This is a genomic window from Paenirhizobium daejeonense, assembly GCF_014280875.1.
Classification (GTDB): domain Bacteria; phylum Pseudomonadota; class Alphaproteobacteria; order Rhizobiales; family Rhizobiaceae; genus Allorhizobium; species Allorhizobium daejeonense.
The window spans coordinates 394,196-503,200 of record NZ_JACLAL010000005.1 but is presented as its reverse complement, the minus strand read 5'-3'; the positions used below and the strand labels follow the sequence as shown (position 1 = coordinate 503,200).

Annotated in this window: 132 protein-coding genes and 3 tRNA genes (2 of these 135 only partly in view); 92 read left to right on the top strand and 43 right to left on the bottom strand. The window is 58.7% G+C overall.

The window, feature by feature from the left end; genetic code table 11:
* On the top strand, positions 1–94 hold the end of the coding sequence (locus H4I99_RS15130) for a putative quinol monooxygenase (protein ID WP_163899126.1). Its footprint begins 227 nt before the window's first position; only the last 94 of its 321 coding nucleotides appear in the window; its start codon lies beyond the left edge, outside the window; the stop codon is at positions 92–94.
* A gap of 109 nt (positions 95–203) precedes the next feature.
* Here H4I99_RS15130 and H4I99_RS15125 read toward each other — a convergent pair whose 3' ends face one another.
* The 3 genes from H4I99_RS15125 to H4I99_RS15115 form a co-directional block, all read right to left on the bottom strand.
* Complete coding sequence (locus H4I99_RS15125; RefSeq protein WP_163899123.1) at positions 204–2,513, bottom strand: P-loop ATPase, Sll1717 family; 2,310 nt, start codon at positions 2,511–2,513, stop codon at positions 204–206.
* A 268-nt stretch (positions 2,514–2,781) separates the two neighbouring features.
* Positions 2,782–6,033 carry an excinuclease ABC subunit UvrB gene (uvrB, locus tag H4I99_RS15120; protein WP_164490802.1) on the bottom strand — a complete coding sequence of 1,084 codons (3,252 nt, stop codon included), beginning with the start codon at positions 6,031–6,033 and terminating at the stop codon, positions 2,782–2,784.
* Between the two features lie 162 nt (positions 6,034–6,195).
* Positions 6,196–8,214 (bottom strand): putative bifunctional diguanylate cyclase/phosphodiesterase, encoded by a 2,019-nt coding sequence (locus H4I99_RS15115; RefSeq protein ID WP_163899120.1) that lies wholly within the window; start codon positions 8,212–8,214, stop codon positions 6,196–6,198.
* A gap of 306 nt (positions 8,215–8,520) precedes the next feature.
* On the opposite strand from H4I99_RS15115, the gene H4I99_RS15110 reads away from it, so the two are divergent.
* Positions 8,521–8,871: a DMT family protein gene (locus H4I99_RS15110; protein ID WP_163899118.1), complete on the top strand. Its 351-nt coding sequence runs from the start codon at positions 8,521–8,523 to the stop codon at positions 8,869–8,871.
* Between the two features lie 34 nt (positions 8,872–8,905).
* Here the strand turns inward: H4I99_RS15110 and H4I99_RS15105 are convergent, their stop codons facing one another.
* Positions 8,906–9,292, bottom strand: a complete 387-nt coding sequence (locus H4I99_RS15105) for an acyl-CoA thioesterase (protein ID WP_163899115.1) — start codon at positions 9,290–9,292, stop codon at positions 8,906–8,908.
* 225 nt (positions 9,293–9,517) lie between these two features.
* Here H4I99_RS15105 and H4I99_RS15100 point away from each other — a divergent pair, with 225 nt between their 5' ends.
* Entirely contained in the window at positions 9,518–11,326 is a 1,809-nt protein-coding gene (locus tag H4I99_RS15100) for a methyl-accepting chemotaxis protein (RefSeq protein ID WP_163899112.1), read from the top strand.
* Positions 11,327–11,396: 70 nt separating this feature from the next.
* On the opposite strand, the gene H4I99_RS15095 is transcribed toward H4I99_RS15100, so the two are convergent.
* Positions 11,397–11,897 carry a hypothetical protein gene (locus tag H4I99_RS15095; protein WP_163899110.1) on the bottom strand — a complete coding sequence of 167 codons (501 nt, stop codon included), beginning with the start codon at positions 11,895–11,897 and terminating at the stop codon, positions 11,397–11,399.
* Between the two features lie 154 nt (positions 11,898–12,051).
* Here H4I99_RS15095 and H4I99_RS15090 point away from each other — a divergent pair, with 154 nt between their 5' ends.
* On the top strand, positions 12,052–12,591 hold the full coding sequence (locus tag H4I99_RS15090) for an NAD(P)H-dependent oxidoreductase (protein ID WP_163899107.1): 540 nt from the start codon (positions 12,052–12,054) through the stop codon (positions 12,589–12,591).
* Between the two features lie 137 nt (positions 12,592–12,728).
* Entirely contained in the window at positions 12,729–13,391 is a 663-nt protein-coding gene (locus H4I99_RS15085) for a hypothetical protein (protein ID WP_163899103.1), read from the top strand.
* 33 nt (positions 13,392–13,424) lie between these two features.
* Here H4I99_RS15085 and H4I99_RS15080 read toward each other — a convergent pair whose 3' ends face one another.
* The 3 genes from H4I99_RS15080 to H4I99_RS15070 all read right to left on the bottom strand — a co-directional run bounded on the left by H4I99_RS15080 (position 13,425) and on the right by H4I99_RS15070 (position 15,250).
* A complete protein-coding gene (locus H4I99_RS15080) occupies positions 13,425–14,441 on the bottom strand; it encodes a GlxA family transcriptional regulator (protein WP_163899100.1) in 1,017 nt (338 codons plus the stop codon).
* Positions 14,442–14,744: 303 nt separating this feature from the next.
* Positions 14,745–14,960 carry a hypothetical protein gene (locus H4I99_RS15075; RefSeq protein WP_163899097.1) on the bottom strand — a complete coding sequence of 72 codons (216 nt, stop codon included), beginning with the start codon at positions 14,958–14,960 and terminating at the stop codon, positions 14,745–14,747.
* A 128-nt stretch (positions 14,961–15,088) separates the two neighbouring features.
* The gene (locus tag H4I99_RS15070; RefSeq protein WP_163899094.1) at positions 15,089–15,250 is read right to left on the bottom strand and encodes a hypothetical protein; all 162 of its coding nucleotides are present in this window, start codon (positions 15,248–15,250) and stop codon (positions 15,089–15,091) included.
* Positions 15,251–15,364: 114 nt separating this feature from the next.
* On the opposite strand from H4I99_RS15070, the gene H4I99_RS15065 reads away from it, so the two are divergent.
* The gene (locus tag H4I99_RS15065) at positions 15,365–16,261 is read left to right on the top strand and encodes a LysR family transcriptional regulator (RefSeq protein ID WP_163899091.1); all 897 of its coding nucleotides are present in this window, start codon (positions 15,365–15,367) and stop codon (positions 16,259–16,261) included.
* A gap of 44 nt (positions 16,262–16,305) precedes the next feature.
* Here H4I99_RS15065 and otsB read toward each other — a convergent pair whose 3' ends face one another.
* The 9 genes from otsB to H4I99_RS15020 form a co-directional block, all read right to left on the bottom strand.
* Positions 16,306–17,040 carry a trehalose-phosphatase gene (otsB, locus tag H4I99_RS15060; protein ID WP_163899088.1) on the bottom strand — a complete coding sequence of 245 codons (735 nt, stop codon included), beginning with the start codon at positions 17,038–17,040 and terminating at the stop codon, positions 16,306–16,308.
* A 45-nt stretch (positions 17,041–17,085) separates the two neighbouring features.
* Positions 17,086–17,715 (bottom strand): hypothetical protein, encoded by a 630-nt coding sequence (locus H4I99_RS15055; protein ID WP_163899072.1) that lies wholly within the window; start codon positions 17,713–17,715, stop codon positions 17,086–17,088.
* A complete protein-coding gene (locus H4I99_RS15050; RefSeq protein ID WP_163899069.1) occupies positions 17,663–19,702 on the bottom strand; it encodes an ASKHA domain-containing protein in 2,040 nt (679 codons plus the stop codon). Before H4I99_RS15050 ends, H4I99_RS15055 begins: the two co-directional genes overlap by 53 nt.
* The gene (locus H4I99_RS15045; RefSeq protein WP_163899066.1) at positions 19,699–20,001 is read right to left on the bottom strand and encodes a hypothetical protein; all 303 of its coding nucleotides are present in this window, start codon (positions 19,999–20,001) and stop codon (positions 19,699–19,701) included. Before H4I99_RS15045 ends, H4I99_RS15050 begins: the two co-directional genes overlap by 4 nt.
* A gap of 40 nt (positions 20,002–20,041) precedes the next feature.
* Positions 20,042–21,007: a methyltetrahydrofolate cobalamin methyltransferase gene (locus H4I99_RS15040; RefSeq protein WP_163899063.1), complete on the bottom strand. Its 966-nt coding sequence runs from the start codon at positions 21,005–21,007 to the stop codon at positions 20,042–20,044.
* 102 nt (positions 21,008–21,109) lie between these two features.
* Positions 21,110–22,201, bottom strand: coding sequence for a methylenetetrahydrofolate reductase (locus H4I99_RS15035; protein WP_163899060.1), 1,092 nt, complete (start codon positions 22,199–22,201; stop codon positions 21,110–21,112).
* Positions 22,198–22,782 (bottom strand): methylenetetrahydrofolate reductase C-terminal domain-containing protein, encoded by a 585-nt coding sequence (locus tag H4I99_RS15030; RefSeq protein ID WP_163899057.1) that lies wholly within the window; start codon positions 22,780–22,782, stop codon positions 22,198–22,200. Before H4I99_RS15030 ends, H4I99_RS15035 begins: the two co-directional genes overlap by 4 nt.
* Entirely contained in the window at positions 22,775–23,077 is a 303-nt protein-coding gene (locus H4I99_RS15025) for a virulence factor (protein ID WP_163899055.1), read from the bottom strand. The genes H4I99_RS15030 and H4I99_RS15025 overlap by 8 nt, the downstream gene beginning before the upstream one ends.
* Positions 23,078–23,173: 96 nt before the next feature.
* A complete protein-coding gene (locus H4I99_RS15020; protein WP_163899052.1) occupies positions 23,174–23,947 on the bottom strand; it encodes a formyl transferase in 774 nt (257 codons plus the stop codon).
* Between the two features lie 345 nt (positions 23,948–24,292).
* Between H4I99_RS15020 and H4I99_RS15015 the strand changes: the two genes are divergently transcribed.
* Positions 24,293–24,451 (top strand): entericidin domain-containing protein, encoded by a 159-nt coding sequence (locus H4I99_RS15015; protein ID WP_163899049.1) that lies wholly within the window; start codon positions 24,293–24,295, stop codon positions 24,449–24,451.
* A gap of 29 nt (positions 24,452–24,480) precedes the next feature.
* Here the strand turns inward: H4I99_RS15015 and H4I99_RS15010 are convergent, their stop codons facing one another.
* Positions 24,481–25,080 carry a DUF1638 domain-containing protein gene (locus H4I99_RS15010; protein ID WP_246225601.1) on the bottom strand — a complete coding sequence of 200 codons (600 nt, stop codon included), beginning with the start codon at positions 25,078–25,080 and terminating at the stop codon, positions 24,481–24,483.
* Between the two features lie 53 nt (positions 25,081–25,133).
* Here H4I99_RS15010 and H4I99_RS15005 point away from each other — a divergent pair, with 53 nt between their 5' ends.
* Positions 25,134–25,292, top strand: coding sequence for an entericidin domain-containing protein (locus tag H4I99_RS15005; RefSeq protein ID WP_099057909.1), 159 nt, complete (start codon positions 25,134–25,136; stop codon positions 25,290–25,292).
* A gap of 178 nt (positions 25,293–25,470) precedes the next feature.
* On the opposite strand, the gene H4I99_RS15000 is transcribed toward H4I99_RS15005, so the two are convergent.
* The gene (locus tag H4I99_RS15000; protein WP_163899046.1) at positions 25,471–26,172 is read right to left on the bottom strand and encodes a cobalamin B12-binding domain-containing protein; all 702 of its coding nucleotides are present in this window, start codon (positions 26,170–26,172) and stop codon (positions 25,471–25,473) included.
* Between the two features lie 271 nt (positions 26,173–26,443).
* Here H4I99_RS15000 and H4I99_RS14995 point away from each other — a divergent pair, with 271 nt between their 5' ends.
* Together H4I99_RS14995 and H4I99_RS14990 are read left to right on the top strand one after the other, a co-directional pair.
* Entirely contained in the window at positions 26,444–28,009 is a 1,566-nt protein-coding gene (locus tag H4I99_RS14995; RefSeq protein WP_163899043.1) for a trimethylamine methyltransferase family protein, read from the top strand.
* 101 nt (positions 28,010–28,110) lie between these two features.
* Positions 28,111–28,815 carry a 4Fe-4S dicluster domain-containing protein gene (locus tag H4I99_RS14990; RefSeq protein WP_163899040.1) on the top strand — a complete coding sequence of 235 codons (705 nt, stop codon included), beginning with the start codon at positions 28,111–28,113 and terminating at the stop codon, positions 28,813–28,815.
* 10 nt (positions 28,816–28,825) lie between these two features.
* On the opposite strand, the gene H4I99_RS14985 is transcribed toward H4I99_RS14990, so the two are convergent.
* Positions 28,826–29,533 (bottom strand): AAA family ATPase, encoded by a 708-nt coding sequence (locus tag H4I99_RS14985; protein WP_163899037.1) that lies wholly within the window; start codon positions 29,531–29,533, stop codon positions 28,826–28,828.
* Between the two features lie 387 nt (positions 29,534–29,920).
* Between H4I99_RS14985 and H4I99_RS14980 the strand changes: the two genes are divergently transcribed.
* From H4I99_RS14980 to H4I99_RS14940, 9 genes are all read left to right on the top strand, one after another.
* Complete coding sequence (locus H4I99_RS14980; RefSeq protein ID WP_425314385.1) at positions 29,921–30,499, top strand: phosphodiester glycosidase family protein; 579 nt, start codon at positions 29,921–29,923, stop codon at positions 30,497–30,499.
* A 145-nt stretch (positions 30,500–30,644) separates the two neighbouring features.
* Positions 30,645–31,265, top strand: a complete 621-nt coding sequence (locus H4I99_RS14975; RefSeq protein ID WP_163899031.1) for an RBBP9/YdeN family alpha/beta hydrolase — start codon at positions 30,645–30,647, stop codon at positions 31,263–31,265.
* A gap of 192 nt (positions 31,266–31,457) precedes the next feature.
* Entirely contained in the window at positions 31,458–31,661 is a 204-nt protein-coding gene (locus H4I99_RS14970; protein WP_099057902.1) for a hypothetical protein, read from the top strand.
* Positions 31,662–31,675: 14 nt separating this feature from the next.
* Positions 31,676–31,816 carry a hypothetical protein gene (locus H4I99_RS14965; protein ID WP_163899028.1) on the top strand — a complete coding sequence of 47 codons (141 nt, stop codon included), beginning with the start codon at positions 31,676–31,678 and terminating at the stop codon, positions 31,814–31,816.
* A gap of 302 nt (positions 31,817–32,118) precedes the next feature.
* Positions 32,119–33,084, top strand: coding sequence for an aliphatic sulfonate ABC transporter substrate-binding protein (locus H4I99_RS14960; protein ID WP_163899025.1), 966 nt, complete (start codon positions 32,119–32,121; stop codon positions 33,082–33,084).
* A gap of 30 nt (positions 33,085–33,114) precedes the next feature.
* Positions 33,115–34,080 (top strand): sulfonate ABC transporter substrate-binding protein, encoded by a 966-nt coding sequence (locus H4I99_RS14955; RefSeq protein WP_163899022.1) that lies wholly within the window; start codon positions 33,115–33,117, stop codon positions 34,078–34,080.
* A 25-nt stretch (positions 34,081–34,105) separates the two neighbouring features.
* A complete protein-coding gene (gene ssuD / locus H4I99_RS14950; protein WP_163899019.1) occupies positions 34,106–35,275 on the top strand; it encodes an FMNH2-dependent alkanesulfonate monooxygenase in 1,170 nt (389 codons plus the stop codon).
* A gap of 168 nt (positions 35,276–35,443) precedes the next feature.
* On the top strand, positions 35,444–36,280 hold the full coding sequence (gene ssuC / locus H4I99_RS14945) for an aliphatic sulfonate ABC transporter permease SsuC (RefSeq protein WP_163899016.1): 837 nt from the start codon (positions 35,444–35,446) through the stop codon (positions 36,278–36,280).
* A gap of 10 nt (positions 36,281–36,290) precedes the next feature.
* Entirely contained in the window at positions 36,291–37,118 is an 828-nt protein-coding gene (locus H4I99_RS14940) for an ABC transporter ATP-binding protein (RefSeq protein WP_163899014.1), read from the top strand.
* Between the two features lie 31 nt (positions 37,119–37,149).
* On the opposite strand, the gene H4I99_RS14935 is transcribed toward H4I99_RS14940, so the two are convergent.
* Positions 37,150–38,604: an FAD/NAD(P)-binding protein gene (locus H4I99_RS14935; RefSeq protein ID WP_163899011.1), complete on the bottom strand. Its 1,455-nt coding sequence runs from the start codon at positions 38,602–38,604 to the stop codon at positions 37,150–37,152.
* A gap of 171 nt (positions 38,605–38,775) precedes the next feature.
* Here H4I99_RS14935 and H4I99_RS14930 point away from each other — a divergent pair, with 171 nt between their 5' ends.
* The 3 genes from H4I99_RS14930 (at position 38,776) to H4I99_RS14920 (ending at position 40,724) form a co-directional block, all read left to right on the top strand.
* Entirely contained in the window at positions 38,776–39,336 is a 561-nt protein-coding gene (locus H4I99_RS14930) for a flavin reductase family protein (protein ID WP_163899008.1), read from the top strand.
* Between the two features lie 124 nt (positions 39,337–39,460).
* A complete protein-coding gene (locus tag H4I99_RS14925; protein ID WP_163899005.1) occupies positions 39,461–39,682 on the top strand; it encodes a hypothetical protein in 222 nt (73 codons plus the stop codon).
* A gap of 31 nt (positions 39,683–39,713) precedes the next feature.
* Complete coding sequence (locus H4I99_RS14920) at positions 39,714–40,724, top strand: acyl-CoA dehydrogenase family protein (protein ID WP_163899002.1); 1,011 nt, start codon at positions 39,714–39,716, stop codon at positions 40,722–40,724.
* A gap of 13 nt (positions 40,725–40,737) precedes the next feature.
* Here the strand turns inward: H4I99_RS14920 and H4I99_RS14915 are convergent, their stop codons facing one another.
* From H4I99_RS14915 to H4I99_RS14860, 12 genes are all read right to left on the bottom strand, one after another.
* The gene (locus tag H4I99_RS14915) at positions 40,738–41,187 is read right to left on the bottom strand and encodes an RrF2 family transcriptional regulator (RefSeq protein ID WP_163898999.1); all 450 of its coding nucleotides are present in this window, start codon (positions 41,185–41,187) and stop codon (positions 40,738–40,740) included.
* Positions 41,188–41,974: 787 nt separating this feature from the next.
* Complete coding sequence (locus tag H4I99_RS14910; RefSeq protein WP_163898996.1) at positions 41,975–43,057, bottom strand: tyrosine-type recombinase/integrase; 1,083 nt, start codon at positions 43,055–43,057, stop codon at positions 41,975–41,977.
* On the bottom strand, positions 43,047–43,295 hold the full coding sequence (locus H4I99_RS14905) for a helix-turn-helix transcriptional regulator (protein WP_244625092.1): 249 nt from the start codon (positions 43,293–43,295) through the stop codon (positions 43,047–43,049). The genes H4I99_RS14910 and H4I99_RS14905 overlap by 11 nt, the downstream gene beginning before the upstream one ends.
* Positions 43,292–43,579, bottom strand: a complete 288-nt coding sequence (locus tag H4I99_RS14900; protein WP_163898992.1) for a hypothetical protein — start codon at positions 43,577–43,579, stop codon at positions 43,292–43,294. Before H4I99_RS14900 ends, H4I99_RS14905 begins: the two co-directional genes overlap by 4 nt.
* Complete coding sequence (locus H4I99_RS14895) at positions 43,579–44,175, bottom strand: hypothetical protein (protein ID WP_163898989.1); 597 nt, start codon at positions 44,173–44,175, stop codon at positions 43,579–43,581. The genes H4I99_RS14900 and H4I99_RS14895 overlap by 1 nt, the downstream gene beginning before the upstream one ends.
* Positions 44,172–44,927, bottom strand: coding sequence for a hypothetical protein (locus tag H4I99_RS14890; protein ID WP_163898987.1), 756 nt, complete (start codon positions 44,925–44,927; stop codon positions 44,172–44,174). Before H4I99_RS14890 ends, H4I99_RS14895 begins: the two co-directional genes overlap by 4 nt.
* Entirely contained in the window at positions 44,924–45,289 is a 366-nt protein-coding gene (locus tag H4I99_RS14885; protein WP_163898984.1) for an A1S_2505 family phage non-structural protein, read from the bottom strand. The genes H4I99_RS14890 and H4I99_RS14885 overlap by 4 nt, the downstream gene beginning before the upstream one ends.
* A 1-nt stretch (position 45,290) precedes the next feature.
* Positions 45,291–45,548, bottom strand: coding sequence for a hypothetical protein (locus H4I99_RS14880; RefSeq protein WP_163898979.1), 258 nt, complete (start codon positions 45,546–45,548; stop codon positions 45,291–45,293).
* Positions 45,545–46,504, bottom strand: coding sequence for a DUF7666 domain-containing protein (locus tag H4I99_RS14875; RefSeq protein WP_164490803.1), 960 nt, complete (start codon positions 46,502–46,504; stop codon positions 45,545–45,547). The genes H4I99_RS14880 and H4I99_RS14875 overlap by 4 nt, the downstream gene beginning before the upstream one ends.
* A gap of 141 nt (positions 46,505–46,645) precedes the next feature.
* On the bottom strand, positions 46,646–46,975 hold the full coding sequence (locus H4I99_RS14870; RefSeq protein ID WP_244625091.1) for a hypothetical protein: 330 nt from the start codon (positions 46,973–46,975) through the stop codon (positions 46,646–46,648).
* A gap of 149 nt (positions 46,976–47,124) precedes the next feature.
* Entirely contained in the window at positions 47,125–47,637 is a 513-nt protein-coding gene (locus tag H4I99_RS14865) for a hypothetical protein (RefSeq protein ID WP_163898974.1), read from the bottom strand.
* Positions 47,638–47,641: 4 nt separating this feature from the next.
* Positions 47,642–48,334, bottom strand: coding sequence for a S24 family peptidase (locus H4I99_RS14860; protein WP_163898971.1), 693 nt, complete (start codon positions 48,332–48,334; stop codon positions 47,642–47,644).
* Positions 48,335–48,901: 567 nt separating this feature from the next.
* Here H4I99_RS14860 and H4I99_RS14855 point away from each other — a divergent pair.
* The 20 genes from H4I99_RS14855 to H4I99_RS14760 all read left to right on the top strand — a co-directional run bounded on the left by H4I99_RS14855 (position 48,902) and on the right by H4I99_RS14760 (position 65,614).
* The gene (locus H4I99_RS14855) at positions 48,902–49,186 is read left to right on the top strand and encodes a helix-turn-helix domain-containing protein (protein ID WP_163898968.1); all 285 of its coding nucleotides are present in this window, start codon (positions 48,902–48,904) and stop codon (positions 49,184–49,186) included.
* Positions 49,183–49,479: a hypothetical protein gene (locus tag H4I99_RS14850; RefSeq protein WP_163898966.1), complete on the top strand. Its 297-nt coding sequence runs from the start codon at positions 49,183–49,185 to the stop codon at positions 49,477–49,479. The genes H4I99_RS14855 and H4I99_RS14850 overlap by 4 nt, the downstream gene beginning before the upstream one ends.
* Position 49,480: 1 nt before the next feature.
* On the top strand, positions 49,481–50,461 hold the full coding sequence (locus tag H4I99_RS14845) for a hypothetical protein (protein ID WP_163898963.1): 981 nt from the start codon (positions 49,481–49,483) through the stop codon (positions 50,459–50,461).
* Positions 50,462–50,594: 133 nt separating this feature from the next.
* Positions 50,595–50,732, top strand: a complete 138-nt coding sequence (locus tag H4I99_RS14840) for a hypothetical protein (protein ID WP_163898960.1) — start codon at positions 50,595–50,597, stop codon at positions 50,730–50,732.
* A complete protein-coding gene (locus H4I99_RS14835; RefSeq protein WP_163898957.1) occupies positions 50,729–50,971 on the top strand; it encodes a hypothetical protein in 243 nt (80 codons plus the stop codon). The genes H4I99_RS14840 and H4I99_RS14835 overlap by 4 nt, the downstream gene beginning before the upstream one ends.
* Positions 50,968–51,141 carry a hypothetical protein gene (locus H4I99_RS14830; protein WP_163898954.1) on the top strand — a complete coding sequence of 58 codons (174 nt, stop codon included), beginning with the start codon at positions 50,968–50,970 and terminating at the stop codon, positions 51,139–51,141. The genes H4I99_RS14835 and H4I99_RS14830 overlap by 4 nt, the downstream gene beginning before the upstream one ends.
* 21 nt (positions 51,142–51,162) lie before the next feature.
* Positions 51,163–51,972, top strand: a complete 810-nt coding sequence (locus H4I99_RS14825; RefSeq protein WP_163898951.1) for an ATP-binding protein — start codon at positions 51,163–51,165, stop codon at positions 51,970–51,972.
* Positions 51,972–52,115, top strand: coding sequence for a hypothetical protein (locus H4I99_RS14820; RefSeq protein WP_163898948.1), 144 nt, complete (start codon positions 51,972–51,974; stop codon positions 52,113–52,115). Before H4I99_RS14825 ends, H4I99_RS14820 begins: the two co-directional genes overlap by 1 nt.
* A 26-nt stretch (positions 52,116–52,141) precedes the next feature.
* A complete protein-coding gene (locus tag H4I99_RS14815; protein WP_163898945.1) occupies positions 52,142–52,771 on the top strand; it encodes a hypothetical protein in 630 nt (209 codons plus the stop codon).
* Between the two features lie 26 nt (positions 52,772–52,797).
* The gene (locus H4I99_RS14810; RefSeq protein ID WP_163898942.1) at positions 52,798–52,980 is read left to right on the top strand and encodes a hypothetical protein; all 183 of its coding nucleotides are present in this window, start codon (positions 52,798–52,800) and stop codon (positions 52,978–52,980) included.
* A gap of 64 nt (positions 52,981–53,044) precedes the next feature.
* Positions 53,045–54,100: a DNA polymerase III subunit beta gene (dnaN, locus tag H4I99_RS14805; RefSeq protein WP_163898939.1), complete on the top strand. Its 1,056-nt coding sequence runs from the start codon at positions 53,045–53,047 to the stop codon at positions 54,098–54,100.
* Positions 54,101–54,391: 291 nt separating this feature from the next.
* Positions 54,392–55,324 carry an oxidoreductase gene (locus H4I99_RS14800; RefSeq protein WP_163898936.1) on the top strand — a complete coding sequence of 311 codons (933 nt, stop codon included), beginning with the start codon at positions 54,392–54,394 and terminating at the stop codon, positions 55,322–55,324.
* A gap of 23 nt (positions 55,325–55,347) precedes the next feature.
* Positions 55,348–55,806 (top strand): sigma-70 family RNA polymerase sigma factor, encoded by a 459-nt coding sequence (locus tag H4I99_RS14795; RefSeq protein WP_163898934.1) that lies wholly within the window; start codon positions 55,348–55,350, stop codon positions 55,804–55,806.
* Complete coding sequence (locus tag H4I99_RS14790) at positions 55,806–58,595, top strand: Hint domain-containing homing endonuclease (RefSeq protein ID WP_244625106.1); 2,790 nt, start codon at positions 55,806–55,808, stop codon at positions 58,593–58,595. Before H4I99_RS14795 ends, H4I99_RS14790 begins: the two co-directional genes overlap by 1 nt.
* A 68-nt stretch (positions 58,596–58,663) precedes the next feature.
* On the top strand, positions 58,664–59,434 hold the full coding sequence (locus tag H4I99_RS14785; protein ID WP_163898928.1) for a hypothetical protein: 771 nt from the start codon (positions 58,664–58,666) through the stop codon (positions 59,432–59,434).
* A gap of 362 nt (positions 59,435–59,796) precedes the next feature.
* A complete protein-coding gene (locus H4I99_RS14780) occupies positions 59,797–61,227 on the top strand; it encodes a DEAD/DEAH box helicase family protein (protein WP_163898925.1) in 1,431 nt (476 codons plus the stop codon).
* The gene (locus H4I99_RS14775) at positions 61,227–62,282 is read left to right on the top strand and encodes a DNA-methyltransferase (RefSeq protein ID WP_163898922.1); all 1,056 of its coding nucleotides are present in this window, start codon (positions 61,227–61,229) and stop codon (positions 62,280–62,282) included. The genes H4I99_RS14780 and H4I99_RS14775 overlap by 1 nt, the downstream gene beginning before the upstream one ends.
* A gap of 158 nt (positions 62,283–62,440) precedes the next feature.
* Positions 62,441–62,656, top strand: a complete 216-nt coding sequence (locus H4I99_RS24510; RefSeq protein ID WP_244625089.1) for a DUF6511 domain-containing protein — start codon at positions 62,441–62,443, stop codon at positions 62,654–62,656.
* 8 nt (positions 62,657–62,664) lie between these two features.
* Positions 62,665–63,327: a hypothetical protein gene (locus H4I99_RS14765; RefSeq protein ID WP_244625087.1), complete on the top strand. Its 663-nt coding sequence runs from the start codon at positions 62,665–62,667 to the stop codon at positions 63,325–63,327.
* Complete coding sequence (locus tag H4I99_RS14760) at positions 63,311–65,614, top strand: bifunctional DNA primase/polymerase (protein WP_163898916.1); 2,304 nt, start codon at positions 63,311–63,313, stop codon at positions 65,612–65,614. Before H4I99_RS14765 ends, H4I99_RS14760 begins: the two co-directional genes overlap by 17 nt.
* Here the strand turns inward: H4I99_RS14760 and H4I99_RS14755 are convergent, their stop codons facing one another.
* Complete coding sequence (locus H4I99_RS14755) at positions 65,615–65,890, bottom strand: helix-turn-helix domain-containing protein (protein ID WP_163898913.1); 276 nt, start codon at positions 65,888–65,890, stop codon at positions 65,615–65,617. It lies immediately after the preceding gene.
* Between the two features lie 568 nt (positions 65,891–66,458).
* On the opposite strand from H4I99_RS14755, the gene H4I99_RS14750 reads away from it, so the two are divergent.
* The 38 genes from H4I99_RS14750 to H4I99_RS14565 all read left to right on the top strand — a co-directional run bounded on the left by H4I99_RS14750 (position 66,459) and on the right by H4I99_RS14565 (position 94,583).
* Positions 66,459–67,001 carry a VRR-NUC domain-containing protein gene (locus tag H4I99_RS14750; RefSeq protein ID WP_163898911.1) on the top strand — a complete coding sequence of 181 codons (543 nt, stop codon included), beginning with the start codon at positions 66,459–66,461 and terminating at the stop codon, positions 66,999–67,001.
* Between the two features lie 26 nt (positions 67,002–67,027).
* On the top strand, positions 67,028–67,936 hold the full coding sequence (locus H4I99_RS14745; RefSeq protein ID WP_163898908.1) for a hypothetical protein: 909 nt from the start codon (positions 67,028–67,030) through the stop codon (positions 67,934–67,936).
* Positions 67,937–68,275: 339 nt separating this feature from the next.
* A tRNA-Thr gene (locus H4I99_RS14740) sits at positions 68,276–68,351 on the top strand.
* Positions 68,352–68,368: 17 nt separating this feature from the next.
* The gene (locus H4I99_RS24820) at positions 68,369–68,566 is read left to right on the top strand and encodes a YodC family protein (RefSeq protein WP_163898905.1); all 198 of its coding nucleotides are present in this window, start codon (positions 68,369–68,371) and stop codon (positions 68,564–68,566) included.
* 16 nt (positions 68,567–68,582) lie between these two features.
* A tRNA-Met gene (locus tag H4I99_RS14730) sits at positions 68,583–68,659 on the top strand.
* A gap of 102 nt (positions 68,660–68,761) precedes the next feature.
* A complete protein-coding gene (locus tag H4I99_RS14725) occupies positions 68,762–69,244 on the top strand; it encodes an HNH endonuclease (RefSeq protein ID WP_163898902.1) in 483 nt (160 codons plus the stop codon).
* Positions 69,245–69,246: 2 nt separating this feature from the next.
* Complete coding sequence (locus H4I99_RS14720) at positions 69,247–69,540, top strand: HNH endonuclease (RefSeq protein ID WP_163898899.1); 294 nt, start codon at positions 69,247–69,249, stop codon at positions 69,538–69,540.
* Between the two features lie 180 nt (positions 69,541–69,720).
* The gene (locus H4I99_RS14715; protein WP_163898896.1) at positions 69,721–70,104 is read left to right on the top strand and encodes a hypothetical protein; all 384 of its coding nucleotides are present in this window, start codon (positions 69,721–69,723) and stop codon (positions 70,102–70,104) included.
* The gene (locus H4I99_RS14710; protein WP_163905699.1) at positions 70,064–72,019 is read left to right on the top strand and encodes a terminase large subunit; all 1,956 of its coding nucleotides are present in this window, start codon (positions 70,064–70,066) and stop codon (positions 72,017–72,019) included. The genes H4I99_RS14715 and H4I99_RS14710 overlap by 41 nt, the downstream gene beginning before the upstream one ends.
* Positions 72,019–73,314 carry a phage portal protein gene (locus tag H4I99_RS14705; protein ID WP_163905698.1) on the top strand — a complete coding sequence of 432 codons (1,296 nt, stop codon included), beginning with the start codon at positions 72,019–72,021 and terminating at the stop codon, positions 73,312–73,314. The genes H4I99_RS14710 and H4I99_RS14705 overlap by 1 nt, the downstream gene beginning before the upstream one ends.
* Positions 73,311–73,943 carry an HK97 family phage prohead protease gene (locus tag H4I99_RS14700; RefSeq protein WP_163905697.1) on the top strand — a complete coding sequence of 211 codons (633 nt, stop codon included), beginning with the start codon at positions 73,311–73,313 and terminating at the stop codon, positions 73,941–73,943. The genes H4I99_RS14705 and H4I99_RS14700 overlap by 4 nt, the downstream gene beginning before the upstream one ends.
* A gap of 93 nt (positions 73,944–74,036) precedes the next feature.
* On the top strand, positions 74,037–75,317 hold the full coding sequence (locus tag H4I99_RS14695; protein WP_163905696.1) for a phage major capsid protein: 1,281 nt from the start codon (positions 74,037–74,039) through the stop codon (positions 75,315–75,317).
* Between the two features lie 49 nt (positions 75,318–75,366).
* Positions 75,367–75,576 (top strand): hypothetical protein, encoded by a 210-nt coding sequence (locus H4I99_RS14690; protein ID WP_163905695.1) that lies wholly within the window; start codon positions 75,367–75,369, stop codon positions 75,574–75,576.
* Complete coding sequence (locus H4I99_RS14685) at positions 75,527–76,081, top strand: head-tail connector protein (RefSeq protein ID WP_206110879.1); 555 nt, start codon at positions 75,527–75,529, stop codon at positions 76,079–76,081. The genes H4I99_RS14690 and H4I99_RS14685 overlap by 50 nt, the downstream gene beginning before the upstream one ends.
* A gap of 18 nt (positions 76,082–76,099) precedes the next feature.
* Positions 76,100–76,525: a hypothetical protein gene (locus tag H4I99_RS14680; protein WP_163905694.1), complete on the top strand. Its 426-nt coding sequence runs from the start codon at positions 76,100–76,102 to the stop codon at positions 76,523–76,525.
* Positions 76,525–76,860, top strand: a complete 336-nt coding sequence (locus H4I99_RS14675; RefSeq protein WP_163905693.1) for a phage head closure protein — start codon at positions 76,525–76,527, stop codon at positions 76,858–76,860. Before H4I99_RS14680 ends, H4I99_RS14675 begins: the two co-directional genes overlap by 1 nt.
* 11 nt (positions 76,861–76,871) lie before the next feature.
* Complete coding sequence (locus tag H4I99_RS14670; protein WP_163905691.1) at positions 76,872–77,363, top strand: HK97-gp10 family putative phage morphogenesis protein; 492 nt, start codon at positions 76,872–76,874, stop codon at positions 77,361–77,363.
* Positions 77,363–77,779, top strand: coding sequence for a DUF3168 domain-containing protein (locus tag H4I99_RS14665; RefSeq protein ID WP_163905689.1), 417 nt, complete (start codon positions 77,363–77,365; stop codon positions 77,777–77,779). The genes H4I99_RS14670 and H4I99_RS14665 overlap by 1 nt, the downstream gene beginning before the upstream one ends.
* Before the next feature lie 255 nt (positions 77,780–78,034).
* A complete protein-coding gene (locus H4I99_RS14660) occupies positions 78,035–78,484 on the top strand; it encodes a phage tail tube protein (RefSeq protein WP_163905687.1) in 450 nt (149 codons plus the stop codon).
* A complete protein-coding gene (locus tag H4I99_RS14655) occupies positions 78,484–78,834 on the top strand; it encodes a gene transfer agent family protein (protein ID WP_163905685.1) in 351 nt (116 codons plus the stop codon). Before H4I99_RS14660 ends, H4I99_RS14655 begins: the two co-directional genes overlap by 1 nt.
* Positions 78,835–78,851: 17 nt before the next feature.
* Entirely contained in the window at positions 78,852–79,040 is a 189-nt protein-coding gene (locus H4I99_RS14650) for a hypothetical protein (protein ID WP_163898893.1), read from the top strand.
* Positions 79,041–81,425 carry a phage tail length tape measure family protein gene (locus H4I99_RS14645; protein WP_163905684.1) on the top strand — a complete coding sequence of 795 codons (2,385 nt, stop codon included), beginning with the start codon at positions 79,041–79,043 and terminating at the stop codon, positions 81,423–81,425.
* Between the two features lie 133 nt (positions 81,426–81,558).
* The gene (locus tag H4I99_RS14640; RefSeq protein WP_246225599.1) at positions 81,559–82,164 is read left to right on the top strand and encodes a hypothetical protein; all 606 of its coding nucleotides are present in this window, start codon (positions 81,559–81,561) and stop codon (positions 82,162–82,164) included.
* Positions 82,165–82,219: 55 nt separating this feature from the next.
* Positions 82,220–82,372 (top strand): hypothetical protein, encoded by a 153-nt coding sequence (locus H4I99_RS14635; protein WP_163905680.1) that lies wholly within the window; start codon positions 82,220–82,222, stop codon positions 82,370–82,372.
* A gap of 9 nt (positions 82,373–82,381) precedes the next feature.
* On the top strand, positions 82,382–82,963 hold the full coding sequence (locus tag H4I99_RS14630; protein ID WP_163905679.1) for a transcriptional regulator: 582 nt from the start codon (positions 82,382–82,384) through the stop codon (positions 82,961–82,963).
* Positions 82,960–83,373, top strand: a complete 414-nt coding sequence (locus H4I99_RS14625) for a DUF6950 family protein (RefSeq protein WP_163905677.1) — start codon at positions 82,960–82,962, stop codon at positions 83,371–83,373. Before H4I99_RS14630 ends, H4I99_RS14625 begins: the two co-directional genes overlap by 4 nt.
* Before the next feature lie 17 nt (positions 83,374–83,390).
* Positions 83,391–85,523, top strand: coding sequence for a phage tail protein (locus H4I99_RS14620; protein ID WP_163905675.1), 2,133 nt, complete (start codon positions 83,391–83,393; stop codon positions 85,521–85,523).
* A gap of 28 nt (positions 85,524–85,551) precedes the next feature.
* Complete coding sequence (locus tag H4I99_RS14615; RefSeq protein ID WP_163905673.1) at positions 85,552–87,108, top strand: hypothetical protein; 1,557 nt, start codon at positions 85,552–85,554, stop codon at positions 87,106–87,108.
* Positions 87,109–87,112: 4 nt separating this feature from the next.
* Positions 87,113–88,507 carry a hypothetical protein gene (locus H4I99_RS14610; protein ID WP_163905671.1) on the top strand — a complete coding sequence of 465 codons (1,395 nt, stop codon included), beginning with the start codon at positions 87,113–87,115 and terminating at the stop codon, positions 88,505–88,507.
* Between the two features lie 142 nt (positions 88,508–88,649).
* Positions 88,650–90,164 carry an MBOAT family O-acyltransferase gene (locus H4I99_RS14605; RefSeq protein WP_163905669.1) on the top strand — a complete coding sequence of 505 codons (1,515 nt, stop codon included), beginning with the start codon at positions 88,650–88,652 and terminating at the stop codon, positions 90,162–90,164.
* Between the two features lie 3 nt (positions 90,165–90,167).
* A complete protein-coding gene (locus H4I99_RS14600) occupies positions 90,168–91,121 on the top strand; it encodes a hypothetical protein (protein ID WP_163905667.1) in 954 nt (317 codons plus the stop codon).
* A 115-nt stretch (positions 91,122–91,236) separates the two neighbouring features.
* Positions 91,237–91,446, top strand: a complete 210-nt coding sequence (locus tag H4I99_RS14595; RefSeq protein ID WP_163905665.1) for a DUF7940 domain-containing protein — start codon at positions 91,237–91,239, stop codon at positions 91,444–91,446.
* Positions 91,433–92,053: a lysozyme gene (locus H4I99_RS14590; RefSeq protein ID WP_163905663.1), complete on the top strand. Its 621-nt coding sequence runs from the start codon at positions 91,433–91,435 to the stop codon at positions 92,051–92,053. The genes H4I99_RS14595 and H4I99_RS14590 overlap by 14 nt, the downstream gene beginning before the upstream one ends.
* Before the next feature lies 1 nt (position 92,054).
* Positions 92,055–92,426, top strand: a complete 372-nt coding sequence (locus tag H4I99_RS14585) for a hypothetical protein (RefSeq protein ID WP_163905661.1) — start codon at positions 92,055–92,057, stop codon at positions 92,424–92,426.
* Between the two features lie 22 nt (positions 92,427–92,448).
* Positions 92,449–92,646, top strand: coding sequence for an anaerobic dehydrogenase (locus tag H4I99_RS14580; protein ID WP_163905660.1), 198 nt, complete (start codon positions 92,449–92,451; stop codon positions 92,644–92,646).
* Positions 92,643–92,951, top strand: coding sequence for a hypothetical protein (locus H4I99_RS14575; RefSeq protein WP_163905657.1), 309 nt, complete (start codon positions 92,643–92,645; stop codon positions 92,949–92,951). The genes H4I99_RS14580 and H4I99_RS14575 overlap by 4 nt, the downstream gene beginning before the upstream one ends.
* 64 nt (positions 92,952–93,015) lie before the next feature.
* On the top strand, positions 93,016–93,333 hold the full coding sequence (locus H4I99_RS14570) for a hypothetical protein (protein WP_163905655.1): 318 nt from the start codon (positions 93,016–93,018) through the stop codon (positions 93,331–93,333).
* Positions 93,334–93,440: 107 nt separating this feature from the next.
* On the top strand, positions 93,441–94,583 hold the full coding sequence (locus H4I99_RS14565) for an SGNH/GDSL hydrolase family protein (RefSeq protein WP_163905653.1): 1,143 nt from the start codon (positions 93,441–93,443) through the stop codon (positions 94,581–94,583).
* Positions 94,584–94,603: 20 nt separating this feature from the next.
* Here H4I99_RS14565 and H4I99_RS14560 read toward each other — a convergent pair whose 3' ends face one another.
* From H4I99_RS14560 to H4I99_RS14545, 4 genes are all read right to left on the bottom strand, one after another.
* Entirely contained in the window at positions 94,604–94,843 is a 240-nt protein-coding gene (locus H4I99_RS14560) for a hypothetical protein (RefSeq protein ID WP_163905651.1), read from the bottom strand.
* 157 nt (positions 94,844–95,000) lie between these two features.
* Positions 95,001–95,183 (bottom strand): hypothetical protein, encoded by a 183-nt coding sequence (locus H4I99_RS14555; protein ID WP_163905647.1) that lies wholly within the window; start codon positions 95,181–95,183, stop codon positions 95,001–95,003.
* A 629-nt stretch (positions 95,184–95,812) separates the two neighbouring features.
* Positions 95,813–96,529 (bottom strand): SOS response-associated peptidase, encoded by a 717-nt coding sequence (locus H4I99_RS14550; protein ID WP_163905645.1) that lies wholly within the window; start codon positions 96,527–96,529, stop codon positions 95,813–95,815.
* Between the two features lie 12 nt (positions 96,530–96,541).
* On the bottom strand, positions 96,542–96,883 hold the full coding sequence (locus H4I99_RS14545; RefSeq protein WP_163905643.1) for a hypothetical protein: 342 nt from the start codon (positions 96,881–96,883) through the stop codon (positions 96,542–96,544).
* Positions 96,884–97,235: 352 nt separating this feature from the next.
* Here H4I99_RS14545 and H4I99_RS14540 point away from each other — a divergent pair, with 352 nt between their 5' ends.
* On the top strand, positions 97,236–98,546 hold the full coding sequence (locus H4I99_RS14540) for a hypothetical protein (protein WP_163905641.1): 1,311 nt from the start codon (positions 97,236–97,238) through the stop codon (positions 98,544–98,546).
* A 7-nt stretch (positions 98,547–98,553) separates the two neighbouring features.
* On the opposite strand, the gene H4I99_RS14535 is transcribed toward H4I99_RS14540, so the two are convergent.
* Complete coding sequence (locus H4I99_RS14535; protein ID WP_163905639.1) at positions 98,554–98,703, bottom strand: hypothetical protein; 150 nt, start codon at positions 98,701–98,703, stop codon at positions 98,554–98,556.
* A gap of 211 nt (positions 98,704–98,914) precedes the next feature.
* Between H4I99_RS14535 and H4I99_RS14530 the strand changes: the two genes are divergently transcribed.
* From H4I99_RS14530 to H4I99_RS14500, 7 genes are all read left to right on the top strand, one after another.
* Positions 98,915–99,328, top strand: a complete 414-nt coding sequence (locus H4I99_RS14530; RefSeq protein ID WP_206110878.1) for a nucleoside triphosphate pyrophosphohydrolase family protein — start codon at positions 98,915–98,917, stop codon at positions 99,326–99,328.
* Positions 99,328–100,113, top strand: a complete 786-nt coding sequence (locus H4I99_RS14525; protein WP_206110877.1) for a hypothetical protein — start codon at positions 99,328–99,330, stop codon at positions 100,111–100,113. Before H4I99_RS14530 ends, H4I99_RS14525 begins: the two co-directional genes overlap by 1 nt.
* A 217-nt stretch (positions 100,114–100,330) precedes the next feature.
* Complete coding sequence (locus H4I99_RS14520; protein WP_163905638.1) at positions 100,331–100,765, top strand: hypothetical protein; 435 nt, start codon at positions 100,331–100,333, stop codon at positions 100,763–100,765.
* Entirely contained in the window at positions 100,765–100,956 is a 192-nt protein-coding gene (locus H4I99_RS14515; protein ID WP_163905636.1) for a hypothetical protein, read from the top strand. The genes H4I99_RS14520 and H4I99_RS14515 overlap by 1 nt, the downstream gene beginning before the upstream one ends.
* Before the next feature lies 1 nt (position 100,957).
* Complete coding sequence (locus tag H4I99_RS14510) at positions 100,958–101,161, top strand: hypothetical protein (RefSeq protein WP_163906323.1); 204 nt, start codon at positions 100,958–100,960, stop codon at positions 101,159–101,161.
* 226 nt (positions 101,162–101,387) lie between these two features.
* Positions 101,388–101,669, top strand: a complete 282-nt coding sequence (locus tag H4I99_RS14505) for a hypothetical protein (protein WP_163905634.1) — start codon at positions 101,388–101,390, stop codon at positions 101,667–101,669.
* Positions 101,666–102,370: a deoxynucleotide monophosphate kinase family protein gene (locus H4I99_RS14500; RefSeq protein ID WP_244625085.1), complete on the top strand. Its 705-nt coding sequence runs from the start codon at positions 101,666–101,668 to the stop codon at positions 102,368–102,370. Before H4I99_RS14505 ends, H4I99_RS14500 begins: the two co-directional genes overlap by 4 nt.
* Here H4I99_RS14500 and H4I99_RS14495 read toward each other — a convergent pair.
* The 3 genes from H4I99_RS14495 to H4I99_RS14485 all read right to left on the bottom strand — a co-directional run bounded on the left by H4I99_RS14495 (position 102,367) and on the right by H4I99_RS14485 (position 103,275).
* Positions 102,367–102,810 (bottom strand): hypothetical protein, encoded by a 444-nt coding sequence (locus H4I99_RS14495; protein WP_163905632.1) that lies wholly within the window; start codon positions 102,808–102,810, stop codon positions 102,367–102,369. The genes H4I99_RS14500 and H4I99_RS14495 overlap by 4 nt on opposite strands.
* Positions 102,807–102,986, bottom strand: a complete 180-nt coding sequence (locus H4I99_RS14490; protein ID WP_163905630.1) for a hypothetical protein — start codon at positions 102,984–102,986, stop codon at positions 102,807–102,809. The genes H4I99_RS14495 and H4I99_RS14490 overlap by 4 nt, the downstream gene beginning before the upstream one ends.
* Positions 102,987–103,199: 213 nt before the next feature.
* A tRNA-Lys gene (locus H4I99_RS14485) sits at positions 103,200–103,275 on the bottom strand.
* Positions 103,276–103,465: 190 nt separating this feature from the next.
* Between H4I99_RS14485 and H4I99_RS14480 the strand changes: the two genes are divergently transcribed.
* Together H4I99_RS14480 and H4I99_RS14475 are read left to right on the top strand one after the other, a co-directional pair.
* Positions 103,466–104,215 carry a cytochrome c biogenesis CcdA family protein gene (locus H4I99_RS14480; RefSeq protein ID WP_163905628.1) on the top strand — a complete coding sequence of 250 codons (750 nt, stop codon included), beginning with the start codon at positions 103,466–103,468 and terminating at the stop codon, positions 104,213–104,215.
* A 53-nt stretch (positions 104,216–104,268) separates the two neighbouring features.
* Positions 104,269–105,231: an AEC family transporter gene (locus H4I99_RS14475; protein WP_163905626.1), complete on the top strand. Its 963-nt coding sequence runs from the start codon at positions 104,269–104,271 to the stop codon at positions 105,229–105,231.
* On the opposite strand, the gene H4I99_RS14470 is transcribed toward H4I99_RS14475, so the two are convergent.
* A complete protein-coding gene (locus H4I99_RS14470; protein ID WP_163905624.1) occupies positions 105,208–106,410 on the bottom strand; it encodes a UbiH/UbiF family hydroxylase in 1,203 nt (400 codons plus the stop codon). The genes H4I99_RS14475 and H4I99_RS14470 overlap by 24 nt on opposite strands.
* Positions 106,411–106,606: 196 nt before the next feature.
* On the opposite strand from H4I99_RS14470, the gene pcsA reads away from it, so the two are divergent.
* Together pcsA and H4I99_RS14460 are read left to right on the top strand one after the other, a co-directional pair.
* Positions 106,607–107,344: a phosphatidylcholine synthase gene (gene pcsA, locus H4I99_RS14465; protein WP_163905622.1), complete on the top strand. Its 738-nt coding sequence runs from the start codon at positions 106,607–106,609 to the stop codon at positions 107,342–107,344.
* A 142-nt stretch (positions 107,345–107,486) separates the two neighbouring features.
* Positions 107,487–109,005 carry the 5' portion of an ABC transporter ATP-binding protein gene (locus H4I99_RS14460; RefSeq protein ID WP_186663335.1) on the top strand. 29 nt of this gene lie beyond the right edge of the window, so only the first 1,519 of its 1,548 coding nucleotides appear in the window; the start codon lies at positions 107,487–107,489; its stop codon lies beyond the right edge, outside the window.

Here is a 109,005-nt window from a genome sequence, read left to right as displayed (position 1 = left end):
CGTCGGCCCCTCGCTGCTGTCGCATGTCGTGATCGACTCGATGGCCTCCGACACCGTCGAGTTGTATCCGAGGGCGGGACGGGGACTAGGGTAAAGGGATGGAAATGGTGGGGGATGAAAAAACTTTGTTTTGTTGATTTTACTGCGGAATTTTCGGAATTCGTCCTCCTTTTTTCGGGAAATTGGCCGTATCCGCAGGCAGGCTACTCTTTAATCTCTAGCGCAGGCCAAAACGCCGGGTTCAGATAGTAAGCCGCTGAATTTTCGTTCTTGCTAATCCAAGTTGTTAGCAACTGCATGTTGTATGAGAAGTCATAAATGTATCTTGGATCGTTTTCTGGTGTCTTCACTCCGAAGAACCCAAAATAAAGTAGGTATTCAACAATCTTCTCGCTTTGCTCTGTATTTGCTTTGCCGGAGAGTGCTTTATGGATGAAATCCAGTAGTTCCTTGCGGCTATATAATGCGGACTCACCTATAAAATGGTATATTAAACCACGAGAGATTGGTTCAATGTCGGTAAGTTCTTCATCGGCCTCTTCGAGTACATCATTTGAATAGGTTTTAAGTGCCTTCTCCAAATCTCCCTCAGTCACCGTTTGATGACGCATATTGATCGCGTACCCTCTGGCGTGAAACATTATTTTGATTAAATTTCTCGGCCGCATCAAACAGCGATCAATGATGTAGTCAAAGCTGTAAACTCCCTTGTACAGCCTGCAGAAAAAAGATTCCCAAACGTCTTCGAAATCCAAATTTTGCATTGACGTGAGACGTCTTTTTACCATCTCCCTAAGTAGATCACGGTCTGACCAGTCAAGTCTTACTGATATTTCTTTTCCGAAATCGGCCGTATTCTGCATCAGTATCTGGTACACATCATTTCGAACGAATACTACAGACTGTGTAGGGATGCCTCTCTTTATCAAATCTCTTTTTATCTTCTTTCCGGCATCAATGAGGCACTTCAAGATATTTGCATCGGTAGAATCGATGCCTTGAACTGGCCAGCCCTTGTCTAGGTTGTCGAACAGTACCCACAGGGATTTCTTGGTTTTCAGATACGCGGCTACGCGCTCTCGTAGCGCAGGCAGGGCATGGCTGTGTATGATTTCCGTAATTTTTGCGGTAGTGAGCCTGTTTTCAGACCCCTTTTTCAGCTCAAATTCTTTAATTTTGCCAAGTATTTCATCTACCAGCACTAAAAGCCTTTCGGAGAAGTCCCCTTCTTCGGCGATTTTAATGGCCGATTGAGTTTCAATTAACTCTCGGTAGAGTTTGTTTACGTCTTGATCATATGAATTTCTCTTCGCGTCCTTCTCAATTAATTTATTGGCAATTTCCATGTATAGGAGGTATTCCCAAAAAGCTACCACGAGGTGCTCAACAGATCCCTCGCTTAAGATCTCAAGGACATCCTCTCGGAGCTTCTTTAACTGATACCCTTCAGGTTTTAGATCTACTACGACATTTCGGACGTCATTTCGTGTGTTGTCTCGTAGTTGAATGAAGAGGGCAGTTTTCCCCATCCCTTTTCTGCCCACTACCATGTTGGCTTCACCCCGAGAAACTCTAAGATACTCCTCAGTGTCTAGGTAGTAATTGGCAAGCGTGGTCATCTCGTTCTCTGCCATGGGATCGCCGAGGACAAGATCGCTTAATGGGGTCCTGGTTTCACTTCTTGACGGCGAAACCGACTGCATCTCATCAATCACTTCGGCAGAGAAGTCGGCTATAAGGTCATCTATATCTTCGGGTTGGCGATATGATTTTACGACGTCGCGAACGTCTAATGGCGCCGGTCCGTCGTAGTCTTGTATCAACAGGAGAGGGCGCTTTAGTCCGGTTGCGAGACCGGCGACGAACGCAGCTCGAATGTTATGAATATCTGCTCCTTCCATCTGGGCGGACGCAATGGGCACTATGACTCCTGACGAGCTAGCAACGTGCTGAATGGCGGCGTTGGCGGAAAGGCGAATATGCTCGGCTGCGTTGAAACTGCGGTAGCGAAGCCGTGCCTTCTTTACGCGCGAAATTATTCTGGTCTGCGCGTCACTCTTTTTAGGTAACTCGACGATATAAATAGGGTTTTTATTGTCTTTCTTATAGTCAATGATAAGTGGTTCTTTTGTTTCAAACTCTCTTATCAGCCGGCCGAGTTGGTTGCTATTTTCGTATTTCTCATAACCGAGGGTGTCGTAAATACCTATGATTGCTAGTTGCCTAGCATCATTCGTCACGCCGCTATTGATCACTAGTTGTAATCTTTTATTCTTTGCAATAGCGTAACCAGCTTCGAATGCTACGTTGAAGTTGACCTTGGTAATGTCTACGACGACAAAGTCTGAATTGTTGATATTCTCGAGAATTGGATCAATCAACGGCCGTCCAACCACATCATTTTCAGGCCATATCTTCAATTCCTTCGGAGTTTTTTTGAAGTCGTTTGCTACAGTTTGGAAAATGTCACCTACTGTCGGGGCTGTGCTGGCGTAAGCGCAAAAAATTGTCATAGATTGTCCCTAGATTTCTTGCATACTCGGACAGGTTGCGTCGATTTGTCAACGACAGGTGATGCGTTTCCCCTTTGGACATGCCCGTACCAGCCAACTGACACTGCGGGAACGGCTGCGCCAGCCTGCGGTCATGGAACTCAGTATATCGGAGAGCAGGGTGCCGAGGTCTTGCATGGTGTCCGTTGATGCCCCTCTCTTGGAATTTCCAGCACTTGGCTGCGCCAAGATTCTGAAATTCCGTTCTCCCCCGCAAGGGGAGATGAGTTCACCGCCCCGGCCGTCCCGTCTTGCCCTTCGTTCGGCTCTTGCGCTTCTGGTCGCCTTCGTCCTCGTAGGAGCCGACGCCTGCCTTGGCGCGGATGATGGGGCGGGGGGCGTCCGGTGACCTTGGGGTACCCCCCTCTGTCCTGCCGGTGTTCGTCTCTGCAATCGATTCACCGGATCGATTGCTCCGCTGCGCGGACCGCTCATCACCCCCCTCAAGGGGGGAGATCGGATCGTGGCTGCGGTTCGTCTGCGGCTTTTCCGGTATTTTGCCGGTGACCGGTTTTTCGGTGCGGCCGACGGTCATTTCGTCCAAGCTATTTTTTCTGAAATAGCTTGTCCTTTGTGGCGCGGATTCGCTGTCTTGGTCGGCTTCGCCTCCCAAGGCATCCGCGCTGGTATTTTTTCGGAACAGCGACTTGCCGGCGGGGATGGCCATGTCGGTGCCGGGGCCCATGTCGTCGAGCGAGGGCTTTTCGAAGTAGGATGAGCCCCGGCCTTCCGGCTTGCCGGTTTTCGAGCGGCCGGAGAGGGAGATGCGGGGTTGTTCGACGCCAGCCTCACCCCCCTCTGTCCTGCCGGTGTCCGTCTCTGCAATCGATTCACCGGATCGATTGCTCCGCTGCGCGGACCGCTCCTCACCCCCCTCAAGGGGGGAGATTGACTCGCGACTGGCCCTAGGCTTTCCAGTGCCCTTTTCCTGGGCCTGGGCTTCTTCGCGGGACAGGGGATCGTCCATGGCGGCGAGTTCGACGGCCTTGAGGCGCTTGATCTCGTCGCGCAGGCGAGCGGCCTTTTCGAAGTCGAGGTCGGCGGCGGCATCGCGCATCTGCTTTTCCAGCGCGTTGAGATGGGCCTGCAGGTTGGCGCCCACCAGATGGCCGCCATCGGCAAACCCCTTGCCGGCGACGCCGGAAATGTCGGCGCGGACGTGGTCGCGTTCGTAGACGCTATCGAGGATGTCGGAAATCTTCGCCTTGACCGATTCCGGCGTGATGCCGTGTTCGAGATTGTAGGCCATCTGCTTTTCGCGGCGGCGGGCGGTTTCGTCCATCGCCCGCTTCATCGATCCGGTGATCTGGTCGGCATAGAGGATGACCTTGCCGTCGACGTTACGCGCGGCGCGGCCGATGGTCTGGACCAGCGATGTCTCCGAACGCAGGAAGCCTTCCTTGTCGGCATCGAGGATGGCGACGAAGCCGCATTCGGGAATGTCGAGACCTTCGCGCAGCAGGTTGATACCAACAAGCACATCGAATGCGCCGAGGCGCAGGTCGCGGATGATCTCGATGCGCTCCAGCGTGTCGATGTCCGAGTGCATGTAGCGGACGCGGACGCCCTGTTCATGCAGGTATTCGGTGAGGTCTTCGGCCATGCGCTTGGTGAGCACGGTGACGAGGGTGCGGTAGCCCTTCTGGGCCGTCTCGCGGATCTCGCCGAGCACGTCGTCGACCTGGGTCTTGGCCGAACGGACCTCGACCGGCGGATCGATCAGGCCGGTCGGGCGGATGACCTGTTCGGCGAAGACGCCGCCGGCCTGTTCCATTTCCCAGGCGCCGGGGGTGGCGGAGACGGCAACCGTCTGCGGGCGCATCGCGTCCCATTCCTCGAAGCGCAGCGGCCGGTTGTCCATGCACGACGGCAGGCGGAAGCCGTATTCGGCCAGCGTCGCCTTGCGGCGGAAGTCGCCGCGATACATGCCGCCGATCTGCGGGATGGTGACGTGGGATTCGTCGATGAAGATCAGGGCGTTATCCGGGATATATTCGAACAGCGTCGGCGGCGGCTCGCCCGGCTTGCGGCCGGTGAGATAGCGCGAATAGTTCTCGATGCCGGCGCAGGAGCCGGTGGCCTCCAGCATTTCGACGTCATAGCGGGTGCGCTGTTCGAGGCGCTGGGCCTCCAGCAGGCGGCCGGCCTTTTCCAGCTCGGCGAGGCGCTGCTTCAACTCGTCCTTGATCGCCTTGATCGCGCCGTTCAGCGTCGGGCGGGGGGTGACGTAGTGCGAGTTGGCGTAGATCTTCACCGACTTCATGTCGCCGGTCTTCTTGCCGGTCAGCGGGTCGAACTCGGTGATGGTCTCGATCTCGTCGCCGAACATCGAGATGCGCCAGGCGGCATCCTCAAGGTGGGCCGGGAAGATTTCGATGGTATCGCCGCGCACCCGGAAGGAGCCGCGGACGAAATTGATCTCCTGCCGCTTGTATTGCTGCGCCACGAGGTCGGCCAGCAGCTGGCGCTGGTCGATCCTGTCGCCGACCTGCATCTGGAAGGTCATGGCGGTGTAGGTTTCGACCGAGCCGATACCGTAGATGCAGGAGACGGAAGCGACGATGATGCAGTCGTCGCGCTCGAGGATGGCGCGGGTGGCGGCGTGGCGCATGCGGTCGATCTGTTCGTTGATCGAGCTTTCCTTCTCGATGAAGGTATCCGAGCGCGGCACATAGGCTTCCGGCTGGTAATAGTCGTAATAGGAGACGAAATACTCCACCGCATTGTCGGGGAAGAAGTTCTTGAACTCCGAATAGAGCTGGGCGGCCAGCGTCTTGTTGGGCGCGAGGATGACGGCGGGACGCTGGGTCTCCGCGATCACCCTGGCCATGGTGAAGGTCTTGCCCGAGCCGGTGACGCCGAGCAGCACCTGCGAGCGCTCGCCGTCATTGATGCCGGAAACGAGATCGCGGATGGCCGTCGGCTGGTCGCCGGAGGGGGAGAAGTCCGAGGCCATGCGGATGGGGATGCCGCCTTCCGACTTTTCCGGACGCGCGGGACGGTGAGGGGTCCAGATCTCGCCGTTCTTGAACAGCGGGTTGCCGGATTCGATCAGTTTCGACAGGGCATCGACCGTGGCGGTGACGCCGCCCTTGGCCAGCGCACCGGCCTCTTCCAGCGAAACATCGAGGCCGGCGACCGGATTGAGGCCGGCGGCGGCGCGGGTCTTGGGATCGGAGGACGCGCCGATGGAGACGCCGCGTGATGTCTTGGTGGCGGTGGTGTTCCTGGCGGTCTTCTGGGTCTTCTCCAGCGCCACTTTCTCGGCGTGCTTGCGCGCCTCGATCTCGATTTTCTTGCGATGCTTGCCCGCCTTGGAGGCGATTTCGCGCTGGCTTTCGACGGTCGAGGCTTCCGCTTCGGCCTCGAGCTGCTTCACCCAGTCGGAGACGCTACCGGAGAGGGGAGCGCCTTCGAATTCGGATTGCGGGGCTTCCTCGAACCCGGACGGGGAGGACGGTTTTTTCGGAGATCTGGCCATGCCGCGAATATGGAGAATCCGTTTCGCAAAGGGAAGGGGCAGTGGCGGGAAAACCGGAACAAAAAAGCAACGAGAACCAGGCAACTGACATAGGGTTGTCAGGAGGAATCGGGATCAGCTGTCACCGAACTCACCGGGAACGGCAGCCGCCGGCCGTCCTGTTCAGGCGAATACCTTGCGCTTGCGCTTCTTTTCCGGTTCCGGCTCGTTCTCGGGGCGGCGGGCCAGGATCCAAGCAACCAGCGCTTCCGGCGGCATCGGGCGGGCGAAATGATACCCCTGGGCGATGCGGCAGCCGAGGGTGGCGAGGACTGCGGCGTCATCTTCGGTCTCGACACCTTCGATGACGATATCGAGCGACAGCGCCCGGCCGAGGCCGACCAGCGCGGCGATCAGCTTCTGGTTTCCACGGGAGGCGGCGACATCCTTGGCAAAGCTGCGGTCGATCTTCAGGCGATCGATCTTCAGGCTGATGAGGTAGGCAAGCGACGAATGGCCCATGCCGAAATCGTCGACCGCCAGCTTGTAGCCGGCGTTTTCCAGCCGCTTCAGCTGTTCGCCGGCACCTTCGGTGTCGAGGATCGCCTCTTCGGTGATCTCGATCTCCAGGCGGGACGGATTGATGCCGTGCTGGCTGGTGATGAGTTCCAGCATGTCGGCGACGGAATAGAGGGCGAATTCCCGGGGAGAAACGTTGAGGGCGACCGTCGCATCCGGCAGGTCGAGACCGGGCAGGCGGTTCAACATGCGGCAGACGCCCGCGGTGATATAACCCGTCAGTTTTTCCGCCAGATGCATGCTTTGGGCGGCGCTGATGATCTCCGGCGGGGAAATGAAGCCGATATGCGGGTGATACCAGCGGACCAGCGCTTCGAAGCCGGATATCTCTCCGCTTTCCAGAAGCACCTGCGGCTGGAACCAGACCTCGATCTGCCCGGAAACAATGGCATGCTCCAAATCCTGTTCGATCAGCCGCAAGCGGTCGGCCTGCTCCTTGAGGACGGGATCGAATTCGCGAAGCTGTCGACGACCTCTCGCCTTGGCGTCGTAGACCGCCATGTCCGCGCAGGCGAGCAATTCCTCTGCGCTCTGGGCATGCGCGGGATAGGCCGCGAGCCCCATGCTGACGCCTACAACGGACTGAGCTCCGCTGTAGGCGATCGGCACGGCACTCGACTCGGCAAAGCGGGCGGCACAGGCGGCGGCGCGCTCGCGCGCATCCGGTCCGGAGACAAGAACCGCAAATTCGTCACCACCAAGGCGGGCGATCAAACCTTCGTCCTCGACTACATCCACGAGGCGCCGGCCCACTTCGCGCAGAACGGCATCTCCCGCGCTATGTCCCAGCGTGTCGTTGATCGACTTGAACCGGTCAAGGTCGACGATCAGCAGGGCGACCTCGATGCCGCCGACGGATGCCTGGGCGATATCCCCCAGCAGGCGACCGTTGAAATAAGCGCGGTTGGCAAGGCCCGTCGTCGTGTCGCGGTTGGCCAGCGTTTCCAGCCGGGCGTTCTGCTGCAGGATTTCTTCGTTGGCCATGCCGAGCGATTGCGCAAGCGCCGTTGCTTCCAGCTTGCTCAAGACATTACTGATGAAGACGCTTTCCGCCGACTGACTGGAACGGACCATCACAAGCATCAAAGCGAGGACATCTATGATCATCAGCGATGAAAATATGCCATCGACATTGAAAATCAGGCAGACGAGAAGAGAAAGCTGAAGCGGAAGGGCGAAAGCAAGCGAGACGGCGCTATGGCCAATGCCTCGCAGGATTGCTCCGGCTGAAATGCCGATCATCGCGAGAAATACGAGGCCCCCAGTACTCGTGATCCTGAAATCCGGTATGCAGTAGGGGAGAGCTGCCCAAACCAGCCCCGAGAGGAAAGCGCCTCCAACGAGAACCCGTAGGGCGTAAACCGGTTGCGTTTCCATCCAATGGAAGCGCAGAAGCCTCCTGCGCGCTACGTCGCGCATGATGAGCGTTCCCATGAGAACAGCGAGCCAGGCGACGATGGGAAGTACAAGGCCGTACCCAATGGTCGTCAGTAGAGCGGCCGAAAATGCTATGAACGCATTGAACGTTAGCGTGGAGGGCAGTCCATCGACGATATAAGCCGCCTGTGCCTTCCGGATTTCCGGCATAAACTTCGCAGCAACTGGCTTGGCGATCTGGGTCAATGCGGGAAATCCGGCTGAAAATGGATCCAATGAAATCAGTACATCTCAAACATGGTCATGACAGTGACATGATTCCGATAAGATTCATTTAACGGCGACACCCCCATTTTTAGGTAATTGATTGATCGCAAAGGGACCTTTTTTGTACGCCACCTAATTTCAGGGGTGGTGAACGGGTTGTGGGAGCCCGATATCGACTGGACGCCGCCATTCATTGCTGCATGTTTCCCGCAAGAATTCGCCACCTCGATTCTCGATTGAGGCGCAACGTAGAAAACGCATCAACACTCTTCTCAGGATCCGACCATGTCTTTCGTCAATCCGGCCGCGCTCTGGCCCATCGTGCTGCTCTCTCTCTCCAACGTGTTCATGACCTTCGCGTGGTACGGACATCTGAAATTCCGCAGTTCCGCGCTTTTCACTGCAATCATAATCAGTTGGGGGATCGCGTTTTTTGAATACTGCCTTGCGGTGCCGGCAAACCGGATCGGCGCACAGGTCTACTCGGCAGCGCAATTGAAGACCATTCAGGAGGTTATCACGCTTCTTGTTTTTTCCGGTTTTTCGGTGTTCTGGCTGAAGGAATCCCTGACGATCAACCACTTCTTCGGCTTCGCCCTGATTGCAGCCGGCGCCGCGCTGATATTCCGCGCCTGATGTCGGCCAGCGACCACTGGTCTTGAAGGCAAAATCAGGCTGGCGGGATCGGCGTCGGCTTGCCTTCTCCATCCAGTGCGACCATCACGAAGGTCGCTTCAGTGACCTTCTGCAGCGTGTGCGTAAGATAGCGCTGGGCCCAGGCTTCTACGGAAAGGGTCATCGAGGTGCGACCAACCTTGGTGACGTCCGTATAGATACAAAGGGTATCGCCGATTTTCACCGGCAGTGCGAAGGCCATTTCCTTCACCGCGGCAGTGACGACACGGCCATGCGCACGTTCCGCGGCACGGATGCCGGAGGCAAGGTCCATCTGTGCCATAACCCAACCACCAAAAATATCACCGGCGGCGTTCGCGTCAGCCGGCATGGCCAGCGTGCGCAGTGTGAGTTCGCCGGTGGGTCTGGCTGCGCCGTTCATGTCCGATTATTCCCGTCTCATGTCTTTACAACACCGCATCGATCCATTGAACGGAATCGATACGAACCTTGCGACGCTAGGGGATAAGGGGAAACTGAGCAATAGACGCTGAATATTGCGATCCAGCGGATTGCAAATTATAACCTGCAAAAATTCGTGTATACATATTTATGATATTTGTAATTTAGTCATGAAATCCTCCCTCAGAGAATTGGGGGATTTTCAATGAGACATTTCAATATATCTGTCAGGCTCTACCTGCTTGTCGCGCTAGCCCTTGGGGTTCTTATCGCGACGCTTACTTTCAGTCTTTTCCGCTCCCATGAGACGCTTGCGTCCGAGAGGCGAGCGGGACTGGCATCGATCGACCAGGCGGCGCTCGCAGTATTTTCCAACTATTACAAGATGGAGCAGGCAGGCGTTCTAAGTCGCGAGGAAGCGCAGACGAAGGCCAAGGAAGTTATCGGTGCCATGCGCTACGGCAAGGACGGCTACCTCTGGATCAACGACACGAATGCCCGCATGATACTGCACCCGATCAAGCCGGAACTGGACGGCAAAGACCTTTCATCCCTGCAAGACCCGAACGGCAAGCACATCTTCCTCGAATTCGCACGTATCGTGAAGGAGAAGGGCGAGGGATACGTCGATTACTATTGGCCCAAGCCGGGCGCAGATGCGCCGGTCGAGAAATTCTCCCATGTCGTCGGCTTCGCACCCTGGGGCTGGATCGTCGGCACCGGCGTCTATGCGGACGATCTTGCCGCCATGTTCTACAGCAATGCCTTGTGGTTCGGTTCGATCATTATCGCGAGCGTCATAGGTATCACGGCCTGCGCCTATGCCGTGGTGAGAAGCGTGGTGAAGCCGCTGACCCGCCTGAAGGCGGCGATGGCGGATATTGCCGAAGAACGCGTCAACACTGAAATTGTGGATGCGGACCGGCGGGACGAGATCGGCGACATGGCTGACACCCTAATGGTCTTGCGCGAATCCGTTCGCGAAAGAATTCTGTTGCGCGACCGGGAAGCCGAGCAGCAAGCCCGTCTGGACGCGGAACGACAAAACAACGAAACGGTGATACGTAGCGCTTCGGACCGGCAGAATCACGCAATCAGCGAAATCGGTTCCGCTCTCGAGCGGCTTGCCGAGGGCGATCTCACAATTCAGGTCGGCAATATCGGAGCCGAATACGCCAAGTTGCAGCAGGACTTCAACCGCGCCGTGGCGGCTTTGAGCAACGTGGTCTCCGCAATCAACCGCACCAGCGATATCGTGACTGAGAACGCCGGGGGCATCAGCGAGGCAACCAACAACCTGTCACGTCGGACAGAGCAGCAGGCTGCCGCACTGGAAGAAACGGCGGCCGCGCTCGATGAAATCACGGCTACCGTTCGCACGGCTTCCGAGCGTGCCGCCGAAGCCCGAGACAAGGTGACAGAAACCAAGCTCAGCGCCAATCGCTCCGGCGAAATCGTGCGCAACGCCGTCGATGCCATGGGGCGTATCGAAGCTTCATCCAGCCGGATCAACCAGATCATCTCCGTGATCGACGAGATCGCGTTCCAGACCAATCTTCTGGCGCTTAATGCCGGGGTTGAGGCTGCGCGCGCAGGCGAGGCGGGCCGCGGCTTTGCCGTGGTGGCGCAGGAGGTCCGCGAACTGGCCCAGCGCTCGGCCAACGCCGCTAAGGAAATCAAGACGCTGATCCATGAATCCGCAGTGGAAGTCGGCAACGGTGTCTCACTGGTGCGCTCCACCGGCGAAGCTTTGGTCGAGATTGAAAGACTGGTCAATCAGGTGAACGACCATGTGGCCTCGATCGCGACCGCAGCCCGCGAACAGGCGACCGGCCTTCAGGAGATCAACACCTCGGTCAACCACATGGACCAGATGACCCAGCAAAACGCCGCGATGGTCGAGGAAACCTCGGCGGCCGGCCAGACGCTTGCGGAAGAAAGCCGCCACCTGCGCGAACTCTTGTCGCGACTGCGGGTTTCCGCAGATGGAGCGGGACGGCGCTACGCCGCCTGAACCGAGAAGGTAGAAACCAAAACCGCCAGCGGGACGAGATCTCGCGGGCGGTCTTCGCTTGTTCGGGAATTCAGTTCCGGGCGCAGGATGCTATGAGTTTCGACAATGCCGCGGTGGAGCCAGAGAGCGGAAAACTCACGGTCTTGAAGGCCGCGTCCTTCGGCGCCACGGTGATTTGTGAGCCACTTTTGAGCATGGCAAGAACGGCGCTGTCACTGCCAAAAGGCAGGAAAAGAATGCCATCCATGGCCTGATAGCTCAGCGTTTCCTCCTGGCTCTGATCGCCGGTCGAGATGACTGCCGGCCCATTCCATTCGGGATTGCCGCCGGGCGGATCGCCACGGCCACCGTCGTCATAGTTCAACACCAGCTTTCCCGGTTCGCCACACTGAACATAGAGCAGGGCTTCGCGATCATTACCCTTCGCAGGCTGGCATATATGGGCGGTCATCGCCCTGCCGCCTTCCACGTCCCAGACTTCCGCCTTCCATTTCACGCAATCGGCGGAGAAGGCCGGCGCGGTGTTATAAAATAGCGCCACAAGGGCTATAATGAGACGCGAAACCGGCATGGAAATCTCCCTTTTATGCAGGGCATTGATATGCATCAGGTCTACTCTCCGGCCCGCATGTTACACAAGCGCCAAATCTGACCGGAATGCCGCGCAAACCTTCCAACGCCGACAGGTCGATCTTTGGATCGGTCCAGTTCACCAGGAGAAAGCCGTGAGCCACATTCTGATTTTGCAAGGACACCCCGACACCAGCGAACAGCATTTCTGCCATGCCTTGGCGGACGCCTATGCAGCCGGCGCTCTCAAGGCGGGGCATACCGTCGAGAGGCTGGAGATCGCGCGGATCGAGGTGCCGCGACTGCAATCGCAGAAGGAGCAGGAAAGCAGCGCCGTCGTTCCTGATATCGCCAACGCCCAGACATTGCTCAAGGCCGCCGACCATGTGGAGTTGGTCTTTCCGCTGTGGATGGGCGGGATGCCTTCGCTGGTGGCATCCTTTCTGGAGCAGGTGCTGCGGCCAGGTTATGCCTATGACGGCACAGGCCCCGCGATGAAGAAACTGCTCCGGGGACGATCGATGCGGCTCGTCTACGGTAGCCACAGCTTGAAGGCGTGGAAGGTGGGGGCTCTCGGTTTCGTGGGCTTCCGCCCGATCCGGGCAAGTCTCGTCGGCAATGTCGCAGAGGCCGACGTATCAGCGCATACGAACTGGCTGAAGGAAATGGAGGCACTCGGGGCCGGCGCTCGGTAAAGGTGTCATTCAGCGATGCCGCCGGCGAGCCGGATGGCACGTTTCGTGTTTAAATCAAACCCAAACGAAACGTTAATGGCTGGCATCTATCCTCTGCCGACAGGCCGGATACCGGCTGCAGCAGATGGATATTGTGTATGGCGTCTTCCTTTCTGCAACGTTCCGCGCTGATCCTCGTGCCGGCTGCGGCCTTCGCGTCGTGCACCGGCGATCGCGTGATGGCGCCCGAAGACCTTGCGGCCGACACACCCCGTTCCTCCCGCCACTACGTTGCTCGCCAAGGACAGCTCGAAGGCCGGGTCGAGGATATCGGTGAGGGCAGGGAGCTTCTCGGCCCTGTCGGATCGCCGGTGGCCTACGCGCCGGAGACGGCACGCGGCAACGGAGCGAGTGCGGCGATCGACTATCTCGACACACCGAACCTTGCCGGCGTGGAGAACAGTTCGACGGAAACCGCGGAGCCGACGGCCAAGGGCGGAGTGCTTCTTTCTCCCGAAGACACCACGGAACAGGCAATAGCGAGTCCTGCCGACAATGCGGGGAGCGCCTACGATATTCCGGAGGAAGGCATCAATATCGATGCCGGTCTCGGTGTTGCCGGTGCGCGGGAGCTGGGCGAGCCGCAAGGCCTGTCGCAGCCCATGCCCGCAGGCCAGCCGGTTGCCGCGCAGATCCTCGTGCCCGAGGGGCCGATGGCAATCGCCGAGGGTTCGACCGCGCAGCCGGTGGTGGACGGTATTGGCACGGAAAATCCGGTTACGCTGCTACCAAACGAACAGGCCGCCGATGGCGGCCTGTGAGGTAATGGTGAAAACCCGGACAGGAAGCCGGCATCAGACGACGACGCCGGTACGGTTGGTGGTCATGGTCAGCTTGCGCTCGGCGCGCTCCTGCTGGGGCGAACGGTTGTAGAGTTCGCGATAACACTTGGAGAAGTGCGACGCGGAGACGAAACCGCAGGCAACCGCCACTTCGACCACCGGCATGGACGACTGGACCAGCAGGTGACGAGCGCGGTCGAGACGGATCTCGAGATAATAGCGGGCAGGCGAGCGGCCCATTTCCTGCCGGAACAGGCGTTCGATCTGGCGGCGCGAGAGACCGGCATCGTCGGCGATCTCCAGAAGCGACAGCGGCTCGGAGAGATTGCTTTCCATCAGTTCGATGATCGACAGGACCTTGGAGTTCTGCACGCCAAGACGGGCGCGCAGCGGCAAGCGCTGGCGGTCATGAGCGCTGCGGACGCGGTCGGTGAGGTGCTGCTCGCAGACGCGGTTGACGAGGCCTTCGCCGAAATCCTGGCCGATCAGGTTCAGCATCATATCCAGCGAGGCCGTGCCGCCGGCGCAGGTGTAGAGATTGCCGTCGACCTCGTAGAGGTCGGCATAGACTTCCGCCTGCGGGAAGGTCTCGGAGAAGCCGGGGAGGTTTTCCCAGTGAATGGCGCAACGCTTGCCATTCAGAAGTCCGGCTTGCGCCAGGACATGGGCGCCAGTACAGAGGCTGCCGATGGCCGCGCCGCGGTTATAGGCCTCGCGGAGCCAAGCGTTCACCGACTTGTTGTGGAACTCCTCCACATAGATGCCGGAACAGACGATCACCATGCTCGGGCGGTTTTCGCCGGAGAGGAAGCGCCGTTCATCGGCAAGCGAGGAGTTCACCTCCATGCCGATGCCACTGGACGAATGCACCTTCTGCCCGTCCACCGAGGCAAGGCGCCATTCATAGGCGGCATAACCGAGCATGCGGTTGGCGATGCGCAGCGTTTCGATCGCGCCCGCGAACGGCAGGAGCGTGAAATGCGGTACCAGAAAAAAGACGAGCGAGCGCTTCTTGGTCTGCTTGTTCATGTTGATGCCCATTGTTCCCACGTTTTTCCCATTCCTTGCGTGGAACGGGGTTCGCCGGTTGCCGATACGCGACATCATAGTGACGAAAAGCGGCGATTTCTTCATCAGGACATCATTATCGCGACATTTTTGCGACTTTGATACGAAGCAATGGGCAGAGCTTCGGCCTGTGATTTCAACTTAGGGCAGGTAACTGAAATTGATCGGGAAATTCGATCCGGGCTGAACAAGCCTTTAGAAACCTTCCCGCCGGGAGACAACTATCGTCAAGTTCTCCGGGCGGGAGGCGTGTCGCAAAATTGCCTACGGACGCGTCCGGTCTTCCATGTCGCCCGCAGGCCAGCCGAGGTCTTTCCTGAGATCGAAGGGCATCGCTTCCAGCGCAAGTCCTTCCTGGCGGCGGCGATGCCATTCCCGCCAGGCGGCAATCACGGAATTGAGAGCAGCCGGAATCCCGGCTGTTGCCCATGACCGGCGCGAGCGCCGGGAAAACCGTGCCTCATCAAATACCAGTGTCATCGCATTCTCCTTTTCCCGTGAGCCTCTTCAGGCAGCTGCGTTTTGCATCAGGACATTTCATCAATCAAACGAATGTTTCTTATTTCTGAAATCAGCGAAATTGATTGATCCGATATTCCGCCGATGAATCACCGGCGCACTTCCTCGCGCGGAGGCCAACCAACATCCCGCTGCACGCTATCGGGCAACTGATGCATCTCGCGGTTCAGTCTGGCCTTTCGCCGTTCGTTGATGAATTCTCCCAAAGGTTGCGCAATGGCGATATGCAGCAGACGTAGGGTGATAGCCATGAGCATCTCGGCACCTCCATATGACCAACTTTTGCGGGTAGTATTGGGGTCGGTTGACTATCAATCAAACGAAATGATATGGTCTTCATGTTCAATTATATTGAGGTAAGCGTGATGACCGTTTCAATCCGCCAACCCCTGCCGTTGCTGGACAACGACATCCTGAGGACCTTTGTCGCGATCTCGGAAACCGGGAGTTTCACCACGGCAGCGGACCGGGTGTTCAGAACACCCTCGGCCGTCTCGATGCAGATCAAGAAACTGGAAGAGCAGTTGAACGCGACGCTGTTCCTGCGCGATGCCCGCTCCGTGACGCTGACCGAGAGCGGCGAGACGCTGCTACCTTACGCGCGCCGGATGCTTGCCCTTTCCAACGAGGCGGTGGGCCGGTTCCGTATGCCGGAAATGAAAGGCGTCGTGAGGCTCGGCGCACCCGACGATATCGGCGAGCGCTACATGCCCACGATCCTGCGCCGTTTTGCGGAGGTCTATCCGGCGATCATGGTCGACCTGACGGTCGATACATCATCGCAACTGCGGCGGCGGTTGCAGGAGCAGCGGCTCGACCTGACGCTGATCAATTGCGCACCGGGCGTTGTCAGCCATGAGGGCGAGGTGATCCATACCGAACATCTGGTCTGGGCAGGCGCCAAGTGTGGCACCGCGCATCTGCGCGATCCGCTCCCGGTCTCGATCTGGGAAGACGGCTGCTGCTGGCGCGCCGATGCGCTGGCGCGGCTGGACAAGGACAAGCGGCAATATCGGATCGCCTATCTTTCCGCCCACACAATGGCGCAGCGTGCCGCGGTCATCGCCGATCTCGCGGTCGCGCCGCTGCCGCGCAGCTACCTGACCGACGACATGGTCGCGCTCGGCAACAAGCATGGACTGCCGGAACTCGGCTCTTTCGAAGTAAGGCTGCTCACGGGAGCCGAAACCAGCGAGACGATCTGCGCCGTCGCCGACAGCGTCCGCTTCGCCTTCTCAGAGATGATCGGCATGGCGGCGTGAGTAGTCTGAAACTCAATGGTCGGGAAGGTGCCGCCTGACCGGTCTCAGAGGGTGTGCAGCGCCGCTGCCTGTTGCTCCAGCCATTGCCTTACCTCCGCAGGAGACGAGGCGAAGGTGGTGGCAAGGGAGGGAGGGGCTCCTACCTTTATCGATACGCCGCCGAGGCGATTGATGACGGGATAGGCGTCCTCGTCGGTAACATCATCGCCGAGGAAAAGCGGCAATCGTCCGGCAAATGGCGCTTGCCGCATCCGCTCCTCGATCGCCTTTCCCTTGCCGACGTTCCGAACCTTCAGCTCCGCCACCATTTTCCCGGCTTCCATAAGGTATTCTGAATCCTGTCCGGCGTAGCGGGCAAGCAGTCCGTGGCTGGCAGATTCCAGTTCGGGTGTGCTGCGATAATGAATGGCGATCGACGTCTTCTTCACCTCGAGATCAAGGCCAAGCTCGGCGCATCGTCTTTTCACGTCGTCAATGATGGCTGGATCAATCAATGACGGAAATGTTCGGCCACTCTCGCCGGGTGCCAGTACAAAGGCACCGTGATTGCCGATCCTCCAAAGTGCCTCGGGTACGCGAACGGCAAGATCGTCAATGTCCCGCCCGCTGACGATGGCGACGGCACCGGAAAGACAGTCGAAAATTCCCATAAGGCTCCGCTCGGCAGCCGGTGGAATACGGATGGAGTTTCGGTCCGGGCTGATATCCGCCAGCGTTCCATCGAGATCGAGGAACAATGCTGAATCGAGCGACAGGTTTACGTCCATGAGAAATGGCATGGGCAAAGACTAACTCTTGAAATGAAGTACCAGAAGCCAAAGCGTTCACAGGAATATGAGTACCCAGCTGACCATCATGACCGTCGGCAAATTACCCGAGCGGAACAATGTGCGCGCCTGTTTTTTACCATCGCCGCCGGAGGGATGAGGAAGGGGGACAACAGACACCTGATCTCCGAAAAAGCCTCTGCCGGAGAGACCATCCCATTCATCTCGCACCCAGTTCAGAACCCGGCGCGACTGGCTAAGAAGTGCACTGCAAATGGCACTTACGCAAAATCCAACGCAGCAGATCAGCAGCACGAAAACCAACACGACGAGTTCGACGCGGTCCGAGAGGTTTTCCATACGGGCGCGAAAGAGCAGGCTTATGCCGGCAAAGAGAAAGGAATTCAATGTGATAAGCCAGGTGATGTGGTTGTTGTAGAGCGTATTTTCGTGGGTCACCTGTTCCCGGAAGGCATTGTATATCTTCAGGCGAATTTCGGTGGGCTCGGATTTGTCGGACATGCTGAAATCCATTTCCTCCAAACGGACCATCACCGGTCCAACCTCCAGTAAGGTCGACTGTAACCGGAGTGCAGTTTGAAAGAAATACCACCATTGGTGGAGATGGTGGCCGTTATCGACTTCTACGTCTGCGCCGGCCACCGCCTTCACCACCGGCATCGCCATCGGCAGGCGTCTTCGGTTCCGGCAGCGTCACCACCGTCGAGAGGTGGGGGAAGGCGTCGACCTTGTTGGGCAGGGCCATGGCATCGACGAACAATTGCTGAAAGTTTGGTTCAAGGGCGGTTTCGATCTTTTCGATCCGCGTAACGGTTTCCTCGATTTCGCGTCGGTGGTCGCGGTTGAGAAGCGCCATCAGGGCCCCGGTGCCGGCGGCATTGCCGACGGCCTTGACCTCGGCGAGATCGCAATCGGGAATGAGGCCGAGCACCATGGCGTATTTCGGATCGATGAAGGAACCGAAGGCGCCGGCGAAGCGGATCGTGTCGACCGTCTCTACTTCCTGCTTTTCCATCAACAGTTTGATACCGGCATAGAGCGCAGCCTTGGCGAGCTGGATGGCGCGCACGTCGTTCTGCGTCACGCTGATCTTCTGCGCACCGTCGTGCAGCAGGTAGGAGAAGGTGCGGCCGTTTTCCAGAATGCGGGGACTGCGGGCGGCAAGCGAACCGTCCACCACGCCATCTGCGGAGATGACGCCGGAGAGATACATTTCCGCGACGACCTCGATGATCGCCGAGCCGCAGATGCCGGTGATACCGACCTTCTCTGCGCCTTCGGCAAAACCGGGCTCGTCCGACCACTGCTCCACGCCGATGACCTTGAAGCGGGGTTCGAGAGTTTGCGCGTCAATGCGGACGCGCTCGATGGCGCCGGGGGCCGCGCGCTGGCCGCAAGAGATTTCCGCGCCTTCGAAAGCGGGGCCGGTGGGCGAGGAGGCGGCGACGACGCGATCGCTATTACCGAGAACGATCTCGGCATTGGTGCCGACATCGACAAGCAGCATCATGTGATCTTGCCGATGCGGCCCCTCGGCAAGCGTCGCACCTGCCGCGTCAGCGCCGACATGGCCCGCGATGCAGGGCAGGAGGTAGGTGCGGGCGCCGGGATTGAGGGCAAGCTCGATGTCCTTCGCCTCGCAGGAGACCGCGCCGGAGACGGCGAGCGCAAAGGGCGCCTGGCCAAGTTCGGTCGGATCGATGCCGAGGAAGAGGTGGTGCATGATCGGGTTGGCGACGAAGACGCTGTCGAGGATGTCGGTGCGCGACACCCCACCTTCGGCGCAAACCTTGTCGGTGAGTTCGTTGATCGCCTGACGCACGGCCCTGGTCATGGCCTCGCGGCCATCCGGGTTCATCATCACATAGGAGACGCGGCTCATCAGATCCTCGCCGAAGCGGATCTGCGGATTGGATGCGCCTGACGATCCGACGACGCGGCCTGATAGCAGCGACACCAGATGCATGGCGATGGTCGTCGAGCCGATGTCGCAGGCAAGGCCATAGGCTTCGTTGTGCAGGCCGGGCCACAGCGCGATGATGGTCGGACGCGAGGTCGGGCTGTCGCGATGGATCGCGGCGGTCACCGCCCAGTTGCCCTTGCGCAGGATCTTCTGGAGTTCGGGCAGTAGGTAAGGCGCGACTTGCAGATCGGAATAGCCCCAGTCCTTCTCCAGCATGACCTTGAGACGATCAAGATCGCCAAGTGGCTTGTGCATGTCGGGTTCATCGACCTCGACATAACAGAGGTGGACAGCCGGATTTCGTTCGATCACGCGGTCGGTCGCGGCCTTGCGTACTACCTGCGCATTGACGACCGTATCCTGCGGCACATCGACCACGAGGTCGCCCTGGATGGTGGCCGAACAGGAGAGGCGACGGCCCTCGGGGAGACCGCGGACACGATCGTAGCGCTCTTCCTTCGGGCCGATCGGCGAGATGTGCTCGTTGGAGGACACGATGCCGTGCTTGGCGAAATTGCCCTCCTGCACCTCGATCTGACAGCGGCCGCAGGTGGCGCGGCCACCGCAGACGCTCTCGACATAAACGCCGAGCGAGCGGGCAGCATCGAGCACCGGCGTTCCTACGGGGAAACGGCCACGCTTGCCGGACGGCATGAAGAGGACGAGATGATCTTTGGAGGCGTCGGTCATGAGGCGTAATCTGCAGAGAGTTTCACAAGAAGTACTAAGGCTGTTACGGCCACAAAGGCGATAGCGGATGATATCCAGACACCAATGTCGATGAGCCGCTTGCTATGCGCCTCATCCAGTTCGGCGCGTCGGGAATACAGGATCGCAGCCATGGGCGCAGCCAACACAGCAACCATCAAGGGAAGTGCGTAAGACGTTGAGATTTCGGCGAAACGCTGAAACTCTGCCTTATCGGGAAAGACAACGAAATAGACGAAAAGAACAAGCGCAGCCACGATCAAATAGAATTTGTAATTCAAGACATCACCTCCCTGATTGCGACTGCGCAGCCAACCCCGCTTATTCTGTTGCAGCACCGCCACCCACGCGCGCGGCGCGACCGCCGCGGCGACCGCCTCCGGTCGAGGCGGATGCAGGGGCGGCTGCGGCCGCGCCGCCTTCGGCCGGCTTGTAGTCGCGGTAGGTCTTGATCCAGTTGTAGCAATGCTCGTCAGTGCCGTTCAGAACGTTGGCGGCGCGCACGGCCTCCATTTCGGCCGGGCGGCAGGGGTTCATGATCGCGCTCGTCATACCGGCGCCGATGACCATCGGAATGAAGCCGGCATTGATGCCGTGGCGGTGGGGCAGGCCGAAGGAGATGTTGGACAGGCCGCAGGTGGTGTTGACCTTCAGCTCCTCGCGCAGGCGGCGGATGAGGGCGAAGACCTGGAGGCCGGCAGAGCCGACGGCGCCGATCGGCATGACCAGCGGATCGACGACGATGTCATGCGGCTTGATGCCATAATCTGCGGCGCGCTCGACGATCTTCTTTGCGACTGCGAAACGGACGTCGGGATCCTGCGAAATACCGGTCTCGTCGTTGGAGATCGCGACGACCGGAACGTCGTATTTCTTGCAGAGCGGCAGGATGGCTTCGAGCTTTTCTTCTTCGCCGGTGACGGAATTGATCAGCGGCCGGCCCTTGGCGACCTTGAGTGCGGCCTCGATCGCAGCTGTCACGGAACTGTCGATCGAAAGGGGCACGTCGACGAGACCCTGGACTATTTCCATGGTCTTGACGAGGAGCGGCGGCTCGGTCTCGTTCGGATTGACGGCGGTGACGCCCGCATTGACGTCGAGCATGGTGGCACCCGCGGCGACCTGTTCCAGCGCATCCTTGATGACGGTGTCGAAATTGCCCTCGATCATTTCCGCGGCGAGCTTCTTGCGGCCGGTCGGATTGATGCGCTCCCCGATGACGCAGAAGGGCTGGTCGAAGCCGATGATGATTTCTCGGGTTGCGGATGCGACGATGGTACGGGTCATTTCGGTCCTCCGGTCGGGCGCGCGTCAATGAGGTCTAGCGTGCCGGGAAATGGGTTACAAGGGCAGCAATGGGGGCAGCGACTGGTGGGCCGGACGCCGCGTTCAATGCGGATGGCTGGCGGCTTTTTCGGCGAGTTGCTGCTGGTCTTCGAGCTTCTCTGCACGGATCGCCTCGAGCCGTTCCGCGACGAGAGCATCGACGGGGCTCGCTTCGCGCTTCCACGGCTTGCGGCCCTTCAGGACACCCGATTCATGGACGATCTCGGCGACATATTCCTCCTGGCGATAGGCCATGACGTGGACTCCGGAGATGCCCTCGATCTCCTTCACCTCGTTGATGATGTCGATGCAGAGCTGCTTGCCTTCTTTCTTTTGGTCTTCGGCCCCTTCCAGACGCTTGATGACGGCGTCGGGAATGTGGATGCCGGGGACGTTGGAGCGGATCCACTTGGCGGTCTTGGCCGAGGCAAGCGGACCGACGCCGACGAGGATGAAGCATTTCTCGTGTAATCCGAGATCGCGGACCTTCTTCATGTATTCGCGGAACATCGGCACATCGAAGCAGTACTGGCTCTGCACGAACTGGGCGCCGGCCTCGATCTTCTTGGCAAGGCGATAGGGCCGAAAATCGTAAGGCGGGGCGAACGGATTGATGGCGGCACCCAGAAAGACCTGCGGCGGCGAGGTGAGCTTGCGGCCGGAGAGGAACTTCGACTGGTCGCGCATGGTGCGGACGGTTTCCAGGAGCGACATGCAGTCGAGGTCGAAGACCGGCTTGGCGCCCGGCTGGTCGCCGGCCTGCACGCCGTCGCCGGTCAGGCACATGATGTTCTGCACGCCCATGGCGGACGCGCCGAGAACATCGCCCTGAATGGCGATGCGGTTCTTGTCGCGGCAGGCGATCTGCATGATCGGAGCGTAACCCATCCGCGTCAGCAGGGCGCAGATGCCGACCGAGGACATGTGGCAATTGGCCCCGGACGCATCCACCGCATTGATGCCGTCGACCCAACCGTCGAAGACCGAGGCCCGCTCGTAGACATCATGCGGATTGGCGCTGTCGGGCGGATTAAGTTCGGCGGTGACGGCGAATTCGCCGCGACGCAGCACGCGTTCGAGGCGGCCAAGGGAGGAATGACCGGGAAGCGGATCGAGAGGCGCGCCGGGATCGTGCGGGTTGATATCGGGGCTCATGCCTTCGCATCCTTCGAGAGAGTGTCACGGGCCTCGGCGGCTTCGGCGGTGACGCGCAGCCAGGACGAGGTTTCGCGCAGGGACTGGTTCACCGGCTTCTGTACCTTCATGATCGCCTCTCCATGCACCATGTTGCGCGATCCCGCCCAGGCCTGAACCCAGACGCAGGGCATGTCGGGTTCGACCTCGCAATTGCCGTTGGCGCGCACGCCGCCGCAGGGACCGTTCCTGAGCTGCTTCGGGCAGTTCATGGGACAGGACATGCCGGTGGACGACAGCACGCACTGGCCGCACATGCGACAGTCGAACAGCAGACCCTTGACGTTGCGCTCCACGAAGGTCACCGGCCGTTCGACGCGGGCATAGCCTAGCTTCTTCCACAGTGGATGGAGAAAGAGGAAGGTATTGGCGAAACGCGCATAGAACCATTCCAGCGCCCGCGAATGACGTACGGACCAGAGACGGATGGTATAGGAGCGGCGCGCGCGGCGGTTGGGCGACACGCTGGACGGCGTATAAGCGCCGGAGGCGGCCTTTGCGGCAGGGGCTGCATTGCCCTTGATCGGCTTTACCTCAGCCATTGTCCCGGCCTCCGGCATGGACGAGGGCGACGAGACGGGCCTTGTCGTAGGCAGATTCGATCTCGGCCATGGCCTTGTCGGCTTCCGCTTCGAGATCGTCGCCGACCGGGATCGGATCGCCCTTGCGCCATTCCGCGAGATAGTCGTCGGTCTCGGCGGCGCCGGTGCGCATGGCGCACATGTCGATGGCTTCGGTAAACCGCAGCGACAACTCCCGTTTTGCCGTTTTCCTGCCCTGCTTGACGATGACCTGGGCGGGTATGTCGCGCCAGTAGACGATGATCCTGTCGGCCATGTCTTCACTCCCTTTTTCGTCAGAATGCACGTGGCTCAGGCGAGGGACTGCGCTTTTGACGACGTCGCATATGGCAAAAAGCGACGCCGCACCGAATTACCAGACGCCGCGCGTGAGACCGTAACGCAGCCAGTCCCAAATGGCGGGCGGAAAGCGCAATGCCGAAGGCCCGCCGGGCTGATAGGGCGACAGGCGTCCGGCCACCGCATCTTCGACGGCCTGACGGGTAATGTCGAGCGCCGCAATCGTCAGGACGAGCGGATAGGTGGAGATGAAATCGCCTTTTTCCGGCGTGGTGCGGACTTCATAGAGCGTGCCGCCGGTATCGGTTCCGGCGTCGACCAGATGGACGGTCGCACCGAAGTTTTCGCTGTCGCGCTCTACTAGCGACCAGTAGCCGCCCATCTGGCCACGATAGGCGGGATTTATACCGGCATGCAGGTTGATGACCGGGCAGGGCATGGAGGAGAGAACGGCCGGCGACATCAGCCGCGTGCTGACCAACAGGATGGCTTTGGGCTGGAGCGCCTGCACCAGCGCAACGCAGCTCTCGTCATTGATCGAGGAAACCTCGTGCTGGGGAATGGCCGAAGAAAAATCTGCGCTGTAGCCGCTCGATGCGACGAGGTCCGCGGTGCGTCTTGCGGCAAGCCGGCGGAGAAGCCGCGCGGCAATCATCGTGGCCAGCTGGCCGAGCGCATTCGGCCAGCCGAGGCGGCGGGCGCGACGCCGGGTAATGCCCCATTTGGATTCCGCTTCCTCGAGCACCACCTGCAGACCGGGAAAACGCGTAGCGAGCGCATTTGCGACGATGGCCGGGTTCGGACCACCGGCGGTAAGAAGGAGAACGGTCGGCGCGCGTTCGGTCACTTCGGCGCCCTCGGACCAAAAATGAAAGTGGTGGTCGCTTCCGCAATGCCTGCCATTGTCCGCTCCCCCGGCTCAAGTAGTGCGTGACGAATCGTCAGATCAGCCCCCTGCACGCGTTGTCCCTGTTTCAGTGCACGTCGTCATCGCAAAACCATTCGGCAGCTTTTGCTGGACATGCTTTAGCTGCGATCATCCGGGTTTCATCACCGGAGTCGCAGAAGCGACCTGTTTAACTCTGATCGCTGAAAGTCCGGTTAATCGCCTTATCTCGACGCTGCCTTGGATTTGTCCAAAGCCGGTGCGATGGACGCCGCTTCGTCCAATTTTCCAATGGAAAGGTTCCTCATGTCGGCTAGACAGATTTCCACGGTTGCCATTCTCGGTTTTGCGCTGATTACGCTCGGCGGCTGCGGCAACACAATTCGCGGCGTCGGCAAGGATGTCGGAGGCGTAGTCGATGCGACCAAGGATGCCGGACGCAGCGTCGCGAACTCCGTGAAGTAACCGGATGGGGGGCGGGTTCCTTCGCCGCGTCAGAGGGCTGACAGTTCCTTCCGCAGGTCGCCATAGCCGGTGAAACGGTATTCATAGGCGAGGCCGAGATAATCGGCCGCGGACCGCGCCTTTTCCTGCAATGCAAAATCCTCTTCCTGCGACAGATAGACCAGCTTCGTGTAGTTTCCGAAATACATGTCCTTCAGTTCCGGATGGCGGTCGAGCCCCAGCGGCTCGATGACGAAGGCCTCGAACTGGCGGGCCAGGAAATCAGTGAGGAAGAAGGCTGTCACATCGTCGTCCCAGCGGGCGGCGAAATCCTCGTTGCCAGCGAAAAACGAATAACAGTGAGGTCCCGAAAGGCGTTCGACGCCGAGACGTTCGCACACCTTGTCGAGAAGACCGCCGGTGCCGCAATCGGCATAGGCGACGAAAACCTTTTCCGCCCCGTTCTTCCGGGCTTCGGCAACGGCCTGCTCCACGCCCGGCGCGATCTTGTCGGGGGTCGCATGCCAGATCGCCGGCAGACAGGAAAGCTCAAGGTGATCGAGCCCCGAGAGGCGCGAAACCGCAAGGATCTCGCGGGCGATCGCGCCGCAAGCGATGACGTGAACCTTTTTCGCGCTGCCGCGTTTCACGCTGGTATCCGATGCAATTGTTCCATCACCATTTTTCCATGGAGCTTCCGAAAATGACCTTCAAGACACTGACCGTCGCCACAGTCCTCATCGTTTCCGGTCTCGCCCTGACCGGCTGCGGCAACACCATCCGCGGCATGGGCAAGGACACCGCCAGCGCCGTCAATGCGACCCAGGCTGCCGGCCAGGACGTCGAGCGGGCAGCTCAGTAAACACCCCGCTTAATATAGGGCACTCACTCGCGTTGCGACAACTGGGGCGGCCTGCTGGATCTCGCGGCTTTCAGGCTGCCGGATCCGGTGACCTCTGGAGGGCTATCAATCAAAAAGCGCCGGCAGCAGGGCAACCGGCGCTTTTTCATAACTGTATGGCATTTGCCGCAGCGGAGCCTCAGGCGCGGGCGCCGAGGCTGTTGTGCTTGCGGGAAATGAGTTCCTTTGCCGTTTCGACGGCAATCGCGGCATCGCGGCAATAGGCGTCGGCGCCGACGGCCTTGCCGAACTCCTCGTTGAGCGGTGCTCCGCCGACCAGCACGATATAGTCGTCGCGCATGCCCTTTTCCTTGAGCGTGTCGATCACGACCTTCATGTAAGGCATGGTGGTGGTGAGCAGCGCCGACATGCCGAGGATATCGGGCTTTTCGCGCTCGATGGCTTCCAGATAGTTTTCGACGGGGTTGTTGATGCCGAGGTCGACGACATCGAAGCCGGCGCCTTCCATCATCATGCCGACGAGGTTCTTGCCGATGTCGTGGATGTCGCCCTTGACTGTGCCGATGACCAGCTTGCCTTGCTTCGGCGCGCCCGTGGCGGCCAGCAGCGGGCGAAGAATGTTCATGCCGGCCTTCATCGCATTGGCGGACAGAAGCACCTCCGGCACGAAAAGGATGCCGTCGCGGAAATCGATGCCGACGATGCGCATGCCCTCGACAAGCGCCTGGGTCAGGACATCGTAGGGAGCCCAACCGCGATCCAAAAGGATCTGGGTCGCTTCCTCGATCTCCTCCTTGAGGCCATCATAGAGGTCGTCGTGCATCTGCTGCACGAGTTCTTCGTCGGAGAGTTCCGAAAGAATGATTTCGTCGTCGGACATGATGGTGCTTCCCGCTTCGTTTTTTATCGCGATTCCGATCGCAGCCAAATCAGACTGCCTGAAGGGAAGTTAAACCTCAATATCGCCAAAAACTCTTTTCGAAAGCGACGCGCCGATCCTGAAAAACGACGGCATCAGACCAGCGTTGACAAATGCCATGTCTGTCAGACGCAAGCGCTTGGCGCATTAAGGATGGTTTCACTTACAGATTTGAATAGCATAATGGCGGAGAGAGAAGCGGCGCATCAAGCGCCTGAGCGAGGAAACGGACATGGACGACATCACGGCACAAACAGGCGAAGGACGTCGCTCTCGCGGCGAGGGACGGGGAGCTGCCGCCCGCAGGGCATCGCGCAGCGGTGGCGGCGCCGGACCGGCCATGCCTTACATCACCCGCAAGATCGCGCCCTATGAAGTACTCGACGAGGAAGGCCTGCAGATCATCGAGCGCAATGCCGATACCATTCTGGAGGAGATCGGCATCGAGTTCCGTGACGACGCGGAAGCGCTGGAACTTTGGAGACAAGCCGGTGCCGACGTGAAGGGACAGCGCGTTCATTTCCCCAAGGGGCTTTGCCGCGAACTCCTGAAGACCGCGCCTTCCGTCTTCACCCAGTACGCCCGCAATCCGGAGCGCAGCGTACAGATCGGCGGCAAGGCCACCGTGTTCGCGCCGAACTACGGTTCGCCCTTCGTCCGCGACCTCGACGGCAACCGCCGCTACGCAACGCTAGAGGACTTCCGCAATTTCGTGAAGCTCTCCTACATGGCGCCTTCGGTGCACCATTCCGGCGGCACGGTCTGCGAGCCGGTGGACATTCCGGTGAACAAGCGTCACCTGGACATGGTCTACAGCCACATCAAATATTCCGACAAGCCGTTCATGGGATCGGTCACCGCGCCGGAAAGAGCGGAAGATTCGGTTGCCATGTGCAAGATCCTGTTCGGCGACGACTTCGTCGAGAACAACACGGTCCTCGTCAATCTGATCAACGCCAACTCGCCGATGGTCTATGACGAAACCATGCTCGGCGCGGCCAAGGTCTATGCCCGGCACAACCAGGCCTGCGTGATTTCGCCCTTTATCCTTTCCGGTGCGATGAGCCCGGTCACGGTCGCCGGCACGCTGACCCAGATTCTCGCAGAAGTCCTGGCGGGTGCATCCTTCACCCAGCTTATCCGCCCAGGCGCGCCGGTGCTGTTCGGCACCTTCGCCGCCTCGATCTCGATGCAGTCGGGCGCACCGACCTTCGGCACGCCGGAACCGGCGCTGGTTTCTTACGGCGCGGCCCAGCTTGCGCGGCGTCTCGGCCTGCCGTTCCGTACCGGCGGTTCTCTTTGCGCATCCAAGGTTCCGGACGCGCAGGCGGCCCATGAAAGCGCCAACACGCTCAACATGACTCTGCTTGCCGGCACCAACTTCGTGCTGCATGCCGCAGGCTGGCTGGAGGGCGGCCTTGCCGCCTGCTACGAGAAGTTCATGATCGACCAGGACCAGCTCGGCATGATGCAGAAGCTCGCGCAGGGCGTCGATCTTTCCGAGAGCGGGCAGGCGATGGATGCCATCCGCGAAGTGGGTCCCGGCGCGCACTATCTGGGCTGCGCCCACACGCAGGCGAACTTCCAGACGGCCTTCTATCGCTCGGCGCTCGCTGACAACAACTCCTTCGAACAGTGGGAGGTCGAAGGCCGCAAGCGTATCGAGGACCGCGCCAACGCGCTTTGCCGCTCCTGGCTCGACTCGTATGAAGCTCCGCCGCTCGATCCGGCCATCGACGAGGCGCTTCTGGCCTATATCGCCAAGCGCAAGGATTCGATGCCCGACGCTTTCACCTGAAGGCATCCCGACTCCGCCAGGGAGCAAGGCGGTTCAGCGCTGGTTGCCGATATGATCCAGAGCGAGGTCTGGCGACCGCATTACAAATACGAGGGGCCGCGATGAGCGGCCTTTTGCCCATTGCTGACGGTATAATTTCGGCACTTACCGAACACGGACTGCATGTCCGAGGTGTCGCGCATTTTCCGGACGGGCAGGGCGGGCCGGCGCTTTCGGATGGCCGTCAGGCGCTGTCAGTGGTGCTGATCGGCAATATCGGCGGCTCACTCTGGGAGACGTTTTCCGACTGGCGGGAAAAGTGCTGGGATCGCGGAGGAACGGATCCCCTCGACACATGGTCGAAGGAGGTGATCGGCGAGATCGCCGGACGCTCTGGCGCCACGGCCTATTATCCTTCCGATCAGCCTTACCAGCCGTTCCAGCAGTGGGCGATGAAAGCGGAAGGGCTCAGGGCCTCGCCGCTCGGGATACTGATCCATCCGCAATACGGTTTGTGGCATGGCTATCGCGGGGCATTGGGTTTTGCGGAAGATGTCACCGAAGAACGAGTTCCGCCTGACGATATCGACATCTGTGGGCAGTGTCCTGACAAGCCTTGTCTCTCGACCTGTCCGGCCACGGCGGTTTTCCTAGACCGTTTCGACGTTGCCCGCTGTCGTTTCCACCTCGTCACGACCGAGGGCAAGGCGGGGTGCATGTCATCGGGGTGTCTTGCACGCACCGCTTGCCCGGTCGGGTCGATGTATCGCTATCCGGAAGCGCAGCTGCGCTTCCACATGGAAGCGCTCCGCCTTCCTGCCGGATAGGGTTTCCTGATCAGGCGGCCTTCAGGACCGGAGCCTTGCGGCTTACGGTGCGCACCGAGCGCTGGGGAAGCTGCGCGAGAACTTCGTCGGTCAGGCTGACGGCGTTTTCGATCGCCTTGTGCAGGTTGGAGACTTCACGGGAATCGAGTGTGTGCAGCAGGCCGCCCTTGTCGAAGATGTCGCGATAGGCTGCGCGCTCGGCAAGCGCGGTGGAGAGCGTCGGAATGCCACGGCGACCGAGGAATTCCTTGGCGGCGCCAAGCGCGCGGGTGGTGACTGCGGCATTGACGCGGGTCAGCACGACCGAATGCGGAATGCGCACTTCGCAGGTATCGCTGAGCGCCTTCAGGAGTTCGAGAACCTCTGCACCGCCCTGGGCATCCATGGCGCAACCCTGAACCGGAATCAGCACGTGATCGGCAAGGCCGACGGCCTTGGCAAGCAGAGCATCCTGGCTGGAGGGGAGGTCGATCAGGATATAACCGCCGCGCTTCTTCGCCCTGAGGGTAGCCGCCTCGATGGTTTCCTCGGTGACCTGGGCGACCGACAGTAGGCCATTGGCGCTGCCGAGGGCATGCCAGCGGCTGATCCAGCCGCGCGGATCGGCGTCGAGAATGGTCACGCGATTGCCGCGAGCGGCGAGTTCACTGGCAAGAATGAGTGCGGCCGTGGTTTTTCCGGCGCCGCCCTTGGTATTGGCAAACGTAATTACTGGCATGTCATTTCCTTCATTAAAAAGGGTCCGAGCCAAGTCATTGCTCTGCAGGGGGATGAGGCGGCTCTCCATGCCGCGTCGTGGCCATTCTTGGTAGTTATGGTTAATGAAGAGTAAACGAGAGGGGGCATTCGTTAATATCCGCCGGCAGAACCGGGCCGGATTTTCCGCGAGACATATTCGACAGGGCATCGACGACGCAAGGAACCACGGGCCACATTCATGCGACTGCTTTTTCTACTATTTTCCATATTTCTCAGTGCCTGCAGCATTTCCCATGCGACCGAAACCGACCCTTGCAGGGAACTTGTACAGGACGGCGTCCGCTACACTGTGTGCAGCTTCGAGCCTGATGCGACGTTAAGAATCTACCATTCCGATCCGGCGCGCATGCCCTTCGGAAATTTCGATTCTCTTTCGCTCCAGCTCTGGAAGGAACGGCATTATCCGGTCTTCGCCATGAATGGCGGCATGTATCATTACGACCTCTCGCCAGTCGGGCTGTTCGTCGAGAACGGGATCGAGCGGCAGCCGATCAGCACACGGGCAGGGTGGGGCAATTTCCACCTGCTGCCGAACGGCGTTTTCTACGTGGCGGGCGGGAAACCGGGCGTGATGGAGACGCAGGCCTATATCCGGGAGAAGCCGAAGGCCGACTATGCCACCCAGTCCGGCCCGATGCTGGTGATCGACGGCAAGCTGCATCCACGCTTCCTGCCCGACAGCGACAGCCTCAAGATCCGCAACGGCGTCGGGGTCGATGCGGAGGGCAGGGTGCATTTCGCCATCAGCCGCGGCCCGGTGAACTTTTATGCTTTTGCATCGCTGTTTCGCGACGAACTGGGTTGCGGCAACGCGCTTTATCTCGACGGCACGATTTCCAGCGCGCTCATCCCGTCGATGGGCAGGCGCGACCGATTCTTTCCGCTTGGGCCAATCATCGCGGTAATCGGGACCATTCCGCAATAAAGGCCTCATGAAACGTCGGCGCAACAGATGAGCCATCATTGCGCAATGCTTTTCTACTAAAACAGTCGACAATAGGTCGCGCTTTCTTAGCGAAGCTTTCGCGTTGCGGCATAATCCCGCTGTATTCCAACGGGAAGGCCAGACGATGAAGGACCCGGACTGTGGCAGGACTGAAACAACACTCGTCATTCCGGGGCTGAACGGCTCCGGCGACGGTCACTGGCAGTGGCATTGGGCCCATGAGCGGCCCGGCGCCGTCACCGTGGAACAGGACAGCTGGTCCTGCCCCGATCTTGCAAGCTGGCAACAGCGTCTCGGCGAAGTCCTGTCACAGCATGACGATGTCTGGATCGTCGCGCACAGCCTCGGCTGCATCCTGACGGCACAACTTGCCGACAGTCCGCTCGCGTCCCGTGTGAAAGGCGCTCTTCTGGTTGCTCCTTGCGACCTCGCCCAGGTGGAACGACTGCACCCCTGCGTCGTCAATTTCGGCGAGATGCCGCAGCAGCGGCTGCCTTTTCCGAGCCTCGTGGTCGGCAGTCTCGACGATCCCTACATGGATTTCGCCACCACGCGAAAGATGGCGCGGATCTGGGGCAGTGACCTCGTCGACATCGGTTATGCCGGACACATCAACATTCGCAGCGGCTATGGCCGCTGGCCGACCGGTTACGAATTGCTCGACCTCCTGAAAGGCGAGAGCAAGCGGCCCCACGACCGTTCGCTGGCCGGCCGGCAGGCTGCACCGCTCGCCGCCTACTTCTGAAAAATCGACCGGACGCCGAACATTTCGGCTTCCCAGCAGTTATTCCGCACGAAGGGAGAAAGGCGGATCATCTTTCTCCCGAAAGCGAGGAATATAGAATGCAAATTTTGTAGAAAATATTGACCATATCGATTTTGCCAGCGAAACTATCAATCAAGCTCAATGTCGAGTGAACCTAAGGAGGACCAAGCAATGCCATACGGTATCGAACTCTTCTCCTTCGACCTGTTCGGCCTGTCCCGCAAGGGCGCCCCGGCCGCAACGCCTTCGACAACCGCTGACGTGTCCAAGGCCAAGCTTGAGACACGTCGGGAAAGCCCGGCCGAGGACGATTCCGATCTGGATCGCCCGGGCCGTCACGAAATCTTCTTCTGGGGCCTTTTCCCGGTTCTTTGATCTGGAGACCAACCATGGCTTACGTCCAGACGCAAACCAGTCGCACGCAGCGCATCGAAATCCGCCGTTCGTCTACGGCCTGGGGCGAGATGTGCGGTATCGCAGCCGTCGTCGGTTCCATCGCCTTCGTCGCACTGCTGACCATTGCTCTCTAACAACCATTTTTCAGGTTTACCGATATTCCCAGGCCTCCGTTCGCGGGGGCCTTTTTCTTTGTCTCCGTCTGGAGAGTTCGTCGGCCGCCACGGCTTCTATCGACCGATGCGTGAACCGGTTCGCCAAGCGACGCAACGAAAGCTCGCAGCCGTTGGAATGTCCACAACCGGGCAAACAGGGCGACGGATAATCTCCACACGACCCTCAGGGTTGGAATAATATTCCTTACCTAAGCTATAGAAAATAATATCATCAGATCATCGAAACATTGGCGCGATCAGGTGCCGCATCGGAGGTCGAGATGATTACGAGAAGACAGGGGCTGAAGCTTGCGGCCGTCCTTACGCTAGCAGGTGCCGCGCCGTTCGGCCGCCCGGCATTCGCCGAAACCAAGACCATCCGGATCGGTTGGCAGAAGTTCGGCGTGCTGGCACTGGCCAAGCAGCAGGGTGCGCTTGAAAAGCGTTTCGCCGACCGCGGCATCAACATCGAATGGTCGGAATTCACCTCCGGTCCGCCGCTGCTCGAGGCCCTTGGTGCCGGCTCGCTCGATTTCGGCCCGACCGGTGACGTGCCGCCGCTCTTTGCCCAGGCGGCCCGCGGCGATCTTCTCTATGTCGGCACCTACAAGCCGCCGGCTGCCTTTCACGGCATCCTCGTTCACAAGGATTCGCCGATCAAGACGCTGGCCGACCTCAAGGGCGCGAAGCTTGCCTACAAGCGCGGATCGAGCGCCCACAACTTCGCCTTCAAGGCTCTGGCAAAGGCTGGCCTGACACCATCAGACGTTCAGGAAGTCGACCTGCCGCCGCCGGATGCCGCAGCCGCCTTCAAGAACGGCAGCATCGACGCATGGTCGATCTGGGATCCCTATTTCGCCATCGCTGAAAAAGATCCGGACGCCCGGCTGCTGACCACCTCCGAAGGCATCGTCGAGGCATGGGGCTATTTCCTTGGCAACGGAGCGTTTACGGCGGCCAATCCGGAAGTCCTATCTGAAATTCTCGACGAACTCGCCAAGGTCGGCGCGGCCGCCCAGGCCGATATCGACGGCACGACGGAGGCGCTCTCCAAGATCACCGGCGTTCCGGCCGATGTGACGCGCGTTACCCTGACCCGCGCCGGCTCCGACCTCGGCAAGGTCGCAACGGTGTCGGACGAGGCCGTGGCCTACCAGCAGGCGCTGGCGGACGACTTCCACGCATTCGGTGTCCTGCCGCGAAGGCTCACCATCTCGGACATCGTCTGGCGTCCGAAGGCAAGCTGATCCCGAAACCGTCATCCGAAAGGTATAGCCATGATCAACCGCAGACAGACCCTCGGCCTTCTCGGCGCCGCTGCGACGGCACTTGCACTGCCGAACATCAGTACCGCCCGTGCAGCGGCCAGCGAGTTCCGCATCGGCTGGCAGAAGAACGGTGTGCTGGCGCTTGCCAAGCGCACCGGTGCGCTCGAAAAACGGCTCGCGCCACGAGGCATTTCCGTCACATGGTCGGAATTCACCTCCGGCCCGCCGCTGCTCGAAGCGCTGGGTTCCGGTTCGCTCGATTTCGGGCCGACCGGCGACGTGCCGCCGCTGTTTGCCCAGGCGGCCGGGGGAAACCTGCTTTATGTCGGCACCTATCGGGGACCATCGACCGGCTCCGCGATCCTCGTGCACAAGGATTCGCCGATCAGGACGCTTGAGGATCTGAAAGGCAAGAAGGTCGCCTTCAAGCGCGGATCGAGCGCGCATAACTTCACGGTGAAGGCCTTGCGCAAGGCGGGTCTTGCGGTCGGCGACGTGGAAGCCATCGACCTTCCGCCGCCGGATGCCGCAGCAGCTTTCAAGACGGGCAGCATCGACGCATGGGCGATCTGGGATCCTTATTATGCCGTTGCCGAAGTCGATCCGCAGGCGCGCGTGCTGACGACGGCCGAGGGCATTGTCGACAGCTGGAGCTTCTACTTCGGCAATGGCGATTTCACGGCAGCCAATCCGGAGGTTCTCTCCGAGGTCATCGACGAACTGGCCAAGACCGGCGCCTGGGCACAATCCCACCTCGAGGAGACGATTGCAGCCCTTTCGGAAATCACCGGCGTGCCGATCGAGGTTACCCGCACCGTGCTGACCCGCAAGGGAGCCGACCTCGGCAAGGTGGCTGTGCTGACCGATGAAGCCGTTACCTACCAGCAGGCGCTTGCCGACGAGTTCCACGGGCTCGGCATCCTGCCGAAGAAACTCACGATTTCCGACATCGTCTGGCGGCCGAAAGCCAGCTGACGCTTATTTGTGAAAGGACATTGCCATGACCAAGACCGACCAACCGCTCGACTTCCTCTGGTTCATCCCGACTTCCGGCGACGGCACCTATCTCGGCTCCGACGATCTCAGCCGCCCCTCCGATCCCGGTTACTTCCGCGAACTCGCGACGGCGGTCGACCGCCTCGGCTATTCCGGCGTGCTGATCCCGACCGGCGTCGCCTGCGAGGAATCCTTCGTGCTTGCCGGCAATCTGGCTGCCTATACCGAAAAGCTGAAATTCCTCGTGGCCATCCGCCCCGGCACGGCATCGCCGGCTTATTACGCACGCCTTGCCTCGACCCTCGACCGCGTTTCCAACGGTCGCCTGCTCCTGAACATCGTGGTTGGCGGCAGCGCGCAGGAACTCGCCGGCGATGGCATCTTCCTGCCGCATGACGAGCGCTACGACCATGCCGACGAGTTCTTCCAGGTGTTCAACTCGCTGCTTGAAACCGGCAAGGCCAATCTGGACGGCAAATACATCAAGGCGCACAACGCTCAGCTCGGCTTCCCGCCGGTACAGGAACCGCGTCCGCCGCTCTATTTCGGTGGCTCTTCCGATGCGGCCATCGACTTCGCCGGCGCTCAGGTCGAGAAATACCTGACCTGGGGCGAGCCGCCGGCACAGGTTGCCGAAAAGATCGCGGCCGTTCGCAAGGCGGCTGCGGCAAAGGGCAGGGAGGTGACCTTCGGCATTCGCCTGCATTTCATCGTTCGCGAGACCGACGAGGAAGCATGGGCAGCTGCCGACAAGCTGATCTCCAAGCTGTCCGACGAAACGATTGCCGCGGCCCAGGAGGGCTTCGCCAAGAACTCCGATTCGGTTGGGCAGGCGCGTATGGTCGCCCTGCATAACGGCCGCCGCGACAAGCTTGAGGTTTCTCCGAACCTCTGGGCCGGCATCGGTCTGGTGCGCTCCGGCGCCGGCACGGCACTGGTCGGCTCGCCGAAGACGGTCGCCGCGCGGCTGCGCGAATACCAGCAACTCGGCATCGATACCATCGTCGCATCGGGCTATCCGCATCTCGAGGAGGCCTACACGGTCGCCGAGTTGCTGTTCCCGGAAATCGGCCTTGCCGGACCGCGCAACCAGATCCGCTCCTCCTTCGGCGAACGCCAGGTGTTCGGCGGTGGCGGCCATGGCGGCAATCTCAAGGTGGTATCCGGTTCCTGATCCGGCTGGCACCTCTTCTGGCCGCGAGTTCAGAGCGCAATTCGGTCCGATGAAATCGGATCGGCGCCCTGCTGGACCTTGTAAGAAGCATAATCTCTCGATCCTCGTTTCACTCCGGTCGGATTATGCCTCGGCGCGGCCTTTTTCCCATCCAAGGAGAGCGCTCCCATGACGGCATATGAGATTTCAACGGAGAGACCGGCCACCAGTCGTTCGGCCCAATGGTTCGGCGCTTGGCGTCCCCGGTTCAGCTTCAGCGGCTTCGTGTCCTATCTGCTTCCGGCAGGCGCGGTCGCCATCTGGCAGCTGCTCTCCTCCATCGGCTGGATTTCGGACCGGATCATGCCGGCTCCGAGCGACGTGGTGGTCGCCTTCATCGACCAGCTTTCGAGCGGGGAACTGCTGCGCGACATCGCCGTATCCGGCGGCCGCGCGCTTGCCGGCCTCGTCGTTGGCGGCAGCATCGGACTGGCGCTCGGCATCGCAAACGGCGTGTCCAAGCTTTCGGAACAGCTGACCGACACGACGCTGCAGATGCTGCGCACCATTCCCCACCTGGCGATGATCCCGCTCGTCATCCTGTGGTTCGGGATCGGCGAGGAATCCAAGCTGTTCCTCACGTCGCTCGGCGTGCTTTTCCCGATCTATCTCAATACGTTCCATGGAGTTCGTAATGTGGATCGCGACCTTCTTGAGATGGGCAGGATCTACGGCATGAGCGGCTGGACGCTTTTCCGCAAGGTGATCCTGCCGGGTGCGTTGCCCTCCATCTTCGTCGGCCTGCGCTATGCACTCGGTATCATGTGGCTGACGCTGATCGTGTCGGAATCGATCGCTGCGTCCTCCGGCATCGGCCATATGGCAAACGAGGCCCGCGAATTCATGATGACGGATGTCGTGGTGCTCGCCCTGCTGATCTATGCGGTGCTGGGCAAGCTTGCCGACGTCATCGCCCGCAGTCTGGAGCGGCGCACGCTCTCCTGGAACCCGGCCTATCAGAAGTGAGGATGCCGAGATGAACCGCTATGTCGCCCACCTCCGTCACAATTCCCAAGACCTTGCCGAACTGCAGGAAGCGGAAACCGAGCCGGCCGCTCCTGCGGGGGCGTCCGGTCCCGTTGCACTCTCGCTCAGGCATGTCGACAAGCGCTTCGGCTCCAATCACGTGCTGCGTAGCATCGATCTCGACGTGCCCGCCGGCCAGTTTCTCGCCATCGTCGGCAAGAGCGGCTGCGGCAAGAGCACGCTGCTGCGGCTGCTGGTCGGGCTCGATCAGCCGAGCGCCGGGACGATCTCGTTCCGCGACACGGTAAACGACAGCGCAAGAGCCAATGCCCGCATCGTCTTTCAGGAGCCACGGCTGCTGCCATGGGCGAGCGTGATCGACAATGTGGTCGTCGGTCTGGGGGAAGGGGTTTCCCGAGACGTCGCATTGCGGGAATCGCGCGAAGCCCTGCGCGACGTGCAGCTTACGGAAAAGGCGGGAGAATGGCCGGCGAAGCTCTCGGGCGGCCAGCGCCAGCGCGTTGCTCTTGCCCGCGCACTCGTCAGTCATCCCGGTCTCCTGGTGCTCGACGAACCACTCGGTGCACTCGACGCACTGACGCGCATCACCATGCAGCAACTCATCGGCCGCGTATGGAAGGAACTCGGCTTCACTGCCGTTCTGGTGACCCATGACGTCAGCGAAGCGGTCAACCTCGCGGACCGCGTGATCGTGCTGGATCAGGGCCGGATCGCTCTCGACCTCGACATTCCGGCGCAACATCCGCGCAATCATGGCGATCCGGAGCTTGCGGCTATCGAGCGGCAATTGCTGGACGCCATTCTCGGCGAGGGCTGAGACCGTGGGCCTTGCAGGGGGCAATCAGCCGTCAGCCGAGAAACCGACCAACGACGGAGCGGGCCCCCTGCGCGCCAATGCTTTCGGCGATAGCCTTCGTCTGCTGGGCGATCTCAGGCACACCGGTCAACTCTCCGAAAAGGCCACGGGCGAGGGGACCGGCGACGAAGAGATTTTCGACCACCTTACCGTCCGGATCGACCGCACGGCTCGCCTCGTCGCAGGCGATGCCGACGCCATGCCGATCCGCGATGACGAAGCCGTTCCGCTCTAACTCGGACAGCCAGGGCTGGGATTTCAGCACCGAGGCATGATCGGGTCCCGTGGCGGCAATCACCCAGTCGAAGCTACATCGCTCGACAATGCCTTCGGGTTTCAGAATGAGGTCAAGCTGCAGGCGATGGGCGATCCGCTCGACACGACAGATCCGTCCCGCCCGCAGGCGCAGTCGCCCGGTCGCCAGTTCCTTCTGCATGACTTCGGCATTCTGGGGCGGCATGCGGTAGCGATGGGTTTCGAAACGCCGGCGCAGATGCCGGAGGAAGCGCTTCTGTTCGTTGAGCGGCAGATTGCGCCAGATCGCCTGTCCCTGCTGGCGTAGCGCATCGAAGACGCTTTGCCAGGGCAGTCCCGCTTCATTTGCCGAGGCGAGGCATGCCCGAACCTGCCGCAGAAGCATGCGTGCGGTGACCGCCGGACTGGTGGTAAAATCGCCGAACGGCGCGGGGTTGGCAGTATCCTGCTCCCGCGGCAGAAGACCGGAACGGGAAAAGATCGTCGTCGTGCCGGCATGGCCGCGGGCAATACGCGAAGCGACGATGTCGAGCGCGGTCAGTCCTGCTCCCGCGACGAAGACACGGTCGTCGGGCATGATCGGGTCCAGCGCGCCGGGACGCGAGGGATCGGTGATGAAACGGGGATGGCCGTTCAGGGCGAGGGCAAGGGGCGCCGGGGCGCGAGGGGCGGGGTGGCTGGTCGCGATGACAACGATATCGGCGAGATAGACGGTCGAGCTTTGCCCCTGAACCAGCCAGAGGCCGCCATGGCGTTTGACATGCTCCACCCGCTCGCGAATGTGCACCACCTTCTCCTCATCAAGAAGAGGCTGCATGACCTCACGCATGAATGAAGCGAAATCCTGCCGTCTGGCATAGATCGAATCCCCACGGGCGGCATCGGGATCGGCTTTGAGGCGACCGCTTTTGCCCAGCCAGTCGATGAACGCGGCGGGGTCTTCTGGCAGGGCCCTCATACGATTTGCGGCGACGTTCAGCCGCAGCGCCGGATCAGCCGTATCATAGGCAACGCCGGCCCCGAGCGTCTCTCGCGGTTCGAAGACGACGATGTCACCGGAGGCAAGCCCGCCATGCAAGGCGAGCTGTCTTGCAAGAGAAGCGCCGGAGAAGCCGCCGCCAATTATCACGACGCGGCATGTGCCGGAAACCTGGAAAGCCTTCTGCTGCAAGGGTATCGATATCCTCAGCATGCCGTTCTCCTCTGGGTTCTCGATCCGGGCTTTGAACGGCCCCGATCCATTCCGGGAATATATTTTCTACTAAATATATCGATAATGAAAATGGATGTCTACGGTTCCATGCCATCATCGGGTTATGTGTTGGCTACACCAAGGATCTTGATGACAACGGGACCGCAGACGATGACCACACAGCCTTCCTCCCTGGCATTTCGCTCGCATGAACCTGTTGAAGGACCGGCAAGTCTGGCCGTCGACCGGCCTGCCGATGCCGATAGCCTCAAGGCAGCTCTCCGACAGCTGGCCGGCGGGGTCACCATCATCACTGCCGGAGAAGGCGAAGCGCGTACCGGCGCGACCGTCACCTCGGCCGCCGTGCTCTCCGTGGAGCCGCCACGCATGCTGGTGTCGCTCAACCGAACATCGTCCACTTGGCCTGTGGTCGAGCGCTTCGGGCATTTCTGTGTCAACATTATCGGCGCCGGGCACGAGGCCATCGCCAACCAGTTTGCAGGGCGGGGCGGGCTGAAAGGTCCTGACCGCTACCGTGGGGCCGAATGGACGCTCCTTGCCAGCGGCGCACCCGTTCTGGAAGACGCGGCAGCGGCGATCGACTGCCAGGTGGAAGAGACTCTGGAACGTCACAGCCACGTTATCGTGATCGGAAAGGTCGTGGCCATCCGCACCCGCGGCGGCGCTTCGCTCGCCTATCGGGACGGCCGATACATCAGGATCGGCGACTGACGGAGACGGGTGCCAGCGCCAGATTCGCTTGTAATTCAGTGAGTTTATCGAAAATGTTGACTAAAGTATGTTTTATCGTGACACTTCGGTCCGCTCACAAGAATATCAAACAGGGGATGCCGGCATGCAAGTCGATATTGTCCTGAGCCTTTCCCGCGAAAAGCACCACGGAATGCTGCATGCGTATTCCGGTTCGGGAATCGATCTCGACGTGCCGTCTCCGATATATGACCCTCGACTGGCCCACGCCTCTGCATCTGGCAGAGCCGATGAGTTCGGCAAAGTGATGTTTACCGGTCAATGGCGGAAATCTTTCTGCGGCCGATCGCCGGCCTATGCTGCCTGACCGTGTCCATTCGTGAACAGGAGGAAGAGCCATGGGCACGATTACACATTTGAACGAGCGCCAGCGCACGGCACCGATCCGAATCACCACCGAGGAGGAAGCGCTGGCGGTTGCCAAAGACTTGGCCATCTCACTTGCCGGAGTGCGGAACGGCGCCCTGTCTGAAGCACTTTCGCGTTCGGGGCTACTCGCCGTTTCGATTCCCTCGGATTTCGGCGGCGCAGACGTATCTAACGTGGTGCTGAGCCAGATCGTGGCAATGCTTGCGCAGCATACACCGCTTGCAGCCAGCATGCTGACCCTGCACCTGTCATCGCTGGAACTGCTGCGCAACGGAGGAACGGAGGAACAGCGCCGGGCCGCGTTCGCAAGGGCCGCCGCAGGTGAGCGATTCTACCTCGTGCAGTCCAGTGAGATCCTGCAACTCCTGCCGGACGGAATTGGTTACGCGCTGTCGGGCGAGGTCGAATGCCTATGCGTACCGCAGGCGGAATGGCTGGTGATCAATCGCCGCTCGCCGACGGACGATACCGCGCTGTTGATACCGGTAAGGCCCGGCCGAATGATCGAACGATCTTCCAGTACGGGGCCAGTCAGAATTCTCTTCGACAGCGAACACGTGCATAGCGACAGTTTACTTACACTTGGACACGACGCAGTCAGGCTCTCGTCCGCATTGAACCGGCTGCTTCGCGCGTCGATCACGCTCGGGGAGACCGAACGGTCGATTGCCGAGTTTTCGCGACCGCCGCAATGGAACCGTGAGAGTGTTATCGTCGATGCGGACCGGGAAAGCGCAATCGGACAGTTGCTGGTACAGACTATCACGCTGTCGGCGCTAACACATAAATGCGGAACGGCCTTCGATATCGCACAGGTCAATCCCTCCTCCCAGACGATCGGGGAGGCGTGTCGGCAGTCCTCCATCCTGGAATTCGTCGCAGCCCGCGGACCTGTCGGTGACAGACAGACAGAGGCGCTCGACGAAATTCTCGCCATCGGCCGGAGCTATCTGGCCGACAGATCGGGTGGAAACGCGTAGCACGGAAGTGCTGTCAGACGGAGACGACGCCGTCCTCGATGTCGCTGCCCTTGCGGCTGACAAACTGTTCGAGCGTCATGTTGTCCAGGATCGAAGCGATCGCATCGCGTACTTCGGTCATCGACAGACGCACCTGACAGCCCGCGGGGTCGGAACAATCGTCGCAGGCCTCGAACGCCGTGCGGCTGGCACAGCGGATCGGCGCCAGCGGACCATCCAGCGCACGGATGACCTGACCGATCATGATTTCGCCCGCCGGCTTGGACAAGGAGTAGCCACCGTTCGGACCCTTCTTGGAGCGCAGCATGCCGTTGTTTCGCAATTCCAGAAGAATGGTGTCGAGAAACTTTTTCGGAATGTTGTTACGAGTGGCAATCTCGGTCACGAAGGCCGTTTCGCCTGGCGCAAGCTGCGCAAGGTCGACCAGCGCCTTCAGCCCGTACTTGCCTTTCTTGGTGAGCATACCGGAAATCCATGAGGTAGCGGGACGAGAGATTCCACTCTATGTCGAGTGAAGCCGATAAAGCAGATAGTTTTAATTGAATATGCTTGCAAGCCTGTTAACGGTGACAAATTGTTTCAGGCTGTAGCTCACCGGGTGATTCTGTCAGCCGAAGGGCCATAACGACACCCGAAAGTGCGGCATTCCACGCTCACAAAAGACTCGGGCGGCGATCTTACGGCCACTCATCCACGAAATCGTCGAGATCACGGTCCGTCCGCCGATAGAGCCAACGCGTGCCGTCAAAGCGCCGCCATGTCTGCCCCACTATCGACGTGTAGCGCCCATCGACAGTCTTGCGAGGCCAGAAGGGGGCAGCGCATTTATGCCAGAGGAACTGGTCCGCCCCTGGTCTCGAACCGAGAAGCACGAACCAGAAAAAACGGCCGCGGACACCTGCAGTGCGCGCGACACGCCCGATTTTGGAATGGATGCCCAAGATTGCCACCCGACCGAAAAGAACATCGATAGATCTCGATAATTCGGCGAATCCGGACACGTCAAGGACGCGCCTGACAAACATCAAGAAATCGAGGTGGAAACATTTGAAAATGGTGAGAGCGCAGGGATTCGAACCCTGGACCTACTGATTAAAAGTCAGTCTTTTATGCAATGTTTTTTAACCACATAGAAACAAACCGTCTCCAAGATCGTACATCTGAAATCAATTGCTTACAGTTCATTCGCAAACCAAAAAAGGCGACCTGTTTCTCAGTCGCATTTCAGTATGGTTACATCGCCGGTTGTGTCAATCTGCTTTTTTGCGCTCTTGGAAGTTCTCTAACTTCGTCATTGCCTGCTCAGCTAACTCAGCCTTGCCACCCAGATAGTGCGCATCAAGAATAGTCTCAACGTCGCGCAAGCTGTGTCCCGTGATAGACGCGATTTGCGGGATGGAGCAGCCGGCGATTGCCAGTCTTGTTACGGCCGTGCCGCGCAGATCGTGGAACGTGAGATCCTCTTCGATGTTAGCTTTCTTCATTGCACGCTGCCATGCGGTGTCGAATCCATCTGACGTCCACGGCGTGCCATTCGAACTCGTCAGCAACGTGGCCGCCGTGACCTCAGTGTTGTATTCTGCTTGGCGCTTGCTTAATTCGTCGAGAGCATCGCGTAGTTGTTTGATGGCAGGTACTTTCACTCGAGCGCCACGCTTCCCCTGCTTCACCTTGATTGACTTACCATCGTAGTCAGTTTTCGGAGCCTTCAACAGGTCGCTTTTGCGCTGTCCAGTACAAAGCCCCATTATTACGCCAGCCTTCATCTCGATGCTCAGTTCAGCCAATATCCGATCAAGAAGAGGGTCGGTCCAAATCTTATCCGCACGATCCGACTCATAAAGTCGCCCGCCTTTCTCAGCGATGTTGATTTTCAGCTTACCGCGGTCTTTTCCGAATGAGAGCAGCCTCGCGAGTGTAGTCCAGGCATAATCGGCCGTGCGCGGTTTGTCGGCCATGGTGTCCCGCCACTTCTTCAACTCACCTCGATAGCGAGGGTCATCCAGCATAAAAAAAGGCGTTTTGCCGAACTTGTCGCGGATCTTGTCAATGTAGCGATCATATTCCTTACGGGTTTTCTCTGCGAGACCAGTGAAATCCGTTGATCCGCGATACTCGGCAATGATTGCGTTGAGAGTCTCAGTAGGGTCGATGTGCCGATCCTTCGTGGCTTCCGCGAAAGCTTTCACAATCATTGGATCGCCCGGCTGCATGGGCTCGCCGCTCTTGGTCTTGAGCAATGGCCCGCCGCGCCAAGCGTAGCAGTAATAGATTGTCTTGCCACTCGCGAGGATCTTTTTGACCTTCATGAGCCCCTTGAGCTTAGCTCGCATTTTCCCTCATCCACTTCTCATATGGATCTTCGTTGTCATTGGCCGCCAAGCCACTCAATTCGTCAAGGCGAGCGTCGATCGCCTTCATGTCCCATCTTCTGGTCCCGGCGACCGGCTGCGGCATCTTGTGTGTTGCCACCCACATTGAAAACGTAGATTCGGCTATGCCGAGATAGTTCGCCGCTTCTCTTCTGCCGATGAGACGGGGCCTGTTATCATTCGCCGGTGACATGCTCATTCCGCCTTCTCCTTCAGGCTGCGGATGGCGGCGGCGTAGTAGAGGCCGTCGCGGTTGCCATCTTGGCGCGGCGAAAGTGTTTTCCCGCCGCTTGTGTCCATGATGCAGTTCGCGTCAATGATCTCCGCCGCTTCCTCCAGCGCCGCATTCCTAGCCTCTGTCAGTTCGCGGCGGAGGCGGGTGATCTCGTCGGCTGCGCTGTGCAGAAGACGATGCGGCCAAGGGATTGTCGCCGCCGGGTGGCCATTGCACGCTTCGTTGAGCTGTTCCACGATGTCCGTCATCAGTTCCCATCCTTCCACGCGCGGGCGGCGCGACCGGCGAAATATGCCGAGACGCACTGCTCGGAATTGATGAGCGGTTCCGAAGTCGTCATGTCGCCATTATCGTTGAAAACGGCATTGGATAGAGGCAACAGGGCGCTCGTCTGCTGCTCCATCACCCGTTCCGCCTCTGCCAGCCGGAGTTCAAGGGCGGCGATGCGGGCTTCGGCGGCTTCGGCGCGAGTGCGGATTTTGGCTATGTTTGCCCAGAACTGATCAGATGTGTCGCAATTGAATTTCCGAACTGTTGCGGCAACTTCCGCCTGTAGTTTTTCGCGTGCTTCTTTTTCAGCCCAGTACTTTTTAGCCCAAGCGTCTGCTTCGGCCGCGCGGTCGTTGGCACGGCCCTCCAGTTCAGCCACATACTCGCGCACTTCCTGCCATGCGGAGGAGTGGGGAGAGGCCGAGAGCATCGCTTCCATCGCGTCTCTAGCCGTTGGCCATTCGGGGTCGTTGCCCCACGCGTCCATATTGTCAAAAGCGTTGGACATTTCCGGCGTCGGCTCCACCGGCACCACGGCCACGTCGTCACGGTCAAGGATGGTGGGGCGGGTCATGGCGTTGGCTCCTTGGTGATGGCACGTAGGCGCGCAATGGCGGGCTCGACGTGCCCATTCCAGTCTCTGATTAAGTCGTCCGTGTCGTCGTCAAGGTTTATGTCGTATAGGCGATCAAGCAAAAATTCGACATCCGGCAACCATCGCTCCCGTTCCTCGATCCTTCCGCGCTCTTCCCCACCGCCTTCCAGCGCGGAGAGGATGCGCGTTTCGTAGTCGGATTGGGCGGCGGACTTGGCTGCTTCGATCGTCGCGAAGTTTTTACGACCGTCAGTCGTCTGCAACGGCATGCCATTGTTGCGGCTGACCGACCAGCCACCACTCCAAGCGTCAACAATGCGGAACACACCAACGGCAGACATAGCTTCTGAGCCGCCATAGCTATTCTTGTCCCATTTCAGCGGCTTGACCTTGACGGCGGCGGGCTGCGGCGCGGCGTAGAGGGGGATAAATTTAAAGCTACCGCAACTTCTATTATTCGGAACCATCGATGCCACATCATAGCAAGACAGCTCTTTTTCGAAATCAGCGTGAACATATCCAACCGGATCCGACATGGCGGCAAACGCTGCCGTGAGCGCGGCCTCCATTGACGCCAGAAAGTCAGGCCAGCCACTCGGCGGGTACGCGAAGTATTCGCTGCCGCTCATGCTATTGCTGCCGCCACGCTCATTCGCTGCCAAATGTATGCGGTTAATATTGTCCTTGCATGCTGCTTTGGCAGCAGCCTCTATCGCTTCCTTCGGGATCATAGGTCCGCATCCTCCCACGTTTCAGCAAACCTGCAGTTCTCGGGCATGCCGTCGAACATGGGCCGTATCTGCGGTCGCTTATATCCTGCGAGGCCGCACCCGATCGGCGTGATGTAGAATGTCCAATCAGGATTCGAGCGAGCGAACTCCTTGAACCGCTCGACGTATCCGCTGATTTCTTCGAGTGGCAGAGTTTCTATTTTCCATCCCTTTGTCGGAATGCCATAGGACCGGCCCTGAATGCCGATACCGCGACCGTAAATAGCTCCATGATGCAGAACAGCGAAGCGGGCAGCGCCCGCTCCGTGGATGCCCGCAAGGTTGGAGCCGAACACGAATATGTCGGTTACCTTGCTTGTCATGTCACGCCACCTTCCGCCGCTGGCTGTTGTCGTTGACGTGGCGCGGCTTTGTGCCGCTTGCTGCGCGAAGTGCCTGGCTGATCGCCAGGCTTCGACGATTGCGTCTCCGCTCGTGCCAGCCGGCGACCGCTGCAAGCACCTTGCTCGTGTTGGTGTCGGCTGTGAGATTGGCTATCACCTCGAGGCTGTCATGCTGCCTTGTCGGCATGAAGTCGGCGTGGAATTGCTCGGCAAGTCTTCTCGCTTCGTGAGGCCTCATTCTGACACCTCCTCGAACTCACCGGCAGTTGTCAGTCGATAGCGCTTGCCAGCCTCGATCCCGTTTTCACCGACCATGGAAGAACGCACTGCGATGAGCTTAGGAGGCCAGACACTTTCGTCGTATGCGGCAAGGCTGATGGCGCTGCCAGCCACGGCCGATGCAGTTCCAAAGCGACCGGCAGAGTGAGCGATCGAATTGTCGCCGTTCACTTCGGAGTGGGCACCGTAGCCAGCCGTGGAGGAGTGGGCACCCTCGCCAGCCGTGGAGGAGTGGGCACCCTCGCCAGCCGTGGAGGAGTGGGCACGGGTGCCAGCCGTGGAGGAGTGGGCACCCTCGCCAGCCGTGGAGGAGTGGGCACCCTCGCCAGCCGTGGAGGAGTGGGCACCGTAGCCAGCCGTGGAGGAGTGGGCACGGGTGCCAGCCGTGGAGGAGTGGGCACCCTCGCCAGCCGTGGAGGAGTGGGCACGGGTGCCAGCCGTGGAGGAGTGGGCACGGGTGCCAGCCGTGGAGGAGTGGGCACCCTCGCCAGCCGTGGAGGAGTGGGCACCGTAGCCAGCCGTTACGTTCGTATCGAGGCTTGCCTTCACGAGACCGGCTACATAGGCAACGGCCTTCCTGGCCATGTCGCCAAGAGACAGTTCGAAATCGATGGTCAATTTGCCGGAAGCAATTTTTGTATCGCCACCGTGTTCACGATCGATGTCGCCACTCGCCGTCACCTGTGCAAAACGGCTCACATTGGGCTCGTAGTACGTCCAAGTGTCGAGCGGATGCTCACACGAATGGAAGCCTCCAGACGCGCACCTGACGACAGCACCTTCATGCTCGTAGGTTTTCCCGACTTCATACTGAAAGTCGCGGCAGGTCCAATCCTTGTTGAACCCCTTGTATGTGGTCAGCGAAGTGGTAGCGGCAGACTCGACGGCAGCCGTCTTCGTGGCTCTTCTGGCCATGATGATCTCCTCAAGTTGTGGTGTGGTGGTGGTCTGTCGTTCAGCGGACGGAGCTAAGTGCAGCGTCGGCCCAGTAGACGAATGAGATTATGAAGCTTCCGGCGGCCAAGGCGTCGAGCAAATCATGCGCAATATCACGCATCAGGCCGTTTCCTGCACTGCCGCTTCGAACTTGGCGACGCGGCTATACACCTCGAAAGGCTCCCCCGTGAGGTCTCGAAGACGCTTAGCCTCAGTCGATGCAGACTCGGCGCTCGCATGTTCGAACGGCCACTGGTTAGGATGAATGCGACCGTGGGAACCGCGCTTGAAAACAAAGTGCCCCCCACCGATGCGTTCCGCCTTGCGTGAAGACGGCATCGGGCGAGGGTGCTTTTTGGACTTGTGGTCGGCTTTGCGCATAGGCTCGACCGAGCCGGCTGCATTGGAAGGGGTGTAGTCGAAGTCGTCTGCGGTGGGCTGGTATCTCATAATAGGTCTCCTCTGTGGTGATCGCCGTGGTGGGGCGGTTCCCGGCAGATCGGCTGGTGGATACCCACAAGCTTCTTCGTGCCGTTGAGGAAAAGATTGCAATAATCGCACCTATAGTCAATAGGTGTTGTTATAAAAAATATGCATCCCTATTGTTTTGAAAATGCACCCCACTGACGCATCATCTCTGAGTACGCGGATGAGGCTCCAGTCAGCGTGGTGGTCTCGTTGTACAGGTTACAATAAGGCCACCCGCGATTTTTTTCCCGAATCAGCCTACTGCCGTTTACGACGGAGGAGATCTGTTCACTATTGGATAGTTGATCAATCCTCTTCCCATCAACCGATACACGCAGAGTCTTGCCAACTCCGCATACATTCTCGTCGACAGCAAGATTGCGCACGAGGCGGGCACCTGAGCTGTTGACCTCAAATATCGTTGCAACGCCGATCGGCAGTCCGTCTGCGGTTGAAGCAAAGTATGAAACCATGGACCAGCATTTAGCCCGCTCGATCAATTTGCCATATGGGTCGATTTGATCTGGCTGACATCCGACCTTCCATTCATCGGGTGCCTTTTGCTTCATCGGATCTGAAACGTGTGAAGGCGTGCATCCTGCTATTGCAAACAACACCGCAACTGCGCGCCAAACCGAAGCCATTTGATTACATCCGGGTGATGCGGCCTTTAACTCGGCCGATAATGTGCGCTTCCTCTGTGGTCACTTCGTACGGAGGATAAGACGGATTGCGACTAGAAAGTCGAAGACGTGGCGGATCACTGTTCCGCACCACCTCGACGAGCTTGATAACGAGGCCAAGTCCATCGAACACGGCGAATGGACCTGGGGGGCTGGGGCGAATGTCTCGGCTATCAATGATCACTCGATCGCCAGGAAGAAGTGAGCCGGGAGCGTTTGAATTTTCCGGATCATATCCGCTGTCGCCAACGACCTCGGCGACAATCGCTCCGCTGGCGCTTACCTTCAACTCATAATTCAGAAAGGCAGATGGCATTTCCCATACGCCGTCGCGAAATGCGTCCTCCTGAATAGAAACACCATTGTCTATGGAAACAAGTGCGGACGAATCGACTCCGCCACCGCCGGCGCCTGCTCGGGTATCAAGTTCTCGAAGGGCAACGGTGTTTGTATTTCCTCCGATAAGCCTGACATTTTCCGCCTTGATTATCCCGTGTGCCTCGGCCGCTTCCAAGAGAGACATCAGGTTGTCTCCCTTGATCTCCCCACCCAGAGTCCACGCCCTATAGGTTGGCTGAGACACGCCAACTACCTTGGCTGCCTTAGTTGGGTTGCCGATTTTCTCGGCCAGAGCGATGGCGATATCTTTATACTTCATAGGAGCACTTATGACACATAGGTGGCGATCGTCAAAATAGTTGCACCTATTGATGTTGACATTCAATAGGTATGCGTATAAACCATCAATCACCGGCGGCGAACCGGAGCCCACAAAGAGGCGACAGGCCAAGCAAGAGCCAAAGACAAGGAGACGACAAATGCGGCAATCGATTTGTGAATATAGAAGAAGAACGATTTCAGCGCGCAGTGATTTCCCAAGACAGACCGAACAGCAGGGCGGTCGCAGAAGAGTAGAGCCGGCCTAGTGCCGGCTTTTCCTTTTAGTAGGAGCACCTGCTCCAAAACCAAAAACGGGGCGTTGTGGCCCGGCACCACCCGCAAGCCCGCCCCGTTTAGCTGCCGACATCAACGCCCCACCACAGAGCTCCGTCGGCTGCAGAGGAGACCATCTGACGATGGCCACACCAAACACGTAGTCCCGAGGTGGACTGGTGTCAACGTTCTGCCCCAAGCGCCCTTGCGCACGCCCGATGTGAACAGCAGGTTCACATCACCCTGACACCACCAGGGTCACTGGCGAAAGCCAGCACCAAAGAGGAGTACCATGAGACAAAAGGTTATTGATGAGCGCACCATCGCGTTGATGGGAGAGCTCAAGCGCGAAGGCGCAAGTTACAGACAGATCGCCGATCGTTTTGCGGTCGGATTACCAACGGTTTTTTACGCATTCAACGGCCGCAAGCCGCCACGTCCGGCGAACGACAACCACCCAGACCGCGTAACTCGCATGGTCGCTGCCAACGGTGGATGCTCTACTACGTCCGGCATGGTTCCCGTCACGCTCGTGCGCGTGCCGACCGTCGACGGACCCTATGAGGTGGCAGCATGAGCAACACCTGCAATTGCGGTTCCTTTCACGAAGGCGACTGGGTCGAGTGCAAGCTGAACACCGACCTGTTCGGCATCGTGGTCGGCGATTCCGACTATGGCCGGTTCATCAATGTGCAGCTCGCCGTCACGCTTGAAATCAAGCGATTCCACGTCATGACGCTCCGGCACATGGAAGACGACACCGCGCCTCCTCCGAAAACGGATGCCGACGAGCCGGAAACGAACGTTATCCACGTGGATTTCACTATTGCGCGTGACCTGCGCAACACTCAGCCGGCGGGGAGGGCCTAATATGACGAATTACAAATTCAAGGCTGGTGATCGGGTGCGTTACAAAGACGCCCATGTCGCGGGCCATGGCACTATTCACGATCAAGACGACGACAACCTTTTTCTTGTCGAGGTGGAAAAGAAAGATCGCTATTGGGCCTATTTTGTCAATGAAACTTGCCGCCAGTTCATAGATCGTGACCTCACCCTTATTACCAACGCATACTCCCCATCCACCGGCGCGTTTGTTCGTCTCACCGCAGACAACGAGATGTGGGGCAAGGCCGGCGATATCGGCAAGGTCGTGAAGATCGAAGAGGAGGGAGCGCGCATCGAGTTCGTGAACCATGTTCACGGCGGCGGATCGTGGATCGTACCCACTTCCAAGCTGGAGGCTTGGGAGCCGAAGGTTGGTGAACGTGTGCGCGTTACCTACAATACCATCTGGGCCGGCGAGGGGATTGTTGCTGACATCAGCAACGAAATCATTGTTGTTAAGATGGGTTCGGGGTCTCGATCTGGAGAAGGTGGCGGCTTCAACATCCACGAGCTTGAGCCGGTTGCCGGACCGGCACCAGCAAAGGCCAGCAACGACAATGCGGGGCCTGCCGAACCGAAGTTCAAAGTTGGTGATCGGGTGCGTGCGCTGAAGTCCAGCTTCGGCGGCAACGTGTCGGCCGGAGAGGTCTACTCGGTGACCGAAGTAACTAACTACGGCATTCTATTCATCAACAAGTATGGCCGAAAGGACGGATGGAACGCGGAGAATTTCGAACTCGTAACCGCAGCACCCACCACACCCTCCATCGTCGCTCTGATCGAAAACGGCCAGCAAAAGCCCGCAATCCGTCCGAAGGTCCACCCCGATGAGGCTTCCGCGACCACGGAAGCGGAGCGTCTCGCGCTCGCGCATCCGGGCCAGCAGTTCGGCGTCTTCATTCTCGCGGATAGCAAGATCGCGGATCTCGTAGACGTGCCGACGGCCGTCCTCCGCGCCGCCTAAAACACCAAACCCACCACGACAGCAACAGCCGTGCGGCTCACCACCGCACGGCGAGAGGAGACCTATGTCCAGACATAAGACAAGTTCCATCAACGCATACGCCACGAGTTTTACCCGTAACGGAAAGCTTAACATGACGAACCGCAAGCCTTTCCGCACACCGGCACAGAAAGCGGAAGCGCGCCGCACCGCGGACAAGGTCAACGGCACTTATGTCTCACCGGCACCGGTGAGCTACCACCGCCAGGCAAAGCAGCAGGTGGCCGCATGAGCAATATCTTTACCGATCTCGCCACCCGTGAACACGATAACGACACCAAACTTGGCATGCCGTCTACTAGCCTTGAACATCATATCAGGCGTCTGACGCTGATGGAGAGGCTCGCAGGGGGCAAAGGCTGGCGCGTGCCGGCTCGCGAACCGAAGAAAGACGCTCAGGGTCTGACGCGTGGAGACCGCAAACGGGCTTTGCGTGAACGTACCTTCGCTCACCTTCGGATCGCCGCATGACCAAATCCCCATGGACCATCACCGGAACGCCGCTCGATTACGTGCCAATCGACGCGCCCATTATCCACACTACAGCGGACATTCCGGAGCGGCCTAGCCGGCTCTGGGGATACATCTACGCCTTCGGTGCTTTTGCCGTAGGCATCCTGATTGGCGCCATATTCGCCTAACCACCACAAAGAGGAGACCACATGGCTATCTCATGGGACAAACTCGAGGACACGTCCGATACCGATCCGCCAATCGTGACGCTCTACGGCGGCGCGAAACTCGGAAAAACCACGCTCGCATCGGAGTTCCCCGCACCCTACTACTGCCGCACCGGCGAAGGCGAGAGACAGTCCGCCGGCACACCGATGAAGTCATTTGGCGTGTCCGAGACCTATCAGGACGTCATCGACCAGATGGACTACATGCTTCAGGCCGAACATGACCGACGGTCCTTCGTGCTCGACGCGCTCGATGGTCTAGAGATCATGATTCATACGGAGGCCTGCGCTCGTAACAACTGGCCTGACATCGAGGCACCGGGATACGGTCGCGGCTATCAGGCTGCGCAGATGATCTGGCACGAGTTCATCAACAAGGCGCTCGAGCTCAAAAAGGCAGGCATCTATGTCGTGCTGATTGCCCACGTCAAAGCCAAGACCGTGCCGGGCGTCACCACCGACAGCTATCCGCGCTACATGCTCAACCTTCGCGACGATGCTGGGAGCGCAATCTGCGATGCGTCCGACCTTATCGGATTCCTGCATCAGCCAGTGTCGATCAAAAAGGAAGACCTCGGCTTCAAGAAAACTGCCAACCGCGGGCAGGGCGGTGGTGACGTGTCTATCGCTGTCCAGGAGCGGCCGGGCTTCATCGCCGGCAACCGCTATCAGATCACCAAGCCGACACTGCCGTTCAAACTGGGCAAGGGATTTGCGGCGCTTAATGCGTACTTCCCGCCGCAACCGGACGTGAAGACAGAGACCGTTGAGGAAGAGGAGGAAGCTACCTGATGTTTAGCGGCGGCAACTGGTTTGCATGGTTCCCCGTGCGCGTTCGGACCAAACGCGGCGAGCGATGGGCTTGGCTCGAAAACGTCTGGCGTGATCGCACTGTCACGGCCTATGGCGCCGGCCCTTACCGTTACTACGCCTAACCACCACACCACAGAAGGAGACTAGCGTGGCCAAAATTGGTTTTGATTATGAGGTGGACTTTGAAAACACCGACAAACAGGGCGGCGGCATTCTGCCGAACATGTATGCCAAGATCTGGGCGGAATCCATCGAACTGAAGGAGACCAACGACAGCAAGGGTCATCAGGCAGAGATCACGTTCGAAGTGCAGGAGCCGGAAGCCTACAAGGGCAAGAAGTTCTGGGCCTACTGGACCATTGTCCACGCCGACGGATTCAACTTCGGCCAATACAAGTACGGCAAACCAATGTTCGACCGTCTGGCACGCGCAGTCGACGTCAATGTCACCGGCGATACAGATACTGATGAGTTGCTGTTCAAGCCTTTCGTCGTCGAGATCGAGGTGCAGGAAGGCGGCCCGAAAAACGACGGCAGCGGCACCAACTACAAGGACAAGAACCAGATCGCGAAGTTCTTCTTCGAAGACAGCGCAGCGAAGGAGCCGGTTCCGGAACTCGGGCTGATCGGTGATGGCACGGCCAAACGCCCTCCGTTCGGTGGTGGCAAGGCAAGACCGGCAGCCGCGAACGATAACCGTCCTGCGTCTCAGGCTGCTGGCAGGCCGGCCAGCGCGGCCACCGGCGGCGTCGCCAAAAAGAACCCGTGGAGTAAGTGATGGGTTGGGCTTCTGGTAGCTCCGTCATGAGCAATGTCATTGCAGGCGTAAAGCCTGTGGTGGCGGACAAAGAGGATAGAAAGAAGATCTATCTCCCGATCATTGAAGCGCTGGAAGAATCGGACTGGGACACGCAGGACGAATGCATGGGTGAGGATGAGGCATACGACGAAGCCATCACCGAACTCCATCCAAACTGGTTCGGCTAACCACACATGCGAGCCGCCTCACCAGCGGCTCGCCTTTCCACCATCACCACAAGAGGAGACCATTATGCAGCTGACCATCAGCCGCACCGAACTCGCGCGCGTCGTTGGCGCCGTGGGCAAGGTAATCGAAGCCAGAAACACTATTCCAATCCTGTCGAACCTGCTGCTTGAGGCCGATGGCGGTGCGCTCAAAGTCACCGGCACGGATCTCGACATCCAGGCAACGGCATCTGCAACAGCAGACGTAACCAAGGCCGGCACGACGACGGTCAGCGCCAAGCTGCTCGGCGATATCGTGCGCAAGGCGGCAGGCGACACAATCTCGATCGAGATCAAGGACAGCCGGCTGAACGTGAAGGCCGGACGATCGAATTTCAAGCTCGAAACCCTGCCGGCGGGTGACTATCCGGATCTCGCCGTCGGCACTTACGTAGCTGAATTCGACATCGATCTTGCAGCGCTGTTCGCGCCAGTGGCGTTCGCTATCTCGACAGAAGAGACGCGGTTTTATCTCAATGGCGTCTACTTCCATGTCGTCGACGGCACCGCAGTGGCAGTGGCAACCGACGGCCACCGCCTCGCACGCAACCGTGGCCCCGCCGTTCCGGATTTCGCTGGCATTATCGTCGGACGAAAGACAGTCGGACTACTGCCAAAGGGCAGCGTGCACGTGTCTGTTTCTGATGCGAAGATCCGCATCCAGCATGCCGATATCACGCTGACCGCAAAACTGATCGACGGCACGTTCCCTGACTATGTCCGTGTCATCCCGCGTGAAAACGACAAGGCAGTGACAATCAATCGCGATGAGATGATGAAGGCGGCGGATCGCGTCACATCCGTGTCGACTGAGCGTGGCCGTGCCGTGAAGTTCAGCCTAGCGCCAGGCGGAATTTCGCTCGCTGTTCGCTCTGACGTCGGCGAGGCGCAGGACGAAGTCGCCGCTGATTACGCCGGAGAGCCTTTCGACATTGGCTTCAACGCCAATTACGTCCGAGAAGTTTTCTCCGTGCTTCCTGCAGGTGAAGTCACTCTGCATCTGCGTGACGGAAGTGCGCCAGCGCTTATCACGGGCGGCCTCGAAGGATGGGATGGGGTTCTGATGCCCATGCGCGTCTAATGACCACTTCAGAAACGAAAGGCGGGCTGTGGCGGCCCGCCAACGCAACCGAAGGCAACGACTTCGAGCATAACTGGTGCCGACACTGCGTCAATCGCGACGGCGCAGGCGACTGGGAAGATGAGTTCGGCAACGACATCGACGGATCGTGCGTCATAGCTGAGGCGATGTTTTGGTCGCCAAAGTTCCAGCCGCCGGAACTTGTCATGCGCCACGACATGCCTTGGTGTCTGGCATTTCGCCAGGAACCGACGCGGCCGGCGCGATGCCTTTTCACACAGGAGATGAGCCTTGGCTCCCATCCCCAAGCCGCAATCTAGCACGCTCCTCGCGATCCAAACGGCACTGGAAACCGGACACAACGACTGGGAATCGGTCGGCGTTCCGGCCGGTGACATTGGCGTCGAGTGTGACCGCGCTATCTGGCTGGCCTTCCGCCGCGCGTCTACGCCTGAGTTCATCGACTGGCGGAAGCGCCGGATTTTTGAGCGAGGCAATATCGAGGAAGAGCGTCTTCTCGAAATGCTTCGTCTCGTTGGTTGCGAGGTCTGGGGAGAACAGGACCGCGTGCGCGCTGCCGGTGGCCATCTTCGTGGCAAGATCGACGGCAGGGCGATTGGAATCCTCGAAGCCCCAAAGACAGAGCACATCGTTGAATGCAAATCCGCCAAGCATGAGATTTTCGTCAAGGTCAAGAAACATGGCGTTAAGGTCGGAAAGCCGGAGCACTACGCCACGATGCAGTTCTACATGCACGGCCTTGGCGTCGATCGCGCCTTCTACATGATGAGCAACAAGAATGATGAGGACGTGCATCTCGAGCGCGTCGAATACGACGTTGAATTCGCGATACGTGCCGTCGCCCGGATCGAACGCATCATCAACATGCCAGAGCCGCCGATCCGCCTATGCAAGAAGCGCGATGATTTCCGCGGCCAGTTTTGCCGGCAGGCTGCCGTCTGCTGGGGCGAAGAGATGCCACGGGCGCACTGCCGGACTTGCATCCATTCGACACCACTCATGACCGGCAACGCAGCATGGGACTGCGCACGGTGGCAGCAGCCGCTGTCTCTCAATGAGCAAGCCGAGGGCTGTCCAGCCCATCTTTTTATTCCCGCCACTCTGGCAGGACTCGATATGGTTGCCGCCAACCAGGCGGCGGAGACAATCACCTACCGTCGACCAGACGGCGAACTTTGGATTGATGGCGCCACCACCGCCTGATCACCACCACAGAGGAGACTAAAATGGCAACAAACCGTCCAGCGTATTTCGACGCGCGCCTTCTGTCCTATCGCCCCATGCTGGTCAGGATGGCAACCAGATTTGCAGAACCCGCAGACAGGGAAGACCTCGTTCAAAGCGCGTTTGCCCGCGCCATGGAAAAGTGGACCGACTGCCGCGAAGGTTTTGCGGTATGGCTCCGTTACATCATGCTTGCCGAGATCCAGAATTACCGGGCCGGCCGGCGTCCCGTCTCTAGCGCACCCGCAAATGACAACGTGCCGGCTACGCAAGATATCATCTTGGAAGCCAAGCAAGCACTGGGCAGGTGTCGCCACCCAGAAATCATGATCGAGATCGGAATGGGATCCAGCATGCAGGAAATCGCAGAATCCTGCGGCCTTACCAAGCAAGCCATAAGCTTAAAGGTGATAGCCGATCGGAAACGGCTGAATAGTCGCCGTCGCCGGAAGGCGGCGTGATGCTTGAACTACGATATTACCAGCGCGCCGCGCTCGACAAGCTCTATGAATATTGGGCAGAGGGTGGTGGGAATGCATTGATCGTGCTTCCTACCGGGTGCCATGCTGCCGGAACGAAAATTCTCATGCACAACGGATCAACCAAATCGGTCGAACTGGTTGCCGCCAACGATAACGTGATGGGGCCGGATAGCCGTCCCAGGCGCGTCATCCGCACCATCACCGGATCAGAGATGATGTATCGCATCACCCCGAAGAGGGGTGAGCCATTCGTCGTGAATGAAAACCATATGCTGAGCCTCAAGGCCACGAACGAGGGTGTGAAGTCTCTTAAGTACCCAAATTCGTACCGTTCCGGTGGGGAGGTCGTAAATCTAAGCGTCGGCGAGTACCTATCCAAATCGAAAAGCTGGAAGCATCTGCACAAGCTGTGGCGCACAGGTGTCGACTTCGGTGTTCCGGCCAACGATAACATTCCCGTTCCGGCTTACGTCGTTGGCGCCATGCTTGGCGACGGCAGCCTCACCAATACTATTGCGATGCACGGTATGGACGAGGAAGTCCTGTCTGAGGTCACCAACTTCGCCGAAACACTCGGCGTTGGGATTCGTGTTGCGCAGAAGCTAGGCAATCGAGCGAAGATGGTGTTCTTCCCAGATGAAGAATCCAATCGATCGAAAAAAAACCGATTTGCCGCCGCCCTGGAAGCTGCTGGCATACGTGGCATGTCGTGCGGTGAAAAGCGTATTCCACGCCTGTACAAAACTGGTAGCCGACATGTCCGGCTCGAAGTGTTGGCGGGTCTGCTCGATACGGACGGGCATCTGTCGAATGGGTATTTCGACTTCATTTCGAGGTCGAAGCACCTGTCGAGTGATGTGGCATTCGTCGCCCGCAGTCTGGGCCTCGCTGCCTATGTTCGCGAGTGTAAGAAGAAGTCCCAGACGGGCTACGAGGGCACGTACTGGCGGGTATCCATCTCTGGCGACGTCGAAATCATTCCTTGCCGCCTGAGTCGAAAACAGGCCTCGCCACGTTTGCAGGTGAAAAATCCGATGGTGACCGGCTTCACGGTTGAGCCAGTCGGTGTTGGTACTTTCTATGGTTTCGAGTTGGATGGAGACCACCTCTATCTAACCGACGATTTCACTGTTCACCACAACAGCGGAAAGGCTCTGCTTATCGCCAAGCTGATCGAGGAACTGCTTGCCGACTTCCCGTCGATGCGCATCCTCAACATTACGCATGATGCACGGCTGGTCGAGCAGAACTTCAAGGAGTTCATCGGCCTGTCGCCGTTCGCACCGGCGGGCATCTATTCGGCCGGACTTAATCGGCGCGATGCGCACGCACAGGTTCTGTTCTGTGGCATCCAGTCGGTCTGGAACAAGGTCGAGCAACTCGGCAGTATCGACCTTATCATCGTCGACGAAGCGCACGGCATCAGTCGCAACGCCAACACGCAGTACGGAAAGTTCTTCCGGTCGGTGCGTGAGCACAATCCGGATAGCCGCACCTGCGGCACGACAGCGACAGATTACCGTATGGATTCGGGCCGCCTGACTGACGCGCTCGACGATGACGACATCGTTGATCCGATTACAGGGGAAACAGTCAAGTTCAAGCTGTTCGACGATGTCGTCTACGAGATCGGCATTGGCGAGCTTATCGAGCAGGGGTATCTCACGCGCCTGACCAGTCAGAGAACTGCAGCGAAGATCGACCTCAAGGGCATTGGCACGCGCGGCGGCGATTACATCCCTGGGCAGGTTTCTGAGGCAGCTGAGCGGATCATTGAAGAGGCGATTGCTGAAGACATGGCTCTTTCGGAGGGGAGGCGGGCTGGCCTGTTCTTCTCTACCAGCAAGGAGAACGCAAACCACATAGCAGAGGCAATTAGGCGCTATGGGCGGACTTGCGCCGTGCTGACGAGCGACAATGCACACCAGACGAAGGAGATCTTCGAGGGCTTCAAAGCCGGAAAATATTGGGCAATCTCGTCGGTCAGCATGATTACCACCGGTACCAACTTTCCATGGGTGGACTTCATATCTTTGATCCTGTCGACCAAATCGGCCGGAAAGCTGGTGCAGATCCTCGGCCGTGGCACGCGCAATTTTCCCGGCAAGACAGATTGCCTCGTAGCCGACCACGGCAAGAACCTTGCCTACCACGGGCCAATTGACCAGATCCGTCCGCGCGAGCCAGGCAAGGGTCTTGGTGACCAGCCTAAGAAACTATGCCCGCAGGACAAACCTGACGTTCAAGGTAAGTGTGGATGCGGGGAGCTGATCGCCATTTCCATCATGGAGTGTCAATGCTGTGGCTACATCTTCCCGCCGAACGAGGAAGAAAAAATCACCGCCAAGGCTGACCTGACTCCGGTGCTCTCGACGGAAAAGCCATGGCATGAGGTGTCTTCGCGAAGCTTTTTCCACCATCCTGGCAAGGATGGAAAGCCAGATTCCGTCAAGGTTTCATACCTTGTTGGGATGAAGTCCATTAACGAGTGGGTGTGTTGCGCCCACTCCGGATTCCCTAAATCCAAGGCGAATCGCTGGTGGATGATGCACGGCGGAAAGACACCATATCCGAACGACGTGATGGAGTTCCTCGGACGGCAGCACGAGCTGATGGACACAACAGAGGTACAACTCGATTACGGGCGCAATCCCAAGTACCCCGATGTCGTTGCGCATCGCGTCGCTCCGGCCAACGACAACCGACCAGCACCGGCCAATGACAATTCCGGATGGGGCGTCGATCTGGATGATGAAGTGCCGTTCTGACGGTTGACGTCGACCAATGTGAACGCCGTTGTCATGAACAAGACCACCACACCACAAGAGGAGACACTATGACCAGATCAGCAGCTGTATCTGAATTCGACCCATTCGCTATCGCCGGCCATAATGGCGGGCCTCCGCTCGACGACGCGTCAGCGAACGATAACCAGCCGCAGTACATCACCATCTTCACCGAGATCGATGACCTCTATGATGAGGCAAAGAACTGGGCCGACGGCGAGGCTATTGCAAGTCAGGAAATGCACGACGCTATCGAGAAGCTCTATAACGGACTGCACGAGGCTGGCAAAAAGGCCGACGATCTGCGCAAAGCCGATAAGAAGCCGCTCGACGACAAGATTGACGAGATCCAGAAACTCTACAACCCCTACATCCAGCCCAAGAAGGGCAAGGTCGATCTAGCCAAGTCGTCGCTCGGCACATTGCTTGCCGCTTGGCGCAAGAAGGTCGCCGATGAGAAGGCTGCGGAAGCGGCAGCCAAGGCAGCAGAGGCCGCCGAGGCTAAGCGCCTTGCAGAGGAGGCCATTCGCTCGTCATCAGGCAACCTTGCCGCTCGCGAGGAAGCAGAGGAACTACTGGACGACGCGAAAAAGTTGGAACGCGGCGCCAAGCGTGCAGACAAGGCCGCAACGACCTGGACGGGGTTGAGGTCTGTGTGGGTCACTACACTAGTGGATGAGGAAGCTGCCATAGAGTGGGCCTGGGGCGTCGACAGTGACGCATTCCGCAGACTGTCCTTATCGCTCGCCGAGGAGAAGGTGCGCGGCGGTGCGCGCGAGTTGCCGGGGTTCTCGATCGTTGAAGACAAGGTGGCTCGCTAGTATCCGATCGTCTGGAGAAACAAGGCTATCGCAGACAATGCAGCCGAAGCTGCGCTCACTGCTCCAGCGTTTGCGTTTATCTTGCCAGTCTTATCCAGATATCTTTTGAGATCGTTCTGATTAAACGCCGACCGGCCCTCGATCACTACTGAGCTCTTTGACTCTTCCATCTTAACTAGTGTCGACAGTACCCAAAGGTAACTAGAAATGGCCCATCCAAGAGCAGAGAAGAACCCGACCGCAGTGCTTAATAGCATAATAAACTCCAATAAAAAAACTCAGCCCTAGATAGCATAAACTGGTTATCGCAGCATTAAGCGAAGCGCGCCACCACCGCGCAAAGCACCACAAGAGGAGACTATATGAACATCCACGTTGCGCCGAAGGCGCAGGCGGACGCGTATGCCGCGTTCTTGGCCAGGAAGGCGATACTTGATCCGCCGACAGGCCTGACGGACGTGCCGGATTTGCCGGCAGTCCTATTCCCATTCCAGCGCGATATCGTCACATGGGCGCTAAAGCGTGGCCGGGCTGCACTGTTCGCAGGCACTGGCCTCGGCAAGAGCTTCATGGAGCTTGCATGGGGGCAGGCGGTCAACAAGTCGACACAGGGCGACGTCCTGCACTTCGCTCCGCTCGCGGTTGCGGCACAGATGGTGCGCGAGGCTGAGAAGTTCGGCATCCCGGCGCGCCATGTTCGCACGCAAGACGAATGCGGGGTCGGTCACAACTTTTATTCTCCAGAAGTCAACGTCACCAACTACCAGAAGATTGACGCATTCGACCTGACGCAGTTCTCTGGCGTCATTCTGGACGAGAGCAGCATTCTGAAGTCGGAGACCGGCCACTACCGCAATGAACTTGTCGATGCGTGCCACGGCATCCCGTTCCGTCTCGCTGCGACCGCCACACCAGCGCCGAACGACTTCATGGAGCTTGGCAACCACGCCGAGTTTCTCGGCATCATGTCCTATTCTGACATGCTCGCCACATTCTTCACCCATGACGGCGGAGAGACGCAGAAGTGGCGATTGAAGGGCCATGCCGAGAACGACTTCTGGCGCTGGATGGCATCGTGGGCCGTCATGCTGCGCAAGCCGTCTGACCTTGGATATGACGATGGCGCCTACGAGCTACCGGCTCTACATCAAATTCACCACACGGTGACAGCGCCCGTCGCGGTCGGTGATCTTGTCGGTGGCCGGGCTTCTACGCTGCAAGAGCGCATCAAGGCCCGCCGAGAGAGCGTCGATGACCGCGTGGCTTTCGCCGCTGCGATGACGCCGATCGATCGGCCGTTCGTCTGGTGGTGCAACCTCAATGCGGAAAGCGAGGCGCTCACGAAGGCAATTCCCGACGCCGTCGAAGTTCGCGGCTCTGACAAGGAAGACGTGAAGGAGCGCAAGCTCATCGATTTCAGCGAAGGCCGCATCCGAGTTCTCGTCACCAAACCGTCGATCGCAGGATTTGGCATGAACTGGCAGCACTGCGCCGATACGGGCTTTGTCGGCCTCAACGATAGCTTTGAGCAGATCTATCAGGCGGTGCGTCGCTTCTACCGCTTCGGCCAGCAAAACGAGGTCACAGCGCATTTCATCGCAGCCGAGACAGAGGGCGCTGTCGTGGCCAACCTCAAGCGCAAAGAGGCGGACGCCGACCGCATGGCGGCAGCGATGGTGCTGCACACCGCGAACATCACCAAACAGGCAATCAACGCTCAGGCCCGAGAGAATGCCAGCTACGATCCGAAAATCCCGATGCAGATCCCGACATGGCTAGGAGGTGCCGCATAATGACCAACGCTCAGAACACCGCGGCAGTGACCGCCGACATCAACGCCGTGAACCAGGTCATCACCGACAACTATGCCATCTATGAAGGTGACTCGTGCGAGCTGATCCGCGCCGTACCGGGTGACAGCGTGCACTTTGGCATCCACTCGCCGCCTTTCGAGGGCCTCTACAAGTTTTCGAGCTTCGACCGTGACATCAGCAACAATGAGGGCGGCGCGTTCTGGGAGCACTATGCGTTCCTGATCCAGGAGCTTCTGCGCGTGACGAAGCCGGGCCGTATCCACTCAGTTCACTGCATGCAGCTGCCGACCAGCAAGAGACGCAACGGTTTCATTGGCATGCGCGACTTCCGTGGCGAGATCATCCGGGCATACGAAGACGCAGGCTGGATCTTCCATTCCGAGGTTTGCATCTGGAAAGACCCAGTCGTCGCCCAGCAGCGCACCAAGTCCATCCGCCTTCTGCACAAGCAGATCACCAAGGACAGCTGCATCAGCGGCCAGGGCCTCGCCGACTACATCGTGTCGTTCCGCAAGCCGGGCGACAATCCGGAGCCAGTCGATGGGATGTTCGATTGCTGGGTCGGCGACGAGAGCCTCGACATCAGCCGTGAAGCCTATAATCGCCACGCTGCGGAAACCATCGCTGACGGCCGCACGCCGTGGAGCTTCGAGCAGTGGCGTTCAGTCTTTGTCTGGCAGCGATATGCGTCTCCGGTGTGGAGCGACATCCGCCAAACCCGCACGTTGCAATATCGCTCGGCACGCGACGAGCAGGATGAACAGCACATTTCGCCGCTACAACTGGATGTAATTGAGCGGTGCATCGACCTGTGGAGCTTGCCGGGCGAGACTGTCCTGACACCGTTCCTCGGCATCGGCAGCGAGGTATATTCGGCCGTCGAGATGGGGCGGCGCGGAGTAGGGTTTGAGCTCAAGCCGTCATACTTCCGTCAGGCTGCCAAAAACATCGCGTCGCTCGGCACGAAAGAGCAGCCGGTGGCGGATCTGTTCTCGGCAGCCAACGACAATGAGTCGGCGCGGGCGGCCGCATGACCCGACTCCCAACAGGCAAGCCCGTCCTACCCATCACGCCAACGGTCGATGAGAACTACAACCCAACCACCTGCAAGGCATGCGGGAGGATCGCCATCGGCATCGGCCGAAGTGGCCCACGTGACAAAGACCCGGGTTACCTTTGCAAAGGATGCATCGTGGCAGTTTCTGATTTGTCGAAGATGGACCGCCTTTCGGTCTACGAACTCAAGGCTCTGGACTCTGGCGTTGAGGCCGTCGGCGAGTACATCGGCGAGCACGGCGTAACCAACTTGCTGGATTTCGATGACCTGATGCAGCGCATGCTCGTGAAGGCAGCTTGGGAAGGGTGCATCCGTGGGGTGCGGGAAGCCTTGAAGGATGCGCCGTTTTGACCCGGCCCATGAAGGTGCTCGTCGCCTGTGAGTTTTCCGGAACGGTTCGCAATGCATTCCTCGATCAGGGGCACGATGCTTGGTCTTGTGACCTTCTGCCGAGCGAGGATGGCAGCAATCGTCACATTCAGGGTGACGCTCGCGATCTGCTGAATGATGGGTGGGATCTGCTTATGGTAGCTCACCCTCCATGCACCCGCCTCTGTAACTCAGGTGTCCGGTGGCTTACGTCGCCACCTCCTGGCAAGACCTTGACGCAGATATGGGCGGAACTTGATGAAGGCGTGGCGCTATTCTCAGCATTCTGGAATGCGCCCATAGAACGGATCGCGATTGAAAACCCAGTAATGCACAAATACGCGAAGGCCCGCATCGAAAACTACCGTGAGTTCGCGCAAAGCGTACAGCCATGGCAGTTCGGGCATCCGGAGACGAAAAGGACGTGCCTTTGGCTTAAAAACCTGCCGAAGCTTGAACCGACAAATATTGTCGACGGTCGAGAGGCGCGCGTTCACCGCGCACCACCTGGGCCGGATCGTTGGCGTGAGCGCTCCCGTTTCTTCTCCGGGATCGCAGAAGCGATGGCCGACCAGTGGCCTCGATCGTTCTTCGGCGGTCTGCCGCAGTACGCGAATGACAATCAGGAGACCATCATTGCCGACGCAGCTTGATCTCGCCCTATCCTACGTCTACCGCGGCATCCCGGTCTTTCCATGCCGGGCGGCCGATGAGATATCCGACCAATACGATCCCGAGACTGGCGAGTTCATCGTGCTCAAAGCCAAGACTCCTCTGCGATCGAATGGCTTCAAGGGCGCGACCGTCAATAGCGGTCTCGTCGAGCGCATGTGGGGCAACTACCCCACTGCCATGGTCGGTATCCCCACCGGCGAGCAGCTTGGGGCATGGGTACTAGATGTCGACGTCCACAAAGATGAAAATGGCAATGTCATCAATGGCTACGAGACTCTTGCTGCCTTAGAAGATAAAAACGGCTCGCTGCCTGACACCGCCCGCGCCAAGACGGCAGGCGGCGGCACGCACTACTATTTCAAGCACGTTCCATCTGTCCGCAATCGTGGCGGTCTTGGCGCAGGCTTGGATGTACGCGGATCCGGCGGATATGTGATTGCGCCGGGCAGTGTGACCGGCGATGGCCGTGAATATCTATGGGTGGACTTCGACGACGAAGGCATGCCGGAAATTCTCGACGCGCCTGAATGGCTGTTGGAATTGGTCACACCTCCGCCCGCGACTTCCGGTCCTGTGGGCTATAGCTATGAGCCTGGCAGCAACGACGCCTACATCGAAGCTCTAATCAAGGCGGAACTCGACGAGACGGCAGCTGTGCCCATGGGTGGCGGCCGCAATAATCGCCTCAACCAAGCTTCTTACGCTCTCGGAACGGTCGTTGGCGCTGGAGCCCTCCGCGAGGGTGATGCCCGTGCAATGCTGCAGGACGTTGCACGGGCATGGGGTAGGGATTGGACACAGTGCTGTAAGACAATCGACAACGGATTGAAAGCAGGCATAGCAAACCCGCGCGTCATTCCGGAGCGTATGGTCCGTGACAGTACGCCGTCGATTGATGCCGAGCGCATGGTAGCGAACACACTTGCCAAGCGCGAACAGCCAGCTCCAGAACCCATCATCGAAGATGACGAACTGCCCGAGTACAAGCTCGAGGCGGTGCGCGAACTTGAGGATTTGACCTATCCTGGCGGACTGGTAGAGGATCTCATCGACTGGATCGTATCGTCAGCCGAGCAGCCGAGCCGGCCTTTGGCTCTTGCTGCCGTTCTTCCATTCGTAGCCTCGCTCTGCGGCCCCCGGTACTCAACCACCAGCCGCGACACGCGCCCCAACATCTACACTGTCGCCCTCGCTGAATCGGGTTTCGGCAAGGATCACGCGCGCTCGCAGATCAAGCGGCTGCTGATGTCGGATCACGGCATATTCGAGAAATTCAGCGGCCCGGCACGCATCATGTCTGCATCAGCACTCCGCGAGGTTCTCGAAGCCAATCAGTCCGTTAACTGCCAGATAGACGAGTTCGGCGGCTTCATCCGAGACATCACCGACCGTAAGGCCGGCGGTCACCAACGTGCCATCTCAACCGACCTGCGCGATTATTACTCCGCGAGTTCGACCTTCTTCGAGGGCGCGGCCTACCGAGGCACACCGCCGAAGCGGATCTACAATCCAATCCTCTGCGTCCACGGCACATCGACGCCGGAACAGTTCTGGTCGGCGCTGTCCTCAGCGAGTGCGGAAGACGGCTTGCTGCCGCGCCTGATCCTGTTTCACGTCAAGGGTGAAAAGCCGGCAGCAGTGAAGCCGCAGAAAACCGTGCGTGACGTTCCGTATCTGCTTATGGAGCGCATGGCGGTGGTCGCCGGTATCGATGTAGCTCAGAAGCGCGGAAACCTCGCTAAGGCGGGCTACACGTCCGATTCCACATCCAAGGAGTTTAAGCCGTATGTTATCCCATGGACGCCGGATGCCGAGGCGGTGCTGCGGTCTGTCAAGGAAGCCTTGGAGGTTGAGGAAAGGCGGGTGGAGGCCGAGGCGCAGCCGTTCGTCCGGCGCATCGTAGAGAACGCCATAAAGCTTGCAATCGTCGTTGCGGTCGGTCGAGATCCGGTCGAGCCAGTCATTACCGAGGAGATATTCGAGTGGGCGGCTGCATCAGCATGGACGTGCGCCGCAGCCATGCTGGCGGAGGTCAGTGAGCGCCTGGCGGATAATCAGCGTGAGGCGAATTACAAGAAGATCGAAAGTCTCATCCGCAAAGCGAAGGGCGGCATCCCGGAAGGCAGACTTGCAGATAGATGCAAGGCCATCGACGGGTGGCAGCGCGAGGAGATCCTTAAAGACCTGTCTAAAACTGGACGCGTGGAGTTGATCGAGGAGAAGACCAAGGGACGGCCAAGGCGGCGGTTGATATGGGTAGGATAATCAGGGCGCAGAAATGCGCCCTTTTTTTTCGCTTTGATCAAGGTTGGCTTTTCGAACCACCTCAGCGACGTTGAGCGGCATGAAGCCTCTACCAAGCGGTGACTTTGAAGCCAGAAGGACGAGCGCCCAATAAGCAGCGTTCATGTGAATTTGGCGGACGGGCGTCGTGCCGGCCTCCAAGTTCTCGTAAGTGCGCAGGGGCACGCCCATGGCGCGGGCAAACTCTGGCTTGGTGAGGTTCGCTCCCGTGCGAAGATCCTTCAGTGTGTCTTCCATTGAAACCGCCTTCATCATTTGTTATCTTGGGAACCGGAGAGAGGGTCTAGCTCTCTCCGGCCCCCAGTTACCGGCTAATGGAGAGTGTCAGTCTCCAGCGGCCGAACCGGACTTGGAAGCTGAGCTTGATGCTCATGGTTGGCTCCTTTGTCCTGCCGAAGCTTGATTGCTTCGGTAAGAATATGTCTATCACCACCATTTTGGTGGGTCAAGCGTAAACCACCATTTTGGTGGTAAAGAGCGACCTTACGGTCGCTTTTTCTTTTGGCCAAACTTCCTTCCGAATGCCCGCTTTCGTCCATGGACGAAACTAAGTTTCGTCAATTCGTCCAAGAAACGTCCAAACTCAAAAAAGACGAAAGTCACGACAAAAAACACAATGAAATCAATACACTAATATCTATATATATACTTTCATCCTTTAATCATTATCGTTATATAAGTAGTGTTTTTTCACCTGTTTTCTTCATTTGTGTAGAATATAGGGGCTGAATTGACGGAATATCCACCGTCGACATTTTTTCACCAGCAAAGCTGACGAAATCGCCACTCAACCTACTATGTTGGTATGGCGAAAATTCCCCCAATCAGAACACCAACCAGAACCACCACCAAAACCACGCAGACAACCCGCTACCACGGCCGGAAAGTCCGCATTACCACCACAACATCGTCGGCCGGCACGAAGGTCACTGTGACCGATGCGCCGGTTGAGGAGTGGATACTCCAGGCCGCGGCAGTTGCCGCACTGAAGTCCATGCCGGAATATGCTGGTGATGCTGAGCGAGTCGCGGAAAACGACAACGCAGGACGGCCAAGCTTCACGCTTGCGGCCGACATGAATGCGGCACGGCGATCACCGAAAGAAAACCTCGTAGCCACCGCCACAGGGATCGCCGCAGGCGATCCAGACTTGCGCGTGTATCTGCCCAACGGTGTTCTCAAGATGATCGAATACAAGAACGCCGAGGGAGTGCTGACAAAGAGCCAGCGCATCCGTCATCCGCTGCTCTCCCGTCTAGGCCATCCGGTCGTCACACTGAAGGTGGCGAGCAAGGAAGAGGCAGCGAAGCAGACTGTCGAATTAGTCGAAGGCTGGCTTGCCGCCTAATAACCACCACCACCAGAGGAGATAACATGGCCAGACATGGATCACTTGCCGAGCAGCTCGACGCGCTCCTGACCTTCGCCACGGCACCGGATCATGAGCCGGAGCCGATCCAGACCAACTGGACCATCACGCCGGCCAACGAAAACAATCCCGAGGATGTGGCCGAACTCAAGACTGAACGGCTCTGGAATATCTCGCCGTCTGTCGAGGAAATGATGCGTCAGGTTCATGCAGGACCGGTTCACCGAAACGACGTTGGTCAGATTGTTCGCATCGGTCGCCTGCGCTTCTCCGATGGCACGCAGACCGAACAGGCCATGAAGGTCACGATCGACGGGAAGGTCGTCACGTTCCAGGACCGCATGCCCACAGGTGCAATGCTTGGCACGGTCGACAAAGAGCGGGCACAGCGTGGCGGCAATGAGAACCCACAGGAACTGACCGACAGCAACGACTATTTCGCCGAGATGCTCAAGACCCGCAAAGGTCGGTACGTTACGGCGTCCCGGAAGCGCCAGCCACGCCAGCAGATCAGCCGCGAGGAAGCAAAGCGGATCCTGGCAGAAGCTTATGCCAAGGCCGGCGATGTCAGCAAGCTGATCACACGCTATCCGGATGGCCTGCCGTGCGGATCGCAGAAGGTGGCGGATAGCTTCATCGGTATGCGGAAGACCACATGCGCAGGTGGTGGATCGATGGCCTGGCAGGATATTGTCACAGCAAAAGCCGACCAGAAGGAGTGGTTTGACGCACTGGATGCACTCAAGGCCACTGACAGGGAAGTGCTTGAGGCGGCAAGGACTGCAACGAACTACGCCGATATCGGGATGTCGATCGGCCAGTCTTCCGAGTATGCGAGGCGCAAAGGCGGTAAGCGTGTATTGAAGGCAGCGAATGACAACCTGATGGCAATCATCGGTAAAATTTCAGCGTAGGTCCATAAAACGCGAAGTTGCCACCTGTATAGGTGAAGGGGTTGATTACCCCGCACCTTTCCGGGCGCACCGATGTTGCGACGGACGCCCGGCCAGCGATGAGCCGGGCGTAACTACAGCCTGCCAAGTCGAGCCGCTTTGCGGACCTTGGCGGCACTTATGAGAATCCTAGTCCTCTATCCACCAAAGGATACGCCTAACATCCTGAACCAACAGGAGGGCGCTGCGGACGCGCAGTAGCTGGATGCACCAATCCCCATTGCCATGCGCGTCCTCCTCTCGCAGCGTGGTAATCGTGCCGCTGGTTGAGCTTCAATGCTCCCAGCGGCTTTTGTTTTCGCCGGTATAGCTCAGTTGGTAGAGCGCCTCATTTGTAATGAGGATGTCATGGGTTCGAAGCCTGTTGCCGGCACCAGATAAAGGAATACCGACATGGCAAATGCCCCAACTGAGATTTCCGCTGGCTCTGTAGTACAGGCCAAGAGTGGCGGGCCACGCATGACCGTTTCCAGCGTCTCAGATGGCACTGCTCTTGTGCAGTGGTTCAACGGATCTACGCTGAATTCTGCCCGCATGCCTGTGCACTCTCTCATCCATGATGACGACATCGAATATTCATTCGGCGCATAGTATCGCTTCAGTTTTCTGCGGGGTAGAGCAGCATGGTAGCTCGCTTGGCTCATAACCAAGAGGTCGTAGGTTCAAATCCTACTCCCGCAACCAAGTCAAACCATCGGCGCAATTCTCGACCTCTTGCGCTGATCTGAGCGGGTGGGCTTCGGCTCACCCGCTTTCACATGAGGTCGACAAGGAGTCGAGACCTTGATGGGAAAAATCACACAAGATGATCTCATGGCCGTGCTGCACTACAATCCAGAGACTGGAATCTTCACCCGCCTAGCAAGAGCGGGAAAGCATGCTCCCGGATCCATTGCAGGTACTATCGATGACGATGGCTATGTCCGCATCACCATAGCGGGCAATAAGTACAGAGCCCAGCGTTTGGCGTTTCTCTATATGACTGGTTCGTTTCCTAGTGGTGAGGTTGATCACGAAGATAGAGTGCGAACCAATAATGCCTGGGCCAATCTGCGTGAGGCCACCACCCAGCAGAATGCAGCCAACAGAGGCACCACTGCCAAGTCTGGATACAAGGGTGTAGAACAGACCAAAACAGGCTACGTGGCCAGGATTAAGTACAACGGCGTTAGGCAGTATCTTGGCACATTCCCCACTGCTGATGGGGCGCACGCTGCATATGTTTCAGCAGCCAATGATCTTTATGGCGAGTTTGCAAGGGCGGCTTAGGCATGAAGTCTCGCGCCGATAGCGCCGCATGGCAGCATCTTTATAAATCCATCAGGTGGAAGCGGATACGCGAGAGCCAGCTTGCTCACGAGCCTCTTTGCCGTATGTGCCTTGAAGCTGAAGATGTGACGGTCGCAACCATCTGCGACCACGTCATTCCTCATAAGGGCAACATAGGCCTGTTCTATGGCGGGCCATTCCAGTCGCTCTGCAAGTACCATCACGACAGCACGAAGCACAAAGAAGAAGCGGGCAAGGTCGTGGTGCGGTACGGCGCGGATGGATGGCCTCTGTAGGGAGGGGGCGGGTCGATCTTCAACGATGCGCCCACCTAGGGAGCGACGCGGGTCGTTCGCGCACATCGCCACAATTCAAATGTTGGGGGTAAGTAGGGGATGATATGCCGGAGCCACACTCAACGGCTGGTGTTATTGTAATCTTATACAACCCGACCCAAAAGTCAAGCGAGAACCGAGATGGCAAGGCCAAGAACGCCCCGGGCGAAGGCCGCCGCGACGGGCGCTGACAAGAAGAACAAGGGCCGCTTTACCGAGCGCCACGAACCGGAAGTCGCAGAGGATCTTGGCGACCCGCCGGTGTGGATGCCAGAAAAGCAGCAAGAGGCGTGGCGCGTTATTTCCGCTGAAATCCCGTGGTTGAATAGCTCGCACCGTGCCCTGGTTGAAATCGCAAGTTATGTGCGCGGACGGCTAATGGCCGGCGAGGACGTCGGCGTTCAGGCGCTGAACCTGCTTAGGCAGTGCCTTGGCCAGATGGGAGCGACACCTGCAGACGCGTCGAAGGCGGGAGCTAAGCCAAGTGGCGAAGAAAAAGACCCGGCCGACGAGTTCTTCGACTAGCGTACCAAAGCACTTTAATCCAGCATATCCAACCGGTCCGGTTGACGAGTATGCAGAGAAGGTCATGCGTGGCGAGATCGTTGCCGGTCCGCATGTCCGTAATGCCTGCCGACGTCATCGCGATGACCGGATTAACGGCCCGGCGCGCGGAATCCATTGGGATCCTGATGCCGCTGATCGCGTGCTTCGCTTTTTCCCTGCGGTCCTGCGGCTTAACGGTGGCCAGTTTGAAGGTAGGCCATTCCATCCGCACCTTTCGCAGCAGTTCAAGATTGGCTCCATCTTCGGTTGGAAGCGGGTCGAATCCGACGGCGCTATCCTGCGTCGGTTCCGACGGGCCTACATCGAAGAAGGCAAAGGCAACGGCAAGTCTCCGCTGGCCGCCGGCATCGGGCACTACTGCCTGACCTCTGACGGAGAGGCAGCTGCCGAGATCTACGCCGCTGCGGCGAATAAGGATCAGGCGTTCGTTCTGTTCCGCGATGCGGTTGCCATGTACGAGCAGTCGCCGGCACTAAAGTCAAAGCTGACGCCGTCTGGTGGCAATCCGGTTTGGAACCTTTCGTACCTCAAGAAGCGATCCTTCTTCCGGCCAATCTCGCGAGAGGGCGCCCATAGCGGGCCAAGGCCATACATCGCGCTCTGCGATGAGATCCACGAGCATCCAGATGGCAAGGTCATCGAGATGCTCGAGCGCGGGTTCAAGTTTCGTCGACAGCCGCTCTTGTTCATGATTACGAACAGCGGTTCTGACAGGAACAGTATCTGCTGGGATGAACATCAGCATGCGGTGAAAGTTGCCGCCGGCACGCAGACGCCAGACGACGATTTCACTTATGTTGGTGAGATTGTCGACGACACGACGTTCTCTTACGTCTGTGCACTCGACAAGGACGACGATCCCTTCACGGATCCGACATGCTGGCAGAAGGCAAACCCGCTCTTCGGCGTGACGCTGAAGCACGACTACCTCGCCGGTGTCGTAAATCAGGCCAAGGATATCCCGTCCAAGCGAAACGGCATTCTCAGACTGCATTTCTGCGTCTGGACGGAAGCTGACACCGCATGGATCCCACGACCGATCCTTGAGAAGGTATTGGTCGACTTCGACCCGTACGTCGAACACGCCGGCAAGCAAATCACTGCGGCTGGTCTCGACCTGTCTGGCGCAAAGGATTTGACGGCAGCAGCATTCACCGTCGAGACTGGCACAAAGCGCATTACGCGTGAGGACGGAACTGAGGCGGATCTTCCGACCTATGATCTTTGGATCGAGGCCTGGACACCTCGCGACACGATGGACGAGCGATCCAAGCAGGATCACGTTCCATATCGGTTGTGGAACGAGACTTTCTATCCCGGAACAGAGTGGCCTTACATCCATGCGCCGGAAGGCCAGCGTGTTCGTTATGACCACGTCGCAGCCCTCTTCGCACGGCTGAACACTGAGCACGGAATCGGCGTTCTGGCGTTTGACCGATATGCGTTCGACAAGTTCGAAACCGAGCTTGACGACTACGGTGTCGACATCAAGACGGTGGCTCACCCGCAGGGTGGCAAGAAAAGAGCCAAGCCGGACGATGAGAAGGTTGAGGCAGCAAAGGCTGCCGGTCTTCCTGCTCCTCTAGGCCTGTGGATGCCAGGCAGTGTTTCGGCCCTTGAGGAACTAATTCTTGAGGAACGCATCCGGATACGGCGGTCTCCGGTAATATTGGGCGCCTTGATGGGTGTTGCTATCGAGACCGATCCGCTAATGGGCAATCAGTGGTTTTCCAAGAAGAAAAGCACAGTACGCATCGACCCGGCCGTGGCCAGCGCTATGGCTATCGGCGCGGCAGTTGATGGTTTCGTCGAGATCAAGCCGGTCGCTAGCCCGTGGGACGATCCGGAATTTACACTCACAAAGGCGGCATAATGGCTTGGAACTTTGGCTTAGGTCGCACAAAGGCGGAAAAACCAGCTGAAACACGCGCATCTTCAGGCGGGTCGATCGAAAACCCGACGGTTCCGGTCAGTGCCGAGAACTTCTACGCGTTTTTTGGCCTCAATTCGGCAAACTTGCCTGCTGTTACCGTAGACAACGCGCTCACGGTTCCGGCCGTCTGGGCGGCCGTATCGTTCCTGTCTCGCACGCTGGCCGCCCTTCCTCGTCATGCCTATCGGGATGGCAAGGGTGGAGCAAAACGCGTCACCGGTCGTCTTGAGACGGTTGTTAATGTCGCGCCGAACGACACGCTTGGATCTTTTGCGTTTTGGCAGTGGTTTTGGCAGCAGGTGTTCACCGGCGGACGTGGTCTAGCTTACATTGAGCGAACGCCGCAAGGCATCGACGCGCTTTGGCCGATGGATCCAACCAAGACCACGCTTAAACGCGTCGGCATGAAGGTCACTTACGAGTACGAGAGCAAGGTCTACGACGCGGCCGACGTTATTGACGTGCCGTTTATGCGGCGCAGCTGTGGCCTTCGGCATTACGGGCCTATCAATCAGGCATCGAAGGCTATCCAGCTTGCGATTGCCATGAATGACTATGGCAGCAATTTCTTTGCCGGTGGTGGTGTTCCACCACTCTCGCTCGAAGGGCCGTTGCCGGCTGGTGCTGATGCGATAAAGCGCGCTCAAGCTGATATCATGCGATCGGTCGAAGGCGCGAAAAACGCCAGCGAGCCAGTCTTTGCAATTCCGGCCGGTTACAAACTTCAGCCCGTCGGCATTGATCCCGCAAAGGGTCAGATGGTCGAAGCGCGCCGCTTCCAGATCGAAGAAATAGCGCGAGCTTATCAGCTTCCACCTGTGTTCCTACAGGATCTTTCGCGAGCGACTTTCAGTAATGCCGAGCAGCAGGATCTTCATCTCGTAAAGCATCTTATCGGCCAATGGGCCAGGGCGCTCGAAGATGAAATAAACCTCAAGTTCTTCGGCCGGTCGAACAGCGGACGGTATGTCGAACACAATCTAGACGGCCTACTTCGCGGTGACTTCAAGAGCCGGATGGATGGGTATGGTGTCGCGATCCAGAACGGCATTCGCACCCCGGATGAGGTGCGCGCGCTCGAGAACCTCCCGGCCAAGGGCGGTGAGGCTGAGAAGCTTCACATTCAGGGTGCCACGGTCCCACTAGGATCGCAACCGCAGCCCGTGGCCGATCAGGCAGCGCAGGACAAGAAGCCTGCCAACGACAATCAAGCAGACGAGGCGGTAGCCGCATGATTAAAGATATCGAGAAGCGTGGCGGATCGCTTGGTGTGGAGGTCCGCGCCGACAGTGAGAAGCGCACCTTGACTGGCTATGCTGTCGTCTGGAACAGCGATACGACAATCGGCGATTACTTCATCGAGCGTATCGCGCCTGGTGCTTTTGCCAAGTCGGTCCGGGCTGACGTTCTTGCTCTGGTCAATCACGACTGGGGTAGGGTGGTCGGTCGTACCAAGAGCGGTACGCTACGCCTAGTTGAGGACGATCGTGGCCTCAAGGTAGAGATCGACGTACCGAACACTACAGACGGCAACGACCTATGGGAACTCGTCGAGCGTGGCGACATCAGCGGCATGTCGTTCGGATTTCGTGCCACCAAGCAGGAATGGGACGACACGGGCGAGATTCCGAAGCGCACCATTATTGAGGCCGAACTATTCGAGGTCACTGCCACGCCTATACCTGCGTACGACGATACAACGCTCGGGAAACGCTCACTTGAAGAGGCACGGGCTGAGGTTGAGGCCATGAAGGCCGAAGAAAAGCGCAAGGCCGATAATGCCACGGCTGCTGCCAGGCGTATTGCTGAGCGGCGCGCTGCCAGCGAACAGAAGTTTCGGGGCATCCGGCAGGACGCCTCCTAAGCAGCCGCAACGGCTGTCGTCACCCGGCTTGGCCGGAGGGCCGGACAAACGTCCTGCCATTTGTTACCAAAACATATCCAACTGGAGACCAGCATGGCCCTTAGGGAACTGCAGGAAAAGCGCGGCCGTCTTGTGACGCAGGCCCGCGAAGCCCTGAACGAGATTACCGCGAATACCGATGAATCACGCTCCGCTGAGCTTGAGGCGCGTCACGATGCGATCATGGCCGAATTCGACAAGATCGAAAAGGACATCGAGCGCGAAGAACGGATGGCAGAAATCGAAGCGCGATTTGCTTCGCGTACCGAGGAAGAACGCGCGCGCCGGCGCCCGGGTTCGGAATCCGAAGGCCGCGCCGCAGGCAGTGAGTCCGGTGGCGATGGACTGACCTATCGCTCCGTCTTCTTCAAGTTCATCGCGTCTGGCGCAGACCTGGCAGCACTGGAGCCCGAAGAACGAGCCGTTCTCAAGGCTGGCGTTCAGGCCGCCGACGAATACCGTGCCCAGTCCTCCGCAACCGGCGCGGCTGGCGGTTATACGGTTCCTACAGAACTCGCCAACGAGATCATCAAGTCCATGAAGGCTTGGGGTCCGATGTATGACGAGGCTGTCACCACTCAGATCAACACGACCTCCGGCGCAGTTATCCAGCTTCCGACGATCGATGATACTTCCGGCACTGGCTTCGCTCATACTCAGGGCGCAGACCTTGTTGACGATGGCTCCGTTGATGCCGTCTTCGGTCAGAAGCAGCTTGAAGCCTATGTCTTCGACACGAAGTTCATCAAGTTCTCATTCGAACTCGCTCAGGACAGCATCTTCAACATGGAGGCGCTGCTTGGCTCGCTACTCGGTGAGCGACTTGGTCGTATTGCCAATGCGCAGCTGACGACCGGAACCGGCACCTCGGCGCCGAACGGTGTCGCCACGGCCTCCTCGCTCGGCAAGACCGCTGCGTCGGCGACCGCGGTCGCTTCTGATGAACTGATCGATCTCGTTCACTCCGTGGATCCGGCTTACCGGACTGCGCCGAAGGTCGGGTTCCAGTTCAACGACACCACGCTTGCTGCAATCCGCAAGCTGAAGGACGGTCAGGGAAACTACCTCTGGCAGATGGGCGACGTCACGAAGGGCCAGCCCGGCACGCTGCTCAGCTACCGCTACACGATCAACCAGGCGGTTGCCTCGATCGCGACTGGCAACAAGTCGGTGCTGTTTGGTGACTTCGGCAAGTACTTCGTCCGCAAGGTCGGCTCTCCGGTGATCGGTGTCATGCGCGAGCGCTTCTGGCCGAACCTTGGTATAGCTGGTTACATCCGCTTTGACGGTGAACTGGCTGACGCCGCGGCTATCAAGCACCTGAAGCAGGCCTAATCATTCTGCGGGTCGGCTTCGGCTGGCCCGCCTCTCGTTTGGAGGCGACATGCTTTTGAAAATGACTGCCGGACTTTCTGGTCCGGAACTCAACTTGGCGCCTGGCGATGAACACGAGTTCGACGACGCTGAGGCGGAACGACTTATCGAAGCCGGATTCGCCTTTAAGGCCGAAGAGAATGCTCCAGTGACTACACCGGCTCGCAAGAATGGTAAACCAAATGTGGTATCCGCCGAAGGTGACACAGGCTCCGAGTGAGCCTATTTCAGTCGCCGATGCGAAGCGTCATTGCGTGGTCTTGCACGACGATGATGACGGGCTCTTCGCTGCCCTCATTGTAGCGGCACGGGACTATGTCGAACGATATTGCAATACGCCCATGGCAACTCAGACGATCGAAGTGAAATGCGATACGTTCTGTGATTTCAGGCGATTGCCGGTCGCGCCCGTACAATCGATCGTATCGATCGAGTATGTTTCCACTGATGGGACGGACGCTACGGTTGACGTCGTAGACTTTGAGCCACGCCTAGATGGCCTCGAAGCTTCAATCTTGCCGGCTTACGGCAAGCAGTGGCCGATTGCGCGTCACGGCTCCCGTATCAAGCTGACCGCAACTGTTGGCTATGAATCTCTTCCCCCGGCAATCCGGCACGCGATGCTGTTGTGGATAGCCGAGGCCTACGAGAGCCGCGAGAACACCGCATTGCCAGCTTGGACGGCGCTCGATGCGCTGCTTTGCAACTATAGACGCGGCGCATAGGCTGCGAAAGGACCACCCATGGCAGATATTACAATCACTGCGGCCAATGTGGTCGCGGGATCCGGCGCGAACACCAAGACCGGAACGGCAGGCGTAGACATTGACGCCGGTGACGTCGTTTATCTGGATACCGCAACCACAGGAAAGTGGCTTCTCGGCGATAGCGATGCCGCAGCAGCAGAAGCGCGTGGCCAGACAGCAAACATAGGTATCGCGCTAAACTCCGCTGCATTGAATCAGCCTATCGTTGTGCTAACGGGCGGGCCGGTCACGGTCGGCGCAGTGCTCACGGCTGGCACCGCCTACTACCTCAGCGACACCCCGGGAAAGCTGTGCCCCGTCACAGACATTACCGGTGGTGACTACTTTACTCTGGTTGGTCTTGCCACATCGACGTCCGTTCTTAATGTCGACATCCAGTATAGCGGCGTTGCGAGCGCTTAATGCCCGCTGGATCGCTGAAAGAGCGCGTCTCCTTCGCAGTTCGTAACGAGCAGGATGACGGCTACGGTAACACCGTGGCTGGTTGGGTCGAGCAGTTTCAGGATGCCGCTGAGTACACCCACTTACGCGGCGGGGAATCGGTCATTGCGGCTCGCCTTGAAAACCGCCACCCGCAAATAATCCGTGTGCGATCCTCTTCGAGAACAAGGCGTGTGACCGCAGATTGGCGGATCACAGATGCTCGCGCCGGCGCGGAGTTTGCCGTCAAGGACGTGACGGCGTCAACAGACGGCAAGTGGATTGATTTCCTCTGCGAACGCGGCGTCGTGCCGTAGGGCGGTGACGATTGGTTCAGGGCGTTGCGGAACTCAACAAAAAAGTCGCAGCAATTCCGAAGCGCATTGAGAACGCAGCAAAGAAGGCCATGGAGACTGGCGCTCAGGAGCTGGTCGACATGATGCGGCGCCTCGTGCCGGTGGATAGCGGCGATCTCCGCGACAGTATTGGATGGACATGGGGTAATGCTCCAGCCGGTGCCAAGGTTATTGCGCAGTCAGATCCAGACAGCCGCGGGCTCAGGATCACCGTCTATGCTGGCAACGAGAAAGCCTACTACGCGGCTTGGCTTGAATTCGGAACCGCACCGCATAACGTAGCCAAGGGCGGCGGCAACAAGAGTTTCAAGGGCGATGCTCACGGGCACCCAGGCAGTAGGGCTCAACCGTTTTTCTTCCCTTCGTATCGAGCGCTACGCAAGCGAGTACAATCTCGGATCAAACGCGAGACACGCAAGGCAATCAAGTTTCAGGGGCCGCCAGCGGCCAGCGAGGCTGACTAATGGCTAATGGTCCGCAGGCTGAGCTGCAAAAGCTGCTCTATGACACATTGCGCACAAATTCAGACATCTCGGCGCTTATCGGCGGCGTTTACGACAGAGTACCGGCCGATCCGTTCAAGGGGAAAACAGCATACCTCAGTTTCGGCTCATCTGATGTGCTGGAAAACGGTGCCGACTGCATCTCGTCGGGGCTGCACTCGTTTCAGGTCGATGTCTGGAGTGTCGCAGTCGGCCAGGTCGAGGCGAAGCGAATTGTGGACCTTGTCTGCCGCGCGCTGCATTTGCAGGAACTTGAGCTCGGCGAAAATGCACTCGTTGAATTGCGAGTTGATTTCAGGCGTGTCTTTCCCGACTCGGATCCTCTCATCACTCATGGAGTGGTCAACGTTACGGCCGACATTGAGGAAGCCGAGTAATGGCGTGGGCCGTGTTTCACCAAGAGGTGAATTGGAGCAGGCCGAAGTGCAGGTTCGGCTTTCGCGCTCTTCCCAAGCCAGAGCCGCAGCAGTTTCCTCATGACTTCATAGACTACGCGGTCTCGACAGGCCGGGCCGTCCGTGCGCCGTCACCAGGGCGCCGAAAGAAAAAGCAGGGCGCGTAGCCCACACCAAACACCACCACACCACCACGTAGAGCTCGCACGCGCGGGCTCTTTTCGTTTGGAGACCAGTATGGCACGCGCGGATACCGCAAGCTTTCATCAGATGGTCCTTGAGGTTGAGGTAACTACCGGTTCGGGTGTCTACTCCCGCATCTGTGGCCTTACATCCCGAGGCATCAACCGCCAGCACAACATGTCAACGTCTGAGGTTCCGGATTGCGACGACGAGTCCAGGCCTGCCGCTGTAGAGCGCGCGGTTCAGTCGTCTGAGGCAACGATTTCCGCCTCTGGCGTATGGGCGTCCCAGAGCCACGAAATCCTGCTTGATTGGTGGGAATCGGGAGCGACCAAGAGCATTCGCATTCATCACGTGAAGGCCGCCGTCGGCGATACCGAGTACGAAACGGGCAATGCCTACCTCGTCTCGATCAATAATCAGGCCGAACGCGGTACGAAGGTGACTGCTGAACTCTCGATCGAATTCGACGGCATTCCGACCCGCACTCCGAAGGTTGCTTAATGCGTGGCGCCGAGCAGATCGTATGGGCGGGAGGGGAGCACCCTTTCCGCCTCGGCATCGGTGAGTTGCGCGCTATAGAGCAGCGCAGTGATGCTGGCGTTGCCGTTGTTCTGATGCGTCTGCTGTCGTCCCAATTCAAGATCGATGACGTCATCGGGGTCATTCGCCTGGGGCTGATCGGCGGCGGAATGGCGGAGCGTGACGCTCAGAAAACGTTAGAGGCTGCACTGGAAGTTTCCAGCCCATACGCCCTCGCGGTTCCAGCGGCAGATATTCTCCGGCGCTTCATCATGTGGGAGACGCCAGACCAGCCGGGGGAGCTGGCGGCGGGGAAGGCCAGCGAGGGCTAACTCCGCTCCCGAACGGCATGACGCGCTGGTCTACCTATTATGCAGCCGGTTGCGCCATGGGCTTCTCGCCACGCGATGTCGACGACATGACGTTGTGGGAATTTGCCTGCTGCGCCGACGGCTTCAGGCAGGCGCATCAGACTGAAGAAACTCCGCCGCCGATGGATGACGGATCACTGGCAGAGCTTGGTATCGAGGGTTTCTAAATGGCTGCAACGACTGAAGACCTTGCGCGACTGCTTGTTTCCATCGAGTTCACGCAGAAGCAGAGCGAGAAACAACTGGCCGCCATTGCTAAGCGTGCCGGCCAGACTGCAGAAAGCATTGAAGGCCGATTTCAGAAGGCGAATGACAACGTTGGCAAGAGCTTCGATGCGGCCAGCAAGAAGTCTGTAGCTTCAGTGGGTGCCCAGCGCGCAGCCATTTCCAACCTGTCATTTCAGCTGAACGATATCGCGACATCGCTTTCCGGCGGCGCCTCGCCATTCACGGTCATGATGCAGCAGGGTAGTCAGGTTGCGCAGGCACTCAGCTCCACCGGCGGCGGACTTAGCGGAGTTGTCAAAACCTTGGGCGGCGCCTTCGCATCGCTGGCTAATCCCGTTTCTATTGCTTCCTTCGCGATCATCGGCCTCACCGGCTATGCCGTACAGTATTTCTCCGAGCTGCTTTCGGGCGGAGAGAAGTCTGAGAAGGTTCTGAAGGAAGAGGCCGAACTTATCGACCGGGTGGCCCAAAAGTGGGGAGAAGCCCTTCCGACGCTCAAGAAATACAACGATGAGCGTAACCGTCTGAAAGACCAGGCCGACCTGACGAACGCGGCAGAGGCCGTTGCACAGGGGCAGTACGAGCCGATCCGCAAGGTTATTGGCGATGTACGTGCTGAGATTGGCGCGCTCGTTGTCGACCTTCGACAGGCCGGCACTGAAGACGAAGATATTCTCAAGTTGCAGGACAGCTTCAACGGCCTCTACGAGAAGGTGGAGGCAGGAAAGGCCAGCACAAGCCAGTTGCGCGAGGTGCAGGCCAATCTTGCGGCCATTTTTAAGGCAACCGGCATTCCTGCAGCCGAGGCCATGGCCGCATCCATCGGCAAGGTGGCGGACGAACTCGACAGGGCTATCGAGGCGGCGGACGGCGCGCGCTTTGAAGCAGCCATTCAGGACTTCTTCAAAAGGAGTCCGATTGGCACGCTAACGCCGCTGGTTGCCGGCGGAGGGCAGTTCCTTAATCCGGATCAGCAGCAGACGTTCAATGCGAATTCTGCGGTGTACCAGCAGGCCGGAGCTTCCGCTGCCGCCCAGATGATCCGCGGCTTCGAGAGTTTCATCTCGACGGCGAAATGGGACGTGAATGCGTTTCGAACGGGCTTTGGCAGTGACACGACGACGAGGGCTAACGGCACTATCGAAAAGGTGACGAAGGACACGGTTGTTACACTCGACGATGCAGAACGCGATCTGGCGCGACGTATTGTCGAGTTCCAGTCCGGCATTCAGCGCGCCATCGGTGTCGATACGTGGAGGAGCCTGTCTGACGCACAGCAGGCAGCGCTGACGTCAATCGCCTATAATTACGGGTCTTTGCCAGAGGAGATTGTGAAGGCGATCCAGAGTGGCGGCGGGCCTGAAATCGTTGCACAAGCTATTGCAGGCCTGACATCGAACCCCAAGCGCCGAAAGCAAGAGGCTGAAGCGTATCTGTCCGGCACTGGTTACTCAATGGCTGATGCTGGCCTCTCGTCGAAGAAGTCGCCATCGCAGATCTTTGCCGGAGATGTCGCAGACGTACAGAAGAGGATTGACGTCCTCAACGCCCAGTATGAGGCCCAGTCGCGCCTCAATCCTGTGGTCAACGATTACGGCTATGCGATCGAAAAGGCCAAAATCCAGCAGCAGTTGCTGGCCGAGGCACAAAAGGCCGGACTGACTGTCACGCCAGAACTTGCCGCATCCATCGAGACGCTTGCAGAGAACTACGCGAAGGCATCGTCCGCAGGAGAAATGCTGAAGGCGTCTCAGGACAGGGTTCGGCAGTCGGTAGAAGAGTTCAAGGGGATGAGCAAGGATCTCGTATCGGGCTTCATCTCCGATTTGCGCAATGGCGCTTCGGCAGCAGACGCTTTGACGAACGCACTGAATAAGGTCCTCGATAAACTAATCGACATCAGCCTGAATTCCATCTTCGGCATTGGTGGAGCTGGTGGCGGCGGAATTCTCGGCGGCCTGTTTTCCATCTTTGGCTTGGCCAAGGGTGGAATCGTAGCAAACAACCGTCCGCAGCCACTCAAGACCTTCGCTCGTGGTGGAGTATCGAACTCTGCCGCTATTTTCGGTGAGGCAGGTCCGGAAGCTGCCGTTCCTCTGCCTGATGGGCGTAGCATTCCAGTGAAGTTCCACGAGCCTAGCGTTCCGAAGCGCTCATCAGGACAGAGTTCTACATTTTCTCCGACCTACAACATCGACGCCCGTGGGGCCGATCAGGCGGCGGTGGCGCGACTTGAGCGCGGACTGGCGGAACGTGACCGCACGGAAAGCAAGCGGGTATCTGGTTACAACCAGCGCCAGCATGTCAGGAAAACGCGGCCATAGCCGCATATGGTGAGATATGGCACGACTACTTTCCTGGCCCAGCGGGCTCCGCTGGAACCGGTGGAAATGGCTGTCTGGTCCGGAGGCCGTTGGCGCCAGTGCCAGCACGTCAATCGGAGATTATACACAGACCGTGGCGTCGCCTTTCGGGGCGCGTCACGTCCAGTTGTCGTTTCCACCGATGCGGGGGCAGCTGGCTCGACGCGCTCGCGGTCTCGTGACGGCATTGCACAATGGCGCGAATGCCGTTCGCGTTTCATTCTGTGACTGGGACGGACTCTCGATTGCTGATGCCGGCGTCACGGCCTCGGAGGAACAGCGACGTGACGGCGTGCCGTGGTCGAACAGCATGCCTTGGGGTGAGGGACGGAACTGGCGGCTCAGCAAGCCATCCGTTCCGGTTGCTGCTGCCGCGGAACGGGGCGCAACCATAATCGAACTTGCTCCGGAGTTCTGGGGCCACGCTCTCGGGATGGGTGACTGGGTAGGGTTCGCGCCGTTCCACTTCGGTCATTATGAGGTCACTGAAGTACTGGCGGAAGGCAAGTACCGGATTTGGCCACCTCTTCGGAAGTCTATTACTACTGACGATCTAGCCACACTCTATCCCGTCATGGCGATGCGACTGCTTTCGAACAACCTGCCGGATGCGGATCGCGGCCCGGCATTTGTCGAGGGACTGAGTATCTCGCTGTTCGAGGTCTTTGATTACGATGCGAGGGACTATTTCGATGGTTGAGAGATCGTTAGAAGACATTGCCGCCATGCGACGGCGCGAGCTCGCGGACGTGCACATGCGCGAAATGAATGCAGCACTATTCCCATTTCAGGATCGTGCGGACGACGATATCGGCGCCGAAGAAAAGGCCGCAATACAGGGTGCCGTTCAGGAGCTGGTGCAGTTGCATCGAGCAGAGATCCGCGTCTGGCAGGCTGCAAACAGCTAACGGGATATCATGGCAAACCAGTTTTCGGACGACGACCGCGCATTTCTGCGCCGGCCGCATATCTCGCGTGTCTGGTTCGCCGAACTGGACCTTCCATCCGGCATTAGTCGTCTGCATAGCGGGGCGGGGAGGGTGACTGTCGCCGGGTATGAGTGGCGCGGGATTACGGACCCTGGCGGCAGCCAGCTTGTTTCGGTCGGGGCGGTGGAGGAGCCGCGCTTCGGCGTGGCCGCCAAGGTTGATATCGTGATCTCCGGCGTCAATATCGACCTGCTGCGCTACATCAAGGATATCGCTCGCGAAATCGAGGGCAGGGCGGCCAATATCTATTGGTGCGCATTCGATCAGGAAACCGCCGAGCCATGGTCTGGCGGTCTGAAGAAACTCTGGCCCGGCAAGTTGTCATCCCCGGTCATTCGATGGGCCGGCACTGGCGTCCGAACCATCGCGTTCTCGATCGAGGGGCCGTGGCAAAGCCAGAATTACTCGTTTGGCGGCAAGTGGAACCCTGCCGATCAGAGGCGTCGCTATCCCGGCGATAAGGGGCTCGATTTCGTGGGCGTGAAGGTTCAGGAGCTGATCAAGGCATGAGTGCTGATTTAGCAGCGCGCGCCTTGGCCTATGCCGAGGCAGCGCGCGACGAACCCATGGTCTGGGGCGAGAGCGATTGCACGGCATGGGCACGGCGATGGGTTGAAGATGTCATTGGCCGTAAGATGCATCTGCCGACATGGTCATCTCGTGAAGAGGCGATTGCTTATATAGCCAAGGCCGGCAGTCTCGATGCTCTTTGGTCTGACGCACTTGACACCTACGGTTTAGCGGAACGTTACGACGATCCACAGCCAGGCGATATCGGCATCATCGACACGCATATTGCCGGTCAGGTCGGTGGAATCTTTCTGAATCATGGCCTGTTCGCATGGCGAGCCGAGCCAAGTGGCGCGCGCCTCTTGCGGCCTCGTCCGCGCACTATCATCAGGGTTTGGGCTGTCTCGTGAAATTTTTCAGGATGCTGATGCTGTCGTCTGCGGCCTATGCCGCAGCGACGATGCCGGCGCATGCCGAACCGATCAGTTTCGCCATTTTCTCGGCGCTTTACACCATCGGTATTCCGGGCGCGATCGCAAATGCTATTTCTCTGGTGGCAATTCCCGCTCTCGCCATCGGCGGATCACTGGCTCTCGGACGGGCGCGCGCTCCGTCGATCAAGGCCTCGGATGCGAAATCAACTTTCGAGTCCTCCGAGGCGCAGGTGATGGATGGGATCGGACGCGTTCGCGTCGGTGGATTGCAGGCGTTCGGCAATTCAGATGGATCGACGCGCGCACGACTGGTATGCCGGTTGAACGGCCCGATCGATGCGGTCGAGGAATATTACATCGGCGGCCGAGAGGTGACGGTCGACCCAAACGGCGATGTCAGTTCGCCGCCTTGGTCGAAAAACGGCGGGTCATGGTGCAACTGGAAGGACAAGCCGGGAACGGGTGGCGAAACGGCGTGGTCCAGCCTGCTTTCTTTGTTTCCCGATCTGTGGACCAGCGCGCATCGCGTGCGCGGCATCGCCCAGTCATTGACGATCTGGTACAATCCAGGCCTTTCAGAGGATAAATATTTCACGCTCTATCAGGGCGGCATCCCGTCGACGGAACAGGTCATTCGTGCGTCGCGTCTCTATGATCCGCGGACCGGCCTGACGGCATGGAGCGACAACGGTATCCTGGCCTGCGCCCATGTGCTGCGTCGCGATCCGGCATTTGCGTTCGGCATGTTCGATTGGTCCCTGATCGCCAGCGAGGCGAATAAGGCCGATGTCCTCGTCGCCACGAAAACTGGAACCGAGAAACGGGCCCGCGCCTGGGGTATCTGGGGATGGGAGACGGCGCGCTCTGATGTCATGCAGCAATTGCTGGATTCGATAGGGGCGGAGCTGCGTATCACGAACGCAGGGAAAATATGGTTTCAGCTGATTGACGACACGCATGTGCCGGAGGTCGAGTTTACGCCGGACGACGGAGTCGAACTGACCTGGCGCAGCGGACCAGAGGCGGTTGAGCGCCCGAACATCTGCCGTGTCACCTATTATTCGCCGGAGCGCAATTACGAGTCTGCGGAAATCAATCTCGACGGCATTGCCTGGGCGAGCGTCGAGGACGAGGTCAGCCGCTACGGCCCTAAATATCTCGATATCGACCTGCCGTTCTGCCCGTCCGCCTCACAGGCGCAACGCATTGCGCGGCGTCGATTTGCCCAGGCTCGAGGAGACACCGGCATCATAAACACCAATATGGTGGGGCTATCGGCATGGGGGCTGCTCTATGGCGAAATTACGCTGCCTGATCTCGGCGACATTCTCCCTGTCAGAATGGAGGCGCCGCGAGTCGATGACGAGCAGGGAACGGTCGAGATACCATTTACGGTCTGGCCATTGCTGCCGGTATGGAATCCATCACTGGATGAGGCATCCGCTCCCGAGCCAATCCCGGATCTCGGGTATGAAACCGACATGATTTCCCCAAATGCTCCGGCATCCGCGATACAGGTCACGTTTCCGGGTGGCGCCGGCACGGAACTGCGCATCGGGTTCACGCTGCCTGCGCAGGAATACGACACGGCGGAGGCGACATTCCGGTCATATACTGGAGATCTCCCCAATAGCTGGCAGGGCATGTTCGAGGGGCCGTCCGCGGACGCTGCAACGTTCGCCTATCTGCCCGGCAGCTATGGCGGACTGACAATCGATGCGCGCGTTCGCGTGTTCAATGGCGACGACGGCAGCTACTACTCGCCAATCCTGCATACAGTCGTCGGCGTCGACAATACCGCATGCGCCGCACCAACACTGGTATCCGGCGGAACGTCGACACTCGGATCATCAGCCCAGCTCAACGTAACCGTCAGCGCCGGCGAACTCAGGGCTGCCTATGTAACACTGGAGTCGCGCGGCCCGACAACCGGTGGCATCGGGTGGACCCCCTGGTCGCTGGTATCGCAGCAAAATGCCCGCCCAGGTCAGCATCTTACGTTCACCGATAGCCGCAGCGTCGGGACCGGAGGTGGCGACGTGGAATGGCGTCTGCAAACCCTGACCAGCAACGGAACCGGCGGGCCCTACAGGACGCTCAGCCAGAACGTCGCGCCGTCCAGCTAAACACAACATTGAAAAAACCGGAGCTACCATGACGCTGTTCACACGGACCGCGCAGGACATATTTGCGCCTACTACATCCGACGGAACGCCCCGCGGGGCGAATATGGCGGAGACGCAGGTATGGGGAACAGAAGTCGAGCGCGTCGTTACCGCATTCGTGAGTAATGGCGGCCTGATCTACGAAACCAAGGCCGCCATGGATGCCGACGCCGCCTACAGCGAGCCTCGCATGGCGTGGGTTATCGGCGATCCGACAGTTGCCAATAATGGCATATACCGTCTGAATCCGTCCGTTGATCTCTGGGTCCGGGCCGGTGACCTGCCGTATTCGTTTGTACAAATGAGCGATGCAGGCGCCGGCACGGCAAACGCCATCCAGCTCACCTCTGCCATTCCTACCTCGCAATCCGTTCTGCGGATCGCCAACGTGTTCGAGACGAACGCGGGAAACGTGACTATTTCCGAAAATGGCAGTGCAGCGAAGCCGCTATTGACTGCATCCGGAAATCAGATTGCCCCTGCCGGCATCATGGCCGGCATGATGATCGCATATATCGATGCCGGAAGTTCATTCCGGATGATCTCCGACCAGGCCAGCGCATCAATTCAGGCTGCCGCGGAGGCCGCGCAGGCGGCGGCAGAGGCAGCAGCAGAGGCGGCATCCGACTACGCGGACTTCGCACGCAATAACTGGGTCGTTGCGGCCCGGTTTATAGGGACAGGGGAGCAGGAAGACTATCCTCTGTCGATCGATCCCGGCTCCGAAAACAATATGTTTGTCAGTGTCGGGGGTGTCGATCAGGCTCCTGGAGGAGACACGCCGCCATGGCTGCTGGTCTACGACGGCGGGGATGCATTTATCCGGATCGCTGTTCCGAACGGCGTTTCCGGTATTGTCAGGACCAGTAATGCCGTCGATGTGGGCACTCCATCCGATGGGTCCGTCACCGAGCCCAAGATAGCCAATAACGCTGTCACAACCAGCAAGCTTTTAGATGGGGCCGTCACCTACGCCAAGCTACAGGACATCAGCGCCGCGCTGCGTCTGCTGGGGCGCGACAATTCCGGAGCCGGAGATGCTCAGGAGCTGACAGCGGCGCAGCTGCGCGATCTGTTTCTGCCGGCAGGCTCCGTGGTCGATAGCGTCGTCGGCTCGTACACAGCAAATGCCGACATTACCGGGGCATCGGCTGTCATTCCTGTCGACGACAGCGTGCCTCAGATAACCGAGGGCGTGGAGCTCATTTCCGTGACCATCACGCCGAAGTCGACAACCAACAAGCTGCGGATTCGCTACAGCGGGTTTATGTCCGTCAGTCAGATTTCCGGTGTCGGCATTGCTATTTTCAAGGGGACCGCCGCCGCTATCCATGCCAGCGCCTGGGCGTGTCCCGCCGCCAATTACTACCAGCACGTCTGTGGCGAGGTCGAATATGTGCCGGGCGTGACGACGGCCCAGACCATCTCTCTGCGCGTAGGCCCCGCCAACTCGGCACACATAGTGCGCATGAACGGCAATCCGACAAATCGGCTTTTCGGCGGCGTTGCTGCCACGCGTCTCGTCGTCGAAGAAATAAAGGGCTGATCCCATGATGCTCACCAAAATCGCCACCCCGATGCTGGATCTCGATTTCGCGAGTGAAATCGACGTCATGCAATATGCCCTCGGGAGGACAATCAACGACGGCGCCTCGCATCCTCTATCGAGCATATTTTCCACGCTCGCGGATGCGCAGGTCATCTATCCGTTCGCGACCTCCCTCACCGACGAGCTGGCGTGGGCCGCCATTCAGTCCGCCGTGAATGTCGCCGCCCAAAACACATTTGGGGGGGCTGTCAGCTTTGGAGGGACCGTCGTTCTTCCGCGCGGCACGCTTTATCTGGGGCAAAATACCATCCGCGTGGCGAGCCATTATGTTTCAATCAAGGGGCAGGGATATCTGTCGACGCGCGTCACTCGATCCGCCACGATCGGCTATGCATTCCATTATGGGTTCGATACGCCGAGTAACATTTTCTATACCGGCCTGAGCAGCATGATGATCACCTCCACGGTCGCCATGACTGCGGGCGGTCTGGTTCTGTTCGATGTTGCCAATTTCTCGATGATCCGCGATGTCAGGCTGGTCAACGGGTTCATCAACCTGCACTGCAAATCGGTGCACGATTTCCATATCGACAACGTTAACGGCGTACAGGGCTCGCCGTACGCGGTTGGTGGCGCATTCGTCAACCTGTACCTCGATACGCAGACAGTCGCAGGATCGTATAACCCGAACAATCACGGGTGGGTTACCAACTGCAATTTCCGGTCATTCACGACTGATGACGGATATTCGCAGTATGCGATGTACATTTCGAGCGCTGATGGTGTCTGGTTCGATCATTGTCATTTCGGAAACGGCGAGACAGCAAACGCCTCTATCATCCCGAAGACGGGAAGTTCGCAGCTCAGTGGACTGACGTTTTCCAACTGCTGGTTTGACCAGGGTGGCAATGGCCGCATGGTCAATGTTGGTGGCGCGACATCTGCCACATTCGGGTATTTCCAGTTCGCGGACTGCTATCTCACAGGGGGTACAACCTGCACGGAAGGATATCGATTCGATCCAACGGCCGGCACGGTAGTTCGTCATGTGGAAATCACAGGCGGCAAAGTCATGAACCTGAAGAGCAACGGTCTCGTCGCCAATCGTACCCAGGGGCTAACGTTAACTGGCACCCAGTTCCGGAATGTTGGCTATGATGGCGGCGGGGCAGCCGGCATCATCATGGGCGGAACCTGCTCGCAATGGACAATAACAGGCGTCAACAGCGGTTATCGTGGCGATCTTTCGACACCGTCCGGCGCCAGCTACGGGATTGTCATTGCATCCGGTGCTGACTACTACGTCATCACCGGATGCAATTTCCGGGGCAATACGACCGGAACTATTTCTGACGGCGGTGGCACCAATAAGGTCGTGGCAAATAACCTGATTTAAAGAACGCCACCCGTAATCGATCTGACAGAGCGTGCGAGCAGCGCGGCGCCCGCACGCGTCAGGAAAGGTTGTATCCTGATTGGGTTTCTATCGACACCAGATTGGCAGCGTGCTAGTTCGAGCGCCTGTTTGGATGATCGGCATGCTATTCACCTCGAAAGAATTCCTATTTGCGTTTCTACCCTTAACGCTCCTAGTTACATGGCTGGCTATCCGACTGGGAGGAAGAGGATTAGGCATTGCGTCTCTCACTGCCGCATCCATTTTTTTCTACGGCTGGTGGGAGTTGCGTTCCGTCGGCATTATCGCTGTGTCAATTGTCGTAAATTATCTAGTCGCATCGAAAATCTCCACTGCCAGTAATGAGCAGTCGAGTAAACGTTGGCTCTTTCTCGGGGTTGTCGCGAATCTAGCCGCGCTGTCATATTTTAAGTATGTGAATTTTCTAATTGATAATGTGGCGAATATTATCGGATGGAATGTGGAGCATCTACAGATAGTTCTGCCGCTGGCAATCTCGTTCTACACTTTTCAGCAAATTGCATTTTTAGTCGACACTGCCAGGAAGGAAATGGGGCAGGCACCCATAAGGGATTACATTATCTCTGTTCTTTTCTTTCCGCATTTGATTGCGGGTCCCTTGCTGCACTACCGAAATATCATTTCTCAATTCGAAAATAGGTTTAGGATCACTTCTGATACAATTGCCACCGGAATACCAGTGTTTGCAGTTGGACTGGCCAAGAAGGTGGCCGTTGCTGATCCAATAGCTGGTTACGTATCACCTTTGTTCACCAAGGCGGAGGTGGGGCACCTAGAGTTTTTCGAGGCGTGGGCCGCTGCATTGGGTTACACGGCTCAACTATACTTTGATTTTTCTGGGTACTCCGACATGGCTATTGGCATTGGACTCATGTTTGGAATAGCGCTACCTCTCAACTTCTTCTCGCCGTACAAGGCGACATCGATTATCGAATTTTGGCGCCGCTGGCATATAACCCTTTCCAGTTTTCTCCGGGACTATTTGTACATTCCCTTGGGCGGAAGTCGAAACGGGCCTATACGCCGGCAAGTGAACCTGCTGATCGTTATGCTGTTAGGTGGATTGTGGCATGGAGCTTCTTGGACGTACGTGGTCTGGGGAGGTCTTCATGGGGGATTTCTGGTCATAAACCATGCATGGCGCCAATGGAAGCCAATGTTGGTTAAGCGGTTTGATGTTCTTCTAACGCCGATTTACGGCGCAATTACGTTTTTTCTTGTGGTTGTTGCATGGGTATTCTTTCGATCAAACTCTTTTGCGACAGCCATTAACGTATTAAGCGGGATGTTCGCACCGGATATATTTGCTCTGCCGGGCGAATTATCATACATAATCGGAAGAGATTGGCCCATTAAATGGAACCAAGGGATGAAGTATATCGACTTTATGGGTTTCTGGTCCTACCTGTGTCTGGCCTATCTAATTATCTGGATGGCACCGAATTCTGCGCAGTTGTTTCGAATGGATGGAAAGGTGTTTCCAGAATTTCGCCCCGCTACGAGTGGTAGATATTCACGAACAACACTAGCTGCATGTGTCGCCTTTTTGGCTTGGATCTCGGCGTTCGGTATTTTCGGATCGGCGCCGTCCGAGTTCCTCTATTTCCAGTTTTAGAACATGAGAAAATTGGAATTCATTGGGGCTTTTGCATTTCTCATGGTGGCGTGGTTTGGGCTGCTTCATGTCCTTCCTCGGCCGAACGAGTCCATTTGGATTGATGGCCTATACAAAAAGAAGGAAGAAGTAGCGCGGGCTCATTCGAGGTTTCCAAAAGTTGTGCTGGTTGGTGGATCCTCGACGCATTTTTCGTTTTCTGCAGAGACTGTATCCGAATTAACCGGATTGTCTGTCGTCAATTTGGGAACTCATGCCGGACTGGGTGGCGAATATCTTTTGAAGCGGGCTAAAGCCTCACTGCGAAACGGCGATACCGTAGTTTTGATTTTGGAGCATCATCTGCTGGCTGCCACTAAGCCGTCATCCGTGCTGGCGTCATTCGTCGCAACGACAGATACGCGTTACATTTTGTCTGTAGATCTTAAAGATGTGCCGACACTACTGTTTGGTTATTCGCCAATGCAGCTTGTGAGGCAATTAGCAGCGGCCGCACTCCCTCGCTCCTCGGTGCTATACAGACCCGACACTGTTACAGATTATGGCGACGAGAGCGCGAACCGTCCGGAAAACAAACTCCCGGCTATGGTGGACGCAGTTAGAGCGCAAAATCCAATCAGTCTGACCCTACCGGATAGCCCGCCGCGATATCTAGTAGAGTTTACGAACTGGGCAAAAGCGAATAACATTCAGCTATTGCAAGCATGGCCGGCAACTTTGGAACGCGCCGAATACAAATCAGACATATATTCAAAGTATTTCGCTCGATATCAGAATATTTTTAACGCCATTGGTTTTAGAACGATCGGCAAGCAGGTTGATTACCTTCTTCCAGAGGCGGATATGCTTGACACACTATATCATGCCGACAGCGTTGGTCAGGCGGCCGTGTCGAAAAGACTGTCTGATGATATGTGTCAGGTTATTGAATGCCATCCCCAGCGCACGGCAGAATGACAACCTGAATCCAACCTGCGGCCCTGCGGCTTGACCTAGTAGCCGTCTTTGCGCGGTTGCTTCTAAAGATTATCGTTCACGAACGACGTACCTTCACAACCAACAGGACACAATCATGAAACTGACGCTGGTCGAGAACTGGCGCGGCGTGCTGCTGCGCGCCGCCTCCATGTGGTGTGTCTACATCGCAACCGCCTTGGAGATCGCATCGAGCGCGATCCCCTACGCCGCTGACCACCTTCCGTGGTGGCTGCCTGTCGCAGTGCTTATCGCAGCACCGGTGGCGCGCATCATCTCTCAGGGAGGCATAGATGCCGATCAATAAGATTACCGCGACGAAGCGCGGCAAGGCGGCCGTGGCCGCCGCGATCATTGCCGCAGTTGCCAGCGGCTGGACAGTTCTGTCAGGCGGGTCCGCACCAGATACTCCTGCCGAGATCCGCGTCGCCATCTCGAGAGGCTACACGCCGCCCGCGGTGCAGCTTGCGATCGACAAGCTCATCAAGCCTTGGGAAGGCGTCCATCTGACTGCCTACCGTGACATCGTGGGCGTTCCCACGATCTGCTTCGGCGAGACCAAGGGCGTTAAGATGGGCATGCGCAAGACCATGGCTGAATGCGAGGACATGCTGCGCGAGACAGTCATCAACGACTACTACCTGCCTTTGGTCGACAAGGGCGCGGGGTTCCTCAAGGCTCCGGACAGCGTGCAGGCCTCGATGACGTCCGGTGCCTACAACTTCGGAACAGTCGGACAGCTTCGCTCGACCGCCATGAAGTACGTGGCAACCGGCCGGTATCGTGAGGCCTGCGAAGCCCAAACAGCGTGGAACAAGGCGGGCGGTAAGGTCGTCAACGGCCTTGTCCGGCGACGCGAGATGGGTGACGCCCAACGCCTCGGCGAGGCGGAACTCTGCGTATCTGGGATCTGAAATGCTGGCACTCTTGACCAACAAATGGACGTGGCGTGCAGCCTCGGTGGTGGTGCTTGGACTGCTGGTGGCTGTTGCTCTCGGCAAGGCATTCAACGCCGGATACGGCACGGCGGCTGCCAAATACCAAGCAGAGATCGCCGAGATACAGCGCGCCACGGCACAGGCTGATGCAGACGAACTGCGGCGCCAGACTATCGCAAACAACGCTGCCAAGAAGCGAGAGGCCGAAGCCATCGCCCAGCTTGAGGCCGAACAAGCCTCCAACGACGAACTCAGAAGGAAGCTGGCCAGTGAAGCTCGGCAAGATCCTGATGCTGACCGGCCTGTGCTTGGCGCTGGCAGCGTGCAGCGTATCAACCAGATCCGTTAATGTCGCACCGGTGAAGCCGCCGGTGCTGTCTAAGCCGGATAGCGCTCTTCAGAAAGCGTGCCTGCGACCGGCTGCACTGGGGCAGGGCGCTCTGACACAGGCACAGGTCGAAGACCTATGGATCACGGACAGGGCGGCGCTGCTCGCCTGCTACCGCCGACATCTGGCACTGCGCGATTTCTACGCTTACCGTGACGCAGCCTTGGAGGCCGGCAAGTGACCGGCCCGGAAATCATGGCCGCCGTCGTTTTCGGCATGTCGGTATTCGGCACGCTGTTCGGTCTCTGGAAGTATCTCGACGGCAAGCTGACGACCGCGCGCCGCGATACCGAAAAGGTAGGCGCTGATCTGGCGGCCCACAAGCTGCACATTGCCGAGACCTACGTGACCAAGGCCGGCATGCAGGAACAGACTGGCCAGATCATGAAGGCAATTGAAGGGGTAGGGAGCCGACTAGACGGCCTGAACGGTCGCCTTGACCGTCTCTACGAAGCCCAGCCGCGCCGCACCACTCGCGCGCAGTAGTCACGGCCGTAGGGCCGAATAATGGCCGTAGGGCCGACCACCACACATTCAGGAGTTCATAACGATGGCACGCACCTTGCCGCTCGTAACGGCCGGCTATGTCGGCTCGCTCACCAACCGCACTCAGACTTTGGCGCTTCCCGGCAAGGCCGTTTGGTCGGAGGAATCCGCGCTTCCCTTTACCACGACTGGCGTGGCTCCCGATGCACTTCCCGGCGCAGGTGATCCGTCATTCACCGTCTACTTCCCCGTCGACACGGTGATTTCAATCGGTCCCGCTCCGAATGCTTCGACTGGCGCTCGCTACTTCGTGCCGGCCGCTACGGAGCGCAGCTATTACGCCCAGCCGGGTGACAAGCTTGCGGCTGTGGCCGCTGTCTAATGCGTATCCATCAAAAACAGTTTCGCGCTTGGGATCCTCGAGATCCCTGGCGCCAGTCATTGGGCGGCTGCTTGATGCCCGGCGTGGGGAAGGGCGGTGGGGCGGCAGTGACAGAAAACATTATCGCTGCCAACCGGACGCAGATCCCCACAGCCGGAGCAGCTCGTACCGCCCCCTATACCTCCCGGCGGGAGCACTATGCTCATCCATCCGGCGAGATTTCCAATCTGCGGCTGACATATCTCGGTTGGTACATGTCCGGCGCAGCCACCACGGCGAGCGCTGGATACACCTGCAAATCGTTTATTGAGTACCCTGCAGGAACATTTACTCCCGTGAATGCCGGCGCCGATATCGTTGTCCCTGCTGGCGGGCAAATCGAGGTCACATGCGGCGTGAAGATCCCCGCAGGCGCGCGTTTCTGGGAGCGCACCGTGATCCTCACCACAGGGACCATCCCGGCACTCGTCCTCCCGGCTGTCGCGAGTTCCCTCGGTGGAATCAGTGACAGATTTGCAGCGGGCGATCTTGGCAATAGCGGGTCCATGACCGGCTCCAACACATCGCAGTATCACGGCGCGTCGGCTATCCACGCGGATATCGCTGCGGCCGGAGCCCGATCCGCTGCGTTGTTGGGCGACAGTCTGGTCCATGGGCAAGGTGACACTACCGGGACTGGGGCGAAGGGCTCCAGTGGTTTCGTAGCTCGATTGATAGATGCCGTGATGCCTAGCGTGAAAATAGCGTATCCGGGGCAGCGTGCGTCGCAGTTTGCAACGCTGATATCTGGAGGCGGTCCTGTTGCGACGTTCTTTAACAGCGTCAGGGTCACTGACTATGTGATCGAACATGGCGTCAACGACCTGATTCAGAGTTCAACGCAGGAAGCGCTGGACGCGGCATATGCCTCCATCGTTGCGACGATCCTTTGGGTTAAACCGTCCGCGATCATCCACCAGACGACACTCACTCCCCGCACCGGTGAGGTCGTCGAGGGGACTGGCTGGATCAGCGCGGAGGCTCAGGTTGAGAAAACAGATGGCACGTGGTCGTTGCTCGATGTGGTAAATGCAGCCACCCGTGCTCGGCGTTCTGGCATCAGTGGGCAAATCATCGATTTCGCCGACGCTGCCATGACCGCACGCGACAGCGGGATATGGGGAGGTCCGTATCCGGTCACAGGCGACGGCACGCATCCATATACTGCCAAGTGCGCGGCGATGTCGTCGGCGCTGACATTCAGCCCGTAGACGGAGCCACCGCCCAGATATCACCTGCGGGGAGAGGTAACCCTCTCCCTGTACTCTCGTGCGCGACGCGCATCCGCACGGGCGATGCGGTGCATCAGGTCAAACAAGGCATCCTCGACAGGCGTGTCGATGCCGATTTCGATATGTGGTGTCGCCATAAGTGTTCTGTTGACGAGATCGATTCGAGACTTTTGGTTTCCAGTGTAGAGCGTGGATCGATCATCAAGGACGGCGCGAAGCCTGTCATGGTGGGGGTACATGATGGTGCCCTCCTTCCGCAGGCGGGAGCACGTATGAACTCTCAGCCGTCGCTGCCTACAAATTCGGTTGCCAACGGTCCAAGAATGATACGCTGAAAGGGAGGAGAGTCCACCCCGAAGCGCCCAATAGCAGGTCAGGCGCGCCCGCATCACTGCCCTAGTTGAGCGTTTGTTCAACGATTCCGGCCTTGTAGGTCTCATTCATCATCTCGACAAATTCCAGCATTTCGGGGCCGGTCAGCGTGGCAAGTTCATCTGTGCCCAACTCGTCGCTGAAGCAGATTACCCAGTCGCCATCAATGAACCTGAAGGTGAATTCGCAAGCAGGTTGTTCGGTCATCGGTTGCTCCTTTCCAAGAGCGTCGATGACAGCACCATCTGCGGCGCGTCGCTAGTTGCAAAAATGTGGGGGGAGGCCGGCGCGCGACCCTCGCTTGGGTGTGCACCGGCCTCTGACCGCCGCTCTCCTGGTGGTCGGAGGTCCAAACCGGACACGTCACGAATTGTTCCACTAGCCTTTAGTCGGTCACCAAAAACTGCCCACTGGTTTTGACGGTTGTCCGCATTCCCGACCATGCTAATTTTCCAATGGGGAAATTAGGGGAACGTCATCATGGGTTGCGTGCAAGGTCTTCTTATCGAAGCGAGGCAGTTGGCAGAGCGTGGCGAACACGAATTGCTGGTTTATCTGATCGAAATGGCGATTATCGAATGCCTTGAGATTTCTAGGTCAACGCCTGCCACACTGACAGGACCAGACCCAGCAGTGTCAGCACCACCAGCAGGACCATAAGCGCGATCGCGGCCAATCGCGTCATCTCCGGTGATGTGGATAGTGCTCACGGCACCACCATCGGGTCGGTTCCACGACCCGACCGGAGTAGCCCCACGCTCCCCACTTCTTGCAGCCCGCGTGCTCGCAGTAGTGATCCACGTGGACGTTGTCCGGTGTTGTTTTTTCGTCGCTCATTATCGCCTCGGCAGCAATATCAGCCGGTTCTCCGGCAGTGGCCGCTGCAATGTCCTCGCTGATTCCCATGGTTCTGTCAGCCATCGTTCCAGCTCATCGGGTTCAGTTAGCAAAACCGGCATTGCCTTTGGGTGGATAGGAGCAACGACGGAATTCGGCTCGCAGGTCAGGAAGGCGAACAGGTCTGTGGTGACCACGCCATCCTTGATCTTTCGGACACTTGTCCATTGCGGCACCCAAATGCCGGCGAAAAACATAAGGGGCATGTCATCACTTCGGGCAAACCATGCGTTTGGTGTCCTGCCGCCATCCACCTTGCTGGCCGGATCTGGCTCCGCAAACCGGTTCACAGGCACGACACATCGATGCTCAACGCCCAGCCATCGCGTCCAATGTCGGCTGGCGGTGTTCCGGACATTGGTAGTCCCTCCATCCGGCTCAAGGCGCAACAACTCGTCGAAGTCCACCGGCTTGCCTTTGGCTCGCAGTTTGTCGGCCCTTTTGGTGGCGGCGTCGAATTGAGCTTTCGACGAGGAGGGGAGCCCCCATCGCACTCGGGCAAGCTCTCTGCCCTCCGGCGTGTTGCGCACGATTGGCGCGAGCTGATCGGGATAGACGTCGAACGATGGCTCGAGGTTACCAACGTTCCCGACCAAAGCGCGGGTGATCGCGATAATGGCCTCTTGGTTTGTCGTGACGTTGTAGAGATTGCACATTGGTTTCTCCCTCTAGAGCTTTCTATCACGCCAGATCGGTTTCTTGACCATCCTGACTTCAACAAGCTCGCGAATAACGAGGCCGGAAATCTCATTGCCCATCAGCGTTTTGAACTCGACCACCATTTCATCGCGCCGGCCGCACTTCTCGCAGCGCAATACCTCCCGCAGCCTGAAGACATGCATATCGCCACCGACGACCGTCCGGATATCGGCCGGCCTGTACAGGTGGATGGCCTTGCATCTGGTGCAGCCGGCACGAACGAACTGTCCCATGCTGTCCGCATGGCTCAAGGTCGGTATCTTCGCCTCGAGATACGGGTGAGACCGTCCGCGATAGTTGGGTGCCGGCATGGCTACTCACCACGTTCGTAGCGTGGTCTCCATCCTCGTGACATGCCGCAGCTCATAAGACCTTCGGCGAGCGCCAGCTGTTGGCGCAGGAAGCGGCAGTCCTCAATGAGTGTGGCGACGGCTGCGACGGCGTCCCCATTGTGCCATGCGATGGCGTCGGCGACCGGATCTGCTGGTTTTGATTGTGGCGGCGATTGCTCGGAAAGCATGGGGTTCCTCGTATTTCACTGTCATCGTCAAACGCGCGCCGCTCGCGTTTGTTCTTTTTATGTTCTTATATTCCGCATGTGTCAACTAGCGCCCTCTGCCTAACCGCGGAGGGCGCTTTTTTGTTTCGTTGACATTGGAGAATGTGAACAGCAGCGTCCGACCACTAATCCTGAACCAAGGAGGCTCAATGCCCACACCAAGACTCAGAGATGAACTCGCCAAGGAAGCAGCCGACGCGTTTGTCGCCCTCGGTGACAAGACCGCAGCGGCTGCACTTCTTGGGCTGCAGCGCAATACGTTTTGCTCGCGTTTGAAAGTGGCAGCCGAGCGTGGCATGCTCGGCACAAAGCCGGTGCTGCCGGGATTCGCAATCAAAAGCATCGCCAGCAAAGATGCCGACGGTGCGTGGGTAAAACAGGCCAGAGAAGTCGGTGAAGAATTCGAAGTCCCGACCGGTCACACGGTCAAGGGAGTATCGGCTCTCGTCGACGCGGAAGGCAGGACTATTCAGCAGTGGGTGAAGACGCGCGAGGACGCCCAGTCGCGCGACGCCATGGAACTCGCGATCCATGAAGCCTTCGACAGGCACGTCGGATATTCGGAACTTCCTCCAGCTCCAACTTTCACGGACGCCAGCCTTCTCACTATCTATCCAATTGTGGATTTGCACCTTGGTCTCTTCTCATGGGGCAAGGAAACCGGCGCCGATTACGATCTCAAGATCGCGTCTGCATTGCTGCGAAATACCATCGCGAATCTCGTTGCAAGGTCAGCTCGCAGCCATACCGCAATCGTGCTCGACATGGGTGACTACTTCCACGCGGATGACAGCCGCAACCAGACGAAGCGTAGCGGCAATCCGCTCGATGTCGACACCCGATATGCCCGCGTCCTGCAGGTCGGCGTAGAGTTAGCCGTCCACTGCATCGAACTGGCGCTTCAGAAGCACGAACACGTCATCTACCGAAAGCTCCCCGGAAACCACGACGACGAGACCAGCCTGATGCTTGCGATCGCGCTGGCGGCATGGTTCCGCAACAATCCGCGCGTCACCGTCGACACAGATCCCGGCCGTTTCTTCATGCATTGTTTCGGCAAGGTGATGGTCGCAGCCACCCATGGCGACATGTTGCGGATGGGCGATATGGCTGGCTTCATGGCCGCGAACTGGGCCAAAGAGTGGGGCGTTACCGAATTCCGCTACGCGTACACCGGCCATGTCCACCACGATAGGGTCAAGTCTGGCGGCGGGGTTAGAGCGGAGAGCTTCAACACCTTGGCAGCGAAGGACGCATGGCATGCGGCCAGCGGCTACGTTTCGGCGCGGTCTGCAGTGTCTATCACCATGCATCGTGAAATGGGTGAAATCGATCGTCTGACGGTCAACTTGCCGGCGGCCAACTTCGTTGCGACCAACGACAATGTGCCGGCAGAGCAGAGGAGAGTGGCTTAGGACGTTATCAGCCAAGGCCGAAGTATCCGGCAACGACTGCGATGATCAGAGGTGAAAAGCGACAAGCGATAGTGATGATGGCGAGAAGAGCCATGCTGAGAGGGCTATTTGCCTCTCCTTCAGTCTTGCCGTGTCGAAAACGAAGATGATGTTTCATATGCTTCTCCAGCTAAAAAAAACTCGCTGGCAGCACAGTGGGAATATTCTCACCCATAGGGTCTGAGGTCAATGGCACTAGGTATAGTGCCTAGTCGATATCGCGTGTTGCTGTGGATTGCGGGTAATGCACACGCGCCCACTTCCGAACCAATCACCACGCCGCCGGCCACCAACCGGCGGCAATACCACCACCACAAGAGGAGACTAGAATGACCGACAATGTCGTGAGCCTGAAACTGTGTGCGGGAGTGGACTACACCCACGCCGCCGCCATCAACATCTTCGCGGCTGACTGCCACGCTCGGAGTCGCAAGGCCGGCTGGTATACCGACCTTGCCACCGGCAAGCAGTTGGAACGAAACGTGCCGGAAATGCTTTGCCTGATCCATTCGGAGATCAGCGAAGGCATGGAGGGTTTCCGCAAGAACAAGATGGACGACAAGCTTCCGCATCGGAAGATGATCGAGGTGGAACTTGCGGATGCCATGATCCGAATAGGAGATCTGGCAGCTTATCTTGGCCTCGATCTCGGCGGCGCCATCGATGAGAAGATTGCCTACAACGACAATCGTCCTGACCACAAGATCGAGGCACGCAAGGCCGCTGGCGTGAAGGCGTTTTGATGGGCGCCGTGACAAGAGAAATAGCGCTCCAGCAGATGGCTCAAGAGGACGACGTCTTTGTCACCACATTCGGACCGCTCGACAAATATGTTGCCGCGAATGACAACAACCCGCAGCCGCTAGACGAAAGCGGTGCATCGACCGGTTTTGCGGTAGGTGGCATCGTCAGTGGCGAAAGGCGCCTTGTCGGTGAATCCTACAACGATCTTGGCGTCGACCACCCGCAGATGTTTGCTTCTCGTCGTTTTGGCGACTTCATGCAGGTCTACTCCGGCCGCCAGTTCTGGCCTATGGACCCGAAGGCCGACGAGATCCACATCGAGGACATCGCGCACAGTCTGAGCCTGCAGTGCCGATATGCTGGCCACTGCATCAAGTTCTACAGTGTGGCGGAGCATTCCGTCCTGCTGGCCGGATGGCTGTTGCCACGGTACGGCGCAGAAATCGCGTTGTGGGGTCTCCTGCATGACGCAAGCGAGGCCTACCTTGTCGATGTGCCGCGGCCGTTGAAGCCGTTCCTGCATGGATACAAGGAGGCGGAAGCGCGAGTGATGGCCGCAGTCGCGCAGCGCTTCGGGCTCGCACTAGATATGCCACCGCCGGTGCATGAGGCCGACGACCGCATCATTGCTGACGAACTGGTAAACCTGCGGCCCATGGCGTGGCACGGCAGGTTTGATGACCCGCTTGGCGTTCGCGTCCAGTGCTGGGAGCCTGAGCATGCGGAAGATGAGTTCCTCAATACGTATGTGATGCTGGAGCGTCAGATGGGAAGGGTGGCGTAATGTTCAGGCGTAAACGTCACCTCTATGGTGTGTCGGTTCACCTCAACGGCCGGAACCCATATCTGAAGTCAACTGATCTGGATTACACCAGCCGTGATGTTGAATTAGTAGTTCCTGCAAGAGACTGGAACGACGCCGAACGTCAGTCACTTGAAGCTTGCATGAGTCTTCCAGATTGGTGGTCATGTAGCGTCACCAGCATATCGCGGGTCAAGGCATGACCCAGTACGTCCTGCTGAAACGCGACCTTTACGAGAACCCCGGCCACACGGGCTACACCGGCATTCGAGACAAGGCGGGCACATGGCCAGCCGAGGATTTCGCCAGTTGCGGCATCCCGATCAAGGAGAAGTACACGCCGAAGGAACGAGACAGCTACGCCATCCCGTTCGACGCCGCGCCGGAGTTCACCAACGAGTGCTTCCACGATCTTTCGCTGGCTCACCTGCGGGGGAAGATCGACCGGCTCCAGGAGGCGATGACGCCGAGCGGCGCAACCAAGGCGGCATACATCGGCGAGTTCAGCTTCGACATCGAGGATCGAGATGAGGACGGCGAGGAATGTTTGCGCAACGTCGTCGTGCCTTGGACGACAGTCAAAGAGATCATGGCGGCCATTCGGTCGCGGGCTGAAATGAAGGAGGCGGCGTAATGGCGCTCACCCGACTGACAAGAGAGCTTTCCATCAACAAACATCACGTCGCCAGCGTCCACTGGGACGACACTTACAGCAAGCGCCTCGTTATCACGATGATGGACGGCACGCAGCATTCGATCAAGCATGACGGAGGCATGTACGGCACTGACTGTTATGCCATCGAAAGGAAGTTGCTTGATGCGTGACATGGTTCGAATACCGATCTCTGCCGCTCGCGACGTTGCTGACCGTTACGGCTATGACCAAGTCGTTATCTACGCGCGTCGCTGCCATGATTCGCCGGAGCCGCACGGCGAGCACCTGACGACCTACGGCAGGACTCGAGAGCACTGCGGCGTGGCGGCTCGCATGGGTGATGTAATGAAGAAGTTCATGGGGTGGGAGGTATGACGACCATCACCCACAGGCAACGCGACGCGCTGGCAACCCTTCGCCGCCGTCACGACGACTATCCTGATCGCGCCTCTTTCGCGACGGTCCATTTGGGGGAGGGCACGACAGCCCTCCTTCGAAAGCTAGTCCCTTTAGGTATGGTCGCCGCCACAAAGGGCGGACCAGGCACTCGCCAGTTCTTCTCAATCACCGACGCCGGGCGCGCTGCAATTACGGAGACCACATGACCACCACGATCAAACCCGGCGACGAAATCGTCTGCATCGACGACGGCATCTACGCCGAGCAATATCTCGGCATCAAGGAAGGCGCCGTCTACAAGGCTCGGTGGGTAGGGCCAGCCACAAGCTACATGAACGGAGACTACATCGGCGTTCGGCTTGAAGGCATCAACCGCGGTGTATGCCCTGAGTTCGGCGACGAGGATCCGCCGTTCAACGTGCGCCGGTTCCGGCCTGTCGTGAAGCCAGGGACGCCGGCGAAAGAGCTAGAGGAGGCGCTATGACCGAAATACTGAAAAGACTGGAAGCGGCAGTAGAGAAAAGTGGCCTTGCCTACGATGCGGCAATGAAAGAATACCGCCGCAATTTCTCACTTGGGCCTGCCATCGTATCCAAAGACCACGGCTGTATCACCGCAGTGCCGGCGAAAGGACAGCCCTTCGCTGCCAACGACAACCTGCCTCCCATCGTCGCCTTCACCGGCCAGGCGGGCAGCGGCAAGTCCACGGCGACCAAGTACCTCGCTGAGAAGCACGGCTACACGCTCGTGAAGTTCGCCGGACCGCTGAAGGATATGCTTCGCGCCGTCGGCATGGCGGAGGATGAAATCGAGGGCAGTTACAAGGAGACCTCGTTCGCCTACCTCTGCGGCAAGACGCCCCGACACGCCATGCAGACGCTCGGCACGGAGTGGGGACGGAAATGCATGGGCGAAGACTTCTGGATCAACCTCTGGCGTCGTCGCGTCGAGCAAGTCTTCGCTGAGGCCGGCCGCGTCGTTGTCGACGACTGCCGATTCCCGAACGAGGCGCAGGCAATCCGACGCCTCGGCGGCGATATCTACAGGCTGGTTGGGCGAGGCGGCATTGCCGGTCATCACGAATCAGAGAGCGGATGCGGCGATGAAGATCTAGTCATCGCCAACGACAACACACCGGAGACGCTGTTCGGGAAGATCGAGGATGCGCTGCGGCGATATGGCTAGGTCACAACCAATCCCTGCCATGAGGATTTGTGCTTTCGGCAGAAATCTCTGATGTTGATGAACGTCTCCGGGGAATGCACTGCTGATTCAGTGTATTTTCTGAGGACGTCATCCTCTTCAATTGTCGAAAGAATATCCGAGATTAGCTTCACTCCAAGTCTTCCGGTTCGTCCAGATATCTGTCCATCCAGACACACGGCACATGCCAGTTCTAGCTGGTTCAAGACATTGGTAAACGCATGTTTCCAAAGTTCTGGCTCGTCGTTCTGGACTGGAAGTTCATTAATAAGAACCACAAGTTTTTCGTAAATAGCAGAAATCGCTGAAGCGGATGAGGTGAGCTTTGCGTCACGAATCTGCATCCAGATAAACAAGAATCCCATAACTGCCACGAAGAAGCTTGCGATAGTCGCAGCGCTGGCGGCATCTTCAAGATTCATTTGTCGCCTGACCCATCCTTGTCATTAGGCTTGGTTTTAACACTCCCACTCAGTTTGCTGGTCAACTGCTGGCTATTAAAGCTTTTCTGTCCCCATTCCAGTATGATCTTATCACCGGAACCAATCTCTATAGATGGATTTGAGTTCTTCCTTTTCGATTCGTTGTCTTTAGTCATATATCTCGCCTCAAAAAAATGCCGTTGCCACGCACAGTGATCCAAACGATATGGCCACAAACAATAAATATTGTCTACGCAACTCAACAAAAAGTTGCGCAGTGAGAACGACAGCAGAACGCATTTTGCAAACCAACGGCAAACTAAGCAAACCGGGCCAAACTCAAGCAGTTTCTAAAGTTGGAAATTCACCTTTGAAGTCAATGACTTCGGTGGTGAGAGCGCAGGGATTCGAACCCTGGACCTACTGATTAAAAGTCAGTTGCTCTACCGGCTGAGCTACGCTCTCCCAGGCAGGATTTTCAAGGCCCTGCGGAAGTGGGCGGAACATATGCAGGCGATCCCGCCGGGTCAACCCGAAAAATTGCGCCATCAAGGGCTAAAATGCATCATTGTCGCAGCGAACGCAAAGGTGATTGGCAAGAGGCTCGCACCAGCGTTAGGAAGAGCCGAAATAGCCTGAAGCGGAGCCGCCTTTCGTGTCCATAGCCGAGATTTCCTTCGTCAGCGCCTTGCTTGCCGGTGCGCTTTCGTTTCTCTCTCCCTGCGTTCTTCCTCTGGTGCCGCCATATCTTTGTTACATGGCGGGCATTTCGGTCGATCAGTTCCGGACCGGCGCGACGGCTGGAGGCGATGCCCGCGCACGTCGGGCCGTGATGCTTTCCGCCTTCATCTTCACGCTCGGATTCGCAACTGTCTTCGTCGCGCTGGGGGCGGGGGCCTCCACCATCGGCACGATGCTGCGGCAGCATCTCGATCTTCTGTCGAAAATCGGCGGCCTGATCATCATCGTCATGGGGCTGAACTTCCTCGGCCTTTTCCGGATAGGATTCCTGTCGAGCGAAATGCGCTTTTCCGGCGGTGGCAAGCCGGCGACGCTCTCGGGTGCCTATATCATGGGGCTCGCCTTCGCCTTTGGCTGGACGCCCTGCATTGGACCGGTGCTCGGCGCGATCCTCGGCGTTGCGGCCTCGCGTGATACCGTGGGCGAGGGGGCATTCCTGCTCGCCATCTATTCGCTCGGTCTTGCCGTACCGTTCTGGATTGCAGCAGCCTTTTCCGGCGCGTTCATGCGCTTTCTCGCCCGTTTCCGCCGTCATCTCGGTCTCGTCGAAAAGGCGATGGGGGCGCTGCTTGTGCTGACGGGCCTCGCTTTCATGTTCGGCTTCGTCTCCAATCTGGCGATCTGGTTCCAGCAGACCTTTCCAATCCTCTCCCAAATCGGCTAATCGGAAAGATATAGGTCGCATGCGACCGGCCGGGATCTGGAGGAGAGGCGGCCATGGGGGATATCATTGCGCTGGTTCTGCCCTTCTTCGGGCTGATCCTGATCGGCTATATTTCGGGAAAGCTGTCGAAGCATGAAGCCAGTGCACTCGGCTGGCTGAACTTCTTCGTCATCTATGTCTCGCTGCCGGCGCTGTTCTTCAAGCTCGTGTCGCGCACCCCGCTTTCGGAACTGACCCGCATCGATTTCATCGCCGCCGCGATGGCCGCGACATACGGGATCTTCCTGCTGGTTTTCCTGATCGGTCGACTGATACGCGGCAATTCCATCGCGGACTGCACGATGCAGGCGCTCGCCGGTGCCTATGGCAATATCGGTTACATGGGGCCCGGCCTCGCCCTGCTTGCCTTCGGGGAGGCGGCGGCGGTGCCGGTGGCTCTGATCTTCTGCTTCGAAAATGCCGCCCACTTTACCGCGGCTCCCGCGCTGATGGCCTTTGCCGGCGGAGAGGAAAGGCGACCGGGGCGGGTGGCGCTCGATGTGGCGAAGAAGATTGCCTACCACCCCTTCATCATTGCGACGGCCGTCGGCTTTCTCGCGGCGGCATTGTCATTCGAACCGCCGGTCGCCCTGCAAAGGCTGATCGACTATCTGGCGCAAGCGGCCGCTCCCTGCGCGCTGTTTGCCATGGGCGTGACGCTGGCGCTGCGGCCGTTGAAGCGTGTTCCGGTCGAGCTCGGCTACATCGTGCCGATCAAGCTCGTGCTCCATCCGCTGCTTGTTTATGTCGTGCTAAGCCTTGCCGGCAATTTCGATCCGCTGTGGGTCTATACCGCGGTGTTGCTGGCATCGCTGCCGACGGCAACGAATGTCTTCGTCATCGGCCAGCAATATGGCGTGTGGCAGGAGCGGGCATCGGCGACGATCCTGATCACCACGCTTATTTCGGTGCTTTCGGTTTCCGGCCTGCTTTACGCGATCAAATCCGGCGCGTTACCGCCGGATCTTTTCCCTTAGAAACCTGGGGAAGGCGCTGAGGCTGTGGCCGGGCGCCACACCTTCGTGCATCACCAGATTTCTGAGCGGCGCGAAGGTTGCCAGGATTTGCAGGCCGGTGGCTCGCAGCATCTGCACCGGCAGAAGGCCGGACAAGAGCGAGCGGTTCAGGAGATCGACACTTGCCGTGCGCGACAGGACATCGAGCTTGCGACGTCCGTCGAAAAGGTCGCCGGCGCGGGCGTCGATGCGACCGCCCGAACGATCCGTCAGGATATCCTCGAGCGTGGCGATATCGCGGAGGCTGAGGTTCAGGCCCTGCGCACCGATCGGCGGAAAGGCATGTCCGGCTTCACCGATGAAGGCGGCACGGCCCTTGCCGTAACGATTGGCGGTCATGCCCGAAAGCGGCCATGCCTGAACGCCTTCCTCGACAGTCACCTTGCCAAGCATGGACTGCATGCGGGTTTCGACAGCCTGGGAAAGCTCTGCAAGGGAGAGCCCCAGCAGACGCTCTGCCTCCTTAGGCTCGACCACCCAGACGAGGCTCGAACGCTGGCCGGGCAGGGGAACCTGCGTAAACGGCCCGCTCTCTCCATGGAATTCGGTGGATACGTTCTGGTGTGGCAGCGTATGGGCGAAGTTCAGCACCACAGCCGTCTGCGGATAGGACCATGTGCGGACACCGACACCAGCGGTTTCGCGGGTCTTGGACTTGCGGCCATCGGCGCCGATGACGAAATCGGCGTCCAGTTCCTCGCCGTCTGAAAGCGTGATCCTGACCTTGTCGTCATCGAAGGCAATGTCTTCTGCAACGGAACCGAATACCGTAATCCGGGTCTCGGCTTCGACGGCCTTGCCCAAGATCTCGTTCAGCGCGCTGTTGGGGATATTGTAACCGAAGGCGTCCAAACCGATTTCCGCGCTGCGGAAGGCAACGGTGGGCGCGCGCAGGAGACGCTTGGTGCCATCGATGATCTGCATGGTCGAAAGGGCGGCGGCATGTGGCCGGATCGCCTCCCAGAGACCCAATCGCTCCATCATGCGGATCGACTGGTCCATCAGCGCCGTCGTGCGACCGTCGTTCGGTCCACCTTTCGGTGCGATCAGGGCGACGCTCCTTCCGGCCCGCGCTAGAGCAATTGCTGCAACGGAACCAGCCAAGCCTCCGCCGACCACTGCGATATCGAAATGTGTCATGTCATGCATCCAATTCTTCCGTTGCGCATTTTAGTCCGAGGCGCAGGCGAAATCCATGGGCCGATTTGGCGCATGGTGCGGCTTTCCGGAAGGCCCCATAGATTGACAAAACACGGGACGTGACGCGCTTCCGGTTGCAAAAACGCTGATTTCATTAGATACCGATGCGCAGTCTGAAGGGGGCGACGCGGCGAACATGAAAATCTTCAATTACCGGCGGGTTCCTTATGCGGAAATCCGGGCCTTCTCCGTTCACATCCTGACCGCTTCGGGCTCCTTCCTTGCGTTTCTCGGCGTCGTCGCCGCTGCGGAGCATCGATTCGTCGATATGTTCTGGTGGCTGGGCCTTGCGCTTCTCGTCGATGGTATCGACGGGCCAATCGCCCGCAAGGTGCGGGTCAAGGAAGTGCTGCCGAACTGGTCCGGCGATACGTTGGATAACATCATCGATTATGTCACCTATGTTCTGCTGCCGGCCTTCGCGCTCTATCAGAGCGGCATGATCGGAGAGCCATGGTCCTTCGTCGCAGCTGGCATGATCGTGGTCTCAAGCGCGATCTACTATGCGGATACCGGCATGAAGACTGATGAATATTTCTTCTCAGGTTTCCCGGTCGTCTGGAACATGCTTGTCTTTACGCTGTTCGTCATCGATGCCGACGCCAATACGGCGCTGATCATCGTAACGCTCTCCGTCATCCTGACCTTCCTGCCAATCCACTTTCTGCACCCGGTGCGGGTGGAGCGGCTGCGGCCGCTCAATCTCGGGATGTTCCTGCTCTGGAGCGCGCTCGGGATCTACGCGCTTCTCCTGCATTTCCATACGCCACTCTGGCTGAAGGTCGCCTTTTCCGCCTCTGGCCTCTACCTCTATTGCATCGGCGGTGTGCTGCAGTTTTTCCCCTCCCTTGGACGTCGCAGCGTCAAGCGTTGATAATGCAGTGCAAAAAAACGTAAAAAGTCTGCGATATCAGTTGCCGGATGCCGCAAACGCGTTATCAATGTGACGACATGGATCCGGACAAAGGACAAGATCCGGGCGCAATGACCGAGGGGGACACGTGTCGAATACCGACATGAAGGCGGCCGGTTCGCTTCTTGCCGTGCAGGGGCTTACGAAGCTGTTCGGCAGTTTCACCGCCTGTAACGGCATCGACCTCGATATCGGCCACGGAGAGATCCATGCGCTGCTCGGCGAAAACGGCGCCGGCAAGTCCACACTCGTCAAGATGCTATTCGGAATTCTTGCGCCATCCGCGGGCACGATTTCGTGGCAGGGCGGGCAGGTCTCCATTCCGTCACCGGCCGCCGCCCGCAAGCTCGGCATCGGCATGGTTTTCCAGCATTTCTCGCTGTTCGAAGCGCTGACGGTCGCTGAAAACATCGCGCTTGCGCTCGATGAAGCCGTGTCGATTTCGGAGATCTCCAAGAAAGCCGCCGAGCTTTCGAAAGCTTACGGACTGCCGCTCGATCCCGATGCGCATGTGGCCGATCTTTCGGTGGGCGAACGCCAGCGCATCGAGATCGTGCGCGCGCTTCTGCAAAATCCTCGATTGATCATTCTCGACGAACCGACCTCGGTTCTGACCCCTCAGGAAGCCGACCGGCTGTTCGAAACGCTGTTCAAGCTGAAAGCCGAGGGACGCTCGGTCCTCTATATCAGCCACAGGCTGGAAGAGGTTCAGCGCATCTGCGATCGCGCCACGGTTCTGCGCCACGGCAAGGTCACGGGTCAGTGCGATCCTCGCTCGGAGACGCCGGCCTCGCTCGCCCGTATGATGGTGGGCTCGGAGGTCGCAGGCGTCCATCGCGACGACGACGTCTCGACCGGCGAAGTGCTTCTGGAAACGCGCCATCTCTCGGTCAGCGCGCGCACACCGTTTGCCATGTCGCTCAAGGATGTGTCGCTGCGCGTGAAGGCTGGCGAAGTGCTGGCGATCGCGGGTGTCGCGGGTAACGGCCAGGGCGAGCTTTTCGACGCGCTTTCGGGTGAACACACGGTTGATGACAATGAATCGGTCCGTATTCGCGACCGGGCGGTCGGACGGCTCGGCATTTCGGCCCGCAGGCTGATGGGCGCCGGCTTCGTTCCGGAAGAGCGGCACGGCCATGCGGCGGTTACGGCCCTTTCGCTGTCCGACAACCTGCTGCTTGCCCGCAACCGTTCCGACGCCAAGGCATTTCTTGCCGGCGGGGCACTCAAGCTCATTCGATACGATACCATTCGCAAGGCGGCGCAGCGGATTTCCGAGACGATGGACGTGCGAAAGAGCGGCGAAGATCCGGCCGCCGGTTCGCTTTCGGGCGGTAACCTGCAGAAGTTCATCGTCGGGCGCGAACTCGACCGGCAGCCGGCCGTGCTGGTGTTGAACCAGCCGACCTGGGGCGTGGATGCCGGGGCAGCCAGCCGTATCCGTCAGGCGCTCGTCAATCTCGCCCGTTCGGGCTCGGCCGTGGTGGTGATCAGCCAGGACCTCGACGAGATCTTCGAGGTGGCGACCAGCATTGCCGCGATTTCCGAGGGCAAGCTCTCCGACGCCTATCCGGCGGCAACGATGACACGCGAAAAGATCGGCCTGCTGATGGGCGGCATGC

Excerpts from the sequence above, each read along its gene's own strand:
- H4I99_RS14875 (WP_164490803.1), bottom strand. The coding sequence starts at position 46,504 with ATGGCCAGAAGAGCCACGAAGACGGCTGCCGTCGAGTCTGCCGCTACC.
- H4I99_RS15080 (WP_163899100.1), bottom strand. The coding sequence starts at position 14,441 with ATGAACAAGCAGACCAAGAAGCGCTCGCTCGTCTTTTTTCTGGTACCG.
- H4I99_RS14515 (WP_163905636.1), top strand. The coding sequence starts at position 100,765 with ATGGCGCTCACCCGACTGACAAGAGAGCTTTCCATCAACAAACATCAC.
- H4I99_RS14715 (WP_163898896.1), top strand. The coding sequence starts at position 69,721 with ATGGCAAGGCCAAGAACGCCCCGGGCGAAGGCCGCCGCGACGGGCGCT.
- H4I99_RS14570 (WP_163905655.1), top strand. The coding sequence starts at position 93,016 with ATGGCACGCACCTTGCCGCTCGTAACGGCCGGCTATGTCGGCTCGCTC.
- H4I99_RS14615 (WP_163905673.1), top strand. The coding sequence starts at position 85,552 with ATGACGCTGTTCACACGGACCGCGCAGGACATATTTGCGCCTACTACA.
- H4I99_RS14970 (WP_099057902.1), top strand. The coding sequence starts at position 31,458 with ATGCCATACGGTATCGAACTCTTCTCCTTCGACCTGTTCGGCCTGTCC.
- H4I99_RS15095 (WP_163899110.1), bottom strand. The coding sequence starts at position 11,897 with ATGCCGGTTTCGCGTCTCATTATAGCCCTTGTGGCGCTATTTTATAAC.
- H4I99_RS14595 (WP_163905665.1), top strand. The coding sequence starts at position 91,237 with ATGAAACTGACGCTGGTCGAGAACTGGCGCGGCGTGCTGCTGCGCGCC.
- H4I99_RS14545 (WP_163905643.1), bottom strand. The coding sequence starts at position 96,883 with ATGCCGGCACCCAACTATCGCGGACGGTCTCACCCGTATCTCGAGGCG.
- H4I99_RS14905 (WP_244625092.1), bottom strand. The coding sequence starts at position 43,295 with ATGAGCATGTCACCGGCGAATGATAACAGGCCCCGTCTCATCGGCAGA.
- H4I99_RS14965 (WP_163899028.1), top strand. The coding sequence starts at position 31,676 with ATGGCTTACGTCCAGACGCAAACCAGTCGCACGCAGCGCATCGAAATC.
- H4I99_RS14655 (WP_163905685.1), top strand. The coding sequence starts at position 78,484 with ATGCGTGGCGCCGAGCAGATCGTATGGGCGGGAGGGGAGCACCCTTTC.
- H4I99_RS15050 (WP_163899069.1), bottom strand. The coding sequence starts at position 19,702 with ATGACCGACGCCTCCAAAGATCATCTCGTCCTCTTCATGCCGTCCGGC.
- H4I99_RS14530 (WP_206110878.1), top strand. The coding sequence starts at position 98,915 with ATGACCGACAATGTCGTGAGCCTGAAACTGTGTGCGGGAGTGGACTAC.
- H4I99_RS14910 (WP_163898996.1), bottom strand. The coding sequence starts at position 43,057 with ATGCGAGCTAAGCTCAAGGGGCTCATGAAGGTCAAAAAGATCCTCGCG.
- H4I99_RS14650 (WP_163898893.1), top strand. The coding sequence starts at position 78,852 with ATGACGCGCTGGTCTACCTATTATGCAGCCGGTTGCGCCATGGGCTTC.
- H4I99_RS14785 (WP_163898928.1), top strand. The coding sequence starts at position 58,664 with ATGACCAGATCAGCAGCTGTATCTGAATTCGACCCATTCGCTATCGCC.
- H4I99_RS14995 (WP_163899043.1), top strand. The coding sequence starts at position 26,444 with ATGGACGACATCACGGCACAAACAGGCGAAGGACGTCGCTCTCGCGGC.
- H4I99_RS14935 (WP_163899011.1), bottom strand. The coding sequence starts at position 38,604 with ATGCTGAGGATATCGATACCCTTGCAGCAGAAGGCTTTCCAGGTTTCC.
- H4I99_RS14620 (WP_163905675.1), top strand. The coding sequence starts at position 83,391 with ATGCTGTCGTCTGCGGCCTATGCCGCAGCGACGATGCCGGCGCATGCC.
- H4I99_RS14795 (WP_163898934.1), top strand. The coding sequence starts at position 55,348 with ATGGCAACAAACCGTCCAGCGTATTTCGACGCGCGCCTTCTGTCCTAT.
- H4I99_RS14535 (WP_163905639.1), bottom strand. The coding sequence starts at position 98,703 with ATGAAACATCATCTTCGTTTTCGACACGGCAAGACTGAAGGAGAGGCA.
- H4I99_RS14825 (WP_163898951.1), top strand. The coding sequence starts at position 51,163 with ATGGCTATCTCATGGGACAAACTCGAGGACACGTCCGATACCGATCCG.
- H4I99_RS14510 (WP_163906323.1), top strand. The coding sequence starts at position 100,958 with ATGGTTCGAATACCGATCTCTGCCGCTCGCGACGTTGCTGACCGTTAC.
- H4I99_RS15085 (WP_163899103.1), top strand. The coding sequence starts at position 12,729 with ATGGCGTCTTCCTTTCTGCAACGTTCCGCGCTGATCCTCGTGCCGGCT.
- H4I99_RS14985 (WP_163899037.1), bottom strand. The coding sequence starts at position 29,533 with ATGCCAGTAATTACGTTTGCCAATACCAAGGGCGGCGCCGGAAAAACC.
- H4I99_RS14750 (WP_163898911.1), top strand. The coding sequence starts at position 66,459 with ATGGCGAAAATTCCCCCAATCAGAACACCAACCAGAACCACCACCAAA.
- H4I99_RS14680 (WP_163905694.1), top strand. The coding sequence starts at position 76,100 with ATGGCAGATATTACAATCACTGCGGCCAATGTGGTCGCGGGATCCGGC.
- H4I99_RS15110 (WP_163899118.1), top strand. The coding sequence starts at position 8,521 with ATGTCTTTCGTCAATCCGGCCGCGCTCTGGCCCATCGTGCTGCTCTCT.
- H4I99_RS14990 (WP_163899040.1), top strand. The coding sequence starts at position 28,111 with ATGAGCGGCCTTTTGCCCATTGCTGACGGTATAATTTCGGCACTTACC.
- H4I99_RS14975 (WP_163899031.1), top strand. The coding sequence starts at position 30,645 with ATGAAGGACCCGGACTGTGGCAGGACTGAAACAACACTCGTCATTCCG.
- H4I99_RS14585 (WP_163905661.1), top strand. The coding sequence starts at position 92,055 with ATGCTGGCACTCTTGACCAACAAATGGACGTGGCGTGCAGCCTCGGTG.
- H4I99_RS14820 (WP_163898948.1), top strand. The coding sequence starts at position 51,972 with ATGTTTAGCGGCGGCAACTGGTTTGCATGGTTCCCCGTGCGCGTTCGG.
- H4I99_RS14960 (WP_163899025.1), top strand. The coding sequence starts at position 32,119 with ATGATTACGAGAAGACAGGGGCTGAAGCTTGCGGCCGTCCTTACGCTA.
- dnaN (WP_163898939.1), top strand. The coding sequence starts at position 53,045 with ATGCAGCTGACCATCAGCCGCACCGAACTCGCGCGCGTCGTTGGCGCC.
- H4I99_RS15035 (WP_163899060.1), bottom strand. The coding sequence starts at position 22,201 with ATGAGCCCCGATATCAACCCGCACGATCCCGGCGCGCCTCTCGATCCG.
- H4I99_RS14925 (WP_163899005.1), top strand. The coding sequence starts at position 39,461 with ATGCAAGTCGATATTGTCCTGAGCCTTTCCCGCGAAAAGCACCACGGA.
- H4I99_RS15100 (WP_163899112.1), top strand. The coding sequence starts at position 9,518 with ATGAGACATTTCAATATATCTGTCAGGCTCTACCTGCTTGTCGCGCTA.
- H4I99_RS14860 (WP_163898971.1), bottom strand. The coding sequence starts at position 48,334 with ATGAAGTATAAAGATATCGCCATCGCTCTGGCCGAGAAAATCGGCAAC.
- H4I99_RS15070 (WP_163899094.1), bottom strand. The coding sequence starts at position 15,250 with ATGGCTATCACCCTACGTCTGCTGCATATCGCCATTGCGCAACCTTTG.
- H4I99_RS14930 (WP_163899008.1), top strand. The coding sequence starts at position 38,776 with ATGACCACACAGCCTTCCTCCCTGGCATTTCGCTCGCATGAACCTGTT.
- H4I99_RS15105 (WP_163899115.1), bottom strand. The coding sequence starts at position 9,292 with ATGAACGGCGCAGCCAGACCCACCGGCGAACTCACACTGCGCACGCTG.
- H4I99_RS14745 (WP_163898908.1), top strand. The coding sequence starts at position 67,028 with ATGGCCAGACATGGATCACTTGCCGAGCAGCTCGACGCGCTCCTGACC.
- H4I99_RS15075 (WP_163899097.1), bottom strand. The coding sequence starts at position 14,960 with ATGACACTGGTATTTGATGAGGCACGGTTTTCCCGGCGCTCGCGCCGG.
- H4I99_RS15030 (WP_163899057.1), bottom strand. The coding sequence starts at position 22,782 with ATGGCTGAGGTAAAGCCGATCAAGGGCAATGCAGCCCCTGCCGCAAAG.
- otsB (WP_163899088.1), bottom strand. The coding sequence starts at position 17,040 with ATGCCATTTCTCATGGACGTAAACCTGTCGCTCGATTCAGCATTGTTC.
- H4I99_RS14630 (WP_163905679.1), top strand. The coding sequence starts at position 82,382 with ATGGCAAACCAGTTTTCGGACGACGACCGCGCATTTCTGCGCCGGCCG.
- H4I99_RS14690 (WP_163905695.1), top strand. The coding sequence starts at position 75,367 with ATGCTTTTGAAAATGACTGCCGGACTTTCTGGTCCGGAACTCAACTTG.
- H4I99_RS14920 (WP_163899002.1), top strand. The coding sequence starts at position 39,714 with ATGGGCACGATTACACATTTGAACGAGCGCCAGCGCACGGCACCGATC.
- H4I99_RS15065 (WP_163899091.1), top strand. The coding sequence starts at position 15,365 with ATGACCGTTTCAATCCGCCAACCCCTGCCGTTGCTGGACAACGACATC.
- H4I99_RS14980 (WP_425314385.1), top strand. The coding sequence starts at position 29,921 with ATGCCCTTCGGAAATTTCGATTCTCTTTCGCTCCAGCTCTGGAAGGAA.
- H4I99_RS14555 (WP_163905647.1), bottom strand. The coding sequence starts at position 95,183 with ATGACCGAACAACCTGCTTGCGAATTCACCTTCAGGTTCATTGATGGC.
- H4I99_RS15005 (WP_099057909.1), top strand. The coding sequence starts at position 25,134 with ATGACCTTCAAGACACTGACCGTCGCCACAGTCCTCATCGTTTCCGGT.
- H4I99_RS14765 (WP_244625087.1), top strand. The coding sequence starts at position 62,665 with ATGAAGGTGCTCGTCGCCTGTGAGTTTTCCGGAACGGTTCGCAATGCA.
- H4I99_RS14500 (WP_244625085.1), top strand. The coding sequence starts at position 101,666 with ATGACCGAAATACTGAAAAGACTGGAAGCGGCAGTAGAGAAAAGTGGC.
- H4I99_RS14685 (WP_206110879.1), top strand. The coding sequence starts at position 75,527 with ATGGTAAACCAAATGTGGTATCCGCCGAAGGTGACACAGGCTCCGAGT.
- ssuD (WP_163899019.1), top strand. The coding sequence starts at position 34,106 with ATGACCAAGACCGACCAACCGCTCGACTTCCTCTGGTTCATCCCGACT.
- H4I99_RS14695 (WP_163905696.1), top strand. The coding sequence starts at position 74,037 with ATGGCCCTTAGGGAACTGCAGGAAAAGCGCGGCCGTCTTGTGACGCAG.
- H4I99_RS14550 (WP_163905645.1), bottom strand. The coding sequence starts at position 96,529 with ATGTGCAATCTCTACAACGTCACGACAAACCAAGAGGCCATTATCGCG.
- H4I99_RS14850 (WP_163898966.1), top strand. The coding sequence starts at position 49,183 with ATGAGCAACACCTGCAATTGCGGTTCCTTTCACGAAGGCGACTGGGTC.
- H4I99_RS14890 (WP_163898987.1), bottom strand. The coding sequence starts at position 44,927 with ATGATCCCGAAGGAAGCGATAGAGGCTGCTGCCAAAGCAGCATGCAAG.
- H4I99_RS24820 (WP_163898905.1), top strand. The coding sequence starts at position 68,369 with ATGGCAAATGCCCCAACTGAGATTTCCGCTGGCTCTGTAGTACAGGCC.
- H4I99_RS14840 (WP_163898960.1), top strand. The coding sequence starts at position 50,595 with ATGACGAACCGCAAGCCTTTCCGCACACCGGCACAGAAAGCGGAAGCG.
- H4I99_RS14705 (WP_163905698.1), top strand. The coding sequence starts at position 72,019 with ATGGCTTGGAACTTTGGCTTAGGTCGCACAAAGGCGGAAAAACCAGCT.
- H4I99_RS14495 (WP_163905632.1), bottom strand. The coding sequence starts at position 102,810 with ATGAATCTTGAAGATGCCGCCAGCGCTGCGACTATCGCAAGCTTCTTC.
- H4I99_RS14560 (WP_163905651.1), bottom strand. The coding sequence starts at position 94,843 with ATGTACCCCCACCATGACAGGCTTCGCGCCGTCCTTGATGATCGATCC.
- ssuC (WP_163899016.1), top strand. The coding sequence starts at position 35,444 with ATGACGGCATATGAGATTTCAACGGAGAGACCGGCCACCAGTCGTTCG.
- H4I99_RS14665 (WP_163905689.1), top strand. The coding sequence starts at position 77,363 with ATGGCTAATGGTCCGCAGGCTGAGCTGCAAAAGCTGCTCTATGACACA.
- H4I99_RS14660 (WP_163905687.1), top strand. The coding sequence starts at position 78,035 with ATGGCACGCGCGGATACCGCAAGCTTTCATCAGATGGTCCTTGAGGTT.
- H4I99_RS14700 (WP_163905697.1), top strand. The coding sequence starts at position 73,311 with ATGATTAAAGATATCGAGAAGCGTGGCGGATCGCTTGGTGTGGAGGTC.
- H4I99_RS14865 (WP_163898974.1), bottom strand. The coding sequence starts at position 47,637 with ATGGCTTCGGTTTGGCGCGCAGTTGCGGTGTTGTTTGCAATAGCAGGA.
- H4I99_RS15055 (WP_163899072.1), bottom strand. The coding sequence starts at position 17,715 with ATGGCGATGCCGGTGGTGAAGGCGGTGGCCGGCGCAGACGTAGAAGTC.
- pcsA (WP_163905622.1), top strand. The coding sequence starts at position 106,607 with ATGAAAATCTTCAATTACCGGCGGGTTCCTTATGCGGAAATCCGGGCC.
- H4I99_RS14625 (WP_163905677.1), top strand. The coding sequence starts at position 82,960 with ATGAGTGCTGATTTAGCAGCGCGCGCCTTGGCCTATGCCGAGGCAGCG.
- H4I99_RS14880 (WP_163898979.1), bottom strand. The coding sequence starts at position 45,548 with ATGAGGCCTCACGAAGCGAGAAGACTTGCCGAGCAATTCCACGCCGAC.
- H4I99_RS14870 (WP_244625091.1), bottom strand. The coding sequence starts at position 46,975 with ATGAGATACCAGCCCACCGCAGACGACTTCGACTACACCCCTTCCAAT.
- H4I99_RS14915 (WP_163898999.1), bottom strand. The coding sequence starts at position 41,187 with ATGCTCACCAAGAAAGGCAAGTACGGGCTGAAGGCGCTGGTCGACCTT.
- H4I99_RS14900 (WP_163898992.1), bottom strand. The coding sequence starts at position 43,579 with ATGACGGACATCGTGGAACAGCTCAACGAAGCGTGCAATGGCCACCCG.
- H4I99_RS14835 (WP_163898957.1), top strand. The coding sequence starts at position 50,729 with ATGAGCAATATCTTTACCGATCTCGCCACCCGTGAACACGATAACGAC.
- H4I99_RS14790 (WP_244625106.1), top strand. The coding sequence starts at position 55,806 with ATGCTTGAACTACGATATTACCAGCGCGCCGCGCTCGACAAGCTCTAT.
- H4I99_RS14845 (WP_163898963.1), top strand. The coding sequence starts at position 49,481 with ATGACGAATTACAAATTCAAGGCTGGTGATCGGGTGCGTTACAAAGAC.
- H4I99_RS14635 (WP_163905680.1), top strand. The coding sequence starts at position 82,220 with ATGCGCGAAATGAATGCAGCACTATTCCCATTTCAGGATCGTGCGGAC.
- H4I99_RS14855 (WP_163898968.1), top strand. The coding sequence starts at position 48,902 with ATGAGACAAAAGGTTATTGATGAGCGCACCATCGCGTTGATGGGAGAG.
- H4I99_RS14610 (WP_163905671.1), top strand. The coding sequence starts at position 87,113 with ATGATGCTCACCAAAATCGCCACCCCGATGCTGGATCTCGATTTCGCG.
- H4I99_RS14755 (WP_163898913.1), bottom strand. The coding sequence starts at position 65,890 with ATGGAAGACACACTGAAGGATCTTCGCACGGGAGCGAACCTCACCAAG.
- H4I99_RS14475 (WP_163905626.1), top strand. The coding sequence starts at position 104,269 with ATGGGGGATATCATTGCGCTGGTTCTGCCCTTCTTCGGGCTGATCCTG.
- H4I99_RS15040 (WP_163899063.1), bottom strand. The coding sequence starts at position 21,007 with ATGACCCGTACCATCGTCGCATCCGCAACCCGAGAAATCATCATCGGC.
- H4I99_RS14720 (WP_163898899.1), top strand. The coding sequence starts at position 69,247 with ATGAAGTCTCGCGCCGATAGCGCCGCATGGCAGCATCTTTATAAATCC.
- H4I99_RS14725 (WP_163898902.1), top strand. The coding sequence starts at position 68,762 with ATGGGAAAAATCACACAAGATGATCTCATGGCCGTGCTGCACTACAAT.
- H4I99_RS14885 (WP_163898984.1), bottom strand. The coding sequence starts at position 45,289 with ATGACAAGCAAGGTAACCGACATATTCGTGTTCGGCTCCAACCTTGCG.
- H4I99_RS14590 (WP_163905663.1), top strand. The coding sequence starts at position 91,433 with ATGCCGATCAATAAGATTACCGCGACGAAGCGCGGCAAGGCGGCCGTG.
- H4I99_RS14605 (WP_163905669.1), top strand. The coding sequence starts at position 88,650 with ATGCTATTCACCTCGAAAGAATTCCTATTTGCGTTTCTACCCTTAACG.
- H4I99_RS14895 (WP_163898989.1), bottom strand. The coding sequence starts at position 44,175 with ATGACCCGCCCCACCATCCTTGACCGTGACGACGTGGCCGTGGTGCCG.
- H4I99_RS14600 (WP_163905667.1), top strand. The coding sequence starts at position 90,168 with ATGAGAAAATTGGAATTCATTGGGGCTTTTGCATTTCTCATGGTGGCG.
- H4I99_RS14645 (WP_163905684.1), top strand. The coding sequence starts at position 79,041 with ATGGCTGCAACGACTGAAGACCTTGCGCGACTGCTTGTTTCCATCGAG.
- H4I99_RS14470 (WP_163905624.1), bottom strand. The coding sequence starts at position 106,410 with ATGACACATTTCGATATCGCAGTGGTCGGCGGAGGCTTGGCTGGTTCC.
- H4I99_RS15125 (WP_163899123.1), bottom strand. The coding sequence starts at position 2,513 with ATGACAATTTTTTGCGCTTACGCCAGCACAGCCCCGACAGTAGGTGAC.
- H4I99_RS14830 (WP_163898954.1), top strand. The coding sequence starts at position 50,968 with ATGACCAAATCCCCATGGACCATCACCGGAACGCCGCTCGATTACGTG.
- H4I99_RS14810 (WP_163898942.1), top strand. The coding sequence starts at position 52,798 with ATGAGCAATGTCATTGCAGGCGTAAAGCCTGTGGTGGCGGACAAAGAG.
- uvrB (WP_164490802.1), bottom strand. The coding sequence starts at position 6,033 with ATGGCCAGATCTCCGAAAAAACCGTCCTCCCCGTCCGGGTTCGAGGAA.
- H4I99_RS14940 (WP_163899014.1), top strand. The coding sequence starts at position 36,291 with ATGAACCGCTATGTCGCCCACCTCCGTCACAATTCCCAAGACCTTGCC.
- H4I99_RS15015 (WP_163899049.1), top strand. The coding sequence starts at position 24,293 with ATGTCGGCTAGACAGATTTCCACGGTTGCCATTCTCGGTTTTGCGCTG.
- H4I99_RS15025 (WP_163899055.1), bottom strand. The coding sequence starts at position 23,077 with ATGGCCGACAGGATCATCGTCTACTGGCGCGACATACCCGCCCAGGTC.
- H4I99_RS14775 (WP_163898922.1), top strand. The coding sequence starts at position 61,227 with ATGACCAACGCTCAGAACACCGCGGCAGTGACCGCCGACATCAACGCC.
- H4I99_RS14520 (WP_163905638.1), top strand. The coding sequence starts at position 100,331 with ATGACCCAGTACGTCCTGCTGAAACGCGACCTTTACGAGAACCCCGGC.
- H4I99_RS15000 (WP_163899046.1), bottom strand. The coding sequence starts at position 26,172 with ATGTCCGACGACGAAATCATTCTTTCGGAACTCTCCGACGAAGAACTC.
- H4I99_RS14675 (WP_163905693.1), top strand. The coding sequence starts at position 76,525 with ATGCCCGCTGGATCGCTGAAAGAGCGCGTCTCCTTCGCAGTTCGTAAC.
- H4I99_RS14780 (WP_163898925.1), top strand. The coding sequence starts at position 59,797 with ATGAACATCCACGTTGCGCCGAAGGCGCAGGCGGACGCGTATGCCGCG.
- H4I99_RS14490 (WP_163905630.1), bottom strand. The coding sequence starts at position 102,986 with ATGACTAAAGACAACGAATCGAAAAGGAAGAACTCAAATCCATCTATA.
- H4I99_RS14505 (WP_163905634.1), top strand. The coding sequence starts at position 101,388 with ATGACCACCACGATCAAACCCGGCGACGAAATCGTCTGCATCGACGAC.
- H4I99_RS14955 (WP_163899022.1), top strand. The coding sequence starts at position 33,115 with ATGATCAACCGCAGACAGACCCTCGGCCTTCTCGGCGCCGCTGCGACG.
- H4I99_RS14525 (WP_206110877.1), top strand. The coding sequence starts at position 99,328 with ATGGGCGCCGTGACAAGAGAAATAGCGCTCCAGCAGATGGCTCAAGAG.